This window comes from Cohnella suwonensis, from assembly GCF_042655365.1.
Classification (GTDB): domain Bacteria; phylum Bacillota; class Bacilli; order Paenibacillales; family Paenibacillaceae; genus Cohnella; species Cohnella suwonensis.
The window spans coordinates 1-112910 of the sequence record NZ_JBHSMH010000011.1 but is presented as its reverse complement, the minus strand read 5'-3'; the positions used below and the strand labels follow the sequence as shown (position 1 = coordinate 112910).

The following is a 112910-nucleotide window of genomic DNA, read 5'->3' as shown; positions in this document are numbered from 1 at the left end:
CCTTAACTGGTGCTTTTTTATTTTGCAGGATAAACCTTCCTTTTGTCGAAATATTGTTCGCATGAGGGAGGTGCAAAATTTGAACGTAGTTAAGATTATTCAGTCACATTTTGAGTTCATTGGAAAACGATCTTATAAGGCCGGCCGGGATCACCTCGAGGAACTAGGTGAAAAAGGAGTATCGAAAAGTACTTTTGCAGTTTCGGGGAGCTTTGAAACTTTATCAAAGCAACTTAATTTAGAAATTGTCGAGCTTTTTAAGAAAATGAGCCATTTGAAGTTCCGACTTAAGCATTTGAAGGCGATACAAGAAAAACTATTGGACTTCACTACCGGACAATTTGAAGAGTGGAAAGCATATTTAATTCAAATAAAAATATTCCACATTGGTGGAGATCAATGGCAATTCGAGCATGAAAAGTTTATTGAGTCTAAGTTAAGAGAAACTAGAAATATTATTGAGTTAGAAATATTGACCATACAACAAAGAACGATTCAACGGTATCGATCTATTATGTGGGATGTTGGAAAGATTTTATTTTCTGCCATTATTGGCGGACTAATTGGAGCCTATATAAAAGGCAAAGCACCTTAACGGGTGCTTTTTTATTTTGCCTGAAAGGAGGCTGTGCGGATGAGTTTGACGGCAAAGCAGCAGAAGTTTGCGGACGAGTTCCTGATAGACCTTAATGCCACGCAAGCGGCAATCAGGTCAGGTTACAGTTCGAATTCAGCCGAACAGCAAGGAAGTAGATTGCTAAGTAATGCGAAGGTCCGCGCGTATATCGACGAGCGAATGGCTGAGCACTCGAGGCGAACAGGCGTCAATCAGGAACGAATTATCCGCGAGCTCGCCCGCATCGCCTTCTTGGACCCGACGAAACTCGTAAACATGAATGATGCGACGGTGCTCTCGGACGCTTCCGACGATGACACTGCCGCGATCGCGTCAATCAAGGTCAAGGAGATGAGCGGCGACGTCGAAAGTATTGAACGAGAAGTGAAGTTCTCGGACAAGATTAAGGCGCTAGAGCTCCTTGGCAAGCGGTTCGGTATGTGGATCGACAAGCAGCAGGTCGACGTTACGGGAGCCGTGCAGATCCTTGACGACGTACCGAAGGGCTCGAACACGACATGACGACGCAAGTCGCCCTAACGAATCTGATCGCTCCGAGCTTCTACGACGTCCATCACGCGATCAAGGAAGAGCGTTATACGCATTTCTGGCTAAAGGGCGGCCGTGGATCGACCAAGTCATCGCTTATTTCTCTTGAGATCATCTTGGGAGTCATGCGCGACCCGAACGCAAATGCCGTGGCGCTTCGGAAGATCAAGGAGAACCTACGGGAGAGCGTATACGAGCAGCTCCTGTGGGCGATCGACGTTCTCGGCGTTTCGCACCTTTGGCACGACAGCGTAAGCCCGATGAGTCTGACGTACAAGCCTACAGGACAGAAGATCATCTTCCGGGGCGCGGACAAGCCGAAGAAAGTGAAATCCAGTAAGCTTCGTCGCGGATATATCAAGTACGTATGGTACGAGGAGATCGACGAGTTCGACGCTGGCGACATCCGGACGATCAACCAGACGTTCCTTCGCGGCGGGCCGAAGTTTATCGTCTTCTACAGCTTCAACCCGCCGAAGTCACAACGCAATTGGGTCAACGCGGAAGTGTTGGAGCCACGTGCGGATCGGTTGGTTCACCATAGTACGTATGAAACTGTCCCCCGCCATTGGCTTGGGGAGCAGTTTTTTGTTGAGGCGGAGGAGCTCCGAAAGAAGAATCTGGACGCCTACGAACACGAGTACCTGGGCAAGGTCACAGGGACAGGTGGCGAGGTATTCCGTAATCTCACGTTCCGAGAGATCGGCGTAAAGGAGATCGAGGTATTCGACCGGGTCAAGCGCGGGCTCGACTTCGGTTATGCCAAGGATCCGCTGCACTACGCGGTTATGCACTACGACAAGACGCGTAAACGACTCTTCATCTTCGGCGAGATCCACAAGGTTCGCATGAGCAACCGATCGGCCGTCACCGAGATTAAGAAGGAGAACACGGGCAACCGCTCGATCACGGCAGACAGCGCCGAACCGCGGACGATCAATGAGTTCCGGGAGCTAGGCCTGAATATCGTGGGGGCCAAGAAGGGCCCTGACAGTGTGGAGCATGGCGTGAAGTTTCTGGAGGACTTGGAAGAGATCATCATCGATCCGGTACGCTGCCCGAACACGAAGCGCGAATTCTACGGCTACGAGTTGGACCGTGACGGGAACGGGAATTTCAAGGATGGTTATCCGGACAAGGATAATCACTCAATCGACGCCGTGCGGTATGCGCTCGAGGACGAGATGCGGAACGCTCGCGTGAAGGTAGGAAGCAAAGTCAAGATAGGGGTGAGATAGATTATGGCGATCATACGAGACAGGGCATTCATGCCGGACCCGAACGACGTTCCGCTCGACTTGCTTATTAGCTGCGTGAAGGAGCACCAGAGCGAGCTGGCACGGCTTGACAAGCTCGATCGCTATTATCGCGGTGAACATGTAATCCTGAAGCGTGAAGAGAGTGTGACCGGGCTTCCTAACAATAAACTGGTCGCGAACCACGCGAAGTACGTAACGGATATCGCCGTTGGTTATACGTTCGGTCACCCAGTCAAATATGACGGCAAGCAGATCGAGGATGCGTTGGATGCCTATAAGACAATCGACGTGACTAGCCACGACTCGGAGATCGGTAAGGACTTGTCCATTTTCGGTATAGGTCGAGAGCTATATTACTTGAGCAGTGATGATTCCCCGATTCCGAAGGTGACATGCATCGACCCTCGTTCGCTCTTCCTCGTCGTCGATGATACCGTAGAGTACAGGTCGCTGTTCGGCGTCCATTATTATGAGCGAAAGGATATTGACGGGGCATCGACCGGGTACAAAGTGTTTGTCTACACGTCGGGATGGATCATTGAGTACTCTGCGGACAATCTTACCGGTGGATACGAACTTGTCGATATTAATGAGCATTACTGGGGCGTTGTTCCTGTCGTTGAGTTCTGGAACAACGAGGAGCAAATGGGCGACTTCGAGGGCGTGATCACGCTGATCGATGCTTATAATGCGCTGGCATCTGACCGGATGAACGACAAGGACCAGTTCGTCGATGCCATTCTTAAGCTGAAAGGCGTCAGCCTTGGCGACGACATGGCAGAGGCATCGCGGACGATTAAGCTGCTGAAAGAGCTTAAGGTGCTTGAAATGCCAACTACTGATGCTGATGCGGACTGGTTGACCAAACAACTCAACGAAGAGCAAGTCGAAGTACTCCGAAACGCGCTGAAGTCCGACATCCACGAATTTTCGATGGTGCCGGACCTGACGGATGAGAATTTCGCGGCAAACGCGTCCGGCGTAGCTATGAAGTATAAGCTGTTCGGACTTGAGCAACTGGCCGTCACCAAGGAACGGTACTTCAAGCAAGGACTGCGCGAGCGCCTGGCGATGTTCGCCCGAATGCTCGGAGTAAAGGGTAAAGCGGTCGACGTATCTGATGCGTCGATTACGATGACGCGTAATCTGCCGGCGAACGACTTAGAGACGGCGCAAATGATTTCGACACTTAGCGGTTCGGTCAGCAAAAGGACTTTGATCAGTCAGTTATCCTTCGTTGACGATCCGGATGCGGAAGTAAAGGCCGTCGAGGCTGAGAAGGACGCGGACGTCAAACGGCAGCAGCAGTCTTTCGGCATGCCGATGGACGAAGAGTCCAAAGAGGATGATGTCGTAGATGACGACGAGGAGTAACTCTTATTGGGAGCGGCGGTCGCGTAGCCGTATGGCGGAATACCACCGCGAGGCCGATTCTACGATGGCCGTGATCTCATCCGCGTACGACAAGGCGCGACGGGATATCGACGTTGAGATCGAGAAGATTTTCCGTACTTACGGAACAAATGGCAAGATGGACCCAGCTAAAGCGAAGAAGGTACTGAACGGGTACATCCCCAATCCACTTTTTAAGCTGGGTCAATATTTTTATCCGATGATCCGTAACCCGCGGGTAAAACAATGGCTCTTGAACAAGCTGAACGCTCCGGCCTATCGCGCACGAATTACTCGGCTGGAAGCCCTAAAAGAGCAGATTTACCTCCAATCCAAATTGATTGCCGACGTTGAAATCGTAACAAGCACTTTGGGATATGTTAGGACGATCAAAGAGGCATATTACCGCACCGCGTTCGACCTCCAGCGCGGCACCGGTTACGCTTATGAATTCGCGGCAATGCCGGTTAGCACTGTCGAAACGATCCTGAAGCGGCCTTGGAGCAGTGAGCAGTTCAGCGCTCGAGTATGGCGAAATACAGATGTCTTGTCCGGGCAACTCACGGAAGTAATCACGGCCGGCTTCTTGGCCGGAACGAGCCTGGACAAAATGCGCCGTGACATCCAGGAAAGAATGCAGGTCGGTAAACATGCAGCTAACCGGCTTCTGCGGACGGAGACGACGTACATGGCCAACGCTTCCGAAATGGAGGCATACGCCGAGGCTGATGTCGATGAATATCGGTTCGTCGCGACGCTTGATTTGCGGACGTCCCAGCAATGCCGTCAGCACGACAACAAGGTGTATCTGGTTAAGGAGGCGATGCCCGGATCAAACATGCCGCCGCTTCATGTCTACTGCCGTTCTACGACAATCGCCGTGATTGATGTCGAGAAGGACGAGGAGCTGGAGAGACGCGCTCGGGATCCGAAAACAGGCGAGACGATGACTGTCCCGGCGAGCACATCATACGAAGAATGGCGTGCAGGGCTCGGCCAGCAACATGGCGAGGAGCGGATATCGACGTTCGAGAAGCAGATTCAGAACGGAGCTGCGGACCGAAAGCAGTACGAACAGTACCGAATAGTCCTTCGCGGCACCGCTCCAAAATCCTTTGCCGCTTTCAGGGAATTGAAATATACTGGAAGTGAGGAGTGGGAGAGGCTTAAAGCGGATTATCGAAAGTTGAATGCTTACGATAAAGTCGCCGCAAACGAGCCGAAAATCACGACCGATCTGAAAGAGATTTCGACCAACACGGGAACGGACTTAGTCGGACTCGAGTACCGATTGAAGACGCGATCTTCTTATCTCCGGAAGGTAAATTCGGATAGCCAGAATAGTTTGGATGCCAAAGTCATCTCGGATACGATCGCGGGAACGAACGACATCATCCGGTATACGTTCCAAGCTGCCGATGATAAGCTCACAGCCGCATTCTTCGACGTCACGCAGGCGATGGAAGAGAAGGGTTATGTGCGGCACAAGCTCAAAAACACCTGGAACGACAAGCGAAATCCTTACAAAGGGATCAACGGAATATTCGTCAGTCCGTCTGGACAGCGTTTCGAAGTTCAGTTCCATACGCCGGAAAGCTTCGAGCTCAAGAACGGGCCGCTTCACAAGCTTTACGAAGAGTACCGACTGGATGCCACATCGTCGGAACGTCGTGCGGAGCTGACGCTTGAAATGTTCACAATGTCGGCGCGACTCGCGCGACCGAAGGATATCGATACGATCAAATAGGGGGTGCCGGTGATGCCGGAAGATTTCTATTTCGCATATGGATACGACGGGAAGACGGCGACACGCCTCTATCGATTCGTCGGCGGTAACTTCGAGCGATATGATCCGTCGGATAAGTCTTGGACACCTGATCCGGGGCAGAGTCGAATTTTCATAGGCGAGGATCTCGAATATGATGAGATCACGGAAGAGCAAGCAAAACAAATAGCTGTTCTTGTATGAAACACCCTCACGATCGGGGGTGTTTTTGTTTTGTCCAACACGCGTGGCAAGACGTTAAACTGCCGATCGCGGACAAAGCCGAAGGGCGTTAAACTGGAGGATTTACGATGAAACAATTCGTCGATTCGCTTAAACGTAAGCCGTTCATGCCTTTGAACCTGCAACTCTTTGCGGATGACAAGGATAAGGACGATCCGGACAAGGATAAATCCGACCCGGATAAAGACAAGGACAAGAAGGATGACGACGTCACCTTCACGCCTGAGCAGCAAGCCCGCATCGATGCCTTGATCGCGAAGACGATCGCCAAGGAGCGCGCCAAAGCCGAGGCGGACGTCGCTAAAGCCAAGACCGAAGCCGAGAAGCTCGCTAAGATGAACGCCGATCAAAAGGCGGAATACGAGCGCCAGAAGCGCGACGATGAGCTGGCAAAGCGCGAAGCTGAAATCTCACGGCGGGAGCTGCGGGCGACGGCGCTTGAGACGCTGGCCGAAAAAGGGCTTCCGAAGCAACTCGCCGACATTCTCGACTATTCAGACGCGGAGAAAGCGAACGCCAGCATCGCATCCGTCGAAACGGCATTCCGAGCTGCGGTCGAAGCCGGGGTAAATGAACGGCTGAAAGGCAATCCACCCGGGGGCGGCGGAGGCGGCAAAGGCGGCGGGCAAATCAACCCATGGAAGAAGGAAACATTCAACTTGACCGAGCAGGGCCGCATTATCCGGGAGAACCCGGAACTGGCGAAGCAGCTTAAGGCTGCAGCTGGAGTTAAATAAAAAGGAGTAGTGATCATTCATGCCAGAAACTCGAATTTCTAATGTTATCGTTCCTGAAGTGTTTAACCCTTACCTGATCGAGCGTACAGCGCAGCTATCCGCACTCGTGCAGTCGGGCATCATTGTGCCAGACTCTGAATTGGACAAACTCGCCATGTCCGGCGGCACGATTCTCAACATGCCGTTCTGGCAAGACCTGACGGGAGATTCCGAGGTGCTTAGCGACTCGGCCGCGCTTACGGTGAACGCCATCACTGCAAGCAAGGATCAGTCCCGTTTGCATACCCGCGGTAAAGCTTGGGGCGCGAATGACCTCGCAAAAGCATTGTCCGGCGACGATCCGATGAAAGCAATCGCTGATCTGGTCGCCGCATGGTGGAACCGTGATCGCCAGAAGATGCTTTTCTCAACACTTAAAGGTGTATTCGGTGCGGCTACGATGGCGGGGAACGTGTCGGACATCTCCGGGGGAGTCGGCGCAGCCGCAGTCATCAGCGCCGAAACGATTATCGACGCGCAGTTGAAACTTGGCGATGCGGCGGATAAGCTGACCGCGTTCTCCATGCATTCCGCCGTATTCGGCAAGCTGCAGAAGGATCAGTTGATCATCTACAAAGTAGATCCGACTTCCGGCGTTTCCTTCCCGACGTATCTCGACAAACGAGTCATCGTCGATGACGGCCACCCTGTTGCAGCGGGGGTATACACAACGTACCTGTATGGCTCGGGTGCGATTGGCTTCGGCCAAGGCGGCGCTCCCGTACCGACAGAGACGGATCGCGACAGCCTTGCGGGTGTCGATGTGCTGATTAACCGTCAGCACTTCATCCTGCACCCGCGCGGCGTGAAATGGACGGAAACTGCGGTTGCTGGTGTCTCGCCTACCAATGCGGAGCTCGAAACGGCTACGAACTGGTCGCGGGTTTACGAGAACAAGAACATCCGCATCGTTCAGTTCAAACACAAAATCGCGTAAAGAGAGCCCTTCGGGGCTCTTTTTGCTGGAGGTGAAGATCATGGGATTGGCAGCATTTAACCGGATGCGGAGGTTAGCCGCTGAGCAAGAGCAAGCGGAAGAGCGGGAGCAAAGCGCCGTACCGAATGATAAGCCGATATTGGAGTTGACGTTCTCGGAACTCCGGGCTGCTGCTAAAGCGCGCGAGATTGAAGGCTACGGCAAAATGTCGAAGGAACAGCTCGTCGTAGCGCTTAGCCAACAAGGCGGCGAGACATGAGCCAACTTGAAAAGCTGAAAGTGATGCTCGGGATCGCGTTGTCTGATACTTCCCAGGATGCTGACTTGCAACTCCTTCTTGACGACGCATCCGCCGATCTCATGTCATGGACGAACCGCTCAGCGCCCCCCGTTGGTCTCGAGCCAACGCAGCGCCAAATCGCCGTGATCCGGTACAACAAACAAGGTGCTGAAGGCGAAACGGCGCACAGTGAGGGCGGGATCAGCCGGTCATTCGAGGATCTCCCGCCGTCCATTCAAGCGACGATCGGGCAATTTAGGCTGCTGAAGGTGGCTAGCTATGCGACTCCTTAAGCGTGATCAGCGTGTCGTCGTCTTCCGGAACCGCGTCGAAACCAAGGATCCCGATGGCACGACTTTCGAGACTTGGAGCGATACGGTTGTCGATGTTCGAGGAAACGTCCAGCCGGCTGGCGGTCGCGTGATGGCCGAACAATACGGCGAGCGGTTGAGCTACATGCTCATGATGTACACCGAAAGTGCGGCAGGTGTCGCCGAGAGTGCTGGGGCGTGGGTGTACGTGCCAGCGGACGCCACAGAACCGGATTACAAGGTCGTCGCTGTGCGACCGTGGCGTCACACCGTCATTGAGCTCGAGAAGGTGCGACCGTGACGATTCGGAATCTCAACAGCCTGATGCGTAAACTCGAACGGCTCGGCGGAGACAAAACAGCGCTCATTAACGGGATCCGTAAGGCCACGATGAAAGTCCAGGGTGACGCGAAGCTGCTCGCGCCGGTGAATGACGGTCAACTCCGTAACAGCATCAAGGCCGAGACAAAGGAAGAAGGCGGGAACGTCGTTGGGCGAGTGTTTACTAACCTTGAATATGCGGCCTATGTCGAGTATGGGACAGGTCAGCGTGGGGAGGATTCACCATCGCCGCCGAAGTCTCCGGAGGACATTTACCATCGGCAGGACTGGACCGGGATGCCGGCGCAACCTTATCTTTATCCCGCAGCGCGGGAGAACAAGGAGACCGCGTCTAAGCTCGTTGCCAAGGAAATCAAAAAGGAAATCCAGAAACTGGCCGGGAGGAGACGCTAGTGTTTGACGTGAAACCCGAAATCAACGCGCTGCTGTCCGCTATTCCGGGTGTGACGGTTTCCGACGCTTTTCCGACGGCCAAAGCGAAGATGCCGCATATCAGCTTTTACGAGCTTTCCAACGGGGACCCGCTAACGATAGCCGCGGGGCCACTCAGCGATATCAGCGTTCAAATCGATGTGTGGCATAATCGCTCAACCGGTTTGATCGCGTCCGAAGTCGATGCGAGGATGAACAGCATAGGCTTCCGCCGTCAGATGTCCGCCGACTTGCCCGACCCGTCCGGGCTCAAACGCAAGACCATGCGCTACCGCGGCGTCGTAGATGTTCGCTCCGGGCGCGTATCTCAATAATGACAAGGAGATGATCGAATGCCAGGCGTTTTGAGCAAAGACACGACTTTATCGTATCAATCGAGTGTAGGGCCGCCGGCGGTTTATACAGAAATCGGGCTTCTGATGGAAGTTCCGGAGCTCGGCGGCGATCCGGAACAAGTGGAAGTAACCACGCTGAAAGATGGCGTCAAGAAATACATTCCCGGTATTAAGGATCTCGGCGATCTTACATTCAGCTTCCTGTATGACAACGAGACGACGACTTCCAACTACCGTGTGCTGAAAGGATTTCAAGATGCGGGAACGGTGAAAAAATACCGCGTGACCTACCCTGATGACACGACGCACGATTTCGACGCGTATGTGAACGTGAAAATGGATAGCGCAGCCGTAAATGCGGCGCTCACTTTCACGGCTTCATTTTTCCTGCAGTCCGAAATCACGACCACGAATCCGGTCTAATCACTTAAGCGCCTCAATGCGGGGCGCTTTTTCATTTTCAATTGGAGGGATAAATGATGCTTTATACCACACTCACGATCGGTTCCAAGGATTACAAGTTGCGTCTTGGTGCCGCGAACATTATGGAGCTCGAGAAGCAACTCGGCGGTAACAATCCGATGGACGTTCTCATGGCGACGCAAAACGGACAACTGCCGCCATTGACAGCGACACTTAGGATCCTGCACGGCTCGATGCAAAAGTTCCAGCACGGCGTGAGCTTTAACGACGTTGTCGCTTTATACGACGATTATGTCGCGGAGGGCAATTCCTATACGGACCTGCTGCCGGTGCTGATTGACGTGTTCAAGGTTAGCGGTTTTTTCAAAGTGGCGCCGGAAGCGGAGAGCAGCGAGACGGCGAAACCGTAAGCTCGCTAACAGAGCTATTCGAGCGCCTCTATCCCTCAGCTTGTGTGGCAGGTGTTGACTCGGTCGCTTACTGGGACATGTCTTATCGGGAGATCATCGCGGCGATTGATGGCTATCAGTCCCGGCTCAAGATCGAGCAGGAGCGAATGAAGGCGGATATGCAGGTCCAAGCGATCGTCGCTTACCGCGAGGCTAACCTGATAAGCGTACTCGTTTCTCGGCTGCTTGGTGGAAAGGCGAAATCACCAACGCTGGCTGAGGCGTTTCCGGGCATCTTTCCGGAAGAAATGCTTGCTTCGCGCACTCAGGACTGGCGAATCATGAAAGATCGTATCGCCTCGTATGGCGTACGGCATAGAAAGCGGGGTGAACAACGTGGCAATCACGATCGAGGAACTACAGGTGCTGGTGACAGGGGAGACGAGGCAACTCCGCCGGGAACTTGACAGCGTCCGCAGGCAAATCAGCCAAGTGGATCGTGACGTCCAACGATCGACAGGTTCAATCAAGTCTGCATTTAAGACGCTCGGCGTAACCGTCGCTGCAGTTGGGGTCGCGTTAGCGTTGGCTTTCACCTCGCCCATGCGAGATGCAATGAAGTTTGAAGCTTCTTTGGGGCAGATCAATCGACTCATGGGCGACAGCGCTAAGGCATTCGAATCTTGGGCCGACACGCAAGCATCTGCATTCGGAATAGCTCGCTCCGAAGCAGTGCAATATGGAGCCACTTATGCGAATTTACTTAGCGGTTTTAGCCGCGGTACGGCGGAAACTACGCAGCGGACAATGGATCTGCTGAAGGCCTCCGCTGTCGTGGCCAGTTCAACCGGTCGGACGATTGACGATGTCATGGAGCGCATCCGGTCCGGCTTACTCGGGAACACGGAAGCGATCGAGGACCTTGGTATCAATGTCAACGTCGCCCTGATCGAGTCGACGAAAGCTTTCAAGGAATTCGCGAACGGTCGGAGCTGGGAGCAACTCGATTTTAACGCTCAGCAGACGATCCGCTATTTCGCGATCCTCGAGCAAGCGTCGGTTAAATATGGAAATTCGCTTGCTCAGAATACCACGAGCCGGCAGGCTGCTTTCACCGCCGAGCTTAAGAATGCGCGCCTGGCGCTCGGGCAAGCGTTTCTGCCGATCTATAACGCTGTCCTGCCTGCACTTACAACGATGGCGAGAGCCTTGGCGACTGCGATGCAGTGGCTTGCAGCCTTTACACAGGCGCTATTTGGGAGTAAGCAAGCAGAGCAGACACAATCCGTCAGCGCGCAGGCAGGCGCGGTAAGTGGGCTTGGTGATGCCTATGAGAAGGCCGGCAAGCAGGCTAAGGGAGCTGTCGGTGGTTTTGATCAGGTCAACCTCGTCGGTGGGAATAAAGGAGAAAGTGGCGGTGCTGGTGGCGGATCGAACACGCCGGTTCCTGCTGTCGAAAATCAAGGCGGTTTATTGACTGGCGTAACCGACTCGATGTCTGGTGTTGCTGACAAGGCAAAAGAGATGGCTGCTAAGGTGAAATCGGCATTCGGATCGATGACCCAATTTATCAAGAACAACTCCGACATTATCATCGCATCGTTGGCCGGCGTTGGAGCCGCGATCGGGACGGCGTTCCTCATCACGAAGTGGGCATCAATTGTAGCGGCATTACAACGCGCATGGGTTGCTGTGGAAGTTGCAGTAACGACGATCGGCGCCGCTCTCGCGTCCGTTTCCTTGGTTGTTGTCGCAGTCGTAGCCGTTGTTGCTCTACTTGTTGCCGCATTCGTCTACTTCTACCGTACGAATGAGAGTTTCCGAGGCAAGGTCGACGGTATTTTACAAGCGATCGGCGACGCGGCCATTTGGCTTTGGAACGAGGTCCTCGTACCTTTTGGAAAGTTCCTCGGTGATGTGTTCGTTGCCGCTTGGGAAGCCGTCAAGGTCGCCGCGGAGTGGCTGTGGAAAAACGTACTTGTGCCGTTTGGGCAATTCCTGATGACGTTTTACAATCAGGTCATCGTACCGCTCGCTGCGGTACTGAAGGACGTGCTTGGGGTCGCATTTAAGTTCGTATCGGAAGTTGCGAAATCGTTTTGGGAAAAAGTACTTGTTCCGCTTGGCAAGGCGCTGAAAGAAATGTTTGGGCCCGCTGTTGAAGCGGTAACGGCGGTTTTGACGTTCTTGTGGAAAAACGTCATGCAGCCGCTTGCGGCATTTATCGGGGACAAGCTCATCACGAATTTTAAGAGCCTTGTCGAAGTTATAACATGGCTCTGGAAAAACGTATTAAAGCCGGTCGCAACATTTGTTGGTGGCGCATTCCTATCTGTCTTTAATAATGTCTTTGACGCCATAGGCGGCATAATCGGTGGGCTTAAAACGGCATTTATCGGCCTGATGAATTTTATCACCGGCGTATTTACCGGGGATTGGTCGCGAGCTTGGAACGGTCTGAAAGACGTGTTCAAGGGCATAACGGACGCGATCGGAAGCTATTTCAAAGGCGTTATCAACATCATAATCGACTCACTCAACTGGCTCATCCGTCAAATGAATAAAATTAAGTTTGACATGCCCGACTGGATTCCAGGATGGGCAGGCGGCGGCAAATCATTCGGCATCAGCATAAAAGAGATTCCGAAGCTCGCGAAAGGCGGTCTCGCATTCGGTCCAACGCTTGCAATGGTCGGCGACAACCGCGGCGCTACTTCTGATCCGGAGGTTATATCGCCTCTCTCGAAACTGGAGGCGATGATCGGCGGTAAGAACGATAACCGGGAAGTTGTCGCGGTGCTCAAATCGATCCTTCAAGCAGTCAAGTCAAGCGGAAGCGACGACACGGCTACAATCAGCAAGACCGATCTCGCCCGCGCGGCAACGGCCGGCATTAACGCCCAGACACGTCGGATCGGAAAAAATCTATTAACGACATAAGGGGGCGGCGAGGTGCTGCTGAAAATCAACGACGTAGAGATCGCCGCTTACCCGGCGCCAGGCGAGTTCAAGGTGATGGTCCTTGATCTTGATGATGCTGATTCGACGACGAGAACCGCGAACGGGACTCTTAACCGCGATCGCGTCGCCGTGAAGCGGCAGATTGAAATGAGCTTCGCGCCGCTCGAATGGGATAAGATTTCGGCTGTCCTTACGGCCATGAAGGACGAATTCTTCGATTTTTATTATCCGGATCCGATGGCCGGCGCCTACGTGACCAAGCGGATGTACGTCGGCAACCGCCCTGCAGGCATTCCATTCGAGAAAGGCGGCGTGCTCTGGTGGGAAGGGCTCCAGATTACGTTGACGGAGCGGTGACCTATGTATCCTATTTCTGATTTATTCACGAAGTATTTGAAGGAGTCCGGGCGTAACTTCCTCGTCAAAGCAGAGATCAACGGGACGGAGTACGGGAACGATGTTGTTGTCGAGTTTACGGTCGATAACAGCCTCGTCCTCGGCGAAGAGTTTGAGATCGGGACGACGACTCTCTCGGAACTGATCATCAAGCTTAGAACTGAGGATGAGATCCCGCCTAATGCACGGATCGTGCCGTATCTCGCGCTCACTCTCCCGCCGCAGTACGCCGGGGCCGAGCAAGCATGGCAGGACGTAAATGTCGCTTGGCAGGATGCGGGCTTCCTATGGGGCGGCGCTGTAACGGAGTGGCTGCCGCTTGGAGAGTTTTTTGTGGACTCTCGGGAGCGCGTGAATGATACGTGGGTATATACGTGCTTTGACCGGCTCGTCTGGGCGGACGTGGCCTATGTGTCGTCATTAACCTACCCGACGACACAGCAAGCCGTCTGGGATGAGATTTGCGGGCGCCTCGGCTATGTATACGACAGCAGCGTCGGCATTAATCCAGCGTTCCAGATTCAAGCGGGCCCGGCCGGGTACAGCATGAGGCAGGTTCTCGGCTATATTGCATCTGCCAATGGCGCAAGCGTGTTCGTCGGCAAGGATGGCGTCATTAAGTTCCGGCGCTTTGTCTCTTCGGAGCCGACGGTGTTCGAAATGACCGCGTCGGACTATATTCGGGCGGCCACGGTCAACCCGGTCAAAACGTATACCCGCGTCGTCGTGACGTACAACACCGAGGATGGATTGACCTACGAAGCCGGTACCGGCGACGACAACCATACGTTGTATGTCGAAAACCCGTTCGCGACGCAAACGATCACGGACGCGCTGTTTGCGCAGCTGAACGGGTTTTCCTATCAGCCAGTCACGATGGACGCCCGGGGATTCCCGCAGATCGAGGCGGGCGACCGTATCCGTTTCGGGCAGGCGGTTGACAGCCCGGCATGGCAGGACGCGGACACGGCTTGGCAGGATACGGCGTATAGCTGGGACGGCTTTATCGGCGGGGGAATAACGCTCGCCCTGCATATGGTGTTTTCGTTCAAGGGCGGGCTTAAGATGAGCCTCGAGGCGCCGTCGAAGTCCGAGCAGCAGTCCGAGTTTGTTGTCGAGGGATCGCTCACGCAGCAGGTCAACAAGATCAACAGGGACGCGGTGTGGCAGGGGAAATCGTATTTCGGTGTAACGGTCACGCGGACGGATGGACTTATCGTCGAGCGCGAGGATCACGCCTCTAAAGCGATCTTTAACAGTGACAAGATATCGATGCAGGCTGGCGGAGTCGATAAGATTTACTTTGATCCGGTGTCGGGCAAGTACAAGTTTAACGGCACGCTTGAGGCTTCTGACGGAGTGTTCAGTGGAACGCTCTCTGCTGCTAACGGCTCCTTTAGTGGAACGCTCGTAGCGGCAAACGGGACATTTACCGGGACGCTCGTCGGCGTGGATGGGGAATTCTCCGGAACAATTTCTGCTTCGACAATTACGGGCGGAACGATTAACGGAACAACTATCACAGGTTCGCTCATTCAGACGTCGGCGAGTTATCCGCGAGCTGCCATGAATAACGCGAGTAATCTTTTCGGAGCGTACAAGGACGCAAACAATTACATCGAGATGAACTCGAATTACATTGGCGCACCGGTAATCAATGTTGCTTCCTCCGGAGCTATTAGGGGTCAGGTCGGCTCGAGTAGTGGAGGCACAAACGATCTATTTGTCTCCGCATCGTCTATTTTAAATCTTCGATCTGGGGGTGACATCTATCTTGATCCAGGAGTATCGGGCGGAAAAGTAAGGACAAGCTGGTCTGAGTTAATCGATGGAGCCATCACTCTCCAATCAGAATTGAACGATAAACAGGGTTCAGCAGATGCTTGGACCTCTTACGGGTACAATCTTACATTCGACCCCTCGACCAGAAACCTAAAGATGTTCAATCGATTTGGATCTCAAATCGCTATAGTTAATATCCCTTAATAGAATGTGGTATAATTTTGTCATATTTTAGTAAGGGGGCAATCTAATGCGTAAATATATTGTTGGTTTTGTTGCTGGGTTAATTGTCGCTAGCGCACTCCCGGCCTATGGTGCAGTATCCTCACTAATCGGTAAAAAGGTCACGAAAGAAATACAAGTCAAGATGGATAGCGAGACCATCGGAACAGCGATCGTCGTTGAAGGACGGAGTTATTTGCCTGTTCGTTCTTTATCGGATGCATTGGATCTTACGGTTCAAGTAAATGCCGGAGGGGTGAATTTGGTGACCGAAAACATCGCCAAAGAACTCGAAATCAAGAAAACAGGACGAGCGAACGTCGTAATCTTCAGAGACAAGTCGCTCGTTAAGGTCAACGATTTACAAAAATACATCGTTGACCTCGATACACGATTAGAGAATGAAAAAACATTATTTGCTTCAATGGGCGCCGATGATCCGAAACGATCGACTCAAGCTGAAATCATCACTTCACTCGAACAGGAAAAAGAAAAGAACGACCAAAAGCTTGTTGAGCTTAAATCGGAACTCGATAAATTCAACAAGATGATTGAAGAACGAGATGCCGAAATTGCTGAATTGGAAGCCCGGCTTCAAGCTCAATAAATTACCATCTCAAGGCGCTCCCTCACCGGGGCGTCTTTTATTATGCCCAAGGAGGCGATCGTCTTGGCAGTAGTCAATCCTGTCGTGCGTGTCGAGATCGACCCATTAAAGCCCGTACCCGAGATTTGCGCCGTTATTATGGCTGTTGTTCCGTATCATCCAGGACAAGAAGAAGCGATCCTGCGCGGCGTCCAAGAGGCGATCGAGAAGCGATTAGATAAATTGAAAGGAGACAAGTCGAATGAGCAACCGGTATTGTAATCTTCCCGGACCCGGAATAATCAAAGATACCTTCGGGCAGATCAACACAGGATTTGACGGCGTACAGACAGATATTGATGCGCATTTGGCGGATGATGCGGCACACGGATTTATGCAACGGCAAGCAATCATCAACGGTAACTTTGATGTGCCACAGCGGGGGACGAGTTTTACAAATCCAGTAAACGGAGCATATCTTCTTGATCGGTGGCAAGTAGCACATAGTGCTGATGGTGGAACTTTACCTGCTAATATTACGCATAGCCAGCAAAAGCTCACTCCCGGTGATATTCCAAATGCATTCTTCTTTGATCGTATAACCACTGATGGAGCTGGAAGTGGATTCGGAGTCGGCGCCTATTATATCAAGTCACAAAAGATTGAAAATGGCACAAGATATTTGTGCGGAGCCGGAAAAAAAATAACAGTTAGTTTTTGGGCCCGCAGTAATATTTCCAATAAGCGTATCGGGGTATCAATACGTCAAAATTATGGAGCAGGTGGAAGTCCATCACCGCAAGAGTTCTTGCAGGTAGCTGGGCAAATAATCACACTAACATCTACATGGACGAAATATACGCTGACTTTCACTACAAATACGCTAGTCGGTAAAACATTCGGAACCAATAATGATGATTATCTGCACCTATCTTTCTTCCATATGTGGGGAACAACAATTGCCTCAAATTATTTTGGAGGAGGTACGGCTGAAACGTTCGGAGGCGCAGGAAACGTACCTGACATCTCCCGAGTCCATGTGCATGCAGGAGAAGAGGATTTACCGTTCCCCGTAAGAAGTTTTGCGGAAGAGTTGGCGTTGTGTCAGCGGTATTACGAGAAAAGCTATCACTATCAAACTACACCCGGAACCGCATCGGCGGGTACGGGTATTGAGAGCAAATACATGGGCTCAACAGTAGCAATTTCACAACCTTACGGAACAACAAAATTCAAAGTGAAAAAACGAATTACTCCGACTGTAACGATTTATCCTTATACGACACCCACAAATACAGGTAGAGTAAGCGGAAATGACGGGACGGATTTAGCGTCTAATAGCGGGACGACACATTATATCGGGGATGGTGGGTTTGGTGTTTATAACAATTCTGGTGGAACGCTTAGCCCGAGTTTGGGGGCCGTAATTTTCCACTGGACCGCTGACGCAGAGTTATAACCTATAAGGAGGTAACCCATGGACGGACGCAAGCACTATATAAGAGTTAACGAGGACGGGACAATCGTCTACGGCTTTTCTTCTGCTTTTGAGGAGCCGCAGGAAGGGGACATCGTTATCTTCGAGGACGGCCCGCGCCACTTCCACGAGGCGTTCTCGGAGCCACTGACGAACGATCGCGGACAATTCCGCTTCAAGTGGACAGGACAAGTCGTCGAACGCTCTCAGCAGGAACTTGATGACGAATGGGCTGCGCGTCCACCGGCATCGCCAACGGTAGAGGAACGACTGGAAGCCACTGAACAAGCGTTACTGGCAATGATGGAGGCGATGATCTGATGTATAATTTCATTCTCAATCAGTGGGTAATGCGGAAAATCGACGAAGCCAAGGTACAAAGTTACGTGCCAAGATGGATTACATCAGAGCAGGCGGCGACGATCATAGCCACGCCGCAAGTTGCGGTGTAGGACGATTATGCGCAACAAGGGCTCCGCTGATGCGGAGCTCTTTAATTTGATTGGAGGCGATGAGATGTCTTCGACAGATGAAGTACAAACCGAAATACTGCAGCGACTCACTCGAGTCGAAACAAAGTTGGATATGCAACTCAACGCCAAGGATATAGCTACCGAAGGACTCGACAAAGCAAAGTCGGCGCACCATCGTATCGACGAGATCGCAGATAATCAAAAGTGGCTTTGGCGGACTGTTGTCGGAGCAATCATCGCTGCAGCAATCGCATTTATCGTTAAGGGAGGAATGGCCTAATGGAACAAGATATTCTTACCCTCGCCGCCCTCGTGGCGGCTTTTGTCGGTGTCGCCAAAGCTTACGGGGTAAAAGCCAAGCACAGCTCCGCGATCGCGCTTGCAGTGGCTACCGTGATCGTCCTCGTACCGGCAGAGGTGCGGGACAAGATCATCCTGATCTCGACGATCGGCCTGACCGCAAGTGGGGCGTACAGCTACGTTAAAAAGAGGGAGGATGGCGGCAATGGGTAAACTCGTCTATTACAGCCAGGAGGACAGGCGTTGGGCGCATCTTTTATACAGCAACCGTCGCGACCCGGAGCAGACGATCGCGACGAGCGGATGTGGACCTACGTGCTTCGCAATGGCCGTCAGCTCGCTAACCGATCGCGAGCTGCTCCCTCCGGAAGCGGCGGACTGGTCCGTAAAGCACGGATACCGGACTCCGGATAATGGGACGGATTGGTTTTACTTCGAGGCGGCCGCGAAAGCGTTCGGCGTATCGTGCAAGAGGACGGGCAACTTGCAAGAGGTCAAAGCGGCGCTCGAATCTGGCGCGCTCGTAATCGCCTCCATGGGCAAGGGCCATATGACCGGCGCGGGCCATTACGTATTGATGGTCGGCATCAACGGAAAGTGGATCGACGTCCTCGACCCCAACCCGGATAATATCCGGTACGGGGCGGACGGACTGATCGACCAGGGCGTCAAAAACGACGGCCGGATCAAGGCTGACGAGATCGTATTTAAGCGCGAGGCACGGCAGTATTGGATAATCAATCGATTGATCAAAGAGGAGGACGAGCCCATGACAAAAGAGGAAAAGCAAGCATTTGACGCTATGCGTGAGGACGTGGCAGGGCTGAAGTTGGCGCTTGAGGCCGCGACGAAGAAGATCAAGGCGCCGGCGTGGTTTATCAAAGAGTTCGGCAGTGCGGATCTCGGCGGGAAGATCCATGATCCACGGTTTTCTGAGGAAGGATGGCGCGTTCTTGCAGTTGGGGTAAGGTTATCAAAATAAGAAACAGCCCGTAAGCTTAGCGCCCGAGCTGTCTCAACAGCAATTTAGATATTCCTGACGGGGGAGTTAAAGTTTAGCTACCAGGTCATCTATTGCCTGTCTGCAGTTAATCAGATAGTCATCTTTTACTTTTGTAACTCTCCCCATAATCCGATGTCGCCCAGACGAAAGTCCACTAAATGGTAATCCTTTTGCAAGGGCGACCACTCCTGTGGTTTGGAAGTCTCTTACTTCTGCAGTTCCGCTACTAAGGGTAGTAAATGTGAATACCTCTGGGTGGCGAGTTAGAATATCCTCAACGTCCTCATCAATACTGCGTAAAACTGCGCTATAGGCGGAAGCAGCTACCACATATTGTGTAAGTCTATTTTTCACGATGAGATGAATGAGAGGAAGGCTCCTTCCTTCATCTCTAAGCTTTGACGGGAAAGAGTACGACTGATAGTCAGCGGAAGGGACGTTGATCCCGTGCACCAAGGAAAACATATTCAGTATCGCTCTTCGAGAGGAATCATCGGCCATTACTGGTAATACGAGCTTGTCTGCAGAGGATAAAGCTATCTGTGTGTAAATCGAGAAGCTGGGATTGGAGTCAATAAACACGTCATCGTATACGTTATTGGTTGCTGTAATAAAATCTCGAATCCAATCTATTACAGCAAGCCAAGTTTTTGTTTGGGGAATTTGCGTATTTGAAAGAGTTGCAATTGCATTTGCTTGAAGTTCTACTATTGGATCTCCAGCCAACAAATCTATATTGCTCGGGATGTTAGTATTATAATCGTGCGGGGTCGATATAAAGTCAGCTACGTTAATATTCGGAACTGTAAACGGAGTAGGCAGACGTTGCTCAAAGTAGCCTCCGACCGATTTGCGAGGGGAATGATTGTGAAGACCGATAAGATGATGCCCTCCGCGACCTACTAATCCGCCCAGTAGTAGCTCAGATAGGTTTGCTTGCGGGCACAAATCGATAACAAGAATTCTATGAGTCGGATTCAGCTCAGCTTTACGACACAGAGCTTGGAAGGCGAGACTCGTTTTTCCGGTTCCACCTTTGTTGTTCCAAAACGCATAAATACTCATGTAATTTCCCCTTTTCGGAAACGAAGTTAAAGTCTCGCTACAATTCTACATTATTTGATGATATTTGGCGATGTGTGGAAGAAAAAGAGCGGGAGGGGTGACCTCACTGCTCTTTTTGTTTTATCCGTATTTCCGATCCTTCAATAGGATAACGCATCCCGTCGTCCAATATGATGTCAGTTGTTGTTCTTTTGGCGATTCGGCCGCAGCCCATCATTTCATCAACCAAGATATTGCCTTTCCCGAATTGGTGAGCGTACGTCCGCCACACCTCGACTTCTAACTGCTGCAAAATTGCCTCTTTAATTATCTTGGTGTCCATCATTTTCGGTTACCCCTTCCTATCTCCCGAACGAACTTGCCCTTCTCGTTATAGACCATGATACTAATCCCCTTAATTGCCCCCTTTGTTTCCATCAGTAATCTGATTGCCTCGTCTTTCGATAGCAGAACATTGATGCGCTTACCGTTATAGGCGAGATAATACTTCAGCGTTTGTCACCTTCGCCTATTATTCGACACGTTTCCTCATTTTCCTTTATCTAGGATTATTCTTATCTCTTGATAAGAACAATTGTTCGTATTATAATTAGCGAACAAACGTTCCTATTTTGGAGGAGAACATAGTGGAGCATGTCGAAGAATATGTAATGATTTCGCATAATTTTAAGCTTCTGATCGGCGTCATCATTAACGATCGGACCGTCACCGGTATGGTGGAACAGATCGACGAGGATGACCGCTTTTTACTGTCCGGCGAGTGGTATCGGCTGCAGGACATCGTGGAGATCGTCTCATGCTACTGTCATGAAAGTGGAAAACCCCGGACGCTGATCCGGGGTTTGTTTTTGATACCACCTATGATACCGATACCTGCGAAAAAGAGTGAAATTAACGAAATTAATGACTTCAGAAAATGCGTTTCTTCTAATAAATACGCGAATTTCTGCATTACCTTCGCTTAGTTACTGTCGAGATGGAAGGCAGTATCGGCTAATTCGGCGAATACCGCTTCGTTTCATTCCTGAATAGCGAAAATGCGCGTCCGAAAAGACTTTGGTGCTTGCAAGCCCCAAACGACCGGACGCGTATTTTTTTCGCTCGGCCTTCTGGGGATCGTCGATTTTTTATAATGCCGTTCGTCGTCTGAATAGAGGAGGAGATAAATTTTGAAATTCTTATGTTTAGGTTACTTGCAACCGGAGAAAATGGACGAACGCCCCAAAGAGGAGATCGATGCCGTCATGCGCGAATGCCGACCTCATATGGAGGAGCTTTACAAGAGCGGCCAGGTGATCATCGATGCCGGTCTCTCCATGGAGACCACATGCTTGCAACGGGTCAACGGAAAGGTGAAGGTTACCGACGGGCCTTTTACCGAGACGAAGGAAATCATCGGCGGCGCTTTCCTGATCGAAGCGCGCGATAGGGAAGAAGCGATCCGGATAGCCTCCCTGCATCCGACCGTGCAAGTGGGCGCGGGCGAACGGTTCGGCTGGCGGATCGAGATTCGGCCGATCGACTACTTCGGACCGGCATAATTCCGTACCGGAATTCGCAACCTACGGGATGACGTTCGAGTCTGGAGGGTTGCGAGTGATGCGGAGATGGATGCGAATCGGGTTGGCAAGCGCCGTTATCGTCACGCTGACGAGCGGATTCACGGTTCAGCCGGTCAAGAAAACGCGGCAGTACTACGAAGCCCATCGCGACATCGTATGGGAAGTGCCGATGAAAGAAAAACTGATCGCGCTCACGTTCGACGACGGGCCGAATCCGCGGACGACGCCGCAAATTCTGGATCTGCTTGCGGAGAACGAAGCGAAGGCGACTTTCTTCGTCGTCGGCAAGCGCGTGGAGCGTTTTCCGGAAATCGTGCGGCGGGAGGCGATGGAAGGGCATGAAGTGGCGAACCACACGTATAGCCATTCGTACTACACGAGAGGCTTCAGCCCGAAGAAGCTCGTCGAGGAACTCGATCGGACGCAGGCGAAAATCGACGATCTCACCGGGTGGCATTGCCAGTGGTTCCGGCCTCCGGGGGGCTTTTACGACGACAAGGTTATCGATACGGTAAGGAGCAAAGGGTATACCGTTATTTTGTGGTCCTGGCATCAGGATACGAAAGATTGGCTCGCTCCCGGAGCCGACCGTATCGTGAACAAGGTGTTGAAAAACGCGAGGAACGGGGATATCGTCTTGCTTCACGACCATGTCGACGGTTCCGTCCAGACGGTTCAGGCGCTGCGGACGATCTTGCCGGAATTGCGCAGAAGAGGGTACAAAATGGTGACCGTCTCGGAGCTGCTGCGGCACAAAACTCCGAAATCGTAACGGGGAGTCGCATAAACCGCGCAGAGAAACGCCATCCTAAAGGGAGATTTCACCCTTTAGCATTTTTTCCGAAGGCGGATGATCCCCATGAAGCTTATCAGTACCCTCACGCTTGCGGTCGGCTTGGCCGCCGGAGCGACGACGCTGGCCGGGTGCGTACATAATCCGGGAGACACCGCGGATCTTAAGCAGCACTCCGGGCCCGTGCACATTCAATCGAATGACGGCAAGTCGCCGTCCGATCTAACGGAAGGCCGGCATATCGTGCCGATCCGCTTGCTGCAGAATACCGGATACGTCTCGCTCGAAGACGTTTCGAAAGCGACGGGTTTTCACGGGGCCTGGATCCGGGGCGGCGCCTACGGAGTCGGCGATTACGACCCGGCCTGGGTGTTCAAGACCGGGCAGAGCACCGTCTCGATCGCGGGGAGCAATTGGAGAATGCCGGCGTCCGCGATCAAGACCGACGGCCAAATGTTCGTGCCGGTAGGCGCATTGCAGAAGCTGTTCGGCGACGTGACCGTATTCGCCATCGAGAAGGACGACATCGCGTTTTTCCCGAAGCCGACCCCGAACGAGACGGGAGTGACGGGCAAGAGCTTGGATTTCGCCGACGCGAAGCCGATAAAACCCGCGAAACCCGCATTGGCGGAGGCGGCGAACGCGGGAACGAATGGCGGATCCGACGACGCGGTCATCGCGTTCGCGAAGAAATATCTCGGGATCGTCTACGAATTCGGGACGGAGCCCTATAGCAAGAGCGGCACGTTCGACTGCTCTTCGTTCACCCAGCACGTCTTTCACCGCTTCGGCGTGAGTTTGCCAAGAGTCGCGAGGCGGCAGGCGGAGAGCGGAAAGTACGTCTCGAGAGATAACCTGCAGGAAGGGGATTTGCTTTTCTTCTATGTGCCGGGGAGGTTCAAGAGCAACAAGACCGTCGGCCACGTTGGCATATATATGGGCGACGGCAACATGATCCACGCGAGTCCGAAGCCGAAAAACGGCGTGCAGGTCACTCCGATCAACAAGCCGTACTGGAAGGATACGTTCCTTTACGCGAAGAGGTATCCGTTAAACGGGTAAACAAAAACAGCGCTCTCCCGGAGCGCTGTTTTTGTTTGGTTGAATGCGTTCACATAAATACTTGCTTGATTTCTTTGTTGCGATGCGCGGACAGATCGATGAATTGTTCGCCGACTTTGACGAGCGGGCGGAAGAAATCGTTCGGATGGGTCATGACGATCGTGCCGCTTTCGCCCGTAGACAATTCCACGCTCTTCCCGATGAAGTTCGGAATCATGTGACGAATGAACGTATGGGTAATATCCGGATCGAGCTCGCTAAAGCTCAAGTCGTACAGCTCCCGAAGCACCTGAAGCAAATCCCTCTTCTCGCGATAGACCCTGGAGGAAATCATAGCGCTGTAGACGTCCGCGACGGCGACGATTTTCGCCATCGGATGGATTTTGTCTCCGGTCAATCCGTTTGGATACCCTTTGCCGTCCATGCGCTCGTGATGCTGCAGGGCGGCTAGCGCGATCGCCGGATCTTCTAACGAGTTCTTCAGAATTTCGTAACCGTACTCGGGGTGGTTTTTGATCTCGTCGTATTCTTCGTCGGTCAGCCTGGAAGGCTTGTTCAGAATCGTTTCCGCGATTTTGCACTTGCCGACGTCGTGAAGGAATCCGGCTTTGCCGGCTCTGATCGTCTCTTCTTCTGACCATCCGAGCCAGCGGGCGATGTAGTAGCTGAGCATGCCGACTTGAACGGAATGCTGGTAGGTGTAATCGTCCTGGCTGTTCAACATGAGCAACAAGGATACGACGTCTCGTTCCGCGCGAAAATTATCGACGAGCGGCTGGAAGCTTTCCTTGACGTCCTCCTCGTAAATGCGACCTTCCTCCAGCGCGCGGGTGAACAACTGTTCGGCGCCGGCGACGGCATCGTGATAAAGGGGGCGAAGCAGCGGATTGTACGACGCGAAAGCAGGATCGGCATCGGCCGCTTCCCCGTCCGAGGCTTGCATGATTCCGGCGCGTCTTTCGATTTCTATGTAGTCGATTTGATGTTGGTACATTCTCGATATTTCTTTTTCGTTCAGTATTGCACCCTTGGAAAGCACATGAAGCCCGAAAGAGTTAAAGATGTCTTCGGACAGTCTATCTCCCGCCCGCAAGTCGGTAATATGGACTCTCATTAGTAGGACACCTCAGCTGGGATATGCGATTATTCGAGCTTTTTCGTTAAAATTTTCCTTTCCTTATGCTACCAAGTAAAGGGCTTTCATGCAATAAGGGATTTGTACCATCTTTTCCCTAATACATCGGACTAATGGCTTAAATTTGGCTCAATCGGTGCTTAAGATCATGTAAAGGCAAGTCAGATCAGTCCATCGGCAGGCGTTAGGGCTTAGGAGGTCCTAGGTCGACGCAGGAGGAGTGGTTGAAGGAAAGTTGTATTTAAAGTGATTGATATTTTCATTAAATGATTGAATTTTTCATAATCGATGATGTATAGTTTCATTATAATTGAAGATAGGAATCAAAAGGAGCTGGAGTGAAATGACAAGAGGAGCATTGACGTTGCCCGAAATCGGAAGCCAAGCGGAAGCGCTGGAGGCAGCTTGGCGGCAATTGAACGCCCAGGGCGCGTGGGTGCGCAAATACTTGAGCGACGCAACATTCGAAGAAGTCGTCTTCATCGGATCCGGTTCGTCGTATTACCAAGCGCAGACGATGGCGACGACGTTCCGGCTATGGCTCGGACGCAGCGCGATCGCGTTGCCGTCCTCGGACGTGTTTCTGTTCCGCGATCAATCGGTGGCGAGAGGGAGAAAGACGCTGCTCGTGGGCGTATCCCGTTCCGGGGAGTCGTCGGAAGTCCTATTGGCGCTAGATTCGGTGAAAGATCTGGCCGATTGGACGACTTGCGGCATTACTTGCTACGAGCAAAGCCGACTAGGGACGATGACGGAATGCCTCGTATCCCCGCTCGGCCAAGAGCAAAGCACCGTCATGACGAAGTCGTTCAGCAGCATGACGTTCATGATGCAGGCGGCGATCGCGCAGGCGGCGGGCGACGCTCTTCCCGCTCAGATGGAAGACGTTCTCGCGCTCGACGGGGATGTCGTCGCCCGCGCGAAGACGTTCTCGGATGACCTTGTCCAAGCAAACGACTTCAATAAATATATTTACTTGGGCATGGGCGCTTATTTCGGATTGGCGCAGGAAGTTTGCTTGAAATTGAAGGAAATGTCTTACGTCTGGACGGAAAGCTTCGGCACGCTGGAATTCCGCCACGGTCCGAAATCGGTCGTCGAGCCGGGCACTCTCGTCTGCTTGCTCGTATCGGAAGGCGCGAGAGAGTACGAGTTGAAGGTGGCAGAGGAGATGAAGGAATTCGGGGCGTTCGTCCTGCTCGTGACGGCGGCCGCGGGAGCGGATACGGAGTTCGCGGACGCGGTGTTCGAAGTCGGCGGCGCGGCGCTTAGCGACGAAGCGCGCGCGGTTCTGTACTTGCCGGCTTTGCAGTATTTAGGCTTCTATACGGCGATGAAGCGGGGCGTCGATCCCGACCATCCGAGAAACTTAACCCAAGTCGTCAAAATCTGATCATCCGAACGAATAAGGAGAATTGCCTCATGACGCGCAACAAATCGGAACGGCAGGAACAAGTGCTGGATTACTTGGAGCGGTTCGGAGCCATCGCCTTGCAGGAAATGACCGAGAAATTCGATTGCTCGGAAGCGACGGCCAGGCGCGATCTCGAGGAACTGGAGAAGACGGGACGCGTCATCCGCACGATGGGCGGAGGGGCGAAGTACGGAAACGGCGGCATTCGAGAAGTATCCTTTCACGAGAAGCAGGGAGAGCTGTATCTCGAGAAGGAAGCGATCGCCGAGAAGGCCGCTTCCCTCGTGGAAGAAGGCGACGTTATCGGTTTGACCGGCGGTTCGACGACGTTCATGATCGCGCGCGCGTTAAAGAAAAGGCGCAATCTGACGATCGTGACGAACGCGGTCAACATCGCGATGGAGCTCGCGGACAGCGATACGCTGCAGGTCGTCCTGACGGGCGGCGTGCTGCGCGGACGCAGCTTCGAGCTGTGCGGACCGTTGGCGGAGCAGGCGGTCCGGTCGCTGAACGTCCACAAGATGTTCATGGGCGTCGACGGCGTAATCGCCCAAGGGGTCAGCACGTATTCCGAGTTGGAAGCCAATATCGCGAAACGGCTAATGGAACGTTCCGGTCAGACGATCGCCGTATTCGACCGCACGAAGATCGGCAAGCCGTCGTTGTTTCATGTCGCGTCGTTTTCCGAGCTGAAGGCCTGCATTACGGACGGGGATGCGGGAGCGGTGCTCGGTGACGCATTGACTTCGGCTAACGTGGCCGTATACCGCGCGACGCCTTTCGTCGCGGTGGAGGGAAAGGAGAGCGCGCGATGAACGTATCGATCGGCATCGACGTCGGGGGGACGAACATCGTCGGGGGCGTCGTGGAAGAGTCTGGAGCCGTTATTCGGAAAGTGAAGCGTCCGACGGAGGCGAACGCGGGCAGCGAGGCCGTCCTCGACCGGATTACCGACATCGTCCGCGAACTGCGCGAAAGTCTCGCGGACGGCGTCGATGCGACGGCCGTCGGCGTAGGCATTCCCGGGCTCGTCGATCCGGATGCGGGCTTATCCCGTTTCGCGGGCAATCTGGGCTGGCGCAACGTGCCGGTCGTCCGGGAATTGGAGAAGCGGATCGGCTTGCCGGTCGTCATCGACAACGACGTGAAGCTGTACGTCTACGGAGAAGCCGTCGCCGGAGCGGGAAGGGGTAGCCGTCACGTGCTCGGCATCACGATAGGCACCGGCATTGCCGCCGCGATCGTGAACGACGGGGCGATCTACCACGGCTTCAAATCGATGGCCGGGGAAATCGGACACGTTCGCATGGACGGCGTGAACGAACGCTGCTCTTGCGGGTTGGCCGGGTGTCTGGAAACGGTGGCATCCGCCTCCGGGATGGTCCGGCAGACGAGGAAGGCGCTTCGCGAAGGACGCGAGAGCGTTCTTCGCGATTGGTTTCCTGGCGACGAGGCATTCGCGGGCTTGACGGCGGCGCATCTATCCCGGGCGATGGACGAAGGCGACGCCTTGGCGACGGCCGTCATGACGCGGGCCGGCATGCTGAACGGCAGAGCTCTCGCCGCGGCGGCCATGACGATCAGTCCCGAGGTCATCGTCGTCGGAGGCGGCGGCGCGCTCGCCGGCGACAGGCTCATGGAGCCGCTTCGCAACGAATTGTACGGCTTGCTTCTGCCGGATTTCCGGGAAGGCTTGAAGGTCGTCTTGGCGGAGAACAACGACGAAGCGGGCATTATCGGAAGCGCCCTGTACGCGAGAAAGCGGATGATGGAGAGCGACGGGAAATAGACGATCCATCCTATTATTCATCACTTATCATTCAATCATCGAACCGGAGGAATTCCACCATGGCACTTATTTCATCCACTCCCCTTCTTCAAACCGCCAGAGCCGGCGGTTATTGCATCGGGGCATTTAACGTTCATACGCTGGAAATGCTTCAGGCCGTCGTCGAGGCCGCGGAAGAAACGCGTTCCCCTCTGATCATCCAGTCGACCGTCGGCACCGTCAAGCATCTCGGCGCCGATTATATCGCGGCGGCGGCCAAGGTGGCGGCGGATCGGGCATCCGTGCCGATCGCGCTGCATCTGGATCATTGTTCCGACTTCGGCGTCATCATGCAGTGCATTCGCGCCGGTTACACGTCGGTCATGATCGACGCGTCCCACGATCCGTTCGACGCGAACGTCGCGGCGACGCGCCGGGTCGTCGAAGCGGCGTCGGCGGTCGGCGTGAACGTCGAAGCGGAGCTAGGCAGAGTCGGCGGCGTAGAAGACGATATCGTCGTCGACGAGCGCGACGCGCTGCTCGCGGACCCGGAAGAGTGCGCGAGATTCGTGGAGCTGACCGGCGTCCATACGCTGGCGCCGGCGATCGGCACCGCGCACGGCATCTACAAAGGCGATCCGAACATCGATTTCGACCGCATCGGGCGCATCGCGGCGAAGGTGTCCGTTCCACTCGTCCTGCACGGCGGCTCCGGCATCCCGGAAGCCCAAGTCCGGAAGGCGGTCTCGCTAGGCATGTCGAAGATGAACGTGGCGACGGAGCTGCGCATCGTGTTCTCCGACGCGATCAAGGAAGTGTTCGCGGCCAACCCGGAAGAGAACGATCCGCGCAAGTACATGGTGCCGGCGAAGAAGGCGCTGAAGGCGGCGGCGATCGAGAAGATGCGCCTGTGCGGCTCGATCGGCAAGGCATAAGCGGCCATGCGCGATACGATAACGACGGTGACGCTTAACGCGGCGATCGATAAGACGTATTTCGTGCCCGCGCTAGTCAAAGGAACGGTCATGCGGGCGACCGAGGTGCTGAGCATGGCGGGGGGCAAAGGCGTCAACGTCGCCAGAGTACTGCATCAGCTCGGTCATCCCGACGTCGTCGCGACGGGCTTCGCCGCCGGACACAACGGACGATACCTCGTCGACCGCATCCGGGAGTCCGGCATCGGGGCCGACTTCGTCGTCGCGAACGGCGAATCGCGGCTTTGTTTGAATTTCATCGACGGCGTCGACGACTCCTCGACTGAAGTGCTGGAGCCGGGTCCCGAAGTCGAGGCGGAGCATCTCGCGGCGCTGAAGAACAAAATCGGCGGGCTGGCGGAGCGTTCCGCCGTCGTCGTGCTGTCGGGAAGCTTGCCGAGAGGCGCGCCGCCGTCTCTGTACGCCGAGCTGATCGAGCTTGTTCGCGCCGCAGGGGCGTTGCCGTTCTTGGACGCGAGCGGAGCGCCGCTCGCGTTGGGACTGTCCGCGATGCCGGCGTTCATCAAGCCGAACGAGGAAGAGATCTTAAAGCTCTTGGCCGGCAACGGCGACGGGGATCTTGATCTACGCGAAGGAGCTTTGGCGCTCGCCCGGCAAGGCATTCGCAACGTAGTCGTCACGTTGGGCGGAGAGGGCGCCGCGGCCTTCGTCGACGGCGTCGCTTACCGCGTGGCCATTCCGAAGCTGAAGGCGGTCAATACGGTCGGTTGCGGCGACGCATTCGTCGCGGGATACGCCTACGGCAGCTCGCGGGGGTGGAGCGCGGAGGCATGCTTGCGCCATGCCGCCGCGGCGGGGTGCGCGAACGCGCTGTCCGCGGTCGCCGGCGACGTGAAGAAGGATGATTTCGACATGCTGCTTCCGAGGATTTCTATCGGGGAATGGCTGAAATAAAGCAAACCCGAAAGAGCAATCGCGTAGTCCAGCGTGAAGGCCAGAGTGAAGGCAAGCATGAAGGCAAGCATGAAGGCAAGCATGAAGGCAAGCATGAAGGCAAGCATGAAGGCAAGCATGAAGGGAAGCATGAAGGGAAGCATGAAGGGAAGCATGAAGGGAAGCATGAAGGCCAGCTTGAAGGGAAGCATCCGTGTCCCGCTTTATCTAACCCATTTCCAATACGCTTTCCCTACCACAACCTGCAAAACTGCAGGTTGATCGGTACGAAATCGGCAAACGGCCCAACAACCTGCAAAACTGCAGTTTGTTGAGCCGAAAAGGATCGTTTCTCGCGAAAAGCGGCTAACAACCTGCACATTTGCAGGTTGTCGGCGATTAGTTAAAGAATAGAGCCAATCAACCTGCACTTTTGCAGGTTGTCGGCGCGACGGAGAGAAACCGGACAGCATGAACGGCGGTTGGGAAAAACCTCTTGAAGGCGGGAATTCCTCCGAGACGGACAGCGTAACGATAAAATAACTACGCAACAGCGTCGACATACCCGGGATCGATAGCGAATGCGGTCTCTTCCGAGTCACAACAACATAACCGCAAAAGTGTCCGCTGTGGTGGGGACGGGTTCAAAAGGTCATGAATGGACAACCTTTCGAACCCGTCCCCCTTTCCTATTCGCCCATCAATTCCGCGTAAGTTCTTCTGGCGACGGCCGGATCGTCCGAGCCTATGACGAGGGCGCGGCCGTCGTCGAACAACACGAACGTCAAGCCGTCCCGCAACCGTAGCCGAAGCGAGAAGGGCGTCAACTCCAAAGCGCCTGATCTTCTTAACCGGTTGCCCTGCGCTTCGAGATCGAGCGCGAGCGGCCGGGCCGGCGACACCTGGACGGTGTTCCGTCCGCAGAGCGACGCCGACGCAGCCCCGGCGGGTTCGTCTCCCTCCAGCAGTTCGAATACGCGCATGGCGCATACGGGACACGCTTCGTTGCGGGCGCTGCCGACGTCGAGGGACTGCCACTGGCTGTCCCACAAGTCGATTCGCAGCAACGTTCCGCGGAGAGCGTCCGTTCGGCCCGTCAACAGCTTAATCGCTTCCATCGACTGAACGGACGATACCGTATCGACGATCGGCGACAACACGCCGGCCGTCTCGCAAGTATCGAGAGCGCCGCCGGGAGGCATTTCCGGAAACAGGCAACGGAGGCAAGGCGTCCGCCCCGGCAGCACCGTGAACGTCATGCCGGACGCGCCGACCGCTCCCGCGTATATCCAGGGGACGCCGTGCTTCGCGCTGTATTCGTTGACGAGATACCGAACGCCGAAATTGTCGGTGCCGTCCAGGATCAAGTCGGCGCCTCCTAGAAGCGCCTCCGCGTTAAAAGCGTTCAAATCGGCGACCCGCGCCTCGATCGCGATGCCGCCATTAACCGCCTTTAACCGGGCGGCGGCCGCGACCGCCTTGGGTGTGCCGTCTTCCGCGTCCGCTTCGTCGTAGAGCATCTGCCGTTGCAGATTGCTTCGGTCGACGACGTCCCTGTCGATGAGCGTCAGCTTGCCGACGCCCGCGCGGGCCAAGTGGTTCGCGACGACGCAACCGAGCGCGCCGACGCCGACGATCGCTACCGCGGACGAGAGCAACCGGGCTTGGCCGCTTTCCCCGATCGCCGGAAAGCGCGTTTGCCTGGCGTAGCGCGAATCTCCCGCGCGAAGCGAGGTCATGGCTGCCTCCCTCCGGGCTCCTCGGCCGGCGCTGTCGGATCCCACGGCCCGAGCTGATGCCCCTTCCATTCCGTGCCGTCCTCGTACACTTCCTTCTTCCAGATCGGCACGACTTGCTTCAACCTTTCGATCGCGTAGCGGCTCGCGTCGTAAGCATCCGCGCGATGGGCGGAAGATACGGCGATGACAACGCTGATTTCTCCGATGCCGACCGTACCGATCCGATGATCGATCGCCGTCAGCGTCCCGGGCCAACGTTCCGATATTTCGTCTCCGATTTGCGCGAGTACTTTTTCCGCCATCGGCACGTAGGCTTCGTATTCGAGCGTGACCGTCCGTTTGCCCATCGTCCATTCCCGGGTCGTGCCGACGAATGCGATCGCCGCGCCGTGGTCGGGATGGAGCACGCGATCCAGCGTCGCTCCCGGATCCAGCCGGGTTTCCGTTATCGCGAATCGCTTGGCCGCACCGCCTTCGGCTTGCGCTTCGGGTTCGCCATCGGCGTTCGAGCCCCCGGATACCGGAGGGAGCAAGGCGAGCTCGTCGCCGGCTTCGACCGTCGCCCCGTCCGGGGCGAACGCCTGGTTGCGGGCGACGAAGCAGACGGAGAGCAGCGCCGCGTGCTCCGGATAACGTTCGGCGAGGCGCCGCTTGAGTTCGCCCGCGGTCATGCGGTCTAACTCCCACTCCGGCGCGATCGCGCGGGTATCGAGCTTCTCCGCCAGTCCCGCGAATAAGATGATGTTCCATTTCGATGCCATCCGGTTTTCGACTTCCTTCCGTTAAACGTCAACATACATTCCATTCGCCAAGCATATCATATCGATCGTGAAAATGTTATGCTAGGAGAACACGTAAGAAGAGATTGGAGGTGGGCGGAATGCCGCAATTAACGGACAGGTTCGGGAGAAAACATACCTATTTGCGCATCTCCGTGACCGACAGGTGCAACTTGCGTTGCCTCTATTGCATGCCGGAGGAAGGCATGCAATTCATGGAGCAGGACAAATTGCTGTCCTACGCGCAAATGGTCGAAGTCGCCAAGGCGGCCGCCGGTCTCGGCATTCGCAAATTCAGGATTACCGGCGGGGAGCCCCTCGTCCGGCCCGGCCTGGAGGAGCTGATCGCCGGCATCGCGGCGTTGCCCGGCGTGGAAGATATTTCACTCACGACGAACGGCCTGTTGCTCGCGCAGCAAGCCGCGAAGCTGAAAGAAGCCGGGCTGAAGCGGGTCAATATCAGCTTGGACACGATGGATCCGACACGGTTCAAATTCATCGCGAGGCGCGGAGAGCTAAATAAAGTGTGGGAAGGCGTCAGAGCCGCCGCCGAAGCGGGGCTCGGCCCGATCAAGCTGAATTGCGTCCTGCTCAAGGGCGTTAACGAAGACGAGATCGGCAAGTTCCTTCGTCTGTCCGTCGACCAGCCGCTTCACGTCCGGTTTATCGAATACATGCCGATCGGCCACGACGACGCCGGATGGCGCAACCATTACCTGCCGCTTTCCCGCGTTCTCGAAGAGGCGGAACGTCTCGGCTACGCGCTCGAGAAAGCCGAAGGACCGGGAGGCAGCGGGCCGTCCGACGATTGGCGGATCGCCGGCGCGGCGGGCACCTTCGGCCTGATTCATCCGGTCAGCGATCATTTCTGCAAAAGCTGCAACCGTCTCCGGTTAACGGCCGACGGCAACTTGAAGCCTTGCCTGTACTGGGTGGACGAATTGAACGTCAAGCCCGCTCTCGGTTCTCCGGAAGCGCTGGAAAAGCTGTTCTACCGGGCGATGGACATCAAACCCGAGAATCACGAGATGGCCGCCCTGCTCGCGGGCGAACGGCAAAGCCATATGCCGACCGAGCGCCGCATGTCGCAAATCGGAGGTTAGGAGGGAACGATCTTGTCCGAGTTCGCAAATGAGACAGCCGGCGGCGACGGGAAGCCGCGCGTCGCCGTGGCGATGCCGGACGGCCGTCGTTTCGAGACGACGCCGCAAGAGATGGCGGAGTTGTCCGGCCGCACGTTCCCGGTGAACGATAGGGTACCCGGCGCGCCGGGCGAGGGCTTCGGATTGGCGGAGTGGTACGAAGCGGCCGTCAGGGGGCCGGATGGAGGCGAAGACGCGTCGCGTCCGACGCATCTCGTCGTACGGGCCGCCGACGAGTTCCAAGCGACGATTCCTTGGGCCGAGCTCGGCGGAGCGCTTTTTCAATACGCGATCGGAGGCTTGCCGCTAGAGAAAGGGAGCCCGATTCGCCTTTACGTGCCGGACGGAAGCAGCGCGTGCCTGAACGTGAAGAGCGTCGTGAACGTCCGCTTCGTTCGCGACTCCACGCTTGGCGATGAAGCGGCTTACGGCTTCGTGAACGAAGTGAGCCCGAATCGATTGATTAAAGGATTGAAAGCCAAATGACAAAGGCGGGCTTTACGATCTCGTTGATACATACGAACGATTTGCACAGCCACCTGGAGCAGCATTCCCGTATCGCCCGGTATATATCGGACGCGCGGCGCGAGGTCGGTCCGGAGGGTCTCGTCGTCGTCGATTGCGGCGATTTCCTCGATCGGGCCCGCATGGAGACGGAAGGTTCGAAGGCGGCCGTCAACGTGGAGACGCTGGAGGCGATCGGTTACGACGCCGCCGCCTTAGGCAATAACGAGGGACTCAGCTATACGACGGGGGAGCTGGATGCCCTGTTCGGCGGAAGTCGCGTGCCGATCGTCTGCGCGAACATGAAGCTCAAGAAGACGGGAGAACGTCCGGCATGGATGAAGCCGTCCGTTAGATTGGAAAGGATGGGCGTCCGGATCGGAATCATCGGTCTGACCGCGCCGTTCACGAGTTATTACGAGCTGCTGGGCTGGGAAGTCGCCGAGCCGATGGAAGCGCTGATGGAAGAGACGGCCCGACTTCGCCCGGAAGTGGACATGCTCATCCTACTGTCCCATCTTGGCATTCGCGCGGACGAACTCATCGCGGAGACGGTGCCGGGCATCGACCTCATTCTCGGAGGCCATACGCATCACTTGCTGGAAAAGCCGCTTAGGGTCGGCAACGCCGCGATCTGCGCCGCGGGCAAATTCGGCGATTACGTCGGAACGCTCGAACTCCGTTTCGACGGAGAGAGCAGGTTAACCGCAATCGACGGCGGTTCGGTTCCGACGTCCGACTGGCCGTCCGACGAACGCTTCGATCGGCTCGTGGAGCGGCATCGCGAGCAAGCGAGGAATGCAATGAACAGGCCGATCGCGACGTTGAAAGAGCCGCTGTCGCTGCGATACGACCGGGAATCGGCGCTGCCGACGCTACTCGCCGCCGCGGTCAGGCGCGCGACCGGCGCGGAGATCGGACTGGTGAACGCCGGGCAACTGCTTCGCGGTTTGCCGGAGGGGGAAGTGACGGAGTTGACCGTTCACGCGATTTGCCCGTCCCCGATCAATCCGTGCTCCATCGAACTAAAGGGCCGCCAAATCCTTAACTCGCTTGAAGAAAGCTTGCTACCGGAGCTTCAACAGCTCGAAATCCGGGGCTTCGGCTTCAGGGGACGCGTGCTCGGCACGCTATGCATGGACGGTTTGGAGGCGACGGCCAATCTCTCCTCGCCGCCGTTCGGTAAAGTCGCGAAGGCGACGGTTAACGGCGAGCCGATCGATCCGGAACGGTCGTACACGGTAGGCACGCTGGACATGTTTACTTTCGGAGCCGGCTACGTCGGACTGAAGGAAGGCCGGAACGTGCGGTACTTTCTTCCGGCATTCATTCGCGACCTGCTGTCCGAGTCGCTTAACGACGAGCGGCTCGCGGAAGAAGCCAACTGCCCCCGTTGGACCTATCACTAGATCCCGCTTTCCGGAGCGGAACTTTCATAACGATTAGGAGTGAGTTGACGTTATGCTTCATTGGTTCGATTCGATTATACTCGGCATCGTGGAAGGATTGACGGAGTTTCTGCCGGTATCCTCCACGGGACACATGATTTTGACGAACAAGCTGCTCGGGTACGGCGAAGAAACGCCGGAGCAATTGAAGACGTTCGAGATCGTCATTCAATTCGCCGCCATTCTCGCGATCGCGATCGTCTATCGGCACAAAATCCTCCAAGTATTCGGTCTCGGCCGCAAGGACGTCGTCAAGGGACTGTCCGTCGACGCGCTGCCCAAGCGCCGCTTGAACATGCTGCACGTCATCCTCGGCATCGTGCCGCCTCTCGGCGTCGCGTTCGTTTTCCGGGATTTTATCAAGGAAATCGGATTCCATACCGCTCCCGTCTTATGGGCGCTCGTCGCGGGCGGCATTTACATGTGGGTGACGGAGTACTTCTACGATTCCGGCAAAATCAAGAGAACCGCGGAGACGATGGACGACATTTCCTACCGGCAGGCGCTCATTATCGGAGTGCTGCAATGCGTGTCCGCGCTTTGGCCGGGCTTCTCCCGTTCGGGCTCGACGATCGCGGCGGGGATGCTCGGCGGCGTCAGTTACCGCGCTTCCGCCGATTTCTCGTTCTTCATCGCCATTCCGATCATGACGGCGGCGACGGGGTACGAGCTTCTCAGCAACATCGATAATTTCCGTTCCGGCCAGATCGACGTCGGGTTTCTGCTGACCGGCTTCATCGTCTCGTTCTTCGTCGCCTGGATCGTCGTGATCGCGTTCCTGCGGGCGCTGCAGAAGCTGAAGCTGAAGTATTTCGCATGGTACCGTTTCGCCGTAGCGGCCTTATTTTATCTGTTCATCATGCGCTAAGTCGATTGATTGATGTCGATACCTGTCGACGAAAGAAGAATTTACGCGAATAAAAGCGAAAAAACTCTTTACTCTTTCCTAAATTTTACCGATGATAGGGATAAGGAAACTTGTGTCTTTAGACCTGCATCCAAGTAACGAAGGAGGGAGAAGTGACGAGATGCTCATGGTGCCGATTGCTACCAGCCAGCCGGGAATGAGGCTAGCCAAAAAAATATATTCAGATGACGGCATCGTGCTTCTTGCGGAAGGGGTCGAATTGAACGCGACGCTCATCCGCCGGCTTGGAGAATGCGGAATTACTTACGTGTACATCCAAGACGACAGAACCTCGGACTTGGTCGTTCGGGAGCTGATCAGCGAAGAGACGCAGCGAAGAGTGCTTCAGGCGGTCAAGATGGCGTTCAAAGGGTTCGTGGATCAGCCGAGCCGCGGCCGCAACGGCACGTATCCGTACGTAGGCAGGAGAATGCGTCAGGCGATGCATTTGATTCTGGACGATCTGAGCCGCAACCAAGACGCGATGATCATGCTGATGAACATGCAGACGGTGGACAATTACTTGTACCGGCATTCGCTGAACGTATGCGTCTATACCGCGTTGCTAGGCTTGGCGCACGGCTACGACGACGAGCAGATGGTCACGCTCGGCATGGGGGCCCTGCTCCACGATGTCGGAAAGACGCAAATCTCGATGAAGGTGCTGCTGAAGCCGGACAAGCTATCGGATTACGAATTCGCGGAGATGAAGAGGCATACCGAACGGGGCTACTATTTGCTCAAGGACGAGCCGAACATTCCGCTGCTTGCGGCCCATTGCGCCTTCCAGCATCACGAGCGTCTCGACGGCTCCGGATATCCTCGCGGCATCAAGGGCAACGAGATTCACGATTTCGCGAAGTGGATCGGCATCGTCGATTCTTACGACGCGATGACGAGCCACAGAATCTACCGTAAGGCGATGCTGCCCCACCAAGCGGTCGAAGCGCTATACTCGGGTAGCGGCACCTTGTACGAGACTTCGATGCTAAGGCTGTTCCGGGACAAAGTGGCGATCTACCCGATCGGAATGTCGGTGAAGCTGAACACGGGCCAAACCGCCGTCGTGACGGATATTAACTCGACGTGCGCTCATCGTCCCGTCATCCGGGTGCTGACCGACGAATACGGGCAAAACCTGAACGCGCCGTTCGACATGGATTTATCCAAGCAACTGAACGTTCTTGTATCGAAGGTAGAATTCGACGAAGAAGAGTTGAACCCGTTGCCCGCTTGACCTCGCAAGCCGTCCCGACGACGCGTCGGGACGGCTTGTTTTGCGCGGGAACGTTTGTATTTCAACCTTTCGCCCGGTACAATAAAAGGAACGCAACCGAAGACAGGAGTATGAACGATGCAAGCAATTTCCCTTTCGGCAGGCACGCTGCCGTTCGCGGCGCCTGCGGGCTGGATCCCCCTTTCGCCCGAATACGATCCGTGGGACCCGATCCGGTCGGCCGCCGCTTACGGCCGACACGAACTGACGAGCGTAGAACTCACGGTTACCCACCTGTGCAACATGAGATGCGAGCATTGCGCCGTCGGCGACAGCTTGACGACGAAGGAGGCGCCGCATTTGCCGCTCGACCTTCTGTTCGCGAGACTCGACGAGGTCGAACGCTTGGAGACGATCAGCATGACCGGAGGAGAGCCGACCTTCAGCATGGACACCGTCCGCGACATCCTCGTTCCGGTGCTGAAGTACGCGAGGAAACGGGGTGTACGCACGCAGCTGAATTCGAACGTGACGATGGATTACGAGAGATACGAAATGATCGCGCCCTATCTCGACGTTATGCACATCTCGTTTAACTATACGAAAGCGGAAGATTTCCACGAAGTCGGCTTCGCGCGCACCGGAAGGAACGTCTCTTCCGGAATGATCGCGAAAATGTACGAGCGCATGATCGAAAACGCCCGCAGACTCGCGGACGGCGGACTGTTCGTGTCCGCCGAATCGATGATCAACTACCGCACGCACGGCAAGATCGCGGACATCCACCGGTTGATCCGGGAGATGGGGTGCGTTCGCCACGAGGTGCATCCGATGTATCCGAGCTCCTTCGCTTCCGGCCTTCCCGCGATTACCCGGGGACAGATGGCCGAAGCGGTAGAGACGCTGTTGGACGTACGGGATCCGGACATGTGGATGCTGTTCGGCACCTTGCCGTTTTTCGCCTGCAGCGAAGACGAATCGGAACGGCGGTTAGTCCGCCGCCTTCGGGAAGAAACTAACGTGACCGTGCGCAACGATCCGGACGGAAGAAACCGGGTCAACGTGAATCTCTTTTCCGGCGACGTCTACGTGACCGATTTCGCTTCGGTTCCGCCGTTCGGCAACATCCGCGGCGAGAAGCTGGACGACGTGTTTGCCAAGTGGCGGGACCACCCGATGCAGATGGCCGTCAATTGCCATTGCCCGTCCGCGGGATGCTGCGGTCCGAACCTGCTCGTGTCCGAAATGTATTACAAAGGGATAGATTTCAAGGCTAGGAAGGCGATCGTCTAGCGGATTCCGCTAGGCGGCTTCGGTGCCGGCCCTACATAAGGAGGAACGCGAACGAATTGGAATTTCAATGGGGTATGATTTTCTGGAACGTGGTCCTTGTCCTGTTTCTCGTCTTTCTTAACGGATTTTTCGTCGCGTCGGAGTTCGCGCTCGTCAAAGTGCGGCAGACGAGGCTGCAGCAACTGAGCAACGAAGGCAACGTGCGGGCCAAATACGCGCTCAAGGTCAACAAAAGACTGGACGCGTACTTGTCGGCGACGCAGCTCGGCATTACGCTCGCCTCTCTCGGTCTCGGCTGGGTGGGAGAGCCCGCCATCGCGGATTTGATCATCTCGCCGTTGCTGCACGACTTCGGCGTAACCGACGAGACGGTCATTCACACGATCGCGTTCGCGGTCGCGTTCTGCGTCATTACGTTCCTGCACATCGTGCTCGGCGAGCTTGCGCCGAAATCGCTCGCCATCCAACGTTCCGTCGGCGTTTCCTTGTGGTTGTCGTGGCCGCTTCTCGTGTTCTATCGGTTGTTCTTGCCGGTGATCTGGTTCCTTAACGGCTCCGCGAACAAGCTGCTCAAGCTGTTCGGCGTCGAGCCCGCGAGCGAGCACGAAGCGGCCCACACCGAGGAAGAAATCCGCATTCTGATGGACGAGAGCGCCAGGAACGGCATTATCGACAAAGACGAAATGACGCTATTCGATAACGTGTTCGAATTTGCCGACCGCGTCGCGCGAGAGGTCATGCTGCCCCGGACGGACATGGATTGCCTGTTCGCGAGCGATACGTTCGCCGAGAACATGAAGACGGTGTACGAGACGAAACATACGCGTTATCCGGTCGCGCTGGAAGACAAAGACCAAATTCTCGGTTTCGTGCACATTACCGACTTGTTGACGTCCGATCCGGACGAAGAGCATAACCTGAAGCAATTTTTGCGTCCGATTCTAAGCGTTCCGGAATCGATGGAAATCAGCAAAGTACTGAAGCTCATGCAGCGCAAGAAGTCCCAAGTGGCCATCGTCGTCGACGAATACGGCGGAACGGCGGGCATGCTGACGGCCGAGACGATCTTGGAAGAGCTCGTCGGGGAGCTTCACGACGAATTCGACGACGAACTTCCGACGGTCGTCGTAAAAGGGGAATTAACCTCCGTGGACGGGCGTATTCTTATTGAAGACGTCAACGATCTGCTCGGCCTGGATATCCGCGAAGAGGAAGTCGATTCGATCGGCGGGTGGCTGTTTAATCATCTGGAAGGCAATATTTCCAAGGGACAGAAGGTCGTCCACGACGGGTACGTGTTCGAGATCGCCCAGACGGAGCGGCTGAGGGTCCAGCGGGTGCATATTTACAAAAACGTCTTGAAGCCGGCGCAGATTAAAGCAGAAACCGATAAGCAGCAGGAGGATTCCGCGACATAAGAGAGGCCAGCGATAGAGTAGGAGGAATGGGCAATGCCGATTCGAACCTTGCTGTTTGTCGTCGTATCGCTTCTGTTCTTGTATTTGCTCTTCACCGTCGGCGCGCCGTTCCTGCTTGCGCTCGTGATCGCGATTTTCCTGGAGCCGCTCACGCAGCTTCTCATCCGGCGAACCGGAATGAACCGGCTGGCGGCGTCTACGATATCCAGCACGCTGTTCACCGTTCTGCTGCTCGGTTTGCTCGGCCTGATCGGCATGAAGCTGATCATCGAGCTTCGCACTTTCCTCGATCGTCTACCCGATACGCTGAACAACGCGAACGCCTACATCAAAGACTTGATCGACCAAGCGCAGCGATATTCGAACCAAGGCGAGGATCCGGTCCCGCATCAGTTGGAGCAATGGCTGTCCAACATTACGGGGGCGCTCGGCCAACTGTCCACGAAGCTGTCCGGCATCCTGTTCGGTTTCGCGACGGGCATTCCCGACTTCTTCATTTTCTTTATCGTGTTTCTCGTCGCGGTTTACTTGTTCACGCTTAGCTTGCCGGTCATGAAAAGCTCTTTTCTCTCCCTGTTCGAAGACAAGTCCAAGCTGCAGGTGGAGGAAGTGCTCGCGAGCTTAAGGCAGTCCGTGTTCGGTTTTCTCCGCGCCCAGTTTTTCATCAGCATGATCACGTACCTGATGTCGTTCGTCGGCTTGCTGCTCATCGGCACCGGGTATCCGCTGGCGATCGCTCTTCTGATCGTCATCGTCGATATACTGCCCATTCTCGGCGTCGGTTCGGCGCTGATCCCGTGGGCGATCTACCGGATCGTCATCGGAGACATGTACACCGGAATTGGACTCGTTATTCTGTTCCTCGTCATTACCGTCGTGCGAAGAATCGTCGAGCCGAAGATTCTCGGGGACGCGGTCGGCATCGGCGCGTTGTCCGCACTGATTAGCCTATACGTCGGATACGAGCTCGTCGGCGTCGTCGGCGTGTTCCTCGGCCCGATCGTCGTCATCGTCTTCTCCGCGATGCGCAAGGCGGGACTGTTCGACTTCAAGATTAAATTTCAATAAGGACGATTCACGAGACCGCACGGCATTCCCGCCGGCGGTCTTTTTTGCGACGCGCATCCATAGGATAAATACGTATGCGCCCGATAGAACGGCGCAGCTCTTATCGGAACGAGCATCAGCATGAGCACGAGGAGGTTAACGAGCATGTACGATGCCCAATGGCGGGACTGGTTTCCTTACGTTAGCCCGAACGATCCCTGTCCTCCGATTCGCGTCAAATGGTATGTCGTGCCGCCGAACCAATTCATTGTTATTCAGCCGCCGAATTTGCCGCAATTCCCGTTGGAGGAAGCGCTTATGAGAGGGACGTTATGGCCGGCGCTTTATAGCTCTTACCCGACCAAACGCGGGGTCAAGGGAGGAGGCAAGGCGAATGGCGGAGCGTAACGAACGCGCCGAACGTCCGGAACGGCCGGATAAAAAGATACCGCCCGAGCAGCCAGAAAGGGATTACGCGGCGTATGACCGTGATCTGCTGGAGTTGCAAAGGGTCGACTTTGCCCTCGTGGAATTGACGCTGTACCTCGACACGCATCCGACGGATATGCAGGCGGTGCAGCAATTCAACCAGCTCGCGCAGCGAAGGCAGCAGCTCGCGGGAGAATTCGAGATGAAGTACGGGCCGCTTCTTCAGTTCGGCCATAGCTATACGAGGTATCCGTGGCGGTGGGCGGACTGCCCTTGGCCTTGGCAAGTATAGGGAGGGGGCGGTCCTATGTGGATATACGAGAAGAAGCTTCAGTATCCGGTTCGCGTGGGCAAGTGCGATCCTCGTATGGCGAGGTATTTGGTCGAGCAATACGGCGGCGCCGACGGAGAGCTGTCGGCGGCGCTTCGTTACTTGAACCAGCGCTATACGATCCCCGACAAGGTCATCGGGTTGTTAACGGACATCGGAACCGAGGAATTCGCTCATTTGGAAATGATCGCCACGATGATCTACAAGCTGACGAAGGACGCGACGCCGGAGCAGCTCGAAGCGGCGGGACTCGGCGCGAACTTCGTTAACCACGACGGCGCGATGTTCTATAACAACGCGGCCGGCATGCCTTGGACGGCGGCTTATATAGGCGCCAAGGGAGATCCGATCGCCGACCTCTACGAGGACATCGCGGCGGAGGAGAAGGCGAGGGCGACGTACCAGTGGCTGATCGACTACACGGACGACGTCGACATTCAGGATGCCCTAAAGTTCCTGCGCGAGCGGGAGATCGTGCATAGCTTGAGATTCAAGGAAGCGGTGGAAATGCTGAAGTCGGACCGGGAACAGAAGAAAGTGTATTGAGTGGGCGAGGCAGGACCGGAAAGAACCCGAAAGAGAAGCTTAACCGGCTCTCGTTCGGGTTCTTTCCCGTTTTCGGAAAGGTTACAACAAAAAGTAGATTTTTGTCGATTACTCGATATAAAATGAGAAATACGACCTAACGCGGGATACAATAAATGCCGGGGCGCTCCCCGGCATTCGCCGCTTCGCGTCCGGACAGAGGGCGACGGAGCAAGCAAACAACGACGGGAGAGTAAGATCATCCAGATGAAATCGACTTACGTAATGAAATCGGTATTCGCGCGTTCGTTCGCGCTAGGCATCGCGAGTTTGCTCGTCTTCGCCCTTATCGCCTCGCTGGTCGGGTGGCGCCGCATCGCTTGGTTCGACGACCGGGTCATCGCCGCCGTCCAGGGCCGAGAGTCGGACGCGGTCACTTCGGTCATGAAATTTTTCTCGTTCATCGGTTCGACGGCTCCGGTCGTCGTCCTGACGGCGGCGGCCATGCTCGTCCTTTACGTACTCCTGAAGCATCGCGGCGAGCTTCTGTTCTTCGCGGGAGTCGTCGTCGGCTCGGCGCTATTGAACGTCGTGCTGAAGCTCGCGTTCCGACGCGACCGGCCGACGCTCCACAGGCTTGCGGAAGAAGCCGGCTACAGCTTTCCGAGCGGGCATTCGATGGCGGCTTTCAGCCTATACGGCGTGCTTGTCTTCCTGCTGTGGAAGCACGCCGACGCGCGCTGGGCGCGGTTGCTTCTCGTCGCGCTCGGCCTCGGCATCACCGTCATGATCGGCATCAGCCGCATCTATCTCGGCGTTCACTATCCGAGCGACGTTATCGGAGGTTATATGGCGAGCTGCGCATGGCTCGCTTTGTGCATCGCTTTCTACCGGCGTCGCCCCCGTCAATGAACGTCCCGGGGATGGCCCGAACCCGCCTGATTTTGTCCCCCTGAGACGAGTCGTCACATACACTGGATTCGAAACCTTCTACGCGAATTCGGGAGGAGTGCGACCGTGGCTCAGCACGTGGGAAGCAAGTGGAAAAAAACGTCGGCGCTGCGAGCGGACGGCAAGCTGAAGCCGCTCATACCCCGCACGGTCAAATTCGACCGGGCGAGCCTTCGGAAAATGCTGGACGAATACGGGATGGTGTACGTCAAGCCGATGGTCGGCACGCACGGCAAAGGCGTCATGCGGGTCTGGATCGGAGGCGGACGTTACCGGTACCAGCTCGGCACGCGGGCGAGGGAGTTCGATTCTTTCGATTCGCTGTACAATGCCGTCAAGAAGGCGACGAACGGGCGTAAGTACCTCGTTCAAATGGGAATCGGTCTGTTGAAATACAGGGGCAGGAGGTTCGATCTGCGCGTCATGGCGCAATTGAGCCCGCAGCGAAAGTGGGAGGCGACGGGCATCATCGGGCGCGTCGCCGCGCCGGGCAAAATCGTCACGAACTACCACGGGGGCGGGAAGCTCGTCGCTGCGGACAGACTGCTCTCCGAATACCTGAGCCCGAAGGCGATTCGCGTCAAGCTGCGACTGTTCGATCGATTAGGCATCCGCGCGGGGAGGGCAATGCGCGCCCGATTCCCGAACGTATGCGAGGTTGGGCTCGACATCGGATTGGACCGTTCGTTCAAGCCGTGGATTATCGAGGTGAACACGAGTCCGGATCCGTATATTTTCCGCAAGTTGCCCGATCCGTCGATCTTCCGGAAAATCCGCAGGTACGAAATGGCCTGCGGCCGCAAATGATCTTCGTGTTCGAACTAAACCTCCCTCCGGGGGCTTTTTTGCTATACTATTATAGAATCGACTCATCGACTCATCGACGAATGTCCGACTACACTTCAAGGGAGACTCAAATGAACGAATACGCGAAAGCTCCGAACACGCCCGAGGCGATGATTTTCGACTTGGACGGCACGTTGTTCCAAACCGAAACGCTACTCGAAACGGTTCATCGCCGGGTGTTCGAGACGCTTCTGAAAGAAGGCTTGTACACGCTGCCGACGCCTTCGATCGACACGTTGCTCGGATCGCTCGGCATGCTTCTGTCCGATATTTGGAGGCGGGTCATGCCCGAGGGGTCTCCGGAAGCGCATGAACGGGCCAATGTCTTGCTTCTGCAATACGAGATGGAGGAGTTGGCCGCCGGATGCGGCATTCTGTATCCGGGAGTCGCGGGAACGCTGCGCGAGCTTCGCGGCAGGGGGATCCGACTGTTCATCGCGAGCAACGGTCTGGAGGCCTACGTCAAAGGCGTTCCGGCGGGCAGGGAGATCGGCGATCTGTTCGAAGCGTTCTACAGCGCCGGGGAATACGAGACGGCGAGCAAAGTCGATCTCGTCCGGCTGCTGCTCGATCAGTACGGCGTCTCGCAGGCTTGGATGGTCGGCGACAGATCTTCCGACGTGGAAGCGGGCAAGCGCAACGGCTTGTACGTCGTCGGCTGCGACTACGCCGGCTTCCGCAGGGAAGGCGAATTGGACGGCTCCGACACCGTCATCGGCGAATTCGCGGAAATATTAAAGCTGTTACCGTAAACGCCGCGCGAAAACGCAACGAGGGACAACCCGTCCGTTCGAGGGGGTGTCCCTTCTTGCGTTGCGCCAGAACGAGGCGGAGACCGGCTCATCCGTGCGAATGTCCGAATTCGGCGATGATGTTCTCGATCAAGAGTTGCTCCGGGTTCGCGTCCGATCGGGTTGCCGAGGATTGGGACGAGTTGTGGCTTCGCTGGTCTTTGCGTTGCTTGTATGCCCATAGCGCGTATTCGATCGGACGGACGATGGCGTTCCGGTACGTATCGCGTTCTCCGGCTTTCTTGAATACTTCCCGGGAAGGCTTCGGATTGACCTCGATCAGCCACACTCTGCCGCTTCGGTCGATCGCGAGATCGAGCGCCAATTCGCATAGGGCGCCGTAGGAAGACTCGAGATGGCGGGCGACGCCGATGCCGAAGTTTTCCGCCGTTTTCCGAATGGCCGCGATGTCAGACTCGTCGCCGATCCAGTGTCGCAGCAAGGCGTTCATGGAGGCGGCTTCGCCTCCGCCGTGCAGATTCGAAGTGATGCTTCGCGCGGGGCCGATCCTTCCCGCGCAACCAGTTACTTCCCAATTGCCCGCGCCGTTCTTCTGGACGAGCATGCGGTAATCGTGAACTCGGCCGTTCGGAAGCTTGATGTTGAGCCCTTGCTGCACGATATAGCGCTCGCCGCGGGTATCCCAATCGGACAGCGCTGAGGTTAAGCCGCCCCGGGAGACTTTGCGCGGCTGAACGATCGTCCGGGCATGGTTGCGGCCCTGCAACAGGAAACCGCCGCTCTTCGTGCGGTCGATGCGCAGAATGCCACGGCCCCCCGTGCCGTTGATCGGTTTTAAGTAGACGGTCGGATACTTACGAAGCATCTGGACGACGTCGTCCGACGTTTGGTAAGGCCCGGTCAGCGGCAAATGGGGACGAAAAGCGGCCACTTTGCCAAGCGTCCGGTAGACGGTCCATTTGTTGCGCAACGGCCGGTTCAAGAAGTGCAGGTGGGCGTACTTCTTGCGGAACGCGAGCAGTTGCTGGAATCTCGCGCTCTTCTGGATGCGGCATCTGTCGTAGATGACGTTCGGAAAGCGCACCCAGCGCCGGCTCCATTTTTTCGTGTCCGGATTATAGACTAGCGCGTGGATTTTGCCTTCTTCGTCCTCGACGTCCTGCGGCGTGAAGACGAAGGCGGAGATACCGATTTTGCTGCCGGCCGCGATCATCTTCTCGTAGATGGGCCGCTCCTCCAACTTCTTGGATTCGTTCAAATACAGGGTAAGAATGCCTAGAACGGGTTTGGCCATGTTCGGTTACCTCCAACTCCGGGACGGGGACGAAGCCGCGGACGGTCAGTCGGCATCAAGTGCCCGCGCCTCCTTTGACGCTTTGCTTCAACCGGTGCAAGTATTGGCTGTATTGAAAGATCCGCTCCAACGACTTGTTGCGGATATGGGGTTCGTCGAATTTCATGGGCTTCGAATTTGCCTCGAAAAACCACACGTGGCCATCCGTGTCCACACCGAGATCCATCGACATCTCGCAAAGGCGGCTATGGCAGGAGCGTTCGATTTGCTTGGCGATCGTGATCGCCGCCCCTTGTACCTTAAAAAGCATTTTCCCGGTTTGCTCCTTGCCGAAGATGGAGACGAGAAGGTTCTCCGGATCGTCGATGTATCCGCCGCGCGGCACGTGGGTCGTAATGCTGGAGTCGCCGGCGACGCGGGCCCCGATGCCGGACAATTCCCATTGACCGTAGCCGTTTTTCTGCACGAGCGCCCTCAAGTCGAACGGCCGGTTGTTCACGGCGGCCAGCGTAATGCCCTGCTGCGCGATATATGGCTCTCCGAGATTGGCCGATTGCTTGACGATCCGGTCCCACAGCCTTCTCATCGTTCCGCAGCGGAACGTTCGGCTTCCTTTCTCTTCTTGCATTTGAAGCCGGTAGGGAAGTTTTTTCTCCGTCTGGACCGACACGGTCATGATGCCGACGCCCGCTTTGCCCCTGACGGGCTTGAGATACAGCGTTTTATGTTTCTTCAGCAGGCTGCTCAGCACGTAGGCGTCGGTCAGCTTTCTCGTTTCGGGAATGTAAGATTTCGTCGTCTTGTTCTCGTTCAACCACTGGAACAACGACCATTTGTTGAAGAAACGCCGGTTGAACAGCCGAATGTCCGGTCGTCTCGACAGAGCGGCCAGTTTTTTCTTCACGTGGGGTTGCCTTTCGTCCTCCCGCTGGGGAATCCGGTTATAGACGATAGTGGGACGGGGATACCAGGATTGGACCCACGTCTCTTCGCCCGGGCGGATCGAGAAGCCCAGAATGCGGGGAGCGCCCAGCTTCAAGTGCTTTATAGTGACTACGTACGTGACGATGCCCAAGCTTTCGCCTGTGCGGATCAAGTCCGCGAAATTGCTGCGGTTGCCGCGGAACAATTGGATATCGTCCTCGATGGTCAAAATCGCGACGACCGGTTTATCGGCCGCCGCTTCCGTCGCTTCGACTTTCGCAGGGGGGAGCTTCAGGAGCATTACGTTTCTTCCTTCCTGCGGAATTTGCTCAAGTACAGGCAGTGATCGAGGATATACTCGAGGGAAGCTTTGCCCTGTTCCTTAAGCGCGGGATGCTTGAAAATCGACCTTCCCGGCTTGGCGTTCGCTTCGAACATCCATACCGCGCCGTCGCGGTCGATGCCGATGTCGAGTCCCAGCTCTCCCAGCGTATGAGAATAGTTGCGCTCGATCGCTTCGGACAGCCGGATCGCCACTTCCTTCGCTTCATTTAGCACGTCGTCGGCTTTCGCGCCGAACGTGCGGCTGAGCGCCTGCTCGGGCGTCATGAGCGAGCCGCCGTTCTTGATGTGCGTCGTGACGCTCCCGCGTCCCGCCTTCTTGGCGCCGATGCCGGCGACGACCCACTCGTTGCGGCCGTCCTTGTGCATATGGAACCGGAAGTCGATCGGGCAATTGTCGATCTCGACGAGACGGATGCCTTGCTGGACGACGTAGCTGCTGAGTTGAGAGCCGTGGCGGGCCCGGAGCATTTTCATGAGTCCGGAAAATTGGCTGAACCGGAGAAGCACGTTGCCCCCGCTGTTCCTGTAGCGGACGAAATAGCCTTTGCGGGGGTGGTAGGTGAGCCGGTATATGCCGACGCCCAGACTGCCCGCCGTCGGCTTGTAGTACAGAAACTGATGCTTCTCGAGCAACTCCTTGATTTTTTCCGTAGTCGGATTGTTGATCGACTCGGGCAGATGGCGGAGCGCCTCCGGATCTTTGTCGAGCATCGTGTAGACGTCCGACTTGTTGAAGAAGCTCCAGTTGAAAAAGGGAATCTGCTTGCGGATGAACCGTTCGCGAAGCGTCGTGATCGTCGTGCCCGTCTCGGCGCGGCGGCTGGGCAGGCGGTTGTACACGACGTCGGGCAAAGGCACGACCCGCCGCGTCCAGCCGCCGCCTCCGTCGAGAAACCAACCATGGATCGTCTCCTGCTGCCAATTGATGTCGCGAGGCGTGAAAGCGAAGAAATACGCCTTCTTCTGCCCGAGGAGAAGCAATTGCTTCACGAAGCCGGACCGTTCCCCGAAAGGCGCGGCGGACGAGCGCGAGACGCTGTCGGTCAAGACGCCGATCAACGGACCGAGCTGGATGTCTTCGCCCTCTTCGTTGGTCAGGTAGACGTTGCCGGATTTCGGGACGCGAACGGAACGCCGAAGCCCCGCGGACATGTACATATGGTGGCCTTTGCGTTTGATCGTCCGAACCGTCGCGGGAACGGTGTCTTTGCCGAGCTTGACGTTGATCGATTTGCGTCCGCCGAGCTTGAGGAGCTTCGCAAGCGGGCTGGAAAACCATACGATACGTTCCGGCTGCTGCGTGAAATGGACGTTACAGATTGTCAAACTCATGAATTACCCTCCTAGGTGAAGCGCAACCGTTACCCGGCGGCGCAAGTCAGCAACCGTTACCTTGCGGCGAGCACCGATTGTCGGTTGTCGCAAGTCGAAGCAGGATAGATTTGGCATAGGACAGCGGCCGCTCGGCGGCGGCGCTCGCCGCGCTTGCGCCCGCGGATGCCATGGCTGCGCGTCCGGGTTTGGCGTTCGCTTCCAGAAACCATAGCTTCCCGTTACGGTCTATTCCGTAGTCCAAACCGATTTCGGCCATGCGTCCGAACGAGGTTTCCAAGCTTGCCGCGATCGCGAACGACGCATCGGTCGCCTTTCGCAGCAACTCCCGTCCTCGACATTCCCCGAATTGCCGGGCGAGCGTCCCGTACGCGGGCGCGGCGGTGCCTCCGCCGTGCAAGTTCGCGGTCACCGTGCCGGCCGCCCCTAATCGGGCGGCGATGCCCGTGAGCGCCCAACGGCCGTCCGCGTCTTTCTGCATCAAGGCGCGAAGGTCGAACGGATTGCCGTCTTCGTTGTTCAATTCTAGCAGAGGCTGCATCAAGTAAGAGCGGTCGCCGATCCAGCGGGCCAACCGATCGATCGCTTCCCGCCGGTTCGCGGCTTCGATGCGGAACGGACGATTGTCGTTCAGGCGTCCCGTCAACGCCACCGTTCCGTCCCGTCGCTCCGAGACGGCGGCGACCCGCCGTCCTTTGCTGCCGGCGATCGGCTTCAGGAAAGCGGCGCCGGCGTATTCGTTCAGCCATTCCGATAGCGAATCGGGTCCCCGGTACAAGGCGGTCGGCGGAATCAACTTTCGGAGCGACCCGATCTTGGCGAGCGATTCGTATACTTTGCCTTTGTGGGGCAGACATCCGTTCAGAAGGGTCAGCTTCGCGTTTTCCCTTAGCCGGCGCAAGGCGGCGCGGTAACGGCGCTTCTCGTCGTCCGTCTCGGGCCACGCCCGATCGTAGGCGACGGCGGGGAGCGGCTCTCGGGCCGTGATCCAGCGCCGTTCACCGGTATCCCACGTCCATCCTTTGACCGTGCCTTCGCGCCAATCCCACGTCCACGGGGCAAATGCCATTACGCGAAGTCCGCGTCGCGACCCGATGCGGTCCAATCGCCGCAGAAAGGCGCTCTCGGCGAAAGGCGGCCGATCGTCGCGTTCGCAGACGAGTATACCGAGCACGGCCGGAGAGGCTTCGGCGGTACGGGCGTTAAAAACCGGAGATAAACCTGGCATATTGGATGATCATCCGTACCGACGGACGGATTTTTCCTTCCTTAAGCGGTGTATTATCGTTCTTCGAAGGTTTCGAATTGACTTCGATAAGCCATACGCGTCCGGACGAATCAAGCGCCAGATCGATACCGAGCTCCGCGAAATGAGCGGGAATGTAGGCGTCTACGCCGCGGGCGATGTCCAGCGCCGCCTTCGATAGGCGCGCGGAAGCGTCTCCCCGTTGAGCGGCGGGAAGATTGGACTTGGCGACCGCTTCCTTGACCGTGGACAGCGTGCCGCCTCTTGCGAGATTGGACACGAAGTGTTGGCTGTCCGCCGTTCGTCCGACGATCGAGGTGATCGCCCATTTGCCGGTGGCGTTTTTCTGGGTCAGCGCCCGGAAATCGACGGGCCTGCCGCCGACCTCGATCAGATTCAAGCCTTGCTGGATCAAGTAGCGCACCGTTTTCATTTTGCCGGCGATCGAAGAGAATAGCTTCGCGAGACTGGAGAACGATTGCCGTTTCGTGCCGCTGACGGTCGCGTACGAAGCCTGCCAATTTTCCGGGCCGATGCGGGTTAGCCGGATAATGCCTTTGCCGAGGCTGCCTCTGACTGGTTTCAGGAAGACGGAGGAGTAGCGGGAGCACATGCTCTTGAGCATCGTATAGTTTTGCAGAAGATGGGATTCGGGTAAGTACTTTTGCAGGGAAGGGTCTCTCTTGAGCGCGTCGAACACTTCGGATTTGTCGAGAAACTTTTCGTTGAACACTTGGGCGCCGAATCGATGTTTGATTTCCCGGATAAACTGCTGCACGATAGGCCGGTTTTCCAGCTTACGCGACGTCAGGCGGTTGTTCACGACGTTGGGAGCCGGTAAATTCATCCGATGCCAGCCCTTCGCGTACACCCATCCTTCTACCGTCGTTAAGCTGGCCCCGATCGCGTTCGGCGTGAAAAAGTAGACGTAAGCCCCCTGGCTTCTGCAGGCGTCGGTCAGTTCCCGGCAGAACATCGTGATGTCCCCGAACGGCTTCTCCGATTGCTCCGGATTGTCGCGGCTGATGAGCACGCCGATCAGCGGTCCGAGCGCGAGCGTCCTGCTGACTGCCTGGTAATGCAGGCGAAGAGGAGTGCCCGAAAAAATGCCCATACGCCTCGCCAGCGTCTGGCTGATGCGCAAGCCCTCGTATCGGGGGACGGGGACGATCGTGACCGCGTGGCGAAAAGAACCGAATTGCAATACGAGATGCTGCTGTGCAGGGATCCTCCACTGCTTCAGCATGGATTCCCCCAGCATCAGGACGTCGTCGGACAGTATGCCGGAGCTGATGACCTGGACGTCGATTTTCGGGGTGGACATGTGGGGTGCTCCTTCCACCTTGCGAATGTCGTCGTGGCGTGACGAAGGCTCTCCTAGGCTTCCTTCCCGAGGGCTAGCGAGAATACTCCATTGTATGAGGACAGATATCTATCGGTGATTGACCTATTCGGATTGGGACTTGGCGTCGAACGATGTTATGATGGAACAAAGCAAGCGCCGGCGCGGGATTATTCGTTCGCGCGAACGAAGCAAGATTGGGCGACCGCGTTGCAGGAAAACGACAGATCGACTGGACGGAAGGGGATCCGGATGAACGATAGATTCGGCGGAGGAACGGTAACGGAGCTCGGGGAAGGCTGGCTGCAAGTCAAAGTTCCGTTGCCTTACTCTTTGAAATGGGTGAACGCCTACTTGCTGCCGGAGGGGGGAGCGGAAGAGGAGGCGGGCTGGACGCTCGTCGACCCCGGTTTGCGGAGTGACGAGACCGAGACTTTCTGGAACGGCGTCTTGGCCGAACGGGGCATCGACTGGCGGCATATCCGCACGATCGTGGTGACGCATCACCACCCCGATCATTACGGTTTGGCCGGCTGGTTCATGGAGAAGACTGGCGCGCCGGTGCTCATGTCGAAGGTAGCGCGGGACAACGCGGTCCGGCTGTGGGGAGACGGGGAGACGTTCTCCGCCGAGCTGACGGCGGTTTTCGCGGAGCACGGCCTCGCCGAGGTACTGGCCGGGGACATGCTGGCGCATATGGACGGATTCGCGGCGAAAGTGTCGCCTCAGCCGGACGATGTGCGAATACTGAGCGTCGGAGATACCGTTCGTCTCGGCGGGGCGGAGTGGACGGTCTACGGCGGGGAAGGCCACGCCCCGGGGCATCTGTTGCTCCACGATGCCGCTAGCGGAAGGTTGCTATGCGGGGATCAGGTGCTGCCGGACATCTCTCCGAATATCGGCTGGATGCCGGGAGGGGATCCCGATCCGCTCGGTTCGTTCTTGGATAGCTTGCGGCGGCTGGAGTCGCTCGAGGTTAGCCTCGTCTATCCGGGGCATCGCGACCCGTTCCCTGATTACCGCGAACGCATTGCGGAGCTTCTCGACCATCACGAGCGTCGGCTCCTCAAGATGGCGGAGCTGCTCGCGAATGGGGGGAGCGGCGGTAGAGGAGATAGCGAGAGCGATGTAAGAAGTGGCGGCGTTGGCGTGAGCCTCGGAAGCGATAGCGGCGGTAGAGGTGGCGGCGACGATGTAAGTAGCGAAAGCGGCGACGGCGAGAGGGATAGCGGCGGAAGCGTGAATTCGGCGGGGAATGGATCCGAAGTAGATCGCGCCGGTTCCCTCGATAAATCCGCGTTCGAAGTGTGCGAGCTCCTGTTCGGCGCCCGTTTGCGCGGCAACACGCACAACCTGCGCTTCGCGCTGGCGGAGACGATCGCCCATCTCGAGCACATGGCAAAGCGCGGCACGGCCGAACGCTTCGAGACTGCTACGGCGACGGGGGATAGGCGGATATTTTACCGCGTGTCTGATTGATGGGCATGCAGTTATTGTGTCCGGCATGCGTTTCTAATCTGCCGGTGATCCCGTTGTCTTACTTGGAGATAGCCGTTTTCTTTAAGCGAGTATGGACACCGAAGAAGATATTTGATAAACTCTCGCCATAGACGCAAAGCATGCGCCGTTCATTCGGGAATATCCCCGAATGAACGGCGCTATTTTTTTGGAAAGGAAGCGATTGTCGATGGTGATGCACGCCGGAGGATTCGAGGCGGATTATGGGAAGTGGCTGGAGCAGCAACTTTTCCGATGCGAAGGAGAAAGGGCTAGGCGATTGAAAGGCGGTCTCGGCCATGCGGAAAAAGAAATGTTGATTCAAGTATGGTGGCCGGCATTCGGAAAACTAAGGCATCTGCAACCGGAATATGAGGTGACCGATTTTTTGGAAGGAAAGAGGTTTATCGATCTGGCCTATATTCGGCCGCCTATTAAGATTGCATTCGAAATCGACGGATTCGGTCCGCATCTACAACGCATTTCTCGGGATCAATTCAGCAATCAATGGGTTCGCCAAATGCATCTTCTCAACAATGATTGGATCGTCGTCCGGATCAGTTACGATGACGTTCGCCAACGCCCTCGGCTATGGCAGCAACTTATTCAGCAAATGATGTGGCGCCTATTCGGAGAGTCGGCCGAAGGAGCGTTCGAGACGGTCAGCGCGGCGGAAAAGGAAATCGTAAGGTTGGCGATACGTCTCGGGAGGCCGCTGAAGCTCCCGGATGTGCAATTAACTGTTCCTTGCGGGTATCGAATGGCACGGGCTACGATGGACAAGCTCGTGCGTCGTCAATGGTTTCAATCGGAAGGCGGGGGCGTCAGACGCATGCACTCCTGGCGACTCATCTTGGACGAAAGACAAATCCATAAAATTCTGTAAATCAAAAAGAATGAATTAATTGCGTAAAAGCAAATAAAAAGTGAGAGTCCCCTAACAAGGCGACATTTACTGCTTTTCAGCAATATATCGCTCCAAATTCGAAAGATGCGCGTAAAAAAGCCGAAGTAATTGCTTAAAAGCAATAACTTCGGCTTTTTTTGAAGCTACCGTTTGATTTATTGCTTTTAAGCAATTAATCGCACCAGCGCCAATGAGAACACGTGGCAATGCACGCTCGCCGTCAATGCAACATTACTATCTCGCACTAACGGCCTGTCTAGCCCGAGCTACTCACACCCGCGGCCTATCTAACCCGAGCTACTCACACCCGCGGCCTATCTAGCCCGAGCTACTCACACCCGCGGCCTATCTAGCCCGAGCTACTCACACCCGCAGCCTATCTAGCCCGAGCTACTCACACCCGTTGCCAACTACTCCTAGCCCGCGAATTTACTCTCCACCGCCAACCGCTTCCGCCGCTTCTTCGCGCTCCGCTTGCTTGCGGTGGGCGATGCGGCTGGAAGCCGCGGCGGCGATCGCGCCGACGATGTCGTCGAGGAACGTGTGGATTTCCCCGCTGTTCTTGTCGTTCAGCTTGCGAAGCACGCCGGGTTTTAGCTTGTCGACGTACCCGAAGTTCGTGAAGCCGATGCTGCCGTACACGTTAACGATGCTGAGAGCCAGCACCTCGTCGCAGCCGTACAGCCCTTCGTCGTGAGCGATCATATTTTGCAAAGGGGGCAGCAGCTTACCTTCCTCCGCCAGCATGTCGAGCTGGATACCGGTCAGAACGGCATTTTGCACCTCTCTCTTGGAAAGGACGGATTCGACGTTCAACACGCACTCGGCGAGCGTCAATTCGGGGAAATAGTCTTTTTGCAGCAGCATGACGAGCTGTCCGATCTGTTCCTTGGTGACTCCCCGTTTCGTCAGCCAGTCCTCCGTCGCTTTCGCGACTTCTTTACTGTTCAGGCGGTATACGTTCAGTTGGGACATGGTGGACGCACCTCTTTCCGAAGCCCGCGGGCTTCCGTCATGAACTCTACGATTCGGCATGCTTTATCCATTTCCGAATCGTCTTCGCAAAGCTGCTTCGGCGTCTATGGACGCCAAAGGCGTTTTTGCTTGCCCGGGACAAACATTCATAATTATCCCGAAGGCTCGTATATATAGTACTACAATTCTGGCGGAGACGAAACGGAGCTTCGCCCTAACGGTTAATCCGAACAGGAGGATTCAATGATGAAAACGAGACTGTCCAAAGGAAAGAGGTTCGGCAAGTGGACGCTTCTGCTCGCGCTGCTTCCGCTGCTGTCGGCATGCGGATTCGGGGGCAACGGCGCGAAGAACGCCGCGGAAAGCATCGATCCGCCGCCTTCCATCGTCGAACAAACGATGCTTCAAGGAGCGGAAGCCGATTCCGCGCTCGGCGACCAAAGCGACGTCGTCACCGTCTATCTGCTCGACGCGAACGGTTATCTCGCTCCGATGTCGCTGCGAATGGAGGGCTCGCAAGACGTTTCGTCCACGACCGCGGAGAAAGCGATCGCCTGGATGACCGTGAACAAGCGATCGGCCGAGCAATTGCCTCCGGGGTTCGCCGCCGTGCTGCCGGAAGGGACTTCGGCGAAGTCCGTCGTGCAGGACAAGGACACGATATCCGTCGATTTCGTCGCTCCGTTCTCCGAGATTCCCGCCAAACAAGAACGCAAGGTCATCGAAGCGCTCGTATGGACGCTGACGGAATTGCCGGGCGTCGACAAGGTGAAGCTGTCCGTCGGCGGCAAGCCGATCCGTTCCATGCCAGCCTCCAAGCTTCCCGTCGATTCGGTGCTGACGCGCGGATTCGGCATCAACGTCGAATCGGCCGCGGACGTAGAGCTCAGCCGTTCGATGGGCGTCACGCTTTATTTCTCGGCGCAAACGAAAGACGGAGAGGGATACTTCGTCCCGGTCACCCGCCTCATCAACCGTCAGGCCGATCCGGCCAAAGCGGCGCTCGAGCAATTGATCTCCGGACCGCTGCCGAAGACATCGCTGAAGGCGGTACTGACTTCCGATTTGTCGATCGAGAAGCTCTCGCAGCTCGCGGACACCGTCGACGTCTCGCTGAAGTCGGACGATTGGTCGCCGCAGTCCCCGGTTCCGGCGGAAATGATGGAAGCGCTCGTGCTTACGCTTACGGAAGCGACGGGAGCGCCTCAAGTTCTGGTCGCGATGAACGGCGACGACGCCCTCGTCGATTCGGACAACAAGTCGTACGATCATCCGGTGACGCGTCCGGCTTACGCCAACGCGCTATCCCGCTGAAGCTAATCGATCAAGCCGGTTTCTTGGATCAAGAACCGGCTTTCTACCCGGAAGTCGACCGAAGGATATTTTTCCTTCCAGTACGCCCACTGCTTGCTTCCTCCGAAGACGCTCGCCAAGTAACGCAGGCCGAAGCCGTAGGGGTCGACGCCCGCATCGCGGATTTTGCATAACAGCTTGTCGAGATCTTCGTTGAATTGGGCTTCCATTTCCCTTTCGATCGCTTGAAGGTCTCCGTTCTTGAAACGGATGGGGATTTCCTCCATGGCCCCGTTTGCCCTTACGCGAAATCGGACGACCGGCTTATTTCCGCCTTCGATACGAACGCTCGTGCGAACGTTCATCAGCGACATCACGACGCGTGTTCCGTTCACGGGGACGGCCAGCACTTTTTTGCCGAAGCGCGGTCCCGACAAGTTGTACAGCTGCGTCTCCTCCGGATCGAGAGTGAGACGCAGTTTTTTCTTGTCCATAAAGGCGACTTTGTCGATGCGGTAGGAGTTCCGGTCCTTATCGATCCGGATAACGGGCATGTAAGCGTCTTTGCCCGTTTCGGTCATGCGCCTCGCCCAGTCGAATAAATATTCGGTCATCGCGTACGACGATTCCGTTCCATCGTTGCCGAAAGATAGGAATAACGCGTTGCCAGGGTAGCGTTCCGATTTCGGATGCAGGCTAAGAACCGTCTTGGCGTCCGGTTCGGCGATGCCGACGAACGAGATCATTTGCACGTCCCGCCGGCGAAGCATCCACTCCATCGATTCCCCGACGCCTTTGTCCAGCAGCGCCTTGCCGAGAAGAAAAACGCGGCATTGGCCGAAATCGAGCTCTTTGTCGACGAGAGCCTTGATATGGCGCACCGCTTCGGCGATCGTGGGCGCCTCCTCGACTTCGACCTCCGTATTCGCTTCCCCGCTATCGATCTTAGAAGAAGGGATCGCGAGCCGGAGGGTGACGCGTACCGTGTCAGGTCTGCTGCCGGGGTCGATTCCCATCGTCACGACGAAGAAACGCTTGTCGATGTCCTTGAACCCGCAGCCCGCGAGCGCCGCGAACGCGAACAGCAACGCCGCCGCCGAAAATAACTTCCGAACGCTCAACGTTTTCGCCTCCTTTCAAGAATCGGCGGTCGCTCCGTCGCCTCCGCTTTTCCCGTTACGATGTCCCGATCTCGAAGCCCGGAATACAAACAAAGCGAGCAAGGAGACGGTCAACACGTCCGAGAGCAACCTAACGTTCAGCCATCCGTGGCTTACCCATTCGTTGCGCCTTTCGTTCGCCCATATTCCGTACGCGATCGTCATCGCGCCGAAGACGACGTTGATCCACCAATTGGCCGGTTTGACGGGAAACTCTTCGGTGAGAGGTTTATGCCCGGGGCGCATGCTTTTCACGACCTCCATCGCCGTATGCCAAGTATTCATCGCGAATAACAGCGATAACGCGGTATAGAGCAACAGGAAAATATAAAGAACCCGCGAGACGAAGCCGTACTCCAACACCATCGAATCCGCGGTGACGCTCCAGAGATAGATATAGTGGGAAACGCCGACCGTTCCGTGAAAACCGATCGGAATGAAGACGGACACGAGCAGGAAGAACGTGCAGAACAGCGGAATGATCCAACGGCGTCGGATTCTCGACGGAGCGGGCATCATCCGGTTGAACACGACGAGCGTGTTGTGTCCGGCGAATACGAGGGAAGCGGCGCTGAACGAAATGAACGACGGTTTCGTTCGTACGTATCCGGCGACGACGCGGATGGCGTCCCAATCCAACCACTTGTTGAAAAGAGCCTTGAGTAAAATGGCGATGATCAAGGGCGCCGACAGGATCAAGATGATTTCCATCGCGAATTGCACGGATCGCGTGCAGCGGCTCGCTCCCCAGATGCTGGCGGCGATCATAAGTCCGGTGAACAAGTAAGGGTTCATGTCCGGGTTGAAAAATTGCTGGATCGTCGCGGAGTAGGAGTAAATGACGAGCATTCCCGCGACGAACCAGAAAAAAGCGGTGAAGAAAAGCAAAGGCAGCGAGAGCCATCTCGGCATGTTGCCTAGGAGGATTTCCGGCAAGCCCATGCCCGGGAATCGCCCGAACAACGCGATCGCGACGTACGCGCCCAGCGTGCAGAGCGGGATGACGAGCGCGATAGAGGCGATGGAACCGTGAAAGCGGTGTTGGATGAGAATCCAGGGCACGAACAGCATGATGTTGATCATGCCGACGTAAATGACATGGTAGTGGAAGTAGCGGGACACGGGAAATCAACTCTTTCCTGCCGGGGATCCTTGCTTTCGTTGCTCCGCGAACAACGACATGTACGGTTCCCCGAAGCTTCTCAATTGGCACAAGTACACGATCAACGCGAAAAACAGGACAACGATGCCGCTAAAGCCGAACAAGATGGAAACGGCGATGAATCCGTATTTCACGAGCCTGACGGATTGGCTGAAGGTCGAGTTCGGGATCAGGTAATTGGAGATCGCCACGACCGACGTCACGATAATCATGATGCTGCTGACGAGGCCCGCCTGTTGGGCCGCTTGGCCGAGAATAAGACCGCCGACCGTCGTCGCGGTCGAACCGACGACGCGGGGGAGCCGAATGCTCGCTTCGAATAGGGCTTCCGCGATGAAGAGCATCAAGGCGACTTCGATGAAGGACGGGTAAGGAACGCCCGCGCGGCTTCCGTCGATCGTGAAGGCTAGCTGGATGCGGAAGATTTCCGGATTATAAGAGACGATGGCGATATACGAAGCGGGCAGCAGGATCGTTAAGATGACGGCGACGTAGCGCAAGCAAATAAGAAACCAGCTAACCCAGAACGACTCGTAATCGTCGTCCATCGCGTGCATGAAATCGAACAGCCGCACGGGGAGAATCAGCGCGAACCGGCTACCGTTCAGAAGCACGGCGATTTTGCCTCGTCCGAGCATTTTGGCGACGTAGTCGGGACGCTCCGTTTGCAGAATCGTCGGGAAGAACCTGTGGCTTTTGTCCGCGAGCGCCTTGCTCATTTGACCGGAGGATTGAAGCAATTCGAAATCGATCTTGTTCATCTGGGAACGGAGCATCCGGAGAAGTTCCGGGTTAACGAACCTGCGGTCGTAGACGACGAAGATCGCCGTGCGGGACAAGCTGCCTTTCTCGTAAGGCTCCGCGGTCATGTCCGGCACGTTGTAACGCTTGCGGAGCATGTACATATTCAAATCGAGATCTTCCGTGAAAGCCGATTGAGGCCCTAGCAACGAGGATTCCATTTGGGTCTTGTCCGGTTGGGTGAACAGCGAGCGGTCGGATTTGAACGAGTAGCAGACGCCCTCCAGTTCGATGAGGACGAAGCCTTTGAGCAGCAGGCTATCCCACTTGACGGGGTCGTCGGCGATTTCGTACTTCGGGAAAGATCGCAGCATTCTGCGGAACTCGTCCGGGTCGAAGCGATAGGAGAACGGAACGAGAAGCCCGTCTTTGATCCTCTCGTCGCACAAGGCGGGGAAGTAGGCGAGCTCCATACGCCAATAGCCGTTGTCCAGCGTCGTCGCGAAGAGATCCGTGGCATCCTTGAATTGCCGTTGGACTTGTACGAGCATCGCGGGTTCCTCCTATCCCTTGATTTTCCATCTTTCGCATAGGTTACCCGCGTACCGTGGAATCATACGCTTCGGGATAGGATGCTTTTGGATTCGTCCTCTGGTAAAATGGGAAGGATTGAGTAATTGGGAGGTCAAGCGATGAGATCCGATGGCAGACAAAACGATGAGCTAAGACCGTTCGCGGTGCAGCTTCATCCGAATAAATACGCGGAAGGCTCGGTTCTGATCGAGGCGGGCAACACGAAAGTGCTGTGTACCGCGTCGGTGGAAGAACGGGTCCCGCCGTTTTTGAAAAATCAAGGCAAAGGCTGGGTAACGGCCGAGTACGCGATGCTCCCCCGGGCGACGCATCAGCGCAACCAGAGGGAAGCGGCCAAAGGCAAGCTGACCGGCCGGACGATGGAAATCCAGCGGCTGATCGGGCGGGCGCTCCGCTCGGTCGTCGATCTGCACGCACTCGGCGAGCGCACGATCACGCTCGACTGCGACGTGCTTCAAGCCGACGGCGGTACCCGCACGACATCGATCACGGGCGCTTTCATCGCGCTGGCATTGGCGATCCATAAGCTGTCGGGGACGGTTTCCTTCAATAAATATCCGCTGACCGACTACTTGGGTTCGATCAGCGTCGGCGTCATTCAGAACCAACCGGTCGTCGACCTGAATTACGATGAAGATTCGAAAGCGAAAGTAGACATGAACGTCGTCATGACCGGCGGAGGCACTTTCGTGGAAGTGCAAGGAACGGGAGAGGAATCCCCGTTCTCGCGGACGGAGCTCGACCGTATGCTCTCGCTTGCGGAGGAAGCGATCTTGCGCCTTGTCGCCATGCAGAAGGAAACGCTAGGCGAAGCGGGAGCGCGAATCGGCGGAGGACGCCCGTGATCGGCAGCGGAGGAACGGTGCTTGTCGCCACGCGCAACCGCGGCAAGTCGAAGGAGTTCGCCGAGGCTTTCGGGAAACTCGGCATCGCCGTCAAGGACTTGCACGACGTCGAAGGCATGCCGGATATCGAGGAGACGGGGGAGACTTTCGCGGAGAACGCGTATCTGAAAGCGAAAGCGACGGCCGACATCGTCGGCATCCCCGTGCTGGCGGACGATTCCGGCTTGTGCGTGGACGAGTTGGACGGCGCTCCGGGCGTCTACTCCGCGCGTTACGCGGGAGCGGGGGCGACGGACGCGGATAATAACGCGAAGTTGATTCGGGAGCTGTTGATTCGGGAGCGCGGCGATCGGTCGGAGGAAGACGGGGAGCCGGAGACGTTAAGCGCGGCGAGGTTCAAGTGCGTGCTCGTGCTGTACGATCCGGCCGACGGGAGCAAGCTCGAAGCCGAAGGCTCCGTCGAAGGAGCGATCTTGCGCGAAGCCCGCGGCGCAGGCGGCTTCGGGTACGATCCGTTGTTCTGGTTATCGTCGCGCGGCAAGAGCATGGCGGAATTGACCCCGGCGGATAAGAACGCGATCAGCCACCGCGGCAACGCGCTCCGCGAATTGCTCGCGTTGATCGGGTAACGAAACGCATGTATGAAGAAGGGCTTTCCTAGCCGCCTACGCGGCGAAGGAAAGCCCTTCTCTTCTTTATAGCGCAAGCCGAACGTTGTAACGGCGCAGCCAGAAATCCACTTGAAGCAGGTAAGCGAATAATTGAGGGCCCGACATCAGCTGTCCGAACCAAGGCAGATGGGAGCTGGCGTCGGCTGCCGCCGCGATCTCGCGGATCTTGGCGACGTTCAGGAGCGGCAGCAGAGGGCAGGAAGGATCGTCCAGCCGCTCGAGCAAGAGAGAACGAACCGCGCTTAAGTAATTCGGGTTATGCGTCTTCGGGTAGGGACTTTTCTTGCGGTACAGAACGTCATCCGGAAGAACGTCTTCGAGCGACTTGCGAAGGATGCCTTTTTCCCGCATGCCCGCCGTCTTGATTTCCCAGGGAATGTTGAACACGTATTGGACGAGCCGATGATCGCAGAACGGCACTCGCACTTCCAGTCCGACGGCCATGCTCATCCGGTCCTTGCGATCGAGCAGCGTCGGCATAAAGCGGGTGATGTTCAAGTACGACATGCGCCGCATCCGTGTACGAGTCTCGTCTTCGCCGGGCAGCGACGGCACTTCGGCAACGGCTTGCGCGTAGCGGTCGGCGACGTATTCTTGAGGCCGAAGCCTTTCCTTCAGCTCGGGGGACAACAGTCCGGCGCGCAATCCCGTCGCCAGCGACCACGGGAACGTGTCGGCCTTCAAGGCGTCGTCGCGGTGGAACCACGGGTAACCGCCGAAGATTTCGTCGGCGGCTTCGCCGGAAATGGCGACCGTCACGTCCTTCTTGATTTCCCGGCAGAAGAGGAGCAGCGACGCGTCGATATCCGCCATGCCCGGGGAATCTTTGGCGAGCACGGCGTTCTCGAGCGTCTGAACGAGCTCCGGCGTATCGAATTGGATCGAATGGTGGTCGGTGGACAAATATTCGGTCATCCGCATGATCCAAGGGGCGTCGGCGTTCGGCTGAAAGTCGTGGGCGTGAAAATGCTTGTCGTTATCCAAGTAGTCGACGGAGAAGGTCGGCAGGCTACCCTGGTTCGTTCTCCGGTAATAGTCGACCGCGAGCGCGGTAAGCGCGCTGGAGTCGAGGCCTCCCGATAGCAACGTGCCGATCGGCACGTCGGACGCGAGCTGGCGTTCCACGGTGTCCGCAAGCAATCGTCTCACATTCAGCGCGGTACCGGCGACGTCGTCTCCGTGCTCCGCGCTTTCGAGCTTCCAGTAAACGGTAGCCTTGAAGCCGTTACGGTCGAACTGAATGCAGTGTCCGGGCTTCAGCTCGCTCATGTCGCGCCAAATGCCGTGCCCCGGCGTTCTGGCGGGCCCGATGACGAACAGCTCGGCTAAGCCCTCGGCGTCGACTTCCGCGGGCACGTCCGGATGCGCCAGTATCGCCTTCGGTTCGGAACCGAACAGCAGCCGCCCTTCTTCCCGGCGGTAGAACAACGGCTTGACGCCGAGCCGGTCGCGGGCCATGAACAATTTCTCTTCAGCCGTGTTCCAGACGGCGAACGCGAATATGCCGTTCAGCTTATCGACGCAGTCCGGCCCCCACTCCACGTAGGCGAGAAGCAGCACTTCCGTGTCGCAAGCGGTTCGGAATTTGTATCCGATAGCTTCGAGTTCCTTGCGAAGCTCCGGAGCGTTGTACAACTCGCCATTGTATACGAGGACGCAGTCGTGAGTATCCGAGCCTTTGGCGGGCCGGACCATCGGTTGGGCTCCGTTCGCGGGATCCATGACGGACAACCGCCGATGCCCGAAGGCGCAATGTCGGGACAGCCAGGTGCCGGTCGCGTCCGGTCCGCGCAGCTCGAGCGTCTCCGTCATTTTCTCGATCGCGTCCGCTCTCGTCGTCAAGTCTTCGTTCCATTCAATCCACCCGGTGATTCCGCACATGTGCCGTCTCCCTCCTTTCCCTGAAAAGCCGATCATAAGATGGATATGCGAACAAGGTAATAAAATGTATGTCCATGTGGAGAAAATACGGGAGATAACAGTCGGCGCAACGCCGAGGAAAGGGGAAGCGCTCCAGATGAATAAAACCGAAGCGGACATCTCGCCTAAGAAAACGTATTACGTGGCGGTCGGGGCGAAATCGGTGCTGGCCGACAAGGAGTCGGCTTCGTTCGAATTCGCGATCCGCGCCGACGAGGACGAAGTGCGGCAACTGCAAGAGCTGTTCGAGGAGCTGCAGGACTCGGACGAGGATAAGGCGTTGCATTTCGAAGGCAATCCGCTCGTCTCCAACGACTCCGACGACGAGACGTACAACGCGCTGTTCGAGGACGTTTACCGAATGCTGCACAAGCTCGGTACTCACGAGACGAGAAAGCACATCGAGTCGATGGGCATCTTGCATTGAACCGTACAGAGGAGGAGACGACGGAACGATGAAAGTCAGGGAAGCCCGATTCCGCCGGGTGCTCGATCGGGGCGGACAGCCTTTCGCGGAAATCGAAGTATTCACCGACCACCCCCGCGATCCGCAGATGCTCGCTTACTTCAAGCGCGGCTCGAACGGAAATTATCCGCTCGTCAGGCTGATCGCCAACGATGCGGATTACGAGACCGATTGGTTCGAAAACAACCTGCACTCTGCGTTCGAGGACGTGCTGAAGCCGATGTTCTCGACCCCGGACCATATAGGCGCTCACGACCGGGACGACTTCATCGGGCAAATACTCGCCTATCCCGGCATCGCGGAAGCGCTGGACAGAAATATATGAAGGAAGAGGGGGTGAAACGGTAAAGATGGGCGACAAGTACAAGAAAAACAAAGGTAACGGCTACGCGAAGAAAGGCGAAGATTTCGCCGAGCAGACGCTCAAGAACAATACGTTCCATCCCGCGCAGAACAATCCGGCGCAGCCTCATAACAAGTAAGCTTACCGGCCCGATCTCGAACGAAAAAGAAGCTGCCTCCCCGAATTAGGGGCGGGCAGCTTCTTGCGTGGGGTAGTCGCATATCATGCCGGTAGAGTCGCACGGCTTGACCGTCTGATTTCCGACGTACGCGAAGCTTTTCAAAACGCGATCGATCGTTGCATGATCGACGTTTTCGGTCCTGAAAGAGAGATCGTAAGTGAACGTTGCTTTCATCATGTAGTAGTGGTCTTCGATGAAAGACGGCTTTCCGTCATCGTCGTATAGTTGGAAGAGAATACGGATCGTTTGCGTTCCCGGCAACACCCGAGGGGGCTGCTTATCGCTGCCGTCATTCGAGACGGGAGCCATCATCGTCGCGTCCGTAAAAAGCAGCTTGGCGTTTTTTGGATAATACGCTTCGAAAGTTTGCGAAGAGATGAGCCCGTAAGGGATCGCGGAAAAGCTGCCGATCGTTTCGCCGCCCACCCGGATATCCCGATGGTTGTTTTTCGTTTTGACGAGTTCCCAATCGGACGGTATTTCGAATTCGGCGTCCATCGCCTGGACCATGTTCCATCGGCTTCCTTCATTCGCAAGCCGCGACGAATCGGACAAGAGCCAGCGGTCGGCGATCGCGAGTAGAACCGCTAGCGAGAGCGCGATGCAGGCGATTGCCGATCCCGTCCTTTTCCATCTTCCCCGGCCGGAACGTCGAGGGGTATGAACGGCATTCGCGATCGCGTCCATCTCTTTATCCCCGAAAGTCCGGAAAGGCGGTTTTTTCAGACCGGAGTACCAGTCCGGTTTGCCCGCGTTATTCACGTATCCATGCTCCGTCATGGGCGTCTCCCTCCCTCAGCAGCTTTTGCATTTTGTCCCGTGCCCTGCTCAGTCTAGTCTTGACCCCGCCGACGGAGAGTCCGAGCACCTCAGCGATTTCGTGCTGCTTAAGCTCGTATACCGCATCGAGCAATAGCGGTTCCCTGTACTTGGGAGGAAGGAGGAGCAGCTTCTCCCACAGCGTGCCTTCGACTAGCCGATCGAGAACCGTTTGTTCGGCCGACGGGCTAGAAGGTCCGGAATCGTCGGCGCCGGACAAGAGGGAAGACGGAATGACCCTTCTCCAATATGCGGTTTTACGTGCATTGAACGCGGTATTTCGAGCGATGGCGAATAGCCAAGTCCGGAAAGAGGACTGCCCCCGGAACGAACCGACGGCGGCGTGGCACTTAATGAACGTCGATTGAACGACGTCGTCGGCGTCGTGCCGGTTGCGAGTCATCGCGAACGCGTAGTTCCATACGTCTTGGCCGTAAGCCTTCATGACGTTCCTGAACGTCTCGTCGTCGAATGACGCCGCATGTTTCAGATGCTCGAAAGATTCGGACTCCAAGTCAACCACCTCGATCATTAGACAACGTCGCCGGTCAAATGGTTTCGCTTTCGCTGCATTTACGCTTTCCAAGCGACCAATATCGCGCCGGCGGCGATCATCGCGACGCCCAGAGCGTTGACCAAGGAAATCCGTTCGCCGAGAAAGAAATACGCGAGCGCGACGGCGAGCACGACGCTCAGCTTGTCGATCGGCCCGACTTGGGCGACTTTGCCGCCTTTCAGGGCGAGAAAATAAAAAAGCCAAGAAGCCGCCCCGGCGGCTCCGCTAAGCGCGATGAACGCCAGCGCCTTCTTCTGCGCGACGATATCCCCGAGCTGACTGAATTTCCCTTGAACGGCGACGACGCCGAGCAAGAACAAGGCCATAATGACGGCGCGGATGGCGGTAGCCGAATTGGCGTCGATGTCTTTGAGCCCGATCTTGCCGAATATCGCGACGAGCGCCGCCGTAGCGGCGGACAATAACGCGTAGACGAGCCAAACTCCCATAACGTTCCCTCCCGATTCGACAGTGTCCGCATTCGGCATGCGGTACAATTCCTTTATTATTTCGACGCGAAAGGGGATTATCATGCGGCGAGGTCCAAAATTCTTCATCATCGTTCAAGCGCTTGTAGCATTCCTTCTAATAGGAGGAGTACCGTTCGCGCAAGCCGAGAACGCGGGACATTCGGCGGGAAACGATCAAACATTGACGATAGCCGAATTTCTCGCGCTTGCGAACGAAGTTCTCGGATCGTCCGAAGAGGAAACGGACACCGGAGACCTGCATGTCGTTAGCCGCGCGGAAGCTGCCGTGTTGACGGCTTCGTTGTTGCATTTGGAGCTTTCGGAAGAGGAGGCTGGCGCCCCCTATTCCGATGCTGTCGGTTTGTCCCCCCGAGCTCTCGGCTCCATTCGGGCGCTGGCTGATTTACGGATCGTGAAGGGCTACCCGGACGGCAAATACAAGCCTTTTCGGCCGATAACGCGTTCGGAAGCGGCGACGATGCTCGGATTAGCGTCGAAGACGGGCTTAACGGGCGATCGGGTTTATGATCAAGCGGGCTCGTACGGTCCGGAATCGGGAACCGAAATCGTGTACGGGAACGTCATCGTATCCGGGCCAAGCGTGAAATTGCGGAATATGAACGTGAAGGGAAACATCGTGTTGACCGCGGGAATCGGGGAGGGAGACGTGAAGATCGATCGAGTAACCGCCAGCGGCAACGTGCTCGTCAACGGAGGGGGAACCGTGCCGATCGTAATAAAGGATTGCTCCTTCGAGGACGCGATCGTCGACGCGCCGAAGATGAAGATTCGCATTGCCATGGAAGGTGCCATAGAGATCGAACGGTTGGCGATCGAGTCGTCCGTCGTTCTCGATACGACCGCGATGAACGAGGAAGGCATGATCGTAGATCTCTTACTGAAAGACGTTGCGACGGTCATCGGGCGGGGGAGGATCGGACACGCCTCGATAAAAGAAGGAGCGGAAGAATCGACGTTCGAGATTCATGCAAGGGATGCTCCTTAAACAGAAAACCCGCCCATCGGTATCGGAAATACCGAGGAGCAGGTTTTATCGATTGCGAAATGGCCTCCCAGGAGGGATTCGAACCCCCGACCGCACGCTTAGAAGGCGTGTGCTCTATCCAGCTGAGCTACTGGGAGAAGTTGTGCCAAAGTGTCAGCTCAGACACGCAAAAATTATCTTAGCATATCGGGTGCCGCTTCGCAAGAATTAATCTTCCTCGTCCAACCGGGCTTTCAGAAGGCGAACGTCGGGTATGGCGATTCTTTTGTCTTGGATCGAGATCAGATTCTCGTCTTGAAGTTCCTGAAGCGCCTTGGACGCCGTCTCCCTCGCCGCGCCGACGCGGTCCGCCAATTGCTGGTGGGTCATTTTGACGGGCAAGACGACGTCGGTTTGCTGCCCGGGAGCATAGTCCGCGGCCATGCTTAACAGACGGTTCATGATTCTTGAACGGACGTTGAGGAACGTCAGGTCGTAAATTTGCCGGTTCGCGCGCCGCAATCGCTCCATCGTGTAATCGAGCAGATGGAAGGCGATATTTCGGTCGTACTCCATCAGAAGCAGGAAATCGCGGCGGCGCAAGCTGTACAGCTTCGTCGGGGTCAGGCATTCTGCGGTCGCCGAACGTGCCAGACCCGGTTTCATGATCGCCATTTCGCCGAACGCTTCGCCTTCCCTAAGCGATGCGAGAGCTATTTTCTTCGATTTATCGAACGTATAGATGCTGACGGACCCGCTGCCGATAAAGAATATTTCGTTACCCTCGTCCCCTTCGAGGAAGATCAGTTCCCCTTTGCGGTAAGATTTCTGATGCATGTACGGGATGAGTCGGTCGATCAGGGACGGTTCTATTTCGCGGAAAAAAGGAATGGAAGACCGAAGCTTTCCGCCGTCTACGGGCATATCTTTACCTCCTTGCTGGTATTCGTTATTCTCGAATCATTTTGACGATATGGAAAGTCATGTGTTTCATCAGGTCGATCTTCATGCCGCTTTCGTCCAATTCCACGACGGGCCTGCCGGGATTCGCCTTATTGACGGCGCGTACCGTTCCTCTCAAGCTGCCGGATAACGTCACCCTCGTTCCGACCGGATAAGGCTGAAAGGCATGCAGGAACGCTCGCACGACGGGATATCCGTAAGATGAATCTATTTTCGACATGACGAAGTCGATTCCTTCCGAGGGCGGCCGATCGTCCGATTCCCGATCGTTCATGAAGTAGTCGAAATCGCTTGCCAGCCCGCATATTTGAGCGGCTTCCAAGAAATGTCCGTCCGATATGCCGTACGGGAATCCGCGCCCGTCGATCTGCTCGTGATGCTGGAGCACGATTCTAAGCGATTCCGCGGGAATGCCGGATTGCTTGCGCAGATAGTCGTATCCGATAAGCGGATGGTGCAGCATAAGCCGGTCGTCATGGGGGAGCGCGAGACCGACATCGTGCAAGAGGCTGCCGATCGCGATTTCTTTGAGTTTCTTTTTGGAATAACCGAGCGCTTTGGCGGCCAGCAAGGCCAAGAAACAGACGTTTAGACTATGAGAGACGAGCTCGTCGTCGCCGATGACCATGTCGCGGCAGTCGAACGTCAGCTCCGGCGCCTCCGTAACCGTCGTCGCGACGATGTCCGTCCATTCCGCGAGCGCCCGGCGAGGGAATGCGGTATGTTCCCGGAGCGAATGAAAGACGAGCGACAGCACGTCCTTGGATACGTGCATGAGATTGCGTTTGATTTCGAAAGCCGCGGATGAACGCGAGCCCTCCATTTCCACCGTTACGTATCGGTGGCCGCGGCGTTTGATACCTTCGATTAAGCTCTCGTTCAAAGCGATGCCTTGCTTGAGCATGAGTCTTCCGTCGGGCGCGTATAAGCCTTTGGCGAGCGTGTCGCCTTCCCGAAGCTCCTGAACGGGGATGATTTGCAACTTTGTTCCTCCTGTCCTGTAATACCATCTCTCTTTATAAAAAGATCGTATCATCGCGCGCCGCCGATTTCTGTAATGCAGATCACAGAAACCGACGATGCGCGGTTCACGGAAGAAGGTTGGCGGTCGATCGCCGTAGCGCTGAGAATGAAAAAAAACGAGAAGCCCGGGAGCGGATCCCGGGCTTCTCGTTATTCTTCGGTATGCAGATTAGCGCCGGTACGATCGGCCGCGATTTCGTCGCGGGAATTCGATTTGCCGTACATGTCCGCTAGCGATCGAACGATTCTCTCCATAATCTCTTCGGCGTGGTAGTAACCGCCATGCGAGCCGAGCGGGGACCATGCGAACAAGCCCGGATTGCGAACTTCGACGTCTTCCGCGACGGCGGCATCGTAACGGGCGCTTAGCGTCTTCAGAGGATAAGTTATGATGTCGTCTTTGTCGTAGAAATTGACCCATTCGCCGACGTCGGCGTGCCGCAGATTCGGAGCCGGAATGGAGATAGGCACGCCGAAGCCGTCGAATCTCATCGTCCATAACGCGATCGGGCTTCCCATCGTATAGAAATGGGTCAATGTTTCTCCCCGTTCCAAAGGGCTGCCTCCCGAATCGATGATCGCTTGAACTCGGGGAGGCATTTTGCCGTTCTGCAGATCGTACAAGTAATTGCTCGCGACGATCGTTCCGAGGCTATGGCCGATCAGGCATAACGGCGCATCGGATCCGGCTCTGGCGGATAAAGATCGCAGTTTGCCGGCGAATCGCTCGTGAATGTCGACGTAAATGAATTCATGAGGTTTCGGATCGTCTTCTTTGGGGATCGGTTGATAGGCGATCGCATCTCCCGCGAAACTGATCATAAATCCCCTGGCGTCTATCGCGCGATCCCACCGCAAACCGAAGGGGGCCATTCTTTCGATCAGTTTGTTTTCGAGCTCGTCCGTAATGTCGGCCCAATAGATGCCTTCGGAGATCAGTTCGATCTCCGGACAAACCTCATGCATCCGGCTAGCCAACGCAGCTGCCATGCCCTCGTAAAAGTCCGGTTTTTGTTTGCCGATCCCATGGATGAATCCGACGGCGATCTTCATCGCTTTTTCTCCCCTTGTCGAGCGGTTGGAGTATGAACGGGAATAAAGAAACCCCCTTACTTATAGTAAGAGGGTAAATAAAAATTTCGAAGAAGCCTCCGCGGACGGTCGAACCCAGCTCGGGTTCCGCTTCCCATCCGGAGAAGTGAATTCATAATGGAGCGGGTGATGGGAATACTCAACCTCTTCGATTGAGAGGTTCCCTTCGGGAACGATTAGAGGAAGAGGTTGACGCGCGTCCTACTCAGTGTATTCGAAGTTGAAATCACGGACGGTCGAACCCAGCTCGGGTTCCGTTTCCCATTCGGAGAAGTGAATTCATAATGGAGCGGGTGATGGGAATCGAACCCACGCCTCAAGCTTGGGAAGCTGGCGTTCTGCCATTGAACTACACCCGCGCGCTCTTACGTCCTATGATAGCATGGCAGCGTTTTTGAAATCAATCTTATCCGCGGACGTTTTTTTCCTCGCGCGTCCGTTCATGATATAATGCGAAGGTATCGCTATTCCCGCTTAACGCCGATCGGGCGTGCGGAACGCCGGGCGCGACCGGCAGACGTGGAGGGGGTTTGCCCTATGGCGGACCAAACGCTGGACAATTTGGTTTTATTTCCGAAAACGCTGGATTATTATCAGATTCAGTTGACGAAAATGTTGGAGACGGAGCGTTACGGGGACGCGAAATCGTTGCTTTCCTTCCTGTTGCAATGCCGCGGCGAAGCGGAACGTCACCATACCGAGTGGCAGGCGCTTCTAGGATGGCTGGAAGCGGCGTTTCCGGAAGCGGGCAACGGCGAGTTTTCCGGCATGTTCGATCGCGAGGAAGACGAGGACGAAGACGAAGAATCGATCATGAAGCGCAAAGTCGAAGACCGGCTGCAATCGGACGGAGAATACATCCCGCAATTATTGGCTTCCCTATATAACGGAGACGACCCCGAACAGCAAATGCTCGTTCTGGGACAGCTTATGCACGTGGCCCATCCGGATATCGAGCTTTCGCTTCGCCAATGGCTGGGAAGGGAAGAATACATTCCGCCGGTTCAGTTCAGGGCGCTGCAGGCCATCAAAAAGCAAGGAGCCACAGGTCCCGTCGCTTTCTGGAGGGACGGGGAAAGCTTGACCGTCGAAGCCTCGGATACGCCGCTCGTTTTCGCCGAATTCCCGAGAGGCATTCACCAAGTGCTGGACAGGGTGAAGGACGCGGCCGAAGTGTCCGATCCGTCGCTGTCGTACTTCGCCGAGGAAACATGGAAGGATTGCGTCGAGATCGCGTACGGCACGTCGACGTTCGCGAGCATGGCGGAAGAAGACGACGGCACCTTGGATTTCTGGAGCGCCGCGCTCCATCAATTGCTGATGGAAAGGCTTCACGGGGCGCGCGGCGACGACGGAATCCGCGATCGTTACGGCATTACCGGCGAGCTTCGGTTTCGCTACGAGCAGGCGCTTCGCTGGCTTCGGCAGTATTCCGCGGACCCAAGGCAAGGACCTTGACCGGATTCGCGAAGTATCGCCTTGAACGTCGGGCGATGTTGTTCTATAATAGAGTGGTTTATGTGAACGGCCGCCCTGATGCGGCAAGATGTTACGGAGGGGAAAGCATAAGATGACAGTGAACTGGGAAAAGATAGAGAAGAACGTTGGGGTTCTTGAAGTTGAAGTGGGAGCGGACAAAGTAACCGTCGCCTTGGACAAGGCATTCCGCAAAGTGGTACAAAAAGTAAACGTTCCGGGCTTCCGCAAAGGCAAAGTCCCGCGCAACATTTTCGAAGCTCGTTTCGGCATCGAGAGCCTGTACCAAGACGCGATCGACATTTTGCTTCCGGAAGCCTACTCCGAAGCGATCGATCAAGCGGGCATCGAACCGATCGACCGTCCGGAAGTGGACGTCGAGCAATTCGCCAAAGGTCAAACGTTCAAGTTCAAAGCGAAAGTAACCGTCAAGCCTGAAGTTACGCTCGGAGAATACAAAGGCTTGGTCGTTCCGGCCGAGAGCGCGGAAGTATCCGAAGAGGAAATCTCCGCCGAGCTTGAACGCTTGCAACAGCGCCATGCGGAGCTGGCTACGCTGGACGAAGGTCCCGCGCAGATCGGCGACGTAACGGTCATCGACTTCGAAGGATTCCAAGACGGCGTCGCGTTCGAAGGCGGCAAAGGCGAGCAATACTCGCTCGAGCTCGGTTCCGGTTCGTTTATCCCGGGCTTCGAAGAGCAAGTGGTCGGTCTGAACATCGCCGAAGAGAAAGACATCGAAGTGACGTTCCCCGAGAACTACCACGCCGAGAACCTGGCGGGCAAACCCGTCGTGTTCAAAGTGAAGCTGCACGAAATCAAACGCAAAAACTTGCCTGCCCTCGACGACGAGTTCGCCAAAGACGTCAGCGAATTCGATACGCTCGACGAGTTCAAAGCCGACCTCTCCAAGAAACTGCAAGATCGCAAAGCGAAAGACGCCGAGCTCGCCCGCGAAACGGCGATCATCGACAAAGCGACCGAAGCGGCTACGCTTGAAGTTCCGCAAGTAATGGTCGACGCCGAAATCACGCACATGATGAAGGATTTCGAAAGCCGCCTTCGCCAACAAGGCATGACTTTGGATCTGTACTACCAATTCAGCGGCCAAGACGAAGCGGCGTTGAAAGGCCAGATGCAAGCGGATGCCGAGAAACGCGTTCGCAACAACCTCGTGCTCGAGCAAATCGCGAAAGCCGAGAACATCGACGTAACCGAAGCGGACGTGAACGAAGAGCTGGACAATCTGTCCAAGCTGTACAGCCGTCCTGCCGAAGAGCTTCGCGACGTTTTCGCGGCGAACGGCTACCTGGAGACGCTGAACGCGGACTTGAAAGTTCGCAAAGCGGTTAAATTCCTCGTCGAAAGCAGCAAAACCGAGTAATCGCCGACGCTAACAAAAAACATCACGATACGGATAAGGCACGCTTAACCCGCGTGCCTTATTTTTCTCCCCAATTACATAACCTGACCGGCCGCGCCGCGAGCGATCGCCCGTTTGCGGCTCGTCAACATGACATTCCGTTTTGAACGTGATACACTATTACCGAGATTTGAAGTCTAATTAGAAAAGAGGTTGGCAACATGCTGGTACCCATGGTCGTCGAGCAAACGAATCGCGGAGAGCGGTCGTACGACATCTATTCCAGGCTCTTGAAGGACCGGATTATTTTTCTCGGGAGCGCGATTGACGACGATGTCGCCAATCTCGTTATCGCCCAACTGCTTTTCTTGGCCGCTGAAGATCCTGAGAAGGATATCCACCTGTACATTAACTCCCCCGGCGGTTCGGTAACGGCCGGAATGGGAATATTCGATACGATGCAATTTATCAAGCCGGACGTTTCGACGATTTGCGTCGGCATGGCCGCAAGCATGGGTTCCCTACTGCTTACGGCGGGCGCCAAAGGCAAGCGCTTCGCGCTTCCGAACAGCGAGATCATGATTCACCAACCGCTTGGCGGCGTGAGAGGGCAAGCGTCGGATATCAAGATCCATGCCGACTGGATCGTCAAGACGAAGCAGAAGCTGAATCAGATCTATGTCGAACGCACCGGCCAACCGTACGAGAAAGTCGAGCGGGATACCGACCGCGACAACTTCATGAGCGCGGAAGCCGCCGTGGAATACGGTTTGGTGGACAGGGTCATCACGACGTTGGCCGCGCCGGAAGCCAAGTAATGCCTGCCATGCCCTCAAGGCGCGGCACACTAACATTAGAAGCGGTTTATTAAGGAGGGTATACATGTTTAAGTTCAGCGACGAAAAAGGACAGCTCAAGTGCTCCTTCTGCGGCAAATCGCAGGATCAAGTCCGGAAACTGGTCGCCGGTCCCGGCGTCTATATATGCGATGAGTGCATCGAGCTTTGCACCGAGATCGTGGAAGAGGAACTCGGCCACGAAGAAGAGCTTGATTTGAAGGATATTCCGAAACCGAAGGATATCCGCAACATCCTCGATCAATACGTCATCGGGCAGGAACAAGCGAAGAAGTCGCTTTCCGTCGCGGTGTATAACCATTACAAGCGGATCAACTCGCAAGCGAAGATCGAAGACGTCGAACTGCAGAAGAGCAACATCATGCTCGTCGGTCCGACGGGCTCCGGTAAGACGTTACTCGCGCAAACGATGGCGAAGATCCTGAACGTTCCGTTCGCGATCGCCGACGCGACTTCCTTGACGGAAGCCGGCTACGTGGGCGAGGACGTCGAGAACATTTTGCTCAAGCTCATTCAAGCCGCCGATTACGACGTTGAGAAAGCCGAACGCGGCATTATCTATATCGACGAAATCGATAAAGTGGCGCGCAAATCCGAGAATCCTTCGATCACGCGCGACGTATCCGGCGAAGGCGTGCAACAAGCGCTTCTGAAAATTCTCGAAGGAACGGTCGCTTCCGTGCCTCCGCAAGGCGGACGCAAGCACCCGCACCAAGAGTTCATCCAGATCGACACGACGAACATCTTGTTTATTTGCGGCGGCGCTTTCGACGGCCTCGAGCAAATCATCAAGCGCCGCATCGGCAAGAAAGTAATCGGCTTCAGCTCCTCCCTCGAAGGACAGAAGGATATGAAGCCGGGCGAATACTTGTCGCTCGCGCAACCGGAAGACTTGCTTAAATTCGGTTTGATTCCGGAATTCGTCGGTCGTCTGCCGGTCATCTCGACGCTGGAGCCGCTCGACGAGCCGGCGCTCGTTCGCATCTTGTCCGAGCCGAAGAACGCTCTCGTCAAGCAGTATCAGAAGCTGCTCGAGATGGACAACGTGAAGCTGGAATTCGATAGCGGCGCCCTCGAAGAGATCGCCCGCGAAGCGATCAAGCGGAACACGGGCGCCCGCGGCCTCCGGGCGATCATCGAAGGCGTCATGCTCGACGTCATGTATGAAGTGCCTTCGCGTGACGACGTCGTCACATGCCTCGTGACCGAGAAGGTCATCAAGGATAAGATGACGCCCGAGCTCACGACCAAGAAAGGCAAGAAAAAAGAAGAGAGCGCGTAACGAGCAAAAACGCCTTCGGCGTCCTAGGATGCATACCCGAGCAGGGAACGAAGTTCCCGACCAGGGTTGAACGCCGGAGAAGCTTTGCGTAGGGATCAGATGAGTATAAGCGAGTCGAAGCTTATGCGTTCTGATCCTGCGGGAGCAGGACGACGGCCGGTCATCGGCCGCCGCCCGCGCGGAGTTCGCCGACATTGCCGGTTCCACCCCGCTTAATCGCGGGGTGGACTTTGGCGTATACAGGGGAGAAATCAACGATATGTACAAACGTACCGATACCGTCGCCGTTAAAGTCGGAAATTTGACGATCGGCGGCAACGACCAAGTGATTCTGCAGAGCATGTGCACGACGAAGACGGCCGACGTCGAAGCGACCGTCGCCGAGATCAAAAGGCTCGAGGAAGCGGGATGCCAACTTGTTCGCGTGACCGTCAATAACAAGGAAGCCGCCGAAGCGATCAAGGAAATCAAACGCCAAATCAGCATTCCTCTCGTGGCCGACATTCATTTCGACTACCGTCTCGCGCTGCTCGCCATCGAGAACGGCATCGACAAAGTCCGGATCAACCCGGGCAATATCGGCCGCCGGGAGAAAGTCGAAGCCGTCGTGAAAGCGTGCAAGGAAAAGGGAATTCCGATCCGGATCGGCGTCAACGCCGGTTCGCTCGAGAACCACCTGCTGGAGAAATACGGTTATCCGACCGCCGACGCGATGGTGGAAAGCGCATTGTTTCATATCGGCATTTTAGAAGAACTCGATTTTCACGATATTATCGTCTCTCTTAAAGCGTCCGACGTTCCGATGGCGATCGAAGCCTACACGAAAGCGGCGGAAGTCATTCGTTACCCGCTTCATCTCGGCATTACCGAAGCGGGAACGCTATTTTCCGGAACGATCAAGAGCGCGGCGGGACTCGGCGTGCTGCTGAGCGCGGGCATCGGCAACACGATGCGCATCTCGCTCAGCGCGGATCCGGTAGAGGAAATCAAAGCGGCCCGCGAGCTGCTTAAAGTATTCGGCTTGATTACGGACGCGCCGACGCTCATCTCGTGCCCGACCTGCGGCCGTCTCGATATCGACTTGTTCGCGGTCGCGAACGAGGTCGAGGACTATCTTTCGAAGCTGAAAGTGCCGATCAAAGTATCGGTGCTCGGTTGCGCGGTCAACGGTCCGGGCGAAGCCCGCGAAGCGGATATCGGCATCGCCGGCGCGCGCGGGGAAGGCATGCTGTTCAGATACGGAGAAATGATCCGCAAAGTGCCGGAAGCGGAGCTCGTGAGCGAGCTGAAGAAGGAAATCGACCAGATCGTCGCCTCCTACGAGGAAACCGGCGTTATTCCTGGTCGCAAACATGGTTAAGCTAAGCGAAAACGCTATCGGCGAGAAGCAGTCGCCGAAGAAGCTTTGCGAAGCGATCGGATGGGAGAAACGAGTTCGAAACGGAATGCTACCCGGTCGTGCGAAGAAAGCCGCCTTCGCGCTGCTTGGAGCCGGAGCTCTCGTATTGGCGGGCTGCGCGGCGAAGGAACAATCCCACTCCGAAACGCACCATGCGGCGAGCGGGGATCTCCGGGAAGTGACCGCTTCTTCGGGCGCGCTTCCTAGCTTCCTGAATAGTCAATCCTCGATCGTTCAAGTCGCCTACCAGGCGGCAGGCACGCTCGGAGACACGTTGCGCTGGATTCCTTGTTACTGCGGTTGCGGAGAAAGCGCGGGACACGAAAGCAACCTGAATTGCTTCATACACGAGATTCGCGAGGACGGTTCGATCGAATGGGACGACCACGGTACGAGATGCGGCGTCTGCGTGGAGATCGCGTTGACGACGGCCCAGCTCAAGGAGCAGGGCAATAGCGACGCCGACATCCGCCAAGCGATCGATAGCAAATACAGCCAAGGGTATGCCAAAGCGACCGATACGCCGATGCCCCCGAGCTGATCAGAACGGAATGCGGGTTGATGAATGATGTTACGTACCGGCGAAGCCAAAGAGTTCGCTCTTGATCGGCAGACGATCGAAGAGCTTTGCGGAGCGGCATCGACGATGCGCGGCGAAGCGTACATGAAGGCCGGTCAGGTACTCTCCGTCAGGAGGGAGGCCGGCGGCAATGGCTATCGCGCCATCGTCCGGGGAGCCCGGGGAGACCGCCACGAGGTCGAACTGGTCCGGACCGATACGGGAGAAATCGGGGCGTCGTGCGGTTGCGACGCCTATTCGCCGATGGCCTATTGCAAGCATATCGCCGCGGCGCTGTTGAAACTGGCCGCCGACGAGGCGGAAGCCGGCGGCGCGGACGACTCGGCCGAAGAAACGATATCGGAGAAGGATGTCCATTTGACCAAGCAAGCGATTTTCCTGTTCGATAGAGTGTTGACCCGCCAAGCGGCCGAAAGCCTGCAAGACGGCGACGACGATCTGGCGGATGCGGCGGAGCTGGAAGTCGAGTACGCGGTCAAAATCGTCAAGAGTTTCACGAACAAGCCAATGTTCGCCTTGTCGATGAAGATCGGCATCGCCCGGATGTACATCGTCCAGAAAATCAAAGATTTTCTGGCCCACGCGGAAGCGGGGACGGCGATGCCTTTCGCGAAGCACTTCTCCTACGATCCGACCGAACACGTCTTCCGGGAAAACGACGCCCGAATCGTCGCTCTTCTCGTCGAAGCAATGAAGGTCGAAGAGATATACAAGGACTTGTTCCATTCGTTCTCCTCGTATTCGCACCGGGAGGAACGGATTCTCGTCGTTCCGCCGGCGATCTGGGAGAAGCTGCTGCCGCTTCTCGAGAAGGCGAACGTCACTTACGAGGACAAAGTCGTCGGCGTGCAGAAGCTGGAATCGATGAGCGGAGCGCTGCCGATCAGCGCCCAGCTCAGCCGTGCGGGAGAAGGTTACCAGCTGGAGATCGACGGGCTGAAAAATTCGATTTTCATGGAAAATTACGGTCATGCGGTCGTGAACGGGCTGCTGTTCAAGGCCGACCCGGAGCAATTGAAGAGAATCGCGGATTTGAAGAAAATGTTCCATTACGAGAAAAACGCGCGGCTCCTCATTCCTCCCGAGCAGATAGAGCCATTCATCGATCGGGTCGTCCGCGGGTTGAAGCAAATCGTCGACGTGCGCATCTCTCCCCAGATCGCGGACAGAATCGTTAATCCGCCGCTGAACGCGCGCCTTTATCTCGACTTCGAGGACGACCGGCTACTCGCGCGGCTCGAATACGTCTACGCGGACATCGTCATCTCGCCGCTCCCGCAACGGGACGTCAAGAACGCCCGCGACGACGTCATTCTCATGCGCGACTTGGATCGGGAGAATCGCATCATGGCGCTGATCGAACGCGCATCGTTCAAGTTCAACGGCAAGGACGTGTATCTCGACCACGAGGACGACGTCTACGATTTTCTGTACGTCATCCTGCCGCAGCTCGGAGACGACGTCGACGTCGTGGCCACGGAATCGGTCAGGACGGTCATGGGGACGGTCGCTTACGAACCGAAGGCGCGACTCGACGTCGATCCGATGACGAATTGGCTGGAAGTATCGTTCGATATGGAAGGGCTGGAAGAACGGGACATTCAGCAATTGATGCGCAACCTGGCGGAGAAGAAGAAGTATTACCGGCTGCCGGGCGGGCAATTCCTGTCCTTGGAGCAGGAGAGCTTCAGGGAAATCAACCGGCTGTTCGACGAGCTGGACTTGAAGAAACCGGACATGGGGTCGGCCGACGGCAATCGGATACGGCTGCCCGCGGTGCGAGGCTTCCAGCTCATGGAGCCGTTCGGCAGCTCGACCCGTAGCGTTCAGCTCGGCAAGACGCTTCGCAAGCTGTGGGACAATTTGCGCAATCCCGACAATCTCGACTTCGATATTCCGGCCGGACTGGATCCGGTGCTTCGCGACTACCAGAAGTTCGGATTCCAATGGTTGAAGACGCTGTCCCACTACAAGCTAGGCGGCATTCTCGCGGATGACATGGGGCTCGGCAAAACGATCCAAAGCATTGCCTACATGCTGTCGGAGAAGGGCGATGCCGATGGAGCGGACGAAGGCTCCGTCCCCGAACAAGGAGCGCGGGCGCCGGTGCTTATCGTTTCCCCGGCGTCGTTGATCTACAACTGGGAACGGGAATGCAAGCGGTTCGCGCCCGAGCTTCGGACGGTCGTCGCCGCGGGAGACCGGCAAGAGCGGAGCGAGCTGCTGTCGGACATAAGCGTCGGCGACGCGGACGTGTGGATAACGTCTTATCCGCTGCTTCGGCGGGATATCGAATGGTACGAGAAACAGAACTTCCGCGCCCTGTTCCTCGACGAGGCGCAAGCGATCAAGAACCACGCGTCGCTGACGTCCCAGGCGGTCAGGCGTTTGCGGGCGGCCCAGCGGTTCGCCTTGACCGGCACGCCGATCGAGAACTCGCTCGACGAGCTGTGGTCGATCTTCGAAGCGATCTTTCCCGGGCTGTTCAGCGGGAAGAAATCATTCTCGGAACTGCCCCGGGAGAAGGTCGCGCGAATCGTTCGCCCGTTTATCCTTCGCAGGCTGAAGAACGAAGTGCTGAAGGAGCTCCCGGACAAAATCGAGAGCGTCCAGCCTTCTGAGCTGACGATGGAGCAGAAAGGACTTTACCTGGCCTATCTGGAGAAGCTGCAATCCGACGTCGTCGCCGACTTGGCGCAAGAAGGCGGCTTCCAACGGAACCGGATGAAGATTCTCGCCGGGCTGACCCGGTTGCGGCAGCTCTGCTGTCACCCGTCGCTGTTCCTGGAAGGCTACGAAGGCTCCTCCGGCAAGCTGGAGCAGCTGATGGAGATTATCGAAGAATGCCAGGGCAGCAGCAAACGGATGCTCATCTTCTCCCAATTTACTTCGATGCTCGGTTTGATCCGCAAGGAGCTCGACGATCGCGAGATTTCGACCTTTTATTTGGACGGCTCGACGCCTTCCGTCGAGAGACTCGCGATGTGCGACGAATTCAACGGCGGTTCGAAGGACGTTTTCCTCATCTCGCTGAAGGCGGGGGGGACGGGGCTGAACTTGACGGGAGCGGATACCGTCGTGCTGTTCGATCTGTGGTGGAACCCCGCGGTGGAGCAGCAGGCGGCGGACCGGGCCCATCGGATCGGCCAGAAGAAGGTCGTTCAAGTGATCAAGCTGGTCGCCCAGGGCACGATCGAAGAGAAGATCCTGGAGCTTCAACAACGCAAAAAGGATCTCATCGACGAAGTCATTCAACCGGGCGAAACGTCGGTCTCGACGCTGTCGGAAGACGACATTCGCGAGTTGCTGGAGATTAAGCGATAACTTCATAAGAAAGTCGTCGCGGTCAAGTGACTATCCTCGCCGGAATTCGGGCAATACTACCAAGTATAGCCCGGGTTCCGGTTTTTTTTGGTTGCGGCCCGAGGGCAAGACCGGGGAGGATGAGACGAGATGACTTTAAGCATGGTGCTTATGCTCGTTCAAGTGTTTTTTGCCGTCGTGATCGGCATTTATTTTTGGAACCTGCTGCGCAATCAGAAGAATAACCGCAGCGCCGTGGACAAGGAGTCGCGCAAGGAAATGGAGAAGTTGCGCAAACTCCGGTCGATTTCCTTGACGAAGCCGCTGTCGGAGAAGACGCGCCCGGCTTCGATTCTGGATATCGTCGGCCAGAAGGAAGGGCTGCGCGCCCTGAAGGCCGCGCTGTGCAGCAGCAATCCGCAGCACGTGATCGTCTACGGCCCCCCGGGCGTCGGCAAGACGGCCGCCGCGCGCGTCATTCTGGAGGAAGCGAAGAAAAACAAGCTTTCTCCGTTCCGCGCGGAAGCTAAATTCACCGAGATCGACGCGACGACGGCGAGGTTCGACGAGCGCGGCATTGCGGACCCGCTGATCGGTTCGGTGCACGACCCGATCTACCAAGGAGCGGGAGCGATGGGCGTCGCGGGTATTCCTCAGCCGAAGCCGGGAGCGGTAACGAAAGCGCACGGAGGCATTCTGTTCATCGACGAGATCGGCGAATTGCATCCGATTCAGCTGAACAAGCTGCTCAAGGTGCTCGAAGACCGCAAAGTGTTTCTCGAGAGCGCCTATTACCACGCCGAAGACACGAACATTCCGGTGTATATCCACGATATTTTCCAGAACGGGCTTCCCGCGGACTTCCGGCTTGTCGGCGCGACGACGAGATCGCCGGGCGAGCTTCCGCCCGCGCTCAGAAGCCGCTGCATGGAAGTGTATTTCCGTCCGCTTCTGCCGGACGAGATCGCGGAGATCGCCGAGAACGCGATCCGTAAAATCGGCTTCGAGCCGCGGGCAGACGCGCTCGACGTCGTGAAGCGTTATGCGACGAACGGCAGGGAAGCGGTCAACGTCATTCAGTTGGCGGCGGGACTCGCGATCTCCGAGAGCCGGCAGGAATTGGGCGCGTCCGACGTCGAATGGGTCGTCAACAGCAGCCAGTTGGCGCCGAGGCCGGACCGCAAAGTGCCCGCGAAGCCTCAAATCGGCTTCGTCAACGGCCTCGCCGTCTACGGGCCGAGCATGGGCGCGTTGCTGGAGATCGAAGTGACCGCCATTCCGGCGCCTAGCGGCAAAGGACAAATCAACATTACCGGCGTCGTGGAGGAAGAAGAACTCGGCGGCGGTCAACGAACGTTGCGTCGCAAGAGCATGGCGAAGGGGTCGCTCGACAACGTTCTAACAGTCTTGAGACGCAGCGGTTTCCATCCGGACGGCTTCGACCTGCACATCAACTTCCCGGGCGGCACTCCGGTCGACGGTCCGTCGGCGGGAGTCGCGATGGCGGTGGCGATCGCTTCGGCGATGACGAAGCAGCCGGTGGACAACAAGCTGGCGATGACCGGCGAGATCAGTATCCACGGCGCGGTGAAGCCGGTCGGCGGCGTCGTGGCCAAAGTCGAGGCGGCGTTCCAATCGGGCGCGGAGACGGTCATCATTCCGAAGGAAAACTGGCAGGCGATCTTCGACGGGCTCGAGGGCGTCAAAGTCGTTCCGGTCGACCGGCTGGAGGACGTGTTCCGCCACGTGTTCGGCGAAGAGAAGGCGTGGATGGACGAGAAATGGCGGATCGGCGAGCTGCCGCTCGGCGTAGAAGCTTTCGCGGCCGCCCCCGCCGGCGTGCTTCATGCGGGCAACGCGCGCGCGGAAACGGGCGCGACCGCCGGCGGGCGCTGGATCGAAGGGTAATATCGCATCTTTTATCAAAATAGGAGGCTGTGCCGCACGTCATTTCGGATGATTGCGGGCAGCCTCTTTCCTTGCGCCGACCGAGCGGGTTCCTTTTGGCCGGTCTCCTTTTTGCGGCGGGCGCGCGCATTTGATACAATGACTGAAGGTTTGAATTCGTTCCAGAACTGCGAGGTGCGTCAATATGGGTTCGAGCAAACAGAAAAGCCGTTCCATTCCGCTGCTGCCCTTGAGAGGGCTGCTCGTCTATCCCAGCATGGTGCTCCATCTGGACGTCGGACGGGAGAAATCCGTCAAGGCGCTAGAACAATGCATGATCGACGACCACATGATCCTTCTCTGCTCGCAATCTGAAGTCAACATCGAGGAGCCGACGCAGGAGGACATTTACCGGGTCGGCACGATCGCGAAAGTCCGGCAGATGCTCAAGCTGCCCAACGGCACGATCCGGGTGCTGGTGGAAGGCGTCAGCCGCGCCGAGATCGAGCAGTATTTGCCGAACGACGACTATTACGAAGTGCTCGCGCACGAGTTGCTCGAAGGGCAGACGAACGATTCCGAGCTGGACGCGCTCATGCGCGCCGTGTTAAGCCAGTTCGAGCATTACATCAACCTGTCGAAGAAAGTGACTCCGGAGACGCTCGCCGCCGTTACCGACATCGATCAGCCCGGCCGGCTCGCGGACGTCATCACCAGTCACCTGTCGCTGAAAATAAAAGACAAGCAAGAAATTCTCGAGACGGTCGAAGTGCGCCCGCGCCTCGAGAAGCTGCTCGACTTCCTGAACAACGAACGCGAGGTGCTCGAGCTCGAGCGCAAGATCAGCCAGCGCGTCAAGAAGCAGATGGAGAAGACGCAGAAGGAATATTACCTTCGCGAGCAGATGAAGGCGATCCAGAAGGAGCTTGGCGACAAGGAAGGCCGCGCGGGCGAAGTCGAGGAACTGAGGGCGCAGCTCGCCGAGGCGGCGTTGCCCGAGAAGATCGCGGCGAAGGTCGAAAAAGAGATCGACCGGCTGGAGAAGATGCCCGCCTCTTCCGCGGAAGGCGGCGTCATCCGCACTTACGTCGAATGGCTGCTCGCGCTGCCTTGGACGAAGTTGACCGAGGACGATCTCGACATCGCCAAGGCGGAGCAAATCCTGAACGACGAGCATTACGGGCTCGACAAGCCGAAGGAACGGGTACTCGAGTATTTGGCCGTGCAGAAGCTCGTCAAGAAGCTGAAGGGACCGATTCTATGTCTCGTCGGTCCTCCGGGCGTCGGCAAGACGTCGCTCGCCAAGTCGATCGCGAAATCGCTTGGCCGCGAGTTCGTGCGCATCTCCCTTGGAGGCGTTCGGGACGAAGCGGAAATTCGCGGCCATCGCCGGACGTACGTCGGCGCGATGCCGGGCCGCATCATCCAGGGGATGAAGAGCGCGGGCTCCGCGAACCCGGTGTTTCTGCTCGACGAGATCGATAAGATGGCCATGGACTTCCGCGGCGACCCGTCGTCCGCGCTGCTCGAGGTGCTCGATCCCGAACAAAATACGACGTTCAGCGACCATTACGTCGAATTGCCTTACGATCTATCGAACGTCATGTTCGTGACGACGGCGAACGTCGTCCACAATATTCCGCGTCCGTTGCTAGACCGGATGGAGCTTCTCCACGTGCCGGGTTACACCGAACTGGAGAAAGAGAAAATCGCCGAGCGGCATTTGCTGCCGAAGCAGAAGCGGGACCACGGCATCGAGGAAAACCAGCTAATGCTGGAGAAGGACGCTTTGCTCTCTCTGATCCGCCACTATACCCGCGAGTCGGGCGTGCGCAATATGGAACAGCAACTGGCGTCCATCTGCCGCAAAGCGGCGAAGGCGATCGTCGCCGATCCATCGGTCGCTCCGATCGTCGTCGACGACGAGAAGCTCAAGGAACTGCTCGGACCGCCGAGATTCCGTTACGGCATGGCCGAGCAGGAAGACCAGATCGGCGCCGTGACAGGGCTTGCTTGGACCGAAATGGGCGGAGATACGCTCGTCATCGAGGTGACCGTCATGCCGGGCAGCGGCAAGCTGACGCTGACCGGACAACTCGGCGACGTGATGAAGGAGTCGGCGCAAGCGGCGTTCAGCTACACGCGGAGCCGGTCCAAGGATCTCGGCATCGATCCGCAATTCCACGAGAAGAACGATATCCACGTTCATATTCCGGAAGGCGCCATTCCGAAGGACGGTCCTTCGGCGGGCATTACGCTCGCCACGGCGCTTATCTCGGCGCTGTCGAACCGCAAGGTGAACCGCTCGGTCGCGATGACCGGGGAAATCACGCTCCGCGGACGCGTGCTGCCGATCGGCGGTTTGAAGGAGAAGTCGCTCGCCGCGCATCGTGCGGGCATCACGAAAGTGCTTCTGCCCAAAGACAACGAACGCGATTTGAAGGACGTTCCGGAGAGCGTGAGGGAGAGTATGACGTTCGTGCCCGTGTCCCACATGGACGAAGTGCTGGCGCATGCGCTCGTCGAGCCGCTGGAACGAGCTTCCGGCGCCGCGGGCATCGGGAACGAGCCGCAGCAAGCGGAAGCCTCCGTGCTTCCCGCCGCGGTGAACGACGAGCCGGAGGACGCGCCGCCGCTCGGAACACATTGATGGGAGAAATAACGCGTCATGAAGATCAAGCAATCGGAATTCGTCATTAGCGCGGTCGGCCCGGCCCAATATCCGGAAGAAGGATTGCCGGAAGTGGCTCTGGCCGGCCGCTCCAACGTAGGGAAATCGTCCCTGATCAATAAAATGCTGCTTCGGCGCAACCTGGCTCGCACGAGCCAGCAGCCGGGCAAAACGCAAACGCTGAACTATTACCGGATCAACGGGGATCTCGGCGAGCTTTATTTCGTCGACTTCCCCGGTTACGGCTACGCGAGGGTGTCCAAGTCGGAACGCGAGGCGTGGGGCAAGATGATCGAGCGCTATTTGCGGGGGCGCGAGCCCCTGAAATTGGTGCTTCAGCTCGTCGATCTTCGCCACCCGCCTTCCGCCGACGATATCCGGATGTACGAATGGCTGTCCCACTACGAGATCCCGATGACCGTCGTGGCGACGAAGGCGGACAAAGTGAGCCGGTCGCAATGGCCGAAACACATGAAGATCATCCGCCAAAGCTTGGGCATGCCCGGTCACGTTCCGCTTCTTCTTTTCTCCTCCGAAACGGGACAGGGAAGAGACGAATTATGGAGCTTGATCGAGAAATCGGCCTCTCTCTCGGTCGAATCCCCCTCCGAACCCGCTAACAACGCGCAGGAAACAGAGGATAACGCGTAAAAAGCGCTCGGAATCGCGGGAGGAATCGTTTTTTGAGCGTTTTTTCCGAGAAAATCACGTTCGGAGCGCAGGAAACGGCTTGCGAATTCGCGTATAATTAGAATCAGTTAACGCGCAAGACAATCGCAAGACAATGGGAATTGAGGAGATTTTTATGGCTCAACGCGTAGCCACGGAGTATGTCAATGCCAGTCTGACAGTAACCGAAACCGAAATGCCGAAACTGATCGCCCTGTGCGAGGTCCAGCAATTAAGACTGCAAGTGTTCGTGCTGGATAACGGCAACCAGGAAGTCGTGCTCGAAGAAGACGCCGGCGGGGAAGCGATTCGCCTGCGCTTCGAAAGAATAAACGGGCAGTACAGATGCGTACTGACGTGCAGAGTCGTTCAACCGAAGCTGACCAACGCTTTGCGGAAGCTTGTCTCGACGTTCAAGGGAGACGCGGTCGTCAATCGGATTTATAACGGGTTTACGATGATTTATCATTACATTCAGGGCAGCGTCGTCCGCATCGTGGAGGACGCGGGCGCGCAGCTGAAGACGGTTTACGAATATCGGGATACGGTCGGCAAGCTGGAATCGCAGTTCCAATCGTGCCTCGTCGAGGAAGAGATCGGCCGCCTTCGCGGATCGGTCAACGAGCTTCTCGACTTGCGCAATCAGACGAAGGAAGCCGCGCTGCTAGCCGATATCGACCAAAGATTGAAGTATCATAGCCGCATGCTGTTCACGCTCGAAGCTTGAAGCGGAACGGCCGGCGCGCACGACGAAGGAGCCATGAAAATGGCTCCTTCGTCGTGCGCGCGAAAAGCGATGAATTCTCAAGCCGGGCGCGGATAAAACCAGGGGAACGAGCCTATGAAACTCGTCGAAAAAAACTGTTGCATTTACCCCGGATAGATGTTATTTTTAGATTCGTTGACAACACAATACATTAGGAACCAGGATTCACTCAAGGATATGCGATGGAGCAAATTCCCTCCAAGTGAATGACGTAGGTCCTAGCGGATGAAATCAGTTTCACATTTTATTCCTAGGAAGGGGGAACCGAAAGATGGAATACTCGACTTTCGGACGGCACGTTGCGGTAGACACATGGGGAGGAAACGTTGAGATCCTGAACAGCGCTGAACTTCTCCAATCTCACATGGTGGAGGCGGCTGAAGCGTGCGGCGCGACCGTTCTCTCGGTTCAAGCCAAACAATTCGAACCTCAAGGCGCAACCGTATTGGTATTGCTTTCGGAGAGCCACATCTCCATTCACACGTATCCGGAGAGAGGTTTTGCCGCGATCGACTGTTATACTTGCGGTGAAACGGTGGATCCCCAACTGGCGATCGACTATCTCGTCGACGTCATCAAGCCGGAGAAGACTTACGCGAAGAAGCTAGTGCGCGGACTCGGCGAAATGCAAGTCGTCGAACCGACGATCAAGCAAGTCGAGCTCGTTAAATAAGATTGCGGACGAAGCCCGGGGGAGCGATCTCCCCGGCTTTTTTATTTCCCGGGAACGCGGAATAGTAAAATCGTTATTGGCCGACAATAGGAAAAATGCGGAGACGGACGTTTTCATAAACTTTTCATATTTTGAAGGCGAGCTACCCCTCGATTATGCTATAATTAACGTTGAACTTATCGGGTCTGATCTTACTCCCATGCAGAAAGTCAGGTGATCGCCATGCATCTTATCGTCGTCGGATTGAATTATCGAACCGCCCCGGTCGAAGTCAGGGAACGTTTCGCGTTAGCCGAACGGGAGATGCCGGCCGCCCTGCAAGGGTTGAAGCAGACGACGGGTTTTCTTGAAGGAGTCATCGTCGCGACGTGCAACCGGACGGAAATCTACGCGGTCGTCGACCGGCTTCACCTTTGCGGCCATTACATTCGCGCGTTCATGGAGCAATGGTTCAACATCCCGCGCAAAGAATTTAATTCCCATTTGTACATGTACGAGGACGATCGCGCCGTGAATCATTTGTTCCGCGTGGCGAGCGGACTCGATTCGATGATTATCGGAGAAACGCAAATTCTCGGCCAAGTTCGCGACGCGTTCCTGCTTGCCCAAGAGCATCAGGCGACGGGGACGTTGTTTAACCGCTTGTTCAAGCAGGCGATTACGCTGGCGAAGAGAGCCCACTCCGAGACTTCCATCGGCGAGAGCGCCGTGTCGGTCAGCTATGCCGCCGTAGAACTCGGCAAGCGGATTTTCGGCCGGTTCGACGACAAGAAGGTCATGATCGTCGGCGCGGGCAAGATGAGCGAATTGACGGCGCAGCACCTTCACGCGAACGGCGCGAAGCAAGTATACGTCGTGAATCGGACCGTCGAGAAAGCGGAAGAACTGGCGAACAAGTTCCAAGGCACGGCGATGGCGCTCGACGCCGCGCTCGGTAAGCTGAAGCAAGCGGACATCGTCATCAGCAGCACGGGAGCGGACCGGTTCGTCCTGACTCGCAAGGACGTCGAAGCGGCGATGGCCGCGAGGCGTAACAAGCCGCTGTTCCTGATCGATATCGCGGTGCCGCGCGACATCGATCCGGCATGCGGCGAACTCGCCAACGTGTTCTTGTACGACATCGACGATCTGGAAGGCATCGTGGAAACGAACCTTGCGAAGAGACGGAAAGAAGCCGAGATTATCGAGGACATGATCGAGTTGGAGCAGGAAGCTTATCAGCAATGGTACGCGACGCTTGGCGTCAGCCCGCTTATCCGCGCGCTTCAGGAAAAGGCGGCTTCCATTCAGGAAGAGACGTTGGACAGCTTGCTCCGCAAGCTGCCGGAGCTCGACGAACGACAGGCGAAAATCGTCCGCAAGCTGACGAAAAGCATCGTGAACCAGATCATCCACGATCCGATTCTCAGGATCAAGGAAATGGCCGCCGACAAGCGGGGAGACGACGCAATGAAGCTATTCGTGCAGCTGTTCGCGCTGGAAGACGATGTCGTGCGTTTGAAGGCGGAGGCGAAAGCCGCCGAGAAAGCTCGGAAGATAAGCTCCGTCACGGCCTCGAGCGCAAGCGGCGCCGTCTCCGGAGCCGTCGAGAACGGATCGGATAAGGCCGGCGCCGCGGGCGGCGGACTCGACGTGGATAAGTTGCTGTCGCAGCTCGCTGGGGCGCTTCGATAACGCTACGGAATCTGGAGGCGTTGCCCCCCATGGTCACACAAGATTGGTTAACCGATGCGGTTCTTTATATGTATGCCCTGAGCCTGCTCTTTTTCGTTTCCGACGCCGCGTCCGGCAATCGGAGCGCGAGAAGGGTCGGAACAGGGCTGCTTGTTTTTGTTTGGGTGCTGCAAGGCGCCTTCCTGATGGCGCTGCTGTTCGACAGATTCTCGGTGCCGGCGCTTACTATTAAAGATTATTTGTTTTTCGTCTCCTGGCTGCTCGTCTCGGCGTCGTTCATGCTCAATCGGCTCATGAGGGCGGATCTGCTCGTTCTGCTCGTCAACGTCGTCGGCTTCGCGGTGCTGGCCCTCAACCTGATCGAACGGCCGAAGCACGACGCGGCGCTTCAGCCTTGGGAAGTCGCCAGGCGGCTGTTGCTCGTCCACGTCGGGCTGATCACGATTGCGTTCGCGATCTTGACGGTAACGGCCGTGCTCGGACTCATGTACCTATTCCTGCATTCCAGGCTAAAGAAGAAGAAATGGACGCAGGTCATGAACCGGATGCCCAGCTTGGAGAGGATCGACCAATACGCGTACCGGGCCGGATTGATCGGCGTTCCGCTGCTGTTGCTCTCGCTTTCCACGGGGACGGCGGCGCTGCTGACGGAAGGGACGGCCGCCGATCTGATGGACGGCAAGGTGTTGCTGTCGTTCGCGGCCGGCATCGCTTACGTCGTGTACTTGATCCGCCGGCTGGCGGGCAAGGACGACGGTTCGAAGCTCGCGGGCTGGAACTTGCTCGGCTACGGCCTTCTCGTGACCGGTTTCTTCGCGAATTCGTACTCTTCCTTTCATCAAATGATATAGAGGTAGTTCAAAAAGTCCGCTTTTGATCACGAAGTGACTCAGGATGCCTATTCGACATCGAATCTTGAATGCAGCCGGGACTTCCGGTTCTCACGTAGGTTTGCCTACGCTCCGATCCTCATTCCTTAGCTTCATCCAACCTTCTCGGTGCTGAAAACCGGTCTTTTTGAACGTTACAGAATGTTTAAGTTCGCTAATGCGTTAAAGCAGATGAAAACATTCTGTATCTGGATAAACTTCCGCTAAACGCGGTCGCTCAACTTCGAATGACTTCGATAGAAGTTTTTCTTAACACTTGATATTTAAGGAAAGCGAAAGGAGCGATCCGCATGCCGCATTGGTATCCGGTCATGCTGCGGCTCGATGGTCGAGATTGCCTCGTCGCCGGAGGCGGCGAAGTGGCCGAACGGAAGACGGAAGGGCTGCTTCAGGCGGGAGCTTCCGTTACGGTCGTCAGTCCTTCCGCGACGCGGAGGCTGTCGGAATGGGCGGCGGAGGGGCGCGTGCGCTGGCTGGCGCGGGAAGCGGCGGGAGCGGACGTCGAAGGGGCGGCGCTCGTCTTCGCGGCGACGGACAATCCTTCCGCGAACCGGATGATCGCGGATGCCGCCCGCGCGCTGGGCATTCCGGTCAACGTCGCGGACGACGGGGAGGCCGGCGATTTCCTCGTGCCGGCGACGGTGCGCCGAGGCGACTTGATTCTGACGGCGAGCGCCTCCGGCGCGGGGCCGGCGTTCGCTTCCCGTATCGCGGGGGAGCTGGCGGAAGCCTATGGTCCGGACTACGAAGATCTCGTAAAGACGCTGAAGGAGATCCGGCTCCTCGTGAAGGCGGAAGTGCCGGATGCTTCGGAGAGGCGCGCGCTGCTGCGCGCGGCGGCGGGGGACGAAGCGATCGCGATGTGGCGGTCGCGGGAAGGGATGGCAGACAAGCCGCGGATGCTGGAGGCTTTGCGGCGGATCGCGAATCGTCGCGGATCGGCGACGGAAACGAACGGTTAACGCGGATTATCGGAAGGGGATAACATAGATGCGCAATATGATCGTAGGATCGAGACAAAGCTTGCTCGCGTTGACGCAGACGAACCAGACCATCGAATTGCTGAGGGAGATTTGCGCCGCGCAGAAGCTCGACTATACGTTCGAGGTGAAGCCGATCGTCACGAGAGGCGACCGCATTCTCGACGTGACCTTGTCCAAGGTGGGCGGCAAAGGTCTCTTCGTGAAGGAAATCGAGGAAGCGTTGCTGAGCGGGGAAATCGATATGGCCATTCACAGCATGAAGGATATGCCGTTCGAGCTTCCGGAAGGACTCGTCATCGGAGCGGTGCCGGAGCGGGAAGACCCGCGGGACTGCCTCGTCGGCAAAGGAGGCCGCAAGCTCGAGGAACTGCCGGCCGGCGCGCTCGTCGGAACGAGCAGTCTGCGCAGGGCGGCGCAATTGAAGGCCTACCGGCCGGATTTGCGCATCGAATCGATTCGCGGCAACATCGACACCCGTCTTCGCAAGCTCGAAGAAGAAGGCTTCGACGCGATCTTCCTCGCGGCCGCGGGTTTGCACCGGATGGGCTGGAAAGACCGGATTACCGAATACTTATCCCCGGACATTTGTTTGCCCGCCGTCGGCCAAGGCGCGCTCGCGATCGAATGCCGCGGAACCGACGGGGAAGCGCTCTCCGTTTTGGCGAAGCTGAACGACGAACGGACGTCCCGCAACGTGGCGGCCGAACGCCGGCTTCTCGGATTGCTGAACGGAGGCTGCCAAGTGCCGATCGGCGCTTACGCTGAATCCGCGGAAGGAGCGGACGCCGGCGAAATCCGGCTGACCGGCATGGTCGCCTCTCCGGACGGTTCTCGCATGTTGAAAGAATGGGCCGAAGGCAACGATCCGTCGAACGTCGGAACGGAAGTCGCGCAGGCTCTTCTCGGCCGCGGCGCGAACGAATTGCTGGCGGAAGCGAGGGAGTAGCCGGATGGACAAAGGGAAAGTTTATTTGGTCGGCGCGGGGCCAGGTGATCCGAAGCTCATCACCGTTCGAGGCATGGAAGCGCTCGGGCGCGCGGACGCCGTCGTGTTCGACCGTCTCGCCGGACCGCAGCTGTTGAACCACGCCCGGGCGGACGCCGAAAGAATCTACGTCGGCAAGCTGCCCGACCGCCACACGATGAAGCAAGAAGAAATCAATCGGTTGCTCGTCGATCTCGCTCTTCAAGGGAAGAACGTCGTCCGGCTGAAGGGCGGCGACCCGACCGTATTCGGAAGAGTCGGCGAGGAAGCCGGATTGCTTCGCGAGAACGGCGTCGAATACGAGATCGTGCCGGGCATCACGTCCGCGATCGCCGTTCCGGCTTACGCGGGCATTCCCGTCACCCATCGGGATCTCGCCTCGTCGTTCTCGGTTATCACGGGCCACGAAAGCCCGGATAAGCTCGATCATTCGATTTACTGGGATAAAGTGACGAACGCGACGGGTACGCTCGTGTTCCTGATGGGCGTCGCCAAGCTCGATTATATTAGCGAACAATTAATGAAGCACGGCAGATCGGCGGATACGCCGGTCGCGCTCGTCCAATGGGGGACGAGGGCGGAGCAGCGGACGGTGACCGGAACGCTCGGAACGATCGTCGGCAAAGTGGAGGAAGCCGGCTTGACGCCTCCCGCGGTCATCGTCGTCGGGGACGTCGTTCGCCAACGCGAGACGCTCGCGTGGGTCGAACGAAAGCCGCTGTTCGGCCGGCGCGTTCTCGTGACGCGCGCGCGCTCCCAAGCGAGCGAGCTCGTCGCGAGAATCGACGAGCTGGGCGGGGAACCCTACGAGTTCCCGGTTATCGAGACGCGCCTGCCGACCTCGGACGAAGCGGTAGCGAATATCGAATCGGCTCTCGCGCAAGCGGAATCTTACGATTGGGTCATGCTCACGAGCGTGAACGGCGTCGACTACTTCTACCGTTGGCTCGACCGTTGCGGCGTCGACATCCGGAAGTTCGCGAGGGCGAAGTTCGCGGCCGTCGGGCCGAAGACGGCCGAGGCGCTGGCGGCGCGCGGCGTCCGGGCCGACCTGCTGCCGGAAAGCTTCCGCGCCGAAGGGCTGCTGGACAGTCTGGCGGGCGTCATCTCGCCGGGACAGTCCGCTCTGTTGCCGAGAGGCGATCTCGCCAGGGAGACGTTGCCTAAAGAACTGAAAGAGAAAGGCGTGCGCACGGTCGAGATCGACGTGTACGAAACGGCGTTGTCCGCGCAGCGCGATCCATGGCTACCGGAGATGCTGGCCGACGGAGAGATCCACGCCGTCACGTTCACGAGCTCGTCCACGGTCGTGAACTTCATTCGGGCCTTAAAGGAACTGGGCGTGGATGATCCCGTCAAGGCGCTGGACGGCGTCGATGTCGCCTGCATCGGCCCGGTTACGGCGAGAACGGCGGAAGAGCACGGGCTGACGGTGACGATCATGCCCGACAGCTATACGATAGACGGATTGGTAGAGGCGCTGGCCGCAAGCCGGAGCAAAGCGAAAGGGGAATCATTCGATGGCATTTCCGACAGTTAGGCATCGCAGATTAAGAAGCAGCGCGGCCATGCGCGAGCTGGTGAAAGAAACGATTCTCGGAGTGAACGACTTGATCTCGCCGATCTTCGTGACGGAAGGGGAAGGCGTCAAGGAAGAGATCGCTTCGATGCCGGGCGTCTATCACTGGTCGCTCGACACGCTGGAGACGGAACTGGCGGAGACGGTCGCGCTCGGCATCAAGGCCGTGCTTATTTTCGGCGTCCCGGACAGCAAAGACGCCATCGGCACGTCCGCGTTCGAAGAGAACGGCATCATGCAACGGGCGATCCGCAAAATCAAAGCGTTGTATCCGAATCTCGTCGTCGTCGCGGACACTTGCCTGTGCCAATACACGGATCACGGGCATTGCGGCGTCGTTCATACGGCGGAATGCGGCGTGACCATCGGCAACGACGATTCGCTGGAATTGCTGGCGAAGACGGCCGTATCCCAAGCGCAAGCGGGAGCGGACATCATCGCGCCGTCGAACATGATGGACGGCTTCGTAACCGCGATCCGCGGGGCGCTGGACGCCGCCGGCTTCGAGAATACGCCGATCATGTCCTATTCGGTCAAATACTCGTCGGCGTATTACGGTCCGTTCCGCGAAGCGGCCCATTCGACGCCGCAGTTCGGAGACCGCAAGACGTACCAGATGGATCCGGCCAACGCGCGCGAAGCGCTGAGGGAAGCGGAATCCGACGTCGCGGAGGGCGCGGACTTCCTGATGGTGAAGCCGGGCCTCGCTTATTTGGACATCGTTCGGATGCTGTGCGATCGATACGAGTTGCCGATCGCGATCTATAACGTGAGCGCGGAATACAGCATGGTAAAAGCGGCGGCGATGCAAGGTTGGATCGACGAGAAAGCGATCGTGTTGGAGACGTTGACCGGCATGAAGCGCGCCGGCGCGGATCTGATCATCACGTACCATGCGAAGGACGCGGCGCGATGGCTGCGGTCGGAATAACGGGGAGCGGGAAGAAAGAAGAGCGCGCATGCGCGCGCTCTTGTACGGTCAGCTTCTAAGCTTAAGCAGGTTGAGCTTGTATTCGTTGATGCCGAACTGCAGCACGCCGCGTTGCTCGAGCTCGCGGACGACTTCCGTCAGTACCGTCTTGGCGACGCCGGCCATCTGGGCGAGCTCGTCGTAATTCAGCGACATCGGAATGGAAATCATATTTCCGTCCCTTTTGCCGTTCTTGTTGGCGAGCGAGATCAAGTTCTTGAGCACGCGCGTCCTGCCGTCGAGGAAAGTCAGATCGTTCACGTGCTCGTTGGTCGCGCGAAGCCTCCGGCATAGCTCGGCCAAGATGCCGCGCGTAATATCGAAGTGTTCTTGCATCAAGTTCATGAAATGCTCGCTCGCGAGCTCCAGCACGGTCGTCGGTTCGAGCGTCTGGGCGGACGCCGAGCGGGGCCTTCCGTCAAGCAGGGACAACTCGCCGAAGCTTTCTCCGCCGTTGACGAGGGACAGCACTTTCTCTTCGCCGGAGCCGCTTTTCGTGAACAGCTTGATCGAGCCGGAGAGGACGACGTAGAACGTCGTGCCCGATTCTTTCTCGTGGAAAAGGATCGTTCCCGCGGGCAGCGTCCTTCTATGGGAAATCCGCAAAATGTGTTCCAGTTGTTCGTCGTTAAGGTTATCGAAGAGCGATACCTTCTTCAGCCACTCGATCATCGCGATCACTCCCGCAAAGCCTGTTTACATAGGCGGATTGTCTATTGGATGCTAATCCCATCCAGTTTACCATAGCCTTTTCAAATTCTGATAGTAGGAAGTGGCGAATATGAGCGAAAATCATCGAACGCGCGTCGATACCCGCTCCAAGGCGGCGTTCGAAGCGGCGAAACGAGTCATTCCGGGCGGCGTCAACAGTCCCGTCCGTGCTTTCAAGTCGGTCGGCCTGACCCCTCTCGTCATCGACCGTGCGGCGGGCAGCCGCATCACGGACATCGACGGGCAATCTTACATCGATTACGTGCTGAGCTGGGGCCCCCTCATCGCGGGCCACGCGCATCCCGAAGTCGTCGAGGCGATCAAACGCACGGCGGAAAAGGGAACGAGCTTCGGCGCGCCGACCGAACTGGAGACGATGATGGCGGAGCTCGTATGCGAGCGCGTGCCGTCCGTCGACGTCGTGCGCATGGTCAACTCCGGCACCGAAGCGACGATGAGCGCGTTGCGCCTCGCGCGGGGCTACACGAAGCGCAGCAAAATCCTGAAGTTCGAAGGCTCGTACCACGGCCATGCGGACAGCCTGCTGATCAAGGCGGGATCCGGCGTCGCCACGCTCGGGTTGCCGGACAGTCCCGGCGTGCCGGAAAGCGTCGCTTCGCACACGCTGACCGTTCCCTATAACGACCTCGAATCCGCGAAAACGGTGTTCGAGCGTTACGGGGACGATATCGCGGCCGTCATCGTCGAACCGATCGCGGGCAACATGGGCGTCGTGCCGCCGTTGCCGGGATTCTTGACCGGACTTCGCGAGCTGACGACGAAATACGGAAGCCTGCTGATTTTCGACGAAGTCATGACCGGCTTCCGGGTTCACTTGAATTGCGCGCAAGGCTTGTACGGCATTACGCCCGACTTGACCTGTCTCGGCAAAGTCATCGGAGGCGGCTTGCCCGTCGGCGCATACGGCGGCAAGCGGGAGATCATGGAGCAAATGGCGCCGGTCGGGCCGATCTACCAGGCGGGCACGCTGTCCGGCAATCCGCTGGCGATGGCGGCGGGCTACACGACGCTGAAGCTGATGACGGCCGAATCGTATCGGCTGCTCGAGCGGTTGTCCGCGCGCCTGCAAGCCGGATTGGAACGCAACGCCGCGGAAGCGGGAATCCCGATGACGATCAACCGGGTCGGCTCGATGGTATGCCCGTTCTTCACGGACAAGCACGTCATTAACTACGACGTGGCGAAGACGGCGAACACGGAGAGATTCCGCGCCGTATTCCGCAGGCTGCTCGATAACGGCGTGAACATCGCCCCGTCCCCGTTCGAAGGTTGGTTCGTCTCTACCGCGCACGGCGAGGACGACATCGACGCGACGATCGAAGCCCACCGTTCCGCCCTGGCGAAAGTGTAATTCAAGGCATGCAAGCCCCCAAGCCTCTTGGGGGCTTTTTGTCATCCGATCGCGAACGCGGGTCCGGGGTTGTATCTATTTCAGGCATGCCCGCCCATCCCCGGCATATAGATAATTAGAGAATCGTATGTCCCGGACCGGCCGCAAGCCGGAAAGGGCGCTTATGCCGAAAGGAGGACTTCGTCGTGACGGATCAGAGGAACGGGCTGCGCTTCGATATTTACGAACGGGTCCAGCTGCCTGACGACGCGGCAGCGATCGAAGAGCTGGAAGAGATCGAGTTGGTTCCGCACATGAGGGCGTTGCCGCAAAATGACCAAGTGCTATTGAAGGGCCATTTGCTCTTGTCGGGGGTATACAAGGCGCAAGACGCCGGCGAAGCTTCCCAGCTCGAGCACTGGATCCCGGTGGAGATTTCGTTGCCGCTCGACCGGATTCAAAGCGTGGAGGAATTGGCCGTGGAGATCGACAACTTCGACGTCGATCTCGTCTCGAACCGTTCCCTTAACGTAACGGGCGTGCTCGCCCTCAGGGGCCTGCAAGTGCAAACCCCGCAAAGTCCGGTCTGGCGGGACGATAGCTTTACCGTCGTTCACCAGGCCGAGCCCGAAGGAGCGGATCAAGAGCGCCCAGCCTACGAGTCATACGGGAACGAGGCGGCATCGTCCCCATCCGCGGAAGCCGGGAACTTCGAATTGTCCGAGCAGGACCGCGAGGAGGATTGGGGGCTGCAGGCGGAAGTCGACCAGGCGACCTCCGATCCGGCCGCGGAGAACGGCTGGCTGTCGATGTTCCAGCACTTGGAGGAAGCGCGCCAGCCGGCTGTTTTGCAGCCGGAGTCTCCGGCGCAGCAACAGCAGCCGGTGCAGCAACCTCAGTCTCAGCAGCAATCGCAACCGCGGCAGTCCCCGTACGGGGACGTGACGGCGGAACGGCTGTCCGATGCGGGATTCCTGCAGCCCGAGCCGCAACGCTACGAAGAACCGACCGCGCCGGCCGAGGAGAAAGCCGACTTGCGGGTGGCGCTCGGAGGCAAGGCTCTCGATTCTTCCGCGCAACAATCGCAGCAAGCGCAGCAGGCGCAGTCGGGCGTCGGCCTTCTCTCGCAATTGGGCGACAAGGGCGCGAAACGCGAAGCAGAGCTACGGCTGCAGGAAGCGGCTATCGCTGAAGAAAAGGCGCTCGCCGCGAAGAACAACCCGCAGTCTTCAGGCGACGAGCTGGAGTGGACGCGGCTGTTCCTGAACGCGGGAGCCCAAGCCCAATCGTTCCGCAAGGTGCGCATGTGCATCGTTCAAAGGGAAGATACGCTCGACGCGATCGCCAGCCGGTATCACGTTCAGGCGAGAGAATTGCAGCTATACAACCGGCTTCACGAACCGTATTTGTCCGAAGGCCAAGTGCTGTACATTCCTTAGATCGCATCGAATGGCTTCGAGGCCTCGTCGGCCCGTTCTTCCGCTTCGGCGGAGAGCGGGCTTCTTCGCGTTAGGCGGGCGTCCGTATTGACTCTCTCCCGGGCGAAAGGTAAAATATATAGCAATGACAAGGATAGGGAAGAGCACGCCTTTCGACCCACAGAGAGCGAAACCGCCGAACGACGGCGCTGGAAGGTTTCGCGGGAGAAGACCGGCTGCCAGTCGCCCTGGAGTTTTCCGCACGATCCCGCGCTTCGGCGCGCGTTAGTCCGGGACGGTTGCAACCGTTATTTCGCGCAGAGTGCCGTCATGCCGACAATGGCAGGACGGAACGAAGGTGGTACCACGGAAGATAACCTTTCGTCCTTTGCGACGGGAGGTTTTTGTGTTTTTTAAGATTCAGAGCCCGAAACTTGTGTCTCTTGGAGGTTGTGCCACACATGTCAGAATTAGAGCCAAAGCAAACGACCGAAATGCCGACGACTTACGATCCGACGAGCGCCGAGCGCAAATGGTATGAAATATGGCTGAAGGAAGGGTATTTTCAAGCGGGACGCCGGCCGGACGCGCCGAAGTACACCATCGTCATTCCTCCGCCGAACGTGACGGGCATGCTGCATATCGGCCATGCTCTCGATTTCACGCTTCAGGATATCCTCATCCGGTTCAAGCGGATGCAGGGCTTCGACGCGCTATGGTTGCCGGGTACCGACCATGCCGGCATCGCGACGCAGACGAAGGTCGAGCAGAAGCTGCGCGAGGAAGGCAAAAGCCGTTACGATCTCGGGCGCGAAGCGTTCCTCGAGAAAGTATGGGAATGGAAAGAGCAATATGCGAACACGATCCGCGACCAATGGTCGAAAATGGGGCTTAGCCTCGATTACTCCCGCGAGCGGTTTACGCTGGACGAAGGCTTGTCGAAGGCGGTCCGCGAAGTGTTCGTGCGCCTGTACGACAAAGGCTTGATCTACCGGGGCAAACGAATCATCAACTGGGATCCGGCGGCGCGCACCGCGCTGTCCGACATCGAAGTCGAATATAAAGAAGTGAACGGCAACTTGTATCACCTGCGCTATCCGCTCGCGGACGGCAGCGGGTACATCACGGTAGCCACGACGCGTCCGGAAACGATGCTGGGAGACACGGCCGTCGCCGTCCATCCGGAAGACGAGCGTTACAAAGCGTTGATCGGGAAGATGATCCTACTGCCGATCGTTAACCGCGAGATTCCGATCATCGCCGACGACTACGTCGAGAAGGACTTCGGTAGCGGAGCGGTGAAGATCACGCCTGCGCACGATCCGAACGACTTCGAAGTCGGCGCCCGTCACGATCTGCCGCAAATTACGGTCATGGACGAGGGCGGCCGCATGAACGGCTTCGCGGGCCCGTACGAAGGCATGGACCGGGCCGATTGCCGCAAAGCGATCGTGAAAGATTTGCAGGAACAGGGCGTATGCGTCAAGATCGAAGACCACGTGCATCAAGTCGGCCACAGCGAGCGCTCCGGCGCCGTCGTCGAGCCGTATTTGTCCACGCAATGGTTCGTCGACATGAAACCGTTAGCCGCGAGAGCGATCGATTCGCAGAAATCGGGCCAAGGCGTCAATTTCGTGCCTGACCGTTTCGAGAAAATTTACTTGAACTGGATCGAGAACGTGCGCGATTGGTGCATTTCCCGCCAGCTCTGGTGGGGTCACCGGATACCGGCCTGGCATCACGAGACGACCGGGGAAATCTACGTCGGCATGGAAGCGCCGGAAGGCGCGGATAGCCCTGATTCGCCTTGGAAACAAGACAACGACGTGCTCGACACGTGGTTCAGTTCCGCGCTCTGGCCGTTCTCGACGTTAGGTTGGCCGGAGAACAGCGAAGATCTTAAGCGCTATTACCCGACGGACGTTCTCGTCACGGGCTACGATATCATTTACTTCTGGGTTGCCCGGATGATCTTCACGGCGCTTGAATTCACGGACAGCATCCCGTTCAAGGACGTGCTCATTCACGGTCTCGTTCGCGACTCGGAAGGCCGCAAAATGTCCAAGTCGCTCGGCAACGGCGTCGATCCGCTCGACGTCATCGCGCAATACGGCGCCGACGCGATGCGCTTCATGATTTCCACGGGCAGCACGCCCGGCCAAGACCTGCGCTTCCGCTTCGAGAAAGTCGAGCAGGCGCGCAACTTCGCGAACAAGATCTGGAACGCTTCCCGGTTCGCGCTCATGAATCTGGAAGGTTTCTCGTACGGCGAAATCGACTTGACCGGCGACCTGTCGACGGCCGACCGCTGGATTCTGCACCGGTTCAACGAGACGGCCCGAGACATTACCCGCTTGATGGAAACGTACGAGTTCGGCGAAACCGGCCGCTTACTGTACAACTTTATCTGGGACGATCTGTGCGACTGGTACATCGAGTTCTCGAAGCTGACGCTCTACGGCAACGATCCGGTCGCGAAGAAGAGCACGCAGTCGGTGCTCGCGTACGTGCTTGACCGAACGCTTCGCCTATTGCATCCGTTCATGCCGTATTTGTCCGAAGAGATCTGGCAGCACTTGCCCCACGAGCCGGGAGAGACGATCATGCTGGCCGCGTGGCCGGTTTACCGGACGGATTTCGAGGCGATTCAATCGCTGAAGGAAATGGAGCTTCTCATGGAAGCGATCCGCGCCGTCCGCAACGTTCGCGCCGAAGTGAACGTGTCCCCGGGCAAGAAGGTCGAGCTGCTTCTGAAGCCGACCGGCGAAGCCGAGGAAGCGATCTTCGCCCGTAATGAAATCTACATCCAACGGTTCTGCAACACGTCATCTTATACGCTCGACCGGCAGCTTTCGCCTCCGGACAAAGCGATGTCGGCGATCGTGACGGGCGCGGAGCTGTTCTTCCCGCTAGCGGGATTGATCGACATCAGCCAAGAAATCGCGCGGCTGAACAAGGAGCTCGACAGTCTGAGCGCCGAAGTCGACCGCGTCGAGAAAAAGCTGTCCAACGAAGGTTATATCGCCAAAGCTCCGGCGCACGTCGTCGAACAGGAACGGGCGAAAGGTCTGGACTATAAAGACAAGAGAGACAAAGTGCTGGCGCGCATCTCGGAGCTTCAGTCATGACGGAGGCGCAAAGCAAAGCAACGACGGTTTTCCGCGAGGCCGACGAAGCGCTAGCCTGGATATTGAGCCTGACGCCGATCGGCATTCGTCCCGGTTTGGAACGGATCGTCCGCCTCATGGAAGCTTTCGGCAACCCGCAACGCCGGCTGAAATTCATCCACGTGGCGGGCACGAACGGCAAAGGCTCCGTCTGCGCCTATTTGACCAGCGTGCTGCGGCAGGCCAGATACGACGTCGGAACGTTCACGTCGCCGTATTTGACCTCTTTTTCCAACCGCATGCAATATAACGGGCAAGATATTCCGGACGAGACGCTCGTTCTTCTCGCCAACCGGCTGAAGCCGGAAGTGGACCGGATGGCGCTCGGCGAATGGGGATCCCCGACCGTGTTCGAGGTGACGACCGCGCTTGCGCTGCTTTACTACGGCACGGTCGCATTCCCGGATTACGTCGTGTGGGAGACGGGACTCGGCGGCAGGCTGGACGTGACGAACATCGTGGCGCCCGTCGTCAGCGTCATTACGAACGTCGGGCACGACCATATGGACATTCTCGGCTCCACTTTGGCGGACGTAGCGCGGGAGAAGGCGGGAATCATCAAATCCGGCGTTCCCGTCGTCACATCCGTGAAGCCGTCCGAATCGCTGGACATCGTGAGGGAAACGGCGAAGGCAAAGCAAGCGACGCCGTACGGGCTTGGCAACGAATTTTCGTACGAAACGACGTCTTTCAAGGAAAATGAGCAAACGTTTATTTTCCAAGGACCGTTCCGTAAGGTACAATCGTTAACGATCTCCCTGAACGGAGCGCACCAAGTCGAGAACGCGGCGACGGCGATCATGGCGCTCGAGGTGCTGAGGCAATATTACGCGTTGATCGTCGACGACGAGGATTTGCGCGACGGCCTTCGGCTGACCGCTTGGCCGGGCAGGCTGGAGCTCGTCTCGGAGCGGCCGCGCGTTCTGATCGACGGGGCGCACAATCCGGAAGGCATGGAAGCGTTGGCTCGGGCCTTGCGGGACGTCTATCGATTCGACAGGCTTAACGTCATGATGGCGATGATGCCGAATAAGAATCATGAGAAGACTTTGCGGCATATACTACCAATGGTGGATACGCTTGTGGTGACGGAACCCGATTTTCATAAAAAGATGAACGCCGCCGATCTGGCCGACGTTGCGGAGTCGCTCCGCGAAGAGCTCGGCAGGCCGCTGGACGTCATCGTAGAGCCGGATTGGCGCAAGGCGCTGGAGAAGCTGACGGCGTTATCCGGAAGCTCGCCGGATGGCGAGGACGCGTTAACCGTCGTCACGGGGACTCTGTATTTGATCGCCGACGTGCGGTCTTGGTTACTCGATGGGAAGAATTCAGAAAAAGGCTGGTGAAGCGTCGTTGCGAACCGCTGAACATGTGCATTTTATCGGTATCGGAGGCTATGGCATGAGCGCCATCGCCCGCGTCATGCTGGAGATGGGCTACCAAGTGTCCGGTTCCGACGTGGTGCGCCAGGAATTGACCGACAAGCTGGCCGCCAAAGGAGCTCAAATCTATATCGGCCATGAACCGGAGCACGTCCGGGGAGCCGATCTCGTCGTCTATTCGACGGCGTTGTCGAGGGATAACGTCGAACGCCAGGAAGCGGAACAGCTCAACATTCCGATCCTGCACCGGGCGCAGATGCTCGCCCGTCTGCTGAACGCGAGGAACGGCATCGCGGTGGCGGGCGCGCACGGAAAGACGACGACGTCCTCGATGATCGCGCTCGTCATGGAATCATGCGGGCTCGACCCTACGTACATTATCGGCGGAGAAATCGTGAACGTAGGCACGAACGCCAAGGCGGGCAAAGGCAATTACGTCGTGGCGGAAGCGGACGAGAGCGACGGATCGTTCCTTCAGTACGAAGCGGCGATCGGCGTCGTCACGAACATCGAGGCCGATCATCTCGAGAATTACGACGGAGACTTCGGCAAGCTGAAACAAGCTTACGTGTCTTTCCTCGGCAATATCAAACATGATGGCTGTGCCGTCGTCTGCGCGGACGACGCCAACGTTCGCGAATTGCTCCCCCAAATCGGGTCGCGGCGCCTCGTCACGTTCGGCATTGATTCCGCAGACGCGGAATACCGGGCGGCAAACATTGTGCTCGGCGACCGTTGCGCGACGTTCTCGGTCTATCGGCGCGATCAATCGCTCGGTTCGGTCACGCTGTCCGTGCCCGGCCGACATAACGTATATAACGCTCTCGCGACGGTGATCGTCTGCCTGGAGGCGAGCGTTCCTTTCGCGTCGATCGCCGAAGCGATCCGCGAGTTCCGCGGCGCCAAGCGGAGGTTCCAAGTGCTCGGCGAAGTGAAGGACATGCTGGTCATCGACGATTACGCGCATCACCCGACGGAAATCCAAGCGACGATCCAAGCCGCGAAGGCGACGGGCAAGCGTATCATCGCGGTGTTCCAGCCGCAACGATATACGAGGACGTACTTCCTGCTCGACGCGTTCAGCCGCGCGTTTTCGGAAGCCGACGAAGTCATCATCACGGACATTTACTCCCCGGCCGGCGAACAAAGGATCGAAGGCGTCAACTCCCGCAAGCTCGTGGAGCTGATTTCCCAGAACAGCAATCCGAACGTCGCTTACGTGCCGACGAAGGAAGAGGTCCGGGATTTGCTCGCCGACAAAGTCGCTCCGGGAGATCTCGTGCTTACGATGGGCGCGGGCGACATCTGGAAGACGGCCGTCGAGCTGTCGCGCATCCTTCGGGAACGGACGTAAGGGAGTCGTTATAGGCAATGGGCCGCCGGGCGATCCGGCGGTTTTTTATGTTGTGCTTGGCAGCATAGAAGGAATGAAGTCTCCAGCATATCGCGAGACCGGATTACCCAGAAAAATAAGGAAATATTCTATTTCACCGCTACTTTTGCACTATTGTTATAATTTTTAAGGAATTGTAAAATCAAACGGTGTAAAGCATCTACAGCCCTTCGAAGCGACCTCGAGTCGATCAATAGTTGTTTCAAAAGCAACTACATCCCTTCGATGGGACTTCGAGTAGCCCAATAGTTGCTCACAAAGCATCTACGACATCTCCAGGTGCGCTGAACTCGTCCAATAGTCGACCCTGAAGGGGATCGCTCACGCTCTACCGCCCGAAGGTGACCTGAATATAGCCGGACGTCGAGCTAATCGATCGAACATATTTAATCCCACTCTCTCATAATCTGATTAATAGATTAAGGGACAAGGGGTGGCACGGCATGCAGCAACCGAAAACGAGAATGACGTTCCGATTCGAGCCGCCGAAGCCGAAGGCGAAAGAGCAGACGGTTCGGCCGGTCCCGCCGACGCAGGCTCCGGAAGAGGGAGTCGATCCTTACGACGCATTGGCGAGCCACGATAGAAACGAAGGGACCTCGGAGCGAGGGACGAAAGCGCAAGGGGGCGGAAATGCGGAACTTCCGCCGGCGGCTTACATAGTCGATCGTGATGCCTCCGGGACCGATGTCGGGAACGAAGCCTATCCACGTCAAATCGTAGCGTGGGACAGTCCGTACCAGGACGATATACGCGCGCTGGAAGAAATGATCCGCAAGACGGAACGGCCAAAGGAAACGGTCGCGCCAGCTGCGTTGTTCCGCAAGCCAACCGTGAAAGCCGTCCGCGACGCGGCGAAACCCGCGGCAGCCGCCGACGACGCGGAACCCGCAACCGGGATCGATCTGTCCGAAGTCGAGGCTTCGGAGGCCGCCCGAGAAAGGAAAAGAAACGGCTCCTTTGAGGGCGCCGGCGTTGCCGCGTTCGAGAGTTCGAGCTGGTATGCGAGAATCCGGGAAGGGAACGATTCCGGCGCGGGAGAAGGAGCCGATCCGGAGCGGGATCCGGCGCGCGGCGGCGGTCCGTCCTGGGGACGGGTATTCGTATCGGTCGCGGCGGCGATCGCCACCGGCGCGTTATTCGGTTATTTGGCGTTAAGCTTGTTTACGGGGGAACCGTTATTCCCGGGGAAATCGTCGGGAGACGTTCCCGTCTCCGGAAGCGGAACGGCGGAAATTCTTCCGTCCCAGGCGGCCGAGACGTTCAGCAAGTATCCGGTCGTTTCGTCGTCGCCGGATTCGTCTTCGGACGGCCAAGAGACGGACCGTTCCGCCGGGACCGTTACGCTCGCGGCCAGTCCGGCGTATCTGCTGCAGTTCGGCAAGTTTCAGAACATTGAAAGCATGCAGGAAGCGGTCAAGCAATTGAAGGAGAAAGGTTACGTGTACGCGACCGATGCCAGCGACGGCTACCGCGTGTTCGCGGGCGTCGCGACGACGCAGAGCGACGCGCAGCGGCTGTCCGCCCGGTTGACGGACGCGGAATTGTACGTCAAGCCGTTCGGCGGGGAGGCGCTCGACGTTTCTTCGGCCGTTCTTTCGCCGGAAGGGGCGGAATATCTGAACGCCAGCTCCGCTTATACGAAGCAATTGATCGAATTCACGCAACGGGAGCTGTCGACGAACGGCGCGAACGAGCCCGGGCAAGACGTCGCCGATAAGCTGGCGGAAGGCGAACGGCTGTGGCGGCAAACGTCCGCTTCGTCGGACAAAGTCGGCGCCGCCCGATCGACGGACGCCAAAGCGATTGCCCAGGCGCTTAACGCCGCTTCGCTGACGTTGTCGGACTATGCCCGCGAGCCTTCGCGAGCGCGCTTATGGAGCGTGCAGGCGCAAGCGATGAAGGCTTTGCTGGCCGACCATCGGATCCGGGCCGCGTTGTCGGAATCGACGGACGGATAGCCGTTCGGTTAGCTGACGGCAAGCCTATAGGGACTTCAGAACGGGACAGCCTGATTCGTTGGGGCTGTCTTTGTTTTATCCGTTGTGCGGCATGTCCGGTGGACGTATAATGGGTAGACGGGTGTCAAAAAATGGTGGGAGACGGAGAACGATGAAGAAAAATGGTTGGATTCTTCTGTTGTTTGTATTTCTTGGACTGCTGGCCGGCGCGCTCGTCGCGAACGGACTCCGGGACGTTCAGGGGCTATCGTTCCTGACCCGCGCGATCAAAGTCGATTGGTCCCCGGCGGCGGATTTGGCCGTCATTAAGTATAGCTTGACGCTGAACGTGAACTTTACGTTGCTTAGCGTCATCGGCGCGTGCGTAGGCATTTGGTTATACCGCAAAATGTAATTTTCGAAAGGAAGGCTCCGGTTCCATGCTGAATTCGACGACTACGCAACATAAGCTCGTCCTTGCTTCTTCTTCGCCTCGCAGGCAGGAGTTGATCGCTTTGCTCGGACTTCCCGTGGACGTCAAGCCGAGCCGGGTCGGGGAAGAAACTCCGGCGGATTGGTCGCCGGCCAGAATCGTGGAGGAACTATCCCTGCGCAAAGCGAACGCGGTCAAGGAAGAGATCGACGCCACCGCCGACGGACGCTCGATCGTCGTCGGAAGCGATACGATCGTCGTGTTGAACGGCGACGCGATGGGAAAACCTAGGGATGAGCAAGATGCCCTGAGGATGCTCGGCTCGCTGTCGGGCAGGACACACGAAGTGTATACCGGAGTGACCTGCATTCGGGTGTCCGACGGGAAGACGAGTACTGCCCATCGCGTCACGAAGGTGACGATGCGAAAGCTGTCTGACGATCAAATATCGCGTTACGTCGCGACCGGCGAGCCGATGGACAAAGCGGGGGCGTACGGGATCCAAGAGATCGGGTCGCTGCTGGTCGAATCGATCGAAGGCTGCTATTTCAACGTCGTCGGATTGCCCGTATCGCTTCTCGCGGTACAGTTGGAGGCTTTCGGCATTACCGTACCTTGAACGATGAAGCCAATTCCGCGGCCGACGCGGCTGAACAAAGGCAGGTCGAGGGCATGGAGCAACGTTCGTTGCGTTTAAGGGAATTCCCCGCGGAGGAGCGTCCGAGGGAGAGAATGCAGAAGAACGGGGCGGAGTCCCTCAGCCATGCGGAGCTTCTGGCGATTTTGCTCCGTACCGGTTCCTCGAAGGAGTCTGCGCTTCATTTGGCGCAGCGGATATTGAACGACGTCGGCGGCTTACGCAGGCTGGCCGAAAGCAAGTGGGAGGAATTGACGCACATTCACGGCATCGGCCCGGCGAAGGCGCTTCAGCTGCAAGCTTCGATCGAGCTCGGCAGAAGAGTCGCAAGGGCGAGGTTGCCGGAAGCGGCGAAGATTACGTGTCCGCAGGACGCGGCCGATCTGCTGATGGAGGAGCTTCGCCATCATCGCGAAGAGCATTTCATCTGTCTTTTTCTCGATACGAAGAATCAAGTCATCGGCAGGCAGACGTTGTCGATCGGCAGCTTAAACGCGTCGATCGTCCATCCCAGGGAAGTGTTCAAAGCCGCGATCCGAAGGAGCAGCGCATCGATCGTATGCGCGCATAACCATCCGAGCGGCGATCCGACGCCGAGTCCCGAAGACATACAGTTGACGAGACGACTCGGAGAGGCGGGGAAGCTGATCGGCATCGAGCTTCTCGACCATTTGGTAATAGGTGACAATCGCTTTATCAGTTTGAAGGAGCTAGGTTGCTTGTAATATAATGAGAAGGATTGTCCCGACGACCGAAGCGCTCATTCAGGCACTACATAACGGTCGCGGTTATAGCAGGAGGTAGCAGCAATGGTAGGAGGATTTACAAGGGATCTCGGCATCGATCTGGGAACCGCGAACACGCTCGTGTACATGAAAGGCAAAGGAATCGTCGTCAGGGAGCCGTCCGTGGTCGCCCTGCGTACCGATACAAAAAAAATCGAAGCGGTAGGCTCCGACGCCAAAAAAATGATAGGTCGCACGCCGGGCAACATCGTGGCCATACGTCCGATGAAAGACGGAGTCATCGCCGACTTCGAGACGACGGCAACGATGATCAAATACTTCATTCGTAGCGCGCAGAAGCCGCGCGCCTTGTTCCAACGACATCCGAACGTCATGGTGTGCGTGCCTTCCGGCATTACCGCCGTCGAGAAACGCGCCGTCGAAGATGCGACGAAGCAGGCCGGCGCCCGGGAAGCCTACATTATCGAAGAACCGTTCGCGGCGGCGATCGGCGCGGACTTGCCCGTATGGGAACCGACGGGCAGCATGGTCGTCGACATCGGCGGCGGCACGACGGAAGTGGCGGTCATCTCCCTCGGAGGCATCGTCACGAGCCGGTCGATCCGCATCGCGGGAGACGAGATGGACGACGCGATTATCGCTTATATCAAACGGCTGTACAACCTGATGATCGGCGAGAGAACGGCCGAGCAGCTGAAGATGGAGATCGGGTCCGCGATGCCGCTCGACAAGGTGGAATCGATCGAGATTCGCGGGCGGGATCTCGTGTCCGGATTGCCGAAGACGCTCGCCATCACGTCCGACGAGATTACCGAAGCACTGTCGGACACGGTCAATTCCATTATCGACGCCGTCAAGGTGACGCTCGAGAAATGCCCGCCGGAGCTGTCCGCGGACATTATGGACAGGGGCATCGTGCTGACGGGCGGCGGAGCGCTGCTTCGCAACCTGGACAAAATGCTGACCCGCGAGACCGGCATGCCCGTTCTCGTCGCCGAAAATCCGCTCGATTGCGTAGCGATCGGCACGGGGAGAGCATTGGAGAACATTCATTTGTTCAAGTCCAAAGGCGGCGCCTCCCGGTCCAGCCGATAAAAGAGATAGACTGGTTGGGGAAAGCAGGTGGGCGAGATTTTTCGATTCATGCGCAACAAGCGGTTGTTTATCCTGATGATCGGGTTGATCCTGTTCATCGCTCTCATGGGGTTTACGTTAGGCCGGAAACGCTTGACCTGGCCGGAGAAGTTCATCAACGACGCCTTCGGCACCGCGCAAGGGGTGCTCTATCAGCCGGTCGGCGCGGTCGCGGATTTCTTTCGCGACCTTGGCCGACTTTCCGACGTGTATCGGGAGAATGAGCAGTTGAGGAGAACGGTCGCCCAATATACGCAGGACCAGATCAGGTTCAACCAGCTTGAAGCGGAAAACAAACGGCTGCAAGAAGAGTTGGATTTTACGGAGCAACAGAAAAAAATGGACGATTATCGCTATTTGATCGCGCAAGTGATCGGTAGCACGTCCAACCCGTACGAGAAGACGATCACGATCAACCTCGGTACCAACGACGGCATCCAGCCGGAGATGGCGGTCCGCACCGTCGACGGGCTGGTCGGACTCGTCAGCAAAGTCAAAACGTTTACTTCCACGGTGACGCTGATTACCGATCTCGATCCGAATTCCTCCAAGGGTACGCCCGTGTCGGCGACGTTCCTCGGGAAACCCGATTCTTTCGGCATTATTGAATACGATGATGAGAACGGCCTTTTGCAAATGACCAAGATCGACGAGAGGGACAAGCCCGCGGACGGAGACAAAGTCATTACTTCGGGTCTCGGAAGCCTGTTCCCGAAAGGAATCATGATCGGTACCGTCAAGAGCAGCCAAGTCGGCGATTTCGGTTTGACGTTCACGGCGATCATCGAACCGGCGGCGAAGTTCGACCATCTGAGAGAGGTGTTCGTCATCGTCGTGCCTCAAGCCGGGGTGGATGAGCCGTGAAGGTGAGAATCAATTGGATGATTTTGATCTCGCTCTTCCTGCTCGTTCTCGAGAACGGGGTCGTGCCATGGATCGTCCCGTCGGCATGGAGCGAAAGGCTGCTGCCGCATCTCGGCTTCGTTATGACGCTGTTCTCCGCCGGCTTCGCCGGCCGTCACGTCGCCTTCCTGTTCGGTCTCGGCTTCGGCTTGTTGCAAGATACGCTTTCCTACGGTCACTTGATCGGACCTTACGGCTTCGGCATGGCGCTGATCGGTTATTTGGCCGGTCTGCTCGCGGAACGCAAAAGCTTCACGATCGGTTTTTTCGCGTGGGTCGCACTCGTCGGCGGCATGATGCTGGATTCGGTCGCGTTCAGCATTTACAAGCTGTTCACCTTGACGGACCTGCGGTTCGCATACGCCTTCTATTGGCAGATCGCACCGACGGCGATCTTGCAGCTCATGATCGCTCTCCTATTCTACGTTCCGGTTCGCCGCTTCTTAGTAAAATCCACGCTGTCTTCGCCCGAAGACAATCAAGATTAGCGTCGTTCGGCGCTGAAGGCAGGAATTCGGCTCTCTGAGGCAGAATTTCATTACCCGTAGGGAGGAGCGGAAGAAGTGGCCGGCAAATCGTACGTAACGATCAAAGGAACGAAGGACGGACTCGTATTTCTATTGGACGATCAATGCGAATTCGTTGCGCTGCAGGGCGAGCTTAACGAGAAGCTGGATAAGCACGTCCAGCAATTCACCGGGCCTATCATCCATATTTTCATTAAGCTAGGCGCAAGGCATCTTGAGGAAGAAGAGAAGGAAAGCATCCGCGATATTTTCCGGAAGCAAGGCAACCTGCTTATTCAATCGATAGAGAGCGATCCGCCCGCGGACGATCCAGCCGCCAAGAAGGCGCCTATGCTCCATTCGATGTCGGCGATCGTGCGTTCGGGCCAGACGGTGGACGTCGACGGTCATCTGCTGTTGCTAGGAGACGTCAATCCGGGAGGGACGATCCGTTGCACCGGCGACGTCTATGTGATCGGGGCGCTCAGGGGAACCGTGCATGCCGGTTCGGATGGCAACGGCGAAGCGATCATCGCGGCTTCGCTCATGAGACCGACGCAGCTTCGCATCGCGGACGTGATCAGCCGACCGCCGGACGAATGGACGAGCGCGGAACCTTGGATGGAATACGCGTTTTTGCGCGACGGAACGATGGCCATCGACAAGATGTCGAGTTTAAGCCGGCAACGCAAGGAAGTCATGCAGTTCAAAGGAGTGTAGATCATGGGAGAAGCGATCGTAGTTACCTCGGGGAAAGGCGGCGTCGGCAAAACGACGACGTCCGCGAATTTGGGCACGGCGCTTGCGATGCTCGGGAAAAAGGTATGCATGGTCGACACGGATATCGGATTGCGCAACCTGGACGTCGTCATGGGCTTGGAAAACAGGATCGTGTACGATCTCATCGACGTCGCGGAAGGGCGCTGCCGGGTCAACCAGGCACTCATCAAGGATAAGCGTTTCGACGAACTGTACATGCTTCCCGCCGCTCAGACGAAAGACAAAAACGACATCTCTCCGGAACAGGTGCGCCAGATCATCGAGAGCCTGAAACCGGATTTCGACTATATTATTATCGACTGCCCGGCGGGCATCGAACAAGGCTTCCGCAACGCGATCGCGGGCGCGTCCCAGGCGATCGTCGTCACGACGCCGGAGAACGCGGCCGTGCGAGACGCGGATAGGGTCATCGGTCTGCTCGAGAAGAGCAATTTCCCTTCGCCTAAGCTGATCATTAACCGGATTCGTCCGAATTTGGTCAGAAGCGGGGACATGCTCGAAGTCGAGGACATCTGCCAAGTGCTCGCCATCGACCTGATCGGCATCGTGCCGGACGACGAGCTCGTCATCAAGGCGGCGAACTCCGGGGAACCGACCGTCATGAACGCGGATTCGCGCGCCGCTATCGCTTATCGCAACATCGCGCGGCGTATTTTAGGAGAGACCGTGCCGCTCACGCAGCTAGAGGAGAAATCGGGCGTGTTCCGCAAGGTCAAGAAGCTTCTGGGAATGGGATGATCGGAGTTTGTTGAACCGATTCAAGAAAATGGACTGGATGATGCTCGCGATTCTCGGATTGTTCATGGGAATCAGCACCGTTCTCGTCCGAAGCGCGACGTTAAACAGCCCGAAATTCACGGGACTGGACAAATCGACGATCGTTTTCTACGCGCTGGGCTTCGGCGTCGTGCTGTTCATGACGCTGATCGATTACCGGCTCATTTTGAAGGTATGGTACGTATGGTACGCTCTAGGCTTGATCTTATGCGGCCTCGTATTGTTCACGCCGAAGATTAACGGAGCCAGCGGCTGGTTCAAGCTGCCGGGAGGTTTGCTGTTCCAGCCGGCGGAAGTCATGAAAATATTCCTTATCATCGCTGTCGCGGCGGTCATCGGAAAACGGCTTGGAGATCCGCTACGATTGCGGACGGACGTAACGTTCGTCGCGATGATGACGTTGGTTCCTTTCCTGATCGTCATGATCCAGCCGGATCTCGGGAACGCGATGATCTATATTTTCATCGTGCTCGGCATGCTCTGGATCGGCAATATCCGATATAGCTACGTCTTGATCGGGATCGCCGTCGTCGTCGGCGGACTGATTCTGTTCGTGTCGTTGTTCAATACGTATAATAGTGAAATCGAAGATTACTTTAAGGATCAAAACAAGTCGCATTGGTACAAAAGAATCAATACTTTTATTCATCCGGAGGAAGCTTCGAGGGACGACCGACTTCAGTCGGAGTACGCGCAGATCGCCATCGGCTCGGGCGGGTTGACCGGCGATGGCTATATGCAAGGCGAGTCCAAGAAGCGCAATTTCATCCCGTACACGTATTCGGACTCCATCTTCGTCGTCGTCGGCGAGGAGTTCGGTTTCCAAGGGGCGGCGGTATTGCTGCTACTGTACTTCCTGTTCATCTACCGAATGATTCTGATCGCCTATCAATGTTACGACCGGCGAGGGTCTTTCATTATTATCGGAATCGCGTCGATGATGGTGTTTCAGATTTTCCAGAATATCGGAATGATGATAGGCATCATGCCGATTACCGGCATTACGCTTCCGTTTATCAGTTACGGGGGAACGTCGCTGCTGCTCAACATGATGTCCATCGGCATTATATTCAGCATTAAGGCGCATCAGGAGAAGTACGAAATGGATACGTAGACGCAAAAAGCACGGAAGCGAGCTCCAATGTCATTAAGTTAAGGAGCAGGGCCAAAATCAAGAACAAGAGCAGGTTATCGAAAAGATAGCCCGCTCTTTTTTTTGCACGAAAACAGCAAAAC

115 protein-coding genes and 2 tRNA genes are annotated in these 112910 nt (G+C 57.0%); 93 read left to right on the top strand and 24 right to left on the bottom strand.

The genetic code is table 11. The annotated features are described in order from the left end of the window. The first annotated feature begins 79 nt into the window (after positions 1-79). The 27 genes from ACFPPD_RS06805 to ACFPPD_RS06675 all read left to right on the top strand — a co-directional run bounded on the left by ACFPPD_RS06805 (position 80) and on the right by ACFPPD_RS06675 (position 19228). On the top strand, positions 80-595 hold the full coding sequence (locus ACFPPD_RS06805) for a hypothetical protein (protein WP_209748584.1): 516 nt from the start codon (positions 80-82) through the stop codon (positions 593-595). Between the two features lie 39 nt (positions 596-634). Next, on the top strand, positions 635-1138 hold the full coding sequence (locus ACFPPD_RS06800; protein WP_209748586.1) for a terminase small subunit: 504 nt from the start codon (positions 635-637) through the stop codon (positions 1136-1138). Further along, positions 1135-2403 (top strand): PBSX family phage terminase large subunit, encoded by a 1269-nt coding sequence (locus tag ACFPPD_RS06795; protein WP_209748587.1) that lies wholly within the window; start codon positions 1135-1137, stop codon positions 2401-2403. The genes ACFPPD_RS06800 and ACFPPD_RS06795 overlap by 4 nt, the downstream gene beginning before the upstream one ends. A 3-nt stretch (positions 2404-2406) precedes the next feature. Then, the gene (locus ACFPPD_RS06790; protein ID WP_209748589.1) at positions 2407-3798 is read left to right on the top strand and encodes a phage portal protein; all 1392 of its coding nucleotides are present in this window, start codon (positions 2407-2409) and stop codon (positions 3796-3798) included. Next, on the top strand, positions 3782-5563 hold the full coding sequence (locus ACFPPD_RS06785; protein WP_209748591.1) for a minor capsid protein: 1782 nt from the start codon (positions 3782-3784) through the stop codon (positions 5561-5563). Before ACFPPD_RS06790 ends, ACFPPD_RS06785 begins: the two co-directional genes overlap by 17 nt. 12 nt (positions 5564-5575) lie before the next feature. Then, a complete protein-coding gene (locus ACFPPD_RS06780; RefSeq protein WP_209748593.1) occupies positions 5576-5785 on the top strand; it encodes a hypothetical protein in 210 nt (69 codons plus the stop codon). Between the two features lie 107 nt (positions 5786-5892). Beyond that, positions 5893-6561 carry a DUF4355 domain-containing protein gene (locus ACFPPD_RS06775; RefSeq protein WP_209748595.1) on the top strand — a complete coding sequence of 223 codons (669 nt, stop codon included), beginning with the start codon at positions 5893-5895 and terminating at the stop codon, positions 6559-6561. Positions 6562-6580: 19 nt separating this feature from the next. Beyond that, a complete protein-coding gene (locus ACFPPD_RS06770) occupies positions 6581-7537 on the top strand; it encodes a major capsid protein (protein ID WP_209748597.1) in 957 nt (318 codons plus the stop codon). Positions 7538-7577: 40 nt separating this feature from the next. Continuing rightward, positions 7578-7796 carry a Rho termination factor N-terminal domain-containing protein gene (locus tag ACFPPD_RS06765; RefSeq protein ID WP_209748599.1) on the top strand — a complete coding sequence of 73 codons (219 nt, stop codon included), beginning with the start codon at positions 7578-7580 and terminating at the stop codon, positions 7794-7796. Further along, entirely contained in the window at positions 7793-8110 is a 318-nt protein-coding gene (locus ACFPPD_RS06760; protein WP_209748601.1) for a phage head-tail connector protein, read from the top strand. Before ACFPPD_RS06765 ends, ACFPPD_RS06760 begins: the two co-directional genes overlap by 4 nt. Next, the gene (locus ACFPPD_RS06755; protein ID WP_209748603.1) at positions 8097-8429 is read left to right on the top strand and encodes a hypothetical protein; all 333 of its coding nucleotides are present in this window, start codon (positions 8097-8099) and stop codon (positions 8427-8429) included. Before ACFPPD_RS06760 ends, ACFPPD_RS06755 begins: the two co-directional genes overlap by 14 nt. Continuing rightward, entirely contained in the window at positions 8426-8863 is a 438-nt protein-coding gene (locus tag ACFPPD_RS06750; protein ID WP_209748605.1) for an HK97-gp10 family putative phage morphogenesis protein, read from the top strand. Before ACFPPD_RS06755 ends, ACFPPD_RS06750 begins: the two co-directional genes overlap by 4 nt. Next, positions 8863-9216 (top strand): hypothetical protein, encoded by a 354-nt coding sequence (locus tag ACFPPD_RS06745; protein ID WP_209748607.1) that lies wholly within the window; start codon positions 8863-8865, stop codon positions 9214-9216. The genes ACFPPD_RS06750 and ACFPPD_RS06745 overlap by 1 nt, the downstream gene beginning before the upstream one ends. An 18-nt stretch (positions 9217-9234) precedes the next feature. After that, positions 9235-9660 (top strand): phage tail tube protein, encoded by a 426-nt coding sequence (locus tag ACFPPD_RS06740; protein ID WP_209748609.1) that lies wholly within the window; start codon positions 9235-9237, stop codon positions 9658-9660. A 56-nt stretch (positions 9661-9716) separates the two neighbouring features. Then, positions 9717-10070: a DUF6096 family protein gene (locus ACFPPD_RS06735; RefSeq protein WP_209748611.1), complete on the top strand. Its 354-nt coding sequence runs from the start codon at positions 9717-9719 to the stop codon at positions 10068-10070. A 77-nt stretch (positions 10071-10147) separates the two neighbouring features. Continuing rightward, positions 10148-10516, top strand: a complete 369-nt coding sequence (locus ACFPPD_RS06730; protein ID WP_209748613.1) for a hypothetical protein — start codon at positions 10148-10150, stop codon at positions 10514-10516. Next, positions 10446-12989: a phage tail protein gene (locus ACFPPD_RS06725; protein WP_209748615.1), complete on the top strand. Its 2544-nt coding sequence runs from the start codon at positions 10446-10448 to the stop codon at positions 12987-12989. The genes ACFPPD_RS06730 and ACFPPD_RS06725 overlap by 71 nt, the downstream gene beginning before the upstream one ends. 12 nt (positions 12990-13001) lie before the next feature. Further along, on the top strand, positions 13002-13367 hold the full coding sequence (locus tag ACFPPD_RS06720; protein WP_209748617.1) for a DUF6711 family protein: 366 nt from the start codon (positions 13002-13004) through the stop codon (positions 13365-13367). A gap of 3 nt (positions 13368-13370) precedes the next feature. Beyond that, the gene (locus tag ACFPPD_RS06715; protein WP_209748618.1) at positions 13371-15392 is read left to right on the top strand and encodes a polymer-forming cytoskeletal protein; all 2022 of its coding nucleotides are present in this window, start codon (positions 13371-13373) and stop codon (positions 15390-15392) included. A gap of 46 nt (positions 15393-15438) precedes the next feature. Continuing rightward, positions 15439-16017: a hypothetical protein gene (locus ACFPPD_RS06710; protein ID WP_209748620.1), complete on the top strand. Its 579-nt coding sequence runs from the start codon at positions 15439-15441 to the stop codon at positions 16015-16017. 63 nt (positions 16018-16080) lie between these two features. Then, the gene (locus ACFPPD_RS06705; RefSeq protein ID WP_209748622.1) at positions 16081-16278 is read left to right on the top strand and encodes a hypothetical protein; all 198 of its coding nucleotides are present in this window, start codon (positions 16081-16083) and stop codon (positions 16276-16278) included. After that, complete coding sequence (locus tag ACFPPD_RS06700) at positions 16259-17455, top strand: carbohydrate binding domain-containing protein (protein ID WP_209748624.1); 1197 nt, start codon at positions 16259-16261, stop codon at positions 17453-17455. Before ACFPPD_RS06705 ends, ACFPPD_RS06700 begins: the two co-directional genes overlap by 20 nt. A gap of 18 nt (positions 17456-17473) precedes the next feature. Beyond that, the gene (locus tag ACFPPD_RS06695; protein ID WP_209748626.1) at positions 17474-17794 is read left to right on the top strand and encodes a hypothetical protein; all 321 of its coding nucleotides are present in this window, start codon (positions 17474-17476) and stop codon (positions 17792-17794) included. After that, positions 17794-17925: a hypothetical protein gene (locus tag ACFPPD_RS06690; protein WP_378081607.1), complete on the top strand. Its 132-nt coding sequence runs from the start codon at positions 17794-17796 to the stop codon at positions 17923-17925. The genes ACFPPD_RS06695 and ACFPPD_RS06690 overlap by 1 nt, the downstream gene beginning before the upstream one ends. A 64-nt stretch (positions 17926-17989) precedes the next feature. Then, positions 17990-18226 (top strand): hemolysin XhlA family protein, encoded by a 237-nt coding sequence (locus tag ACFPPD_RS06685; RefSeq protein ID WP_209748628.1) that lies wholly within the window; start codon positions 17990-17992, stop codon positions 18224-18226. After that, on the top strand, positions 18226-18459 hold the full coding sequence (locus ACFPPD_RS06680) for a hypothetical protein (RefSeq protein WP_209748630.1): 234 nt from the start codon (positions 18226-18228) through the stop codon (positions 18457-18459). The genes ACFPPD_RS06685 and ACFPPD_RS06680 overlap by 1 nt, the downstream gene beginning before the upstream one ends. Beyond that, positions 18452-19228, top strand: coding sequence for a C39 family peptidase (locus tag ACFPPD_RS06675; protein WP_209748633.1), 777 nt, complete (start codon positions 18452-18454; stop codon positions 19226-19228). The genes ACFPPD_RS06680 and ACFPPD_RS06675 overlap by 8 nt, the downstream gene beginning before the upstream one ends. A gap of 66 nt (positions 19229-19294) precedes the next feature. On the opposite strand, the gene ACFPPD_RS06670 is transcribed toward ACFPPD_RS06675, so the two are convergent. Beyond that, the gene (locus ACFPPD_RS06670; protein ID WP_209748635.1) at positions 19295-20314 is read right to left on the bottom strand and encodes a ParA family protein; all 1020 of its coding nucleotides are present in this window, start codon (positions 20312-20314) and stop codon (positions 19295-19297) included. 103 nt (positions 20315-20417) lie between these two features. Then, the gene (locus tag ACFPPD_RS06665) at positions 20418-20639 is read right to left on the bottom strand and encodes a hypothetical protein (RefSeq protein ID WP_209748637.1); all 222 of its coding nucleotides are present in this window, start codon (positions 20637-20639) and stop codon (positions 20418-20420) included. 301 nt (positions 20640-20940) lie between these two features. Here ACFPPD_RS06665 and ACFPPD_RS06660 point away from each other — a divergent pair, with 301 nt between their 5' ends. From ACFPPD_RS06660 to ACFPPD_RS06645, 4 genes are all read left to right on the top strand, one after another. Next, the gene (locus tag ACFPPD_RS06660; protein WP_209748639.1) at positions 20941-21279 is read left to right on the top strand and encodes a hypothetical protein; all 339 of its coding nucleotides are present in this window, start codon (positions 20941-20943) and stop codon (positions 21277-21279) included. Between the two features lie 204 nt (positions 21280-21483). Then, complete coding sequence (locus ACFPPD_RS06655) at positions 21484-21855, top strand: YciI family protein (protein ID WP_209748641.1); 372 nt, start codon at positions 21484-21486, stop codon at positions 21853-21855. A 58-nt stretch (positions 21856-21913) separates the two neighbouring features. After that, complete coding sequence (locus ACFPPD_RS06650; protein WP_209748643.1) at positions 21914-22648, top strand: polysaccharide deacetylase family protein; 735 nt, start codon at positions 21914-21916, stop codon at positions 22646-22648. A gap of 87 nt (positions 22649-22735) precedes the next feature. Then, the gene (locus ACFPPD_RS06645; RefSeq protein WP_378081602.1) at positions 22736-23731 is read left to right on the top strand and encodes a C40 family peptidase; all 996 of its coding nucleotides are present in this window, start codon (positions 22736-22738) and stop codon (positions 23729-23731) included. 49 nt (positions 23732-23780) lie between these two features. Here ACFPPD_RS06645 and ACFPPD_RS06640 read toward each other — a convergent pair whose 3' ends face one another. After that, on the bottom strand, positions 23781-24845 hold the full coding sequence (locus ACFPPD_RS06640) for an HD-GYP domain-containing protein (protein ID WP_209748647.1): 1065 nt from the start codon (positions 24843-24845) through the stop codon (positions 23781-23783). 364 nt (positions 24846-25209) lie between these two features. Between ACFPPD_RS06640 and ACFPPD_RS06635 the strand changes: the two genes are divergently transcribed. Genes ACFPPD_RS06635 through ACFPPD_RS06610 form a run of 6 tightly spaced genes read left to right on the top strand, consistent with a single transcriptional unit; the run spans position 25210 to position 30251 of the window. Beyond that, positions 25210-26259 carry an SIS domain-containing protein gene (locus ACFPPD_RS06635; RefSeq protein WP_209748649.1) on the top strand — a complete coding sequence of 350 codons (1050 nt, stop codon included), beginning with the start codon at positions 25210-25212 and terminating at the stop codon, positions 26257-26259. A 29-nt stretch (positions 26260-26288) separates the two neighbouring features. After that, the gene (locus ACFPPD_RS06630; protein WP_209748651.1) at positions 26289-27095 is read left to right on the top strand and encodes a DeoR/GlpR family DNA-binding transcription regulator; all 807 of its coding nucleotides are present in this window, start codon (positions 26289-26291) and stop codon (positions 27093-27095) included. Continuing rightward, positions 27092-28069 carry an ROK family protein gene (locus tag ACFPPD_RS06625; RefSeq protein WP_209748653.1) on the top strand — a complete coding sequence of 326 codons (978 nt, stop codon included), beginning with the start codon at positions 27092-27094 and terminating at the stop codon, positions 28067-28069. The genes ACFPPD_RS06630 and ACFPPD_RS06625 overlap by 4 nt, the downstream gene beginning before the upstream one ends. A 59-nt stretch (positions 28070-28128) precedes the next feature. Next, positions 28129-28983 carry a class II fructose-1,6-bisphosphate aldolase gene (gene fba, locus ACFPPD_RS06620; protein WP_209748655.1) on the top strand — a complete coding sequence of 285 codons (855 nt, stop codon included), beginning with the start codon at positions 28129-28131 and terminating at the stop codon, positions 28981-28983. A 6-nt stretch (positions 28984-28989) separates the two neighbouring features. Then, entirely contained in the window at positions 28990-29937 is a 948-nt protein-coding gene (locus ACFPPD_RS06615) for a 1-phosphofructokinase family hexose kinase (protein WP_209748657.1), read from the top strand. Next, complete coding sequence (locus ACFPPD_RS06610) at positions 29925-30251, top strand: hypothetical protein (protein ID WP_209748660.1); 327 nt, start codon at positions 29925-29927, stop codon at positions 30249-30251. Before ACFPPD_RS06615 ends, ACFPPD_RS06610 begins: the two co-directional genes overlap by 13 nt. 354 nt (positions 30252-30605) lie before the next feature. On the opposite strand, the gene ACFPPD_RS06605 is transcribed toward ACFPPD_RS06610, so the two are convergent. Both ACFPPD_RS06605 and ACFPPD_RS06600 read right to left on the bottom strand, forming a co-directional pair. Continuing rightward, a complete protein-coding gene (locus ACFPPD_RS06605) occupies positions 30606-31655 on the bottom strand; it encodes a ThiF family adenylyltransferase (RefSeq protein WP_209748661.1) in 1050 nt (349 codons plus the stop codon). Beyond that, the gene (locus ACFPPD_RS06600) at positions 31652-32416 is read right to left on the bottom strand and encodes a molybdenum cofactor biosynthesis protein (protein ID WP_209748663.1); all 765 of its coding nucleotides are present in this window, start codon (positions 32414-32416) and stop codon (positions 31652-31654) included. Before ACFPPD_RS06600 ends, ACFPPD_RS06605 begins: the two co-directional genes overlap by 4 nt. A gap of 119 nt (positions 32417-32535) precedes the next feature. Between ACFPPD_RS06600 and moaA the strand changes: the two genes are divergently transcribed. The 14 genes from moaA (at position 32536) to ACFPPD_RS06530 (ending at position 45243) form a co-directional block, all read left to right on the top strand. After that, positions 32536-33537, top strand: coding sequence for a GTP 3',8-cyclase MoaA (gene moaA / locus ACFPPD_RS06595; protein ID WP_209748665.1), 1002 nt, complete (start codon positions 32536-32538; stop codon positions 33535-33537). A 12-nt stretch (positions 33538-33549) separates the two neighbouring features. Then, complete coding sequence (locus ACFPPD_RS06590) at positions 33550-34062, top strand: hypothetical protein (protein WP_378081597.1); 513 nt, start codon at positions 33550-33552, stop codon at positions 34060-34062. Next, the gene (locus ACFPPD_RS06585; protein ID WP_378081595.1) at positions 34059-35489 is read left to right on the top strand and encodes a bifunctional metallophosphatase/5'-nucleotidase; all 1431 of its coding nucleotides are present in this window, start codon (positions 34059-34061) and stop codon (positions 35487-35489) included. The genes ACFPPD_RS06590 and ACFPPD_RS06585 overlap by 4 nt, the downstream gene beginning before the upstream one ends. Positions 35490-35541: 52 nt before the next feature. Beyond that, entirely contained in the window at positions 35542-36396 is an 855-nt protein-coding gene (locus tag ACFPPD_RS06580) for an undecaprenyl-diphosphate phosphatase (RefSeq protein WP_209748667.1), read from the top strand. Positions 36397-36556: 160 nt separating this feature from the next. Next, positions 36557-37672 (top strand): HD-GYP domain-containing protein, encoded by a 1116-nt coding sequence (locus tag ACFPPD_RS06575; RefSeq protein WP_209748669.1) that lies wholly within the window; start codon positions 36557-36559, stop codon positions 37670-37672. A 117-nt stretch (positions 37673-37789) separates the two neighbouring features. Continuing rightward, positions 37790-38944 carry a radical SAM/CxCxxxxC motif protein YfkAB gene (yfkAB, locus tag ACFPPD_RS06570; protein ID WP_209748671.1) on the top strand — a complete coding sequence of 385 codons (1155 nt, stop codon included), beginning with the start codon at positions 37790-37792 and terminating at the stop codon, positions 38942-38944. A gap of 74 nt (positions 38945-39018) precedes the next feature. Continuing rightward, positions 39019-40362, top strand: a complete 1344-nt coding sequence (locus ACFPPD_RS06565; RefSeq protein WP_209748758.1) for a hemolysin family protein — start codon at positions 39019-39021, stop codon at positions 40360-40362. A 33-nt stretch (positions 40363-40395) separates the two neighbouring features. Then, positions 40396-41430 carry a sporulation integral membrane protein YtvI gene (gene ytvI, locus ACFPPD_RS06560; RefSeq protein ID WP_209748673.1) on the top strand — a complete coding sequence of 345 codons (1035 nt, stop codon included), beginning with the start codon at positions 40396-40398 and terminating at the stop codon, positions 41428-41430. 144 nt (positions 41431-41574) lie between these two features. Then, entirely contained in the window at positions 41575-41817 is a 243-nt protein-coding gene (locus ACFPPD_RS06555; RefSeq protein WP_209748675.1) for a spore coat associated protein CotJA, read from the top strand. Then, positions 41804-42130: a spore coat protein CotJB gene (locus ACFPPD_RS06550; RefSeq protein WP_209748677.1), complete on the top strand. Its 327-nt coding sequence runs from the start codon at positions 41804-41806 to the stop codon at positions 42128-42130. The genes ACFPPD_RS06555 and ACFPPD_RS06550 overlap by 14 nt, the downstream gene beginning before the upstream one ends. Before the next feature lie 15 nt (positions 42131-42145). Beyond that, positions 42146-42715, top strand: a complete 570-nt coding sequence (locus ACFPPD_RS06545; RefSeq protein WP_209748679.1) for a manganese catalase family protein — start codon at positions 42146-42148, stop codon at positions 42713-42715. 246 nt (positions 42716-42961) lie between these two features. Beyond that, positions 42962-43606, top strand: a complete 645-nt coding sequence (locus ACFPPD_RS06540) for a phosphatase PAP2 family protein (RefSeq protein WP_378081589.1) — start codon at positions 42962-42964, stop codon at positions 43604-43606. Between the two features lie 105 nt (positions 43607-43711). Further along, positions 43712-44452 (top strand): YheC/YheD family protein, encoded by a 741-nt coding sequence (locus ACFPPD_RS06535; protein WP_209748681.1) that lies wholly within the window; start codon positions 43712-43714, stop codon positions 44450-44452. Positions 44453-44562: 110 nt separating this feature from the next. Beyond that, positions 44563-45243, top strand: a complete 681-nt coding sequence (locus ACFPPD_RS06530) for an HAD family hydrolase (RefSeq protein WP_209748683.1) — start codon at positions 44563-44565, stop codon at positions 45241-45243. An 88-nt stretch (positions 45244-45331) separates the two neighbouring features. Here ACFPPD_RS06530 and ACFPPD_RS06525 read toward each other — a convergent pair whose 3' ends face one another. Genes ACFPPD_RS06525 through ACFPPD_RS06505 form a run of 5 tightly spaced genes read right to left on the bottom strand, consistent with a single transcriptional unit; the run spans position 45332 to position 51708 of the window. Continuing rightward, positions 45332-46537 (bottom strand): YheC/YheD family endospore coat-associated protein, encoded by a 1206-nt coding sequence (locus tag ACFPPD_RS06525; protein ID WP_209748685.1) that lies wholly within the window; start codon positions 46535-46537, stop codon positions 45332-45334. Between the two features lie 55 nt (positions 46538-46592). Continuing rightward, positions 46593-47762: a YheC/YheD family endospore coat-associated protein gene (locus ACFPPD_RS06520; protein WP_209748687.1), complete on the bottom strand. Its 1170-nt coding sequence runs from the start codon at positions 47760-47762 to the stop codon at positions 46593-46595. Continuing rightward, positions 47762-49138, bottom strand: a complete 1377-nt coding sequence (locus ACFPPD_RS06515) for a YheC/YheD family endospore coat-associated protein (RefSeq protein ID WP_209748689.1) — start codon at positions 49136-49138, stop codon at positions 47762-47764. The genes ACFPPD_RS06520 and ACFPPD_RS06515 overlap by 1 nt, the downstream gene beginning before the upstream one ends. Positions 49139-49184: 46 nt before the next feature. Beyond that, positions 49185-50366, bottom strand: coding sequence for a YheC/YheD family endospore coat-associated protein (locus ACFPPD_RS06510; RefSeq protein ID WP_209748691.1), 1182 nt, complete (start codon positions 50364-50366; stop codon positions 49185-49187). Further along, complete coding sequence (locus ACFPPD_RS06505) at positions 50341-51708, bottom strand: YheC/YheD family endospore coat-associated protein (RefSeq protein ID WP_209748693.1); 1368 nt, start codon at positions 51706-51708, stop codon at positions 50341-50343. Before ACFPPD_RS06505 ends, ACFPPD_RS06510 begins: the two co-directional genes overlap by 26 nt. 270 nt (positions 51709-51978) lie before the next feature. On the opposite strand from ACFPPD_RS06505, the gene ACFPPD_RS06500 reads away from it, so the two are divergent. Both ACFPPD_RS06500 and ACFPPD_RS06495 read left to right on the top strand, forming a co-directional pair. Then, the gene (locus tag ACFPPD_RS06500; protein ID WP_209748695.1) at positions 51979-53205 is read left to right on the top strand and encodes an MBL fold metallo-hydrolase; all 1227 of its coding nucleotides are present in this window, start codon (positions 51979-51981) and stop codon (positions 53203-53205) included. A gap of 208 nt (positions 53206-53413) precedes the next feature. Then, a complete protein-coding gene (locus ACFPPD_RS06495) occupies positions 53414-54109 on the top strand; it encodes a DNA-binding response regulator (RefSeq protein ID WP_209748697.1) in 696 nt (231 codons plus the stop codon). Between the two features lie 450 nt (positions 54110-54559). Here the strand turns inward: ACFPPD_RS06495 and ACFPPD_RS06490 are convergent, their stop codons facing one another. Further along, complete coding sequence (locus ACFPPD_RS06490; RefSeq protein WP_209748699.1) at positions 54560-55105, bottom strand: phosphatidylglycerophosphatase A family protein; 546 nt, start codon at positions 55103-55105, stop codon at positions 54560-54562. Between the two features lie 246 nt (positions 55106-55351). Between ACFPPD_RS06490 and ACFPPD_RS06485 the strand changes: the two genes are divergently transcribed. Further along, complete coding sequence (locus ACFPPD_RS06485; RefSeq protein ID WP_209748701.1) at positions 55352-56419, top strand: GerMN domain-containing protein; 1068 nt, start codon at positions 55352-55354, stop codon at positions 56417-56419. Between the two features lie 2 nt (positions 56420-56421). On the opposite strand, the gene ACFPPD_RS06480 is transcribed toward ACFPPD_RS06485, so the two are convergent. From ACFPPD_RS06480 to ACFPPD_RS06470, 3 genes are read right to left on the bottom strand one after another with little or no spacing between them, the layout of a single operon-like run. Then, positions 56422-57519 carry a Ger(x)C family spore germination protein gene (locus ACFPPD_RS06480; RefSeq protein WP_209748703.1) on the bottom strand — a complete coding sequence of 366 codons (1098 nt, stop codon included), beginning with the start codon at positions 57517-57519 and terminating at the stop codon, positions 56422-56424. 15 nt (positions 57520-57534) lie between these two features. Then, positions 57535-58680, bottom strand: coding sequence for a hypothetical protein (locus ACFPPD_RS06475; RefSeq protein ID WP_209748705.1), 1146 nt, complete (start codon positions 58678-58680; stop codon positions 57535-57537). A 6-nt stretch (positions 58681-58686) separates the two neighbouring features. Beyond that, a complete protein-coding gene (locus tag ACFPPD_RS06470) occupies positions 58687-60012 on the bottom strand; it encodes a spore germination protein (protein ID WP_209748707.1) in 1326 nt (441 codons plus the stop codon). 141 nt (positions 60013-60153) lie between these two features. On the opposite strand from ACFPPD_RS06470, the gene rph reads away from it, so the two are divergent. Beyond that, on the top strand, positions 60154-60900 hold the full coding sequence (rph, locus tag ACFPPD_RS06465) for a ribonuclease PH (RefSeq protein ID WP_209748709.1): 747 nt from the start codon (positions 60154-60156) through the stop codon (positions 60898-60900). Further along, complete coding sequence (gene rdgB / locus ACFPPD_RS06460; RefSeq protein WP_209748710.1) at positions 60897-61529, top strand: RdgB/HAM1 family non-canonical purine NTP pyrophosphatase; 633 nt, start codon at positions 60897-60899, stop codon at positions 61527-61529. The genes rph and rdgB overlap by 4 nt, the downstream gene beginning before the upstream one ends. 66 nt (positions 61530-61595) lie before the next feature. On the opposite strand, the gene asnB is transcribed toward rdgB, so the two are convergent. After that, a complete protein-coding gene (gene asnB / locus ACFPPD_RS06455; RefSeq protein ID WP_209748712.1) occupies positions 61596-63452 on the bottom strand; it encodes an asparagine synthase (glutamine-hydrolyzing) in 1857 nt (618 codons plus the stop codon). 136 nt (positions 63453-63588) lie between these two features. Here asnB and ACFPPD_RS06450 point away from each other — a divergent pair, with 136 nt between their 5' ends. Genes ACFPPD_RS06450 through ACFPPD_RS06440 form a run of 3 tightly spaced genes read left to right on the top strand, consistent with a single transcriptional unit; the run spans position 63589 to position 64439 of the window. Further along, positions 63589-63918 carry a hypothetical protein gene (locus ACFPPD_RS06450; protein ID WP_209748714.1) on the top strand — a complete coding sequence of 110 codons (330 nt, stop codon included), beginning with the start codon at positions 63589-63591 and terminating at the stop codon, positions 63916-63918. A 28-nt stretch (positions 63919-63946) separates the two neighbouring features. Beyond that, a complete protein-coding gene (locus tag ACFPPD_RS06445; RefSeq protein WP_209748715.1) occupies positions 63947-64282 on the top strand; it encodes a hypothetical protein in 336 nt (111 codons plus the stop codon). A gap of 25 nt (positions 64283-64307) precedes the next feature. After that, a complete protein-coding gene (locus ACFPPD_RS06440; protein ID WP_378081575.1) occupies positions 64308-64439 on the top strand; it encodes a hypothetical protein in 132 nt (43 codons plus the stop codon). A gap of 45 nt (positions 64440-64484) precedes the next feature. Here ACFPPD_RS06440 and ACFPPD_RS06435 read toward each other — a convergent pair whose 3' ends face one another. Genes ACFPPD_RS06435 through ACFPPD_RS06425 form a run of 3 tightly spaced genes read right to left on the bottom strand, consistent with a single transcriptional unit; the run spans position 64485 to position 66305 of the window. Continuing rightward, positions 64485-65261: a hypothetical protein gene (locus ACFPPD_RS06435; RefSeq protein WP_209748716.1), complete on the bottom strand. Its 777-nt coding sequence runs from the start codon at positions 65259-65261 to the stop codon at positions 64485-64487. Further along, positions 65236-65832 carry an RNA polymerase sigma factor gene (locus ACFPPD_RS06430; RefSeq protein ID WP_209748717.1) on the bottom strand — a complete coding sequence of 199 codons (597 nt, stop codon included), beginning with the start codon at positions 65830-65832 and terminating at the stop codon, positions 65236-65238. Before ACFPPD_RS06430 ends, ACFPPD_RS06435 begins: the two co-directional genes overlap by 26 nt. 41 nt (positions 65833-65873) lie before the next feature. Next, complete coding sequence (locus ACFPPD_RS06425; RefSeq protein WP_209748718.1) at positions 65874-66305, bottom strand: EamA family transporter; 432 nt, start codon at positions 66303-66305, stop codon at positions 65874-65876. An 82-nt stretch (positions 66306-66387) separates the two neighbouring features. Here ACFPPD_RS06425 and ACFPPD_RS06420 point away from each other — a divergent pair, with 82 nt between their 5' ends. Next, a complete protein-coding gene (locus ACFPPD_RS06420; RefSeq protein WP_209748719.1) occupies positions 66388-67332 on the top strand; it encodes an S-layer homology domain-containing protein in 945 nt (314 codons plus the stop codon). A 60-nt stretch (positions 67333-67392) separates the two neighbouring features. Here ACFPPD_RS06420 and ACFPPD_RS06415 read toward each other — a convergent pair. From ACFPPD_RS06415 to ACFPPD_RS06395, 5 genes are all read right to left on the bottom strand, one after another. Then, positions 67393-67469: transfer RNA gene (locus ACFPPD_RS06415), tRNA-Arg, on the bottom strand. 70 nt (positions 67470-67539) lie between these two features. Beyond that, positions 67540-68235, bottom strand: a complete 696-nt coding sequence (locus ACFPPD_RS06410) for a Crp/Fnr family transcriptional regulator (RefSeq protein WP_209748720.1) — start codon at positions 68233-68235, stop codon at positions 67540-67542. A gap of 25 nt (positions 68236-68260) precedes the next feature. After that, a complete protein-coding gene (locus ACFPPD_RS06405) occupies positions 68261-69256 on the bottom strand; it encodes an HD-GYP domain-containing protein (RefSeq protein ID WP_209748721.1) in 996 nt (331 codons plus the stop codon). Positions 69257-69447: 191 nt separating this feature from the next. Next, a complete protein-coding gene (locus ACFPPD_RS06400) occupies positions 69448-70350 on the bottom strand; it encodes an alpha/beta fold hydrolase (protein ID WP_209748722.1) in 903 nt (300 codons plus the stop codon). A gap of 324 nt (positions 70351-70674) precedes the next feature. Then, positions 70675-70748: transfer RNA gene (locus ACFPPD_RS06395), tRNA-Gly, on the bottom strand. Positions 70749-70926: 178 nt separating this feature from the next. Between ACFPPD_RS06395 and ACFPPD_RS06390 the strand changes: the two genes are divergently transcribed. From ACFPPD_RS06390 to hemB, 18 genes are all read left to right on the top strand, one after another. Next, positions 70927-71847, top strand: coding sequence for a hypothetical protein (locus ACFPPD_RS06390; protein WP_209748723.1), 921 nt, complete (start codon positions 70927-70929; stop codon positions 71845-71847). A gap of 112 nt (positions 71848-71959) precedes the next feature. Next, positions 71960-73249 carry a trigger factor gene (tig, locus tag ACFPPD_RS06385; protein WP_209748724.1) on the top strand — a complete coding sequence of 430 codons (1290 nt, stop codon included), beginning with the start codon at positions 71960-71962 and terminating at the stop codon, positions 73247-73249. A 200-nt stretch (positions 73250-73449) separates the two neighbouring features. Further along, on the top strand, positions 73450-74046 hold the full coding sequence (clpP, locus tag ACFPPD_RS06380; RefSeq protein ID WP_209748725.1) for an ATP-dependent Clp endopeptidase proteolytic subunit ClpP: 597 nt from the start codon (positions 73450-73452) through the stop codon (positions 74044-74046). Between the two features lie 64 nt (positions 74047-74110). Continuing rightward, positions 74111-75367: an ATP-dependent protease ATP-binding subunit ClpX gene (gene clpX, locus ACFPPD_RS06375; protein WP_209748726.1), complete on the top strand. Its 1257-nt coding sequence runs from the start codon at positions 74111-74113 to the stop codon at positions 75365-75367. A 259-nt stretch (positions 75368-75626) separates the two neighbouring features. Next, on the top strand, positions 75627-76727 hold the full coding sequence (gene ispG, locus ACFPPD_RS06370; protein WP_209748727.1) for a flavodoxin-dependent (E)-4-hydroxy-3-methylbut-2-enyl-diphosphate synthase: 1101 nt from the start codon (positions 75627-75629) through the stop codon (positions 76725-76727). Between the two features lie 85 nt (positions 76728-76812). Next, positions 76813-77307 (top strand): PCYCGC motif-containing (lipo)protein, encoded by a 495-nt coding sequence (locus ACFPPD_RS06365; RefSeq protein WP_209748728.1) that lies wholly within the window; start codon positions 76813-76815, stop codon positions 77305-77307. A 24-nt stretch (positions 77308-77331) separates the two neighbouring features. Continuing rightward, a complete protein-coding gene (locus tag ACFPPD_RS06360; protein WP_378081567.1) occupies positions 77332-80670 on the top strand; it encodes a DEAD/DEAH box helicase in 3339 nt (1112 codons plus the stop codon). A 129-nt stretch (positions 80671-80799) separates the two neighbouring features. After that, complete coding sequence (lonB, locus tag ACFPPD_RS06355) at positions 80800-82557, top strand: ATP-dependent protease LonB (protein ID WP_209748729.1); 1758 nt, start codon at positions 80800-80802, stop codon at positions 82555-82557. Between the two features lie 184 nt (positions 82558-82741). Beyond that, on the top strand, positions 82742-85186 hold the full coding sequence (gene lon / locus ACFPPD_RS06350) for an endopeptidase La (RefSeq protein WP_209748730.1): 2445 nt from the start codon (positions 82742-82744) through the stop codon (positions 85184-85186). Positions 85187-85204: 18 nt separating this feature from the next. Continuing rightward, complete coding sequence (yihA, locus tag ACFPPD_RS06345; RefSeq protein WP_209748731.1) at positions 85205-85858, top strand: ribosome biogenesis GTP-binding protein YihA/YsxC; 654 nt, start codon at positions 85205-85207, stop codon at positions 85856-85858. A gap of 154 nt (positions 85859-86012) precedes the next feature. Continuing rightward, on the top strand, positions 86013-86603 hold the full coding sequence (locus ACFPPD_RS06340; RefSeq protein WP_209748732.1) for a non-ribosomal peptide synthetase module: 591 nt from the start codon (positions 86013-86015) through the stop codon (positions 86601-86603). 310 nt (positions 86604-86913) lie between these two features. Continuing rightward, the gene (gene speD / locus ACFPPD_RS06335; RefSeq protein WP_209748733.1) at positions 86914-87315 is read left to right on the top strand and encodes an adenosylmethionine decarboxylase; all 402 of its coding nucleotides are present in this window, start codon (positions 86914-86916) and stop codon (positions 87313-87315) included. 222 nt (positions 87316-87537) lie between these two features. Then, a complete protein-coding gene (gene hemA / locus ACFPPD_RS06330; RefSeq protein WP_209748761.1) occupies positions 87538-88989 on the top strand; it encodes a glutamyl-tRNA reductase in 1452 nt (483 codons plus the stop codon). Between the two features lie 29 nt (positions 88990-89018). Continuing rightward, positions 89019-89840 (top strand): cytochrome c biogenesis protein CcsA, encoded by an 822-nt coding sequence (gene ccsA / locus ACFPPD_RS06325; RefSeq protein ID WP_209748734.1) that lies wholly within the window; start codon positions 89019-89021, stop codon positions 89838-89840. 329 nt (positions 89841-90169) lie between these two features. Continuing rightward, positions 90170-90841, top strand: a complete 672-nt coding sequence (locus ACFPPD_RS06320; RefSeq protein WP_209748735.1) for a precorrin-2 dehydrogenase/sirohydrochlorin ferrochelatase family protein — start codon at positions 90170-90172, stop codon at positions 90839-90841. A 28-nt stretch (positions 90842-90869) separates the two neighbouring features. Continuing rightward, positions 90870-91808 (top strand): hydroxymethylbilane synthase, encoded by a 939-nt coding sequence (hemC, locus tag ACFPPD_RS06315; RefSeq protein WP_209748736.1) that lies wholly within the window; start codon positions 90870-90872, stop codon positions 91806-91808. A gap of 4 nt (positions 91809-91812) precedes the next feature. Next, entirely contained in the window at positions 91813-93387 is a 1575-nt protein-coding gene (cobA, locus tag ACFPPD_RS06310) for a uroporphyrinogen-III C-methyltransferase (RefSeq protein WP_209748737.1), read from the top strand. Then, complete coding sequence (gene hemB, locus ACFPPD_RS06305) at positions 93368-94357, top strand: porphobilinogen synthase (protein ID WP_209748738.1); 990 nt, start codon at positions 93368-93370, stop codon at positions 94355-94357. Before cobA ends, hemB begins: the two co-directional genes overlap by 20 nt. Before the next feature lie 48 nt (positions 94358-94405). On the opposite strand, the gene ACFPPD_RS06300 is transcribed toward hemB, so the two are convergent. Beyond that, positions 94406-95068 carry a Crp/Fnr family transcriptional regulator gene (locus tag ACFPPD_RS06300; RefSeq protein WP_209748739.1) on the bottom strand — a complete coding sequence of 221 codons (663 nt, stop codon included), beginning with the start codon at positions 95066-95068 and terminating at the stop codon, positions 94406-94408. A 109-nt stretch (positions 95069-95177) separates the two neighbouring features. On the opposite strand from ACFPPD_RS06300, the gene hemL reads away from it, so the two are divergent. From hemL to ACFPPD_RS06225, 15 genes are all read left to right on the top strand, one after another. Further along, positions 95178-96479: a glutamate-1-semialdehyde 2,1-aminomutase gene (gene hemL / locus ACFPPD_RS06295; protein WP_209748740.1), complete on the top strand. Its 1302-nt coding sequence runs from the start codon at positions 95178-95180 to the stop codon at positions 96477-96479. 185 nt (positions 96480-96664) lie between these two features. Continuing rightward, positions 96665-97897 (top strand): LysM peptidoglycan-binding domain-containing protein, encoded by a 1233-nt coding sequence (locus ACFPPD_RS06290; RefSeq protein ID WP_209748741.1) that lies wholly within the window; start codon positions 96665-96667, stop codon positions 97895-97897. A gap of 440 nt (positions 97898-98337) precedes the next feature. Then, positions 98338-101004: a valine--tRNA ligase gene (locus ACFPPD_RS06285; protein ID WP_209748742.1), complete on the top strand. Its 2667-nt coding sequence runs from the start codon at positions 98338-98340 to the stop codon at positions 101002-101004. Further along, positions 101001-102389 (top strand): bifunctional folylpolyglutamate synthase/dihydrofolate synthase, encoded by a 1389-nt coding sequence (locus tag ACFPPD_RS06280; RefSeq protein ID WP_209748743.1) that lies wholly within the window; start codon positions 101001-101003, stop codon positions 102387-102389. The genes ACFPPD_RS06285 and ACFPPD_RS06280 overlap by 4 nt, the downstream gene beginning before the upstream one ends. 7 nt (positions 102390-102396) lie before the next feature. After that, entirely contained in the window at positions 102397-103779 is a 1383-nt protein-coding gene (gene murC, locus ACFPPD_RS06275; protein ID WP_209748744.1) for a UDP-N-acetylmuramate--L-alanine ligase, read from the top strand. A 482-nt stretch (positions 103780-104261) separates the two neighbouring features. Continuing rightward, positions 104262-105779 carry an SPOR domain-containing protein gene (locus ACFPPD_RS06270; protein WP_209748745.1) on the top strand — a complete coding sequence of 506 codons (1518 nt, stop codon included), beginning with the start codon at positions 104262-104264 and terminating at the stop codon, positions 105777-105779. Between the two features lie 151 nt (positions 105780-105930). Continuing rightward, positions 105931-106173: a DUF4321 domain-containing protein gene (locus ACFPPD_RS06265; protein WP_209748746.1), complete on the top strand. Its 243-nt coding sequence runs from the start codon at positions 105931-105933 to the stop codon at positions 106171-106173. Between the two features lie 25 nt (positions 106174-106198). Next, on the top strand, positions 106199-106810 hold the full coding sequence (locus ACFPPD_RS06260; protein ID WP_209748747.1) for a Maf family protein: 612 nt from the start codon (positions 106199-106201) through the stop codon (positions 106808-106810). Positions 106811-106863: 53 nt separating this feature from the next. Continuing rightward, on the top strand, positions 106864-107553 hold the full coding sequence (gene radC / locus ACFPPD_RS06255) for a RadC family protein (protein ID WP_209748748.1): 690 nt from the start codon (positions 106864-106866) through the stop codon (positions 107551-107553). Between the two features lie 84 nt (positions 107554-107637). Then, the gene (locus ACFPPD_RS06250; protein ID WP_209748749.1) at positions 107638-108669 is read left to right on the top strand and encodes a rod shape-determining protein; all 1032 of its coding nucleotides are present in this window, start codon (positions 107638-107640) and stop codon (positions 108667-108669) included. Between the two features lie 27 nt (positions 108670-108696). Next, a complete protein-coding gene (gene mreC / locus ACFPPD_RS06245; protein WP_378081557.1) occupies positions 108697-109572 on the top strand; it encodes a rod shape-determining protein MreC in 876 nt (291 codons plus the stop codon). Then, positions 109569-110099: a rod shape-determining protein MreD gene (mreD, locus tag ACFPPD_RS06240; RefSeq protein ID WP_209748750.1), complete on the top strand. Its 531-nt coding sequence runs from the start codon at positions 109569-109571 to the stop codon at positions 110097-110099. The genes mreC and mreD overlap by 4 nt, the downstream gene beginning before the upstream one ends. 75 nt (positions 110100-110174) lie before the next feature. Next, positions 110175-110837, top strand: coding sequence for a septum site-determining protein MinC (locus ACFPPD_RS06235; RefSeq protein WP_209748751.1), 663 nt, complete (start codon positions 110175-110177; stop codon positions 110835-110837). A 3-nt stretch (positions 110838-110840) separates the two neighbouring features. Next, positions 110841-111635: a septum site-determining protein MinD gene (gene minD, locus ACFPPD_RS06230; protein WP_209748752.1), complete on the top strand. Its 795-nt coding sequence runs from the start codon at positions 110841-110843 to the stop codon at positions 111633-111635. Between the two features lie 7 nt (positions 111636-111642). After that, a complete protein-coding gene (locus ACFPPD_RS06225; protein ID WP_209748753.1) occupies positions 111643-112788 on the top strand; it encodes an FtsW/RodA/SpoVE family cell cycle protein in 1146 nt (381 codons plus the stop codon). Positions 112789-112910 lie beyond the last annotated feature (122 nt).

What these genes read in the sequence shown, in the direction of transcription:
- ispG (WP_209748727.1), top strand. Translation starts at nt 75,627, where the DNA reads ATGTACAAACGTACCGATACCGTCGCCGTTAAAGTCGGAAATTTGACG.
- ACFPPD_RS06410 (WP_209748720.1), bottom strand. Translation starts at nt 68,235, where the DNA reads ATGCCCGTAGACGGCGGAAAGCTTCGGTCTTCCATTCCTTTTTTCCGC.
- ACFPPD_RS06440 (WP_378081575.1), top strand. Translation starts at nt 64,308, where the DNA reads ATGGGCGACAAGTACAAGAAAAACAAAGGTAACGGCTACGCGAAGAAA.
- ACFPPD_RS06565 (WP_209748758.1), top strand. Translation starts at nt 39,019, where the DNA reads ATGATTTTCTGGAACGTGGTCCTTGTCCTGTTTCTCGTCTTTCTTAAC.
- ACFPPD_RS06695 (WP_209748626.1), top strand. Translation starts at nt 17,474, where the DNA reads ATGGACGGACGCAAGCACTATATAAGAGTTAACGAGGACGGGACAATC.
- ACFPPD_RS06550 (WP_209748677.1), top strand. Translation starts at nt 41,804, where the DNA reads ATGGCGGAGCGTAACGAACGCGCCGAACGTCCGGAACGGCCGGATAAA.
- minD (WP_209748752.1), top strand. Translation starts at nt 110,841, where the DNA reads ATGGGAGAAGCGATCGTAGTTACCTCGGGGAAAGGCGGCGTCGGCAAA.
- ACFPPD_RS06785 (WP_209748591.1), top strand. Translation starts at nt 3,782, where the DNA reads ATGACGACGAGGAGTAACTCTTATTGGGAGCGGCGGTCGCGTAGCCGT.
- lon (WP_209748730.1), top strand. Translation starts at nt 82,742, where the DNA reads ATGGGTTCGAGCAAACAGAAAAGCCGTTCCATTCCGCTGCTGCCCTTG.
- ACFPPD_RS06615 (WP_209748657.1), top strand. Translation starts at nt 28,990, where the DNA reads ATGCGCGATACGATAACGACGGTGACGCTTAACGCGGCGATCGATAAG.
- ACFPPD_RS06640 (WP_209748647.1), bottom strand. Translation starts at nt 24,845, where the DNA reads ATGAGAGTCCATATTACCGACTTGCGGGCGGGAGATAGACTGTCCGAA.
- ACFPPD_RS06525 (WP_209748685.1), bottom strand. Translation starts at nt 46,537, where the DNA reads ATGGCCAAACCCGTTCTAGGCATTCTTACCCTGTATTTGAACGAATCC.
- ACFPPD_RS06250 (WP_209748749.1), top strand. Translation starts at nt 107,638, where the DNA reads ATGGTAGGAGGATTTACAAGGGATCTCGGCATCGATCTGGGAACCGCG.
- ACFPPD_RS06435 (WP_209748716.1), bottom strand. Translation starts at nt 65,261, where the DNA reads ATGACGGAGCATGGATACGTGAATAACGCGGGCAAACCGGACTGGTAC.
- ACFPPD_RS06580 (WP_209748667.1), top strand. Translation starts at nt 35,542, where the DNA reads ATGCTTCATTGGTTCGATTCGATTATACTCGGCATCGTGGAAGGATTG.
- ACFPPD_RS06735 (WP_209748611.1), top strand. Translation starts at nt 9,717, where the DNA reads ATGCTTTATACCACACTCACGATCGGTTCCAAGGATTACAAGTTGCGT.
- ACFPPD_RS06715 (WP_209748618.1), top strand. Translation starts at nt 13,371, where the DNA reads ATGTATCCTATTTCTGATTTATTCACGAAGTATTTGAAGGAGTCCGGG.
- ACFPPD_RS06765 (WP_209748599.1), top strand. Translation starts at nt 7,578, where the DNA reads ATGGGATTGGCAGCATTTAACCGGATGCGGAGGTTAGCCGCTGAGCAA.
- ACFPPD_RS06425 (WP_209748718.1), bottom strand. Translation starts at nt 66,305, where the DNA reads ATGGGAGTTTGGCTCGTCTACGCGTTATTGTCCGCCGCTACGGCGGCG.
- ACFPPD_RS06505 (WP_209748693.1), bottom strand. Translation starts at nt 51,708, where the DNA reads ATGTCCACCCCGAAAATCGACGTCCAGGTCATCAGCTCCGGCATACTG.
- ACFPPD_RS06740 (WP_209748609.1), top strand. Translation starts at nt 9,235, where the DNA reads ATGCCAGGCGTTTTGAGCAAAGACACGACTTTATCGTATCAATCGAGT.
- ACFPPD_RS06500 (WP_209748695.1), top strand. Translation starts at nt 51,979, where the DNA reads ATGAACGATAGATTCGGCGGAGGAACGGTAACGGAGCTCGGGGAAGGC.
- ACFPPD_RS06365 (WP_209748728.1), top strand. Translation starts at nt 76,813, where the DNA reads ATGCTACCCGGTCGTGCGAAGAAAGCCGCCTTCGCGCTGCTTGGAGCC.
- ACFPPD_RS06400 (WP_209748722.1), bottom strand. Translation starts at nt 70,350, where the DNA reads ATGAAGATCGCCGTCGGATTCATCCATGGGATCGGCAAACAAAAACCG.
- ACFPPD_RS06760 (WP_209748601.1), top strand. Translation starts at nt 7,793, where the DNA reads ATGAGCCAACTTGAAAAGCTGAAAGTGATGCTCGGGATCGCGTTGTCT.
- ACFPPD_RS06485 (WP_209748701.1), top strand. Translation starts at nt 55,352, where the DNA reads ATGAAAACGAGACTGTCCAAAGGAAAGAGGTTCGGCAAGTGGACGCTT.
- ACFPPD_RS06700 (WP_209748624.1), top strand. Translation starts at nt 16,259, where the DNA reads ATGAGCAACCGGTATTGTAATCTTCCCGGACCCGGAATAATCAAAGAT.
- yihA (WP_209748731.1), top strand. Translation starts at nt 85,205, where the DNA reads ATGAAGATCAAGCAATCGGAATTCGTCATTAGCGCGGTCGGCCCGGCC.
- ACFPPD_RS06670 (WP_209748635.1), bottom strand. Translation starts at nt 20,314, where the DNA reads ATGAGTATTTATGCGTTTTGGAACAACAAAGGTGGAACCGGAAAAACG.
- ACFPPD_RS06265 (WP_209748746.1), top strand. Translation starts at nt 105,931, where the DNA reads ATGAAGAAAAATGGTTGGATTCTTCTGTTGTTTGTATTTCTTGGACTG.
- ACFPPD_RS06490 (WP_209748699.1), bottom strand. Translation starts at nt 55,105, where the DNA reads ATGTCCCAACTGAACGTATACCGCCTGAACAGTAAAGAAGTCGCGAAA.
- lonB (WP_209748729.1), top strand. Translation starts at nt 80,800, where the DNA reads ATGACTTTAAGCATGGTGCTTATGCTCGTTCAAGTGTTTTTTGCCGTC.
- ACFPPD_RS06675 (WP_209748633.1), top strand. Translation starts at nt 18,452, where the DNA reads ATGGGTAAACTCGTCTATTACAGCCAGGAGGACAGGCGTTGGGCGCAT.
- ACFPPD_RS06340 (WP_209748732.1), top strand. Translation starts at nt 86,013, where the DNA reads ATGGCTCAACGCGTAGCCACGGAGTATGTCAATGCCAGTCTGACAGTA.
- ACFPPD_RS06710 (WP_209748620.1), top strand. Translation starts at nt 15,439, where the DNA reads ATGCGTAAATATATTGTTGGTTTTGTTGCTGGGTTAATTGTCGCTAGC.
- ACFPPD_RS06545 (WP_209748679.1), top strand. Translation starts at nt 42,146, where the DNA reads ATGTGGATATACGAGAAGAAGCTTCAGTATCCGGTTCGCGTGGGCAAG.
- ACFPPD_RS06520 (WP_209748687.1), bottom strand. Translation starts at nt 47,762, where the DNA reads ATGCTCCTGAAGCTCCCCCCTGCGAAAGTCGAAGCGACGGAAGCGGCG.
- ACFPPD_RS06420 (WP_209748719.1), top strand. Translation starts at nt 66,388, where the DNA reads ATGCGGCGAGGTCCAAAATTCTTCATCATCGTTCAAGCGCTTGTAGCA.
- moaA (WP_209748665.1), top strand. Translation starts at nt 32,536, where the DNA reads ATGCCGCAATTAACGGACAGGTTCGGGAGAAAACATACCTATTTGCGC.
- ACFPPD_RS06470 (WP_209748707.1), bottom strand. Translation starts at nt 60,012, where the DNA reads ATGCTCGTACAAGTCCAACGGCAATTCAAGGATGCCACGGATCTCTTC.
- ACFPPD_RS06665 (WP_209748637.1), bottom strand. Translation starts at nt 20,639, where the DNA reads ATGATGGACACCAAGATAATTAAAGAGGCAATTTTGCAGCAGTTAGAA.
- ACFPPD_RS06495 (WP_209748697.1), top strand. Translation starts at nt 53,414, where the DNA reads ATGGTGATGCACGCCGGAGGATTCGAGGCGGATTATGGGAAGTGGCTG.
- ACFPPD_RS06445 (WP_209748715.1), top strand. Translation starts at nt 63,947, where the DNA reads ATGAAAGTCAGGGAAGCCCGATTCCGCCGGGTGCTCGATCGGGGCGGA.
- ACFPPD_RS06795 (WP_209748587.1), top strand. Translation starts at nt 1,135, where the DNA reads ATGACGACGCAAGTCGCCCTAACGAATCTGATCGCTCCGAGCTTCTAC.
- ACFPPD_RS06645 (WP_378081602.1), top strand. Translation starts at nt 22,736, where the DNA reads ATGAAGCTTATCAGTACCCTCACGCTTGCGGTCGGCTTGGCCGCCGGA.
- ACFPPD_RS06515 (WP_209748689.1), bottom strand. Translation starts at nt 49,138, where the DNA reads ATGAGTTTGACAATCTGTAACGTCCATTTCACGCAGCAGCCGGAACGT.
- ACFPPD_RS06585 (WP_378081595.1), top strand. Translation starts at nt 34,059, where the DNA reads ATGACAAAGGCGGGCTTTACGATCTCGTTGATACATACGAACGATTTG.
- fba (WP_209748655.1), top strand. Translation starts at nt 28,129, where the DNA reads ATGGCACTTATTTCATCCACTCCCCTTCTTCAAACCGCCAGAGCCGGC.
- ACFPPD_RS06320 (WP_209748735.1), top strand. Translation starts at nt 90,170, where the DNA reads ATGCCGCATTGGTATCCGGTCATGCTGCGGCTCGATGGTCGAGATTGC.
- asnB (WP_209748712.1), bottom strand. Translation starts at nt 63,452, where the DNA reads ATGTGCGGAATCACCGGGTGGATTGAATGGAACGAAGACTTGACGACG.
- ACFPPD_RS06390 (WP_209748723.1), top strand. Translation starts at nt 70,927, where the DNA reads ATGGCGGACCAAACGCTGGACAATTTGGTTTTATTTCCGAAAACGCTG.
- ACFPPD_RS06610 (WP_209748660.1), top strand. Translation starts at nt 29,925, where the DNA reads ATGGCTGAAATAAAGCAAACCCGAAAGAGCAATCGCGTAGTCCAGCGT.
- speD (WP_209748733.1), top strand. Translation starts at nt 86,914, where the DNA reads ATGGAATACTCGACTTTCGGACGGCACGTTGCGGTAGACACATGGGGA.
- ACFPPD_RS06635 (WP_209748649.1), top strand. Translation starts at nt 25,210, where the DNA reads ATGACAAGAGGAGCATTGACGTTGCCCGAAATCGGAAGCCAAGCGGAA.
- ACFPPD_RS06775 (WP_209748595.1), top strand. Translation starts at nt 5,893, where the DNA reads ATGAAACAATTCGTCGATTCGCTTAAACGTAAGCCGTTCATGCCTTTG.
- ACFPPD_RS06430 (WP_209748717.1), bottom strand. Translation starts at nt 65,832, where the DNA reads ATGATCGAGGTGGTTGACTTGGAGTCCGAATCTTTCGAGCATCTGAAA.
- tig (WP_209748724.1), top strand. Translation starts at nt 71,960, where the DNA reads ATGACAGTGAACTGGGAAAAGATAGAGAAGAACGTTGGGGTTCTTGAA.
- ACFPPD_RS06770 (WP_209748597.1), top strand. Translation starts at nt 6,581, where the DNA reads ATGCCAGAAACTCGAATTTCTAATGTTATCGTTCCTGAAGTGTTTAAC.
- ACFPPD_RS06540 (WP_378081589.1), top strand. Translation starts at nt 42,962, where the DNA reads ATGAAATCGACTTACGTAATGAAATCGGTATTCGCGCGTTCGTTCGCG.
- ytvI (WP_209748673.1), top strand. Translation starts at nt 40,396, where the DNA reads ATGCCGATTCGAACCTTGCTGTTTGTCGTCGTATCGCTTCTGTTCTTG.
- hemC (WP_209748736.1), top strand. Translation starts at nt 90,870, where the DNA reads ATGCGCAATATGATCGTAGGATCGAGACAAAGCTTGCTCGCGTTGACG.
- ACFPPD_RS06270 (WP_209748745.1), top strand. Translation starts at nt 104,262, where the DNA reads ATGCAGCAACCGAAAACGAGAATGACGTTCCGATTCGAGCCGCCGAAG.
- ACFPPD_RS06360 (WP_378081567.1), top strand. Translation starts at nt 77,332, where the DNA reads ATGATGTTACGTACCGGCGAAGCCAAAGAGTTCGCTCTTGATCGGCAG.
- yfkAB (WP_209748671.1), top strand. Translation starts at nt 37,790, where the DNA reads ATGCAAGCAATTTCCCTTTCGGCAGGCACGCTGCCGTTCGCGGCGCCT.
- ACFPPD_RS06530 (WP_209748683.1), top strand. Translation starts at nt 44,563, where the DNA reads ATGAACGAATACGCGAAAGCTCCGAACACGCCCGAGGCGATGATTTTC.
- ACFPPD_RS06510 (WP_209748691.1), bottom strand. Translation starts at nt 50,366, where the DNA reads ATGCCAGGTTTATCTCCGGTTTTTAACGCCCGTACCGCCGAAGCCTCT.
- radC (WP_209748748.1), top strand. Translation starts at nt 106,864, where the DNA reads ATGGAGCAACGTTCGTTGCGTTTAAGGGAATTCCCCGCGGAGGAGCGT.
- ACFPPD_RS06300 (WP_209748739.1), bottom strand. Translation starts at nt 95,068, where the DNA reads ATGATCGAGTGGCTGAAGAAGGTATCGCTCTTCGATAACCTTAACGAC.
- rph (WP_209748709.1), top strand. Translation starts at nt 60,154, where the DNA reads ATGAGATCCGATGGCAGACAAAACGATGAGCTAAGACCGTTCGCGGTG.
- ACFPPD_RS06555 (WP_209748675.1), top strand. Translation starts at nt 41,575, where the DNA reads ATGTACGATGCCCAATGGCGGGACTGGTTTCCTTACGTTAGCCCGAAC.
- ACFPPD_RS06605 (WP_209748661.1), bottom strand. Translation starts at nt 31,655, where the DNA reads ATGACCTCGCTTCGCGCGGGAGATTCGCGCTACGCCAGGCAAACGCGC.
- ACFPPD_RS06650 (WP_209748643.1), top strand. Translation starts at nt 21,914, where the DNA reads ATGCGGAGATGGATGCGAATCGGGTTGGCAAGCGCCGTTATCGTCACG.
- ACFPPD_RS06285 (WP_209748742.1), top strand. Translation starts at nt 98,338, where the DNA reads ATGTCAGAATTAGAGCCAAAGCAAACGACCGAAATGCCGACGACTTAC.
- ACFPPD_RS06755 (WP_209748603.1), top strand. Translation starts at nt 8,097, where the DNA reads ATGCGACTCCTTAAGCGTGATCAGCGTGTCGTCGTCTTCCGGAACCGC.
- ACFPPD_RS06450 (WP_209748714.1), top strand. Translation starts at nt 63,589, where the DNA reads ATGAATAAAACCGAAGCGGACATCTCGCCTAAGAAAACGTATTACGTG.
- ACFPPD_RS06730 (WP_209748613.1), top strand. Translation starts at nt 10,148, where the DNA reads ATGTCTTATCGGGAGATCATCGCGGCGATTGATGGCTATCAGTCCCGG.
- ACFPPD_RS06780 (WP_209748593.1), top strand. Translation starts at nt 5,576, where the DNA reads ATGCCGGAAGATTTCTATTTCGCATATGGATACGACGGGAAGACGGCG.
- ACFPPD_RS06630 (WP_209748651.1), top strand. Translation starts at nt 26,289, where the DNA reads ATGACGCGCAACAAATCGGAACGGCAGGAACAAGTGCTGGATTACTTG.
- ACFPPD_RS06690 (WP_378081607.1), top strand. Translation starts at nt 17,794, where the DNA reads ATGTATAATTTCATTCTCAATCAGTGGGTAATGCGGAAAATCGACGAA.
- hemB (WP_209748738.1), top strand. Translation starts at nt 93,368, where the DNA reads ATGGCATTTCCGACAGTTAGGCATCGCAGATTAAGAAGCAGCGCGGCC.
- ACFPPD_RS06800 (WP_209748586.1), top strand. Translation starts at nt 635, where the DNA reads ATGAGTTTGACGGCAAAGCAGCAGAAGTTTGCGGACGAGTTCCTGATA.
- ACFPPD_RS06625 (WP_209748653.1), top strand. Translation starts at nt 27,092, where the DNA reads ATGAACGTATCGATCGGCATCGACGTCGGGGGGACGAACATCGTCGGG.
- ACFPPD_RS06280 (WP_209748743.1), top strand. Translation starts at nt 101,001, where the DNA reads ATGACGGAGGCGCAAAGCAAAGCAACGACGGTTTTCCGCGAGGCCGAC.
- clpX (WP_209748726.1), top strand. Translation starts at nt 74,111, where the DNA reads ATGTTTAAGTTCAGCGACGAAAAAGGACAGCTCAAGTGCTCCTTCTGC.
- hemA (WP_209748761.1), top strand. Translation starts at nt 87,538, where the DNA reads ATGCATCTTATCGTCGTCGGATTGAATTATCGAACCGCCCCGGTCGAA.
- hemL (WP_209748740.1), top strand. Translation starts at nt 95,178, where the DNA reads ATGAGCGAAAATCATCGAACGCGCGTCGATACCCGCTCCAAGGCGGCG.
- ACFPPD_RS06680 (WP_209748630.1), top strand. Translation starts at nt 18,226, where the DNA reads ATGGAACAAGATATTCTTACCCTCGCCGCCCTCGTGGCGGCTTTTGTC.
- clpP (WP_209748725.1), top strand. Translation starts at nt 73,450, where the DNA reads ATGCTGGTACCCATGGTCGTCGAGCAAACGAATCGCGGAGAGCGGTCG.
- ACFPPD_RS06790 (WP_209748589.1), top strand. Translation starts at nt 2,407, where the DNA reads ATGGCGATCATACGAGACAGGGCATTCATGCCGGACCCGAACGACGTT.
- ccsA (WP_209748734.1), top strand. Translation starts at nt 89,019, where the DNA reads ATGGTCACACAAGATTGGTTAACCGATGCGGTTCTTTATATGTATGCC.
- ACFPPD_RS06260 (WP_209748747.1), top strand. Translation starts at nt 106,199, where the DNA reads ATGCTGAATTCGACGACTACGCAACATAAGCTCGTCCTTGCTTCTTCT.
- cobA (WP_209748737.1), top strand. Translation starts at nt 91,813, where the DNA reads ATGGACAAAGGGAAAGTTTATTTGGTCGGCGCGGGGCCAGGTGATCCG.
- ACFPPD_RS06685 (WP_209748628.1), top strand. Translation starts at nt 17,990, where the DNA reads ATGTCTTCGACAGATGAAGTACAAACCGAAATACTGCAGCGACTCACT.
- ACFPPD_RS06575 (WP_209748669.1), top strand. Translation starts at nt 36,557, where the DNA reads ATGCTCATGGTGCCGATTGCTACCAGCCAGCCGGGAATGAGGCTAGCC.
- ACFPPD_RS06600 (WP_209748663.1), bottom strand. Translation starts at nt 32,416, where the DNA reads ATGGCATCGAAATGGAACATCATCTTATTCGCGGGACTGGCGGAGAAG.